General features: G+C 70.5%; 104 protein-coding genes, 4 tRNA genes and 1 pseudogene (2 of these 109 only partly in view). 56 read left to right on the top strand and 53 right to left on the bottom strand.

The genetic code is table 11. The features are described from left to right. Positions 1 to 476 carry the 5' portion of a helix-turn-helix domain-containing protein gene (locus ACWCXB_RS07690; RefSeq protein WP_450720052.1) on the bottom strand. It extends 370 nt beyond the left edge of the window, so only the first 476 of its 846 coding nucleotides appear in the window; it begins with the start codon at positions 474 to 476; its stop codon lies off the left edge, out of view. 204 nt (positions 477 to 680) lie between these two features. On the opposite strand from ACWCXB_RS07690, the gene ACWCXB_RS07685 reads away from it, so the two are divergent. Next, a complete protein-coding gene (locus ACWCXB_RS07685) occupies positions 681 to 1,364 on the top strand; it encodes an ATP-binding protein (RefSeq protein ID WP_450720050.1) in 684 nt (227 codons plus the stop codon). A 78-nt stretch (positions 1,365 to 1,442) separates the two neighbouring features. Here ACWCXB_RS07685 and ACWCXB_RS07680 read toward each other — a convergent pair whose 3' ends face one another. The 3 genes from ACWCXB_RS07680 to ACWCXB_RS07670 form a co-directional block, all read right to left on the bottom strand. Beyond that, positions 1,443 to 4,406, bottom strand: coding sequence for a DUF3427 domain-containing protein (locus tag ACWCXB_RS07680; RefSeq protein ID WP_450720115.1), 2,964 nt, complete (start codon positions 4,404 to 4,406; stop codon positions 1,443 to 1,445). A gap of 252 nt (positions 4,407 to 4,658) precedes the next feature. After that, positions 4,659 to 5,096: a very short patch repair endonuclease gene (locus tag ACWCXB_RS07675; protein WP_450720048.1), complete on the bottom strand. Its 438-nt coding sequence runs from the start codon at positions 5,094 to 5,096 to the stop codon at positions 4,659 to 4,661. 56 nt (positions 5,097 to 5,152) lie between these two features. Then, positions 5,153 to 6,157, bottom strand: a complete 1,005-nt coding sequence (locus ACWCXB_RS07670) for an SEC-C metal-binding domain-containing protein (protein ID WP_450720046.1) — start codon at positions 6,155 to 6,157, stop codon at positions 5,153 to 5,155. 87 nt (positions 6,158 to 6,244) lie between these two features. Here ACWCXB_RS07670 and ACWCXB_RS07665 point away from each other — a divergent pair, with 87 nt between their 5' ends. Both ACWCXB_RS07665 and ACWCXB_RS07660 read left to right on the top strand, forming a co-directional pair. Then, positions 6,245 to 7,036 carry a class E sortase gene (locus ACWCXB_RS07665; RefSeq protein WP_450720113.1) on the top strand — a complete coding sequence of 264 codons (792 nt, stop codon included), beginning with the start codon at positions 6,245 to 6,247 and terminating at the stop codon, positions 7,034 to 7,036. A gap of 125 nt (positions 7,037 to 7,161) precedes the next feature. Next, positions 7,162 to 7,716, top strand: coding sequence for a hypothetical protein (locus tag ACWCXB_RS07660; protein ID WP_450720044.1), 555 nt, complete (start codon positions 7,162 to 7,164; stop codon positions 7,714 to 7,716). On the opposite strand, the gene ACWCXB_RS07655 is transcribed toward ACWCXB_RS07660, so the two are convergent. Further along, entirely contained in the window at positions 7,713 to 9,194 is a 1,482-nt protein-coding gene (locus tag ACWCXB_RS07655) for an MFS transporter (RefSeq protein WP_450720042.1), read from the bottom strand. The genes ACWCXB_RS07660 and ACWCXB_RS07655 overlap by 4 nt on opposite strands. 93 nt (positions 9,195 to 9,287) lie before the next feature. Between ACWCXB_RS07655 and ACWCXB_RS07650 the strand changes: the two genes are divergently transcribed. The 4 genes from ACWCXB_RS07650 to ACWCXB_RS07635 all read left to right on the top strand — a co-directional run bounded on the left by ACWCXB_RS07650 (position 9,288) and on the right by ACWCXB_RS07635 (position 12,132). Then, positions 9,288 to 9,815 (top strand): winged helix-turn-helix transcriptional regulator, encoded by a 528-nt coding sequence (locus tag ACWCXB_RS07650; RefSeq protein WP_450720040.1) that lies wholly within the window; start codon positions 9,288 to 9,290, stop codon positions 9,813 to 9,815. A 125-nt stretch (positions 9,816 to 9,940) separates the two neighbouring features. Beyond that, positions 9,941 to 10,252, top strand: coding sequence for a DUF6412 domain-containing protein (locus ACWCXB_RS07645; protein WP_450720038.1), 312 nt, complete (start codon positions 9,941 to 9,943; stop codon positions 10,250 to 10,252). A gap of 189 nt (positions 10,253 to 10,441) precedes the next feature. After that, entirely contained in the window at positions 10,442 to 11,146 is a 705-nt protein-coding gene (locus ACWCXB_RS07640) for a YidC/Oxa1 family membrane protein insertase (protein ID WP_450720111.1), read from the top strand. Between the two features lie 125 nt (positions 11,147 to 11,271). Next, complete coding sequence (locus tag ACWCXB_RS07635) at positions 11,272 to 12,132, top strand: fumarylacetoacetate hydrolase family protein (protein ID WP_450720036.1); 861 nt, start codon at positions 11,272 to 11,274, stop codon at positions 12,130 to 12,132. 100 nt (positions 12,133 to 12,232) lie between these two features. Here ACWCXB_RS07635 and ACWCXB_RS07630 read toward each other — a convergent pair whose 3' ends face one another. From ACWCXB_RS07630 to ACWCXB_RS07615, 4 genes are all read right to left on the bottom strand, one after another. Further along, on the bottom strand, positions 12,233 to 12,742 hold the full coding sequence (locus tag ACWCXB_RS07630) for a carboxypeptidase-like regulatory domain-containing protein (RefSeq protein ID WP_450720034.1): 510 nt from the start codon (positions 12,740 to 12,742) through the stop codon (positions 12,233 to 12,235). Between the two features lie 68 nt (positions 12,743 to 12,810). Next, on the bottom strand, positions 12,811 to 14,412 hold the full coding sequence (locus ACWCXB_RS07625; protein WP_450720032.1) for a hypothetical protein: 1,602 nt from the start codon (positions 14,410 to 14,412) through the stop codon (positions 12,811 to 12,813). A 317-nt stretch (positions 14,413 to 14,729) separates the two neighbouring features. Then, positions 14,730 to 15,215 (bottom strand): heme-degrading domain-containing protein, encoded by a 486-nt coding sequence (locus tag ACWCXB_RS07620; protein ID WP_450720030.1) that lies wholly within the window; start codon positions 15,213 to 15,215, stop codon positions 14,730 to 14,732. Next, the gene (locus ACWCXB_RS07615) at positions 15,212 to 16,321 is read right to left on the bottom strand and encodes a Gfo/Idh/MocA family oxidoreductase (protein ID WP_450720028.1); all 1,110 of its coding nucleotides are present in this window, start codon (positions 16,319 to 16,321) and stop codon (positions 15,212 to 15,214) included. The genes ACWCXB_RS07620 and ACWCXB_RS07615 overlap by 4 nt, the downstream gene beginning before the upstream one ends. Positions 16,322 to 16,369: 48 nt before the next feature. Between ACWCXB_RS07615 and ACWCXB_RS07610 the strand changes: the two genes are divergently transcribed. The 13 genes and pseudogenes from ACWCXB_RS07610 (at position 16,370) to ACWCXB_RS07550 (ending at position 29,209) form a co-directional block, all read left to right on the top strand. Next, positions 16,370 to 17,698: an ROK family transcriptional regulator gene (locus ACWCXB_RS07610; protein ID WP_450720026.1), complete on the top strand. Its 1,329-nt coding sequence runs from the start codon at positions 16,370 to 16,372 to the stop codon at positions 17,696 to 17,698. Positions 17,699 to 18,017: 319 nt separating this feature from the next. Next, entirely contained in the window at positions 18,018 to 18,779 is a 762-nt protein-coding gene (locus ACWCXB_RS07605) for a hypothetical protein (protein ID WP_450720024.1), read from the top strand. Between the two features lie 35 nt (positions 18,780 to 18,814). Then, entirely contained in the window at positions 18,815 to 19,588 is a 774-nt protein-coding gene (locus tag ACWCXB_RS07600) for a GntR family transcriptional regulator (protein WP_450720022.1), read from the top strand. A gap of 138 nt (positions 19,589 to 19,726) precedes the next feature. Beyond that, the gene (locus ACWCXB_RS07595; protein ID WP_450720020.1) at positions 19,727 to 20,863 is read left to right on the top strand and encodes a TIGR03364 family FAD-dependent oxidoreductase; all 1,137 of its coding nucleotides are present in this window, start codon (positions 19,727 to 19,729) and stop codon (positions 20,861 to 20,863) included. 8 nt (positions 20,864 to 20,871) lie between these two features. Further along, positions 20,872 to 21,615, top strand: coding sequence for a phosphonatase-like hydrolase (locus ACWCXB_RS07590; protein ID WP_450720018.1), 744 nt, complete (start codon positions 20,872 to 20,874; stop codon positions 21,613 to 21,615). Then, on the top strand, positions 21,612 to 22,664 hold the full coding sequence (locus tag ACWCXB_RS07585) for an ABC transporter ATP-binding protein (protein ID WP_450720016.1): 1,053 nt from the start codon (positions 21,612 to 21,614) through the stop codon (positions 22,662 to 22,664). The genes ACWCXB_RS07590 and ACWCXB_RS07585 overlap by 4 nt, the downstream gene beginning before the upstream one ends. A gap of 73 nt (positions 22,665 to 22,737) precedes the next feature. Then, positions 22,738 to 23,532: a 2-aminoethylphosphonate ABC transporter permease subunit gene (locus ACWCXB_RS07580; RefSeq protein ID WP_450720014.1), complete on the top strand. Its 795-nt coding sequence runs from the start codon at positions 22,738 to 22,740 to the stop codon at positions 23,530 to 23,532. Continuing rightward, complete coding sequence (locus ACWCXB_RS07575; protein WP_450720012.1) at positions 23,519 to 24,316, top strand: ABC transporter permease; 798 nt, start codon at positions 23,519 to 23,521, stop codon at positions 24,314 to 24,316. Before ACWCXB_RS07580 ends, ACWCXB_RS07575 begins: the two co-directional genes overlap by 14 nt. Positions 24,317 to 24,399: 83 nt before the next feature. Further along, positions 24,400 to 25,461: a 2-aminoethylphosphonate ABC transporter substrate-binding protein gene (locus ACWCXB_RS07570; protein ID WP_450720010.1), complete on the top strand. Its 1,062-nt coding sequence runs from the start codon at positions 24,400 to 24,402 to the stop codon at positions 25,459 to 25,461. A gap of 111 nt (positions 25,462 to 25,572) precedes the next feature. Further along, entirely contained in the window at positions 25,573 to 26,352 is a 780-nt protein-coding gene (locus ACWCXB_RS07565; protein ID WP_450720008.1) for an HAD-IIA family hydrolase, read from the top strand. A gap of 866 nt (positions 26,353 to 27,218) precedes the next feature. Continuing rightward, positions 27,219 to 27,413, top strand: a pseudogene (locus ACWCXB_RS07560) (hypothetical protein); the annotation flags it as partial. A gap of 5 nt (positions 27,414 to 27,418) precedes the next feature. Then, positions 27,419 to 28,102 carry a class F sortase gene (locus tag ACWCXB_RS07555; RefSeq protein ID WP_450720006.1) on the top strand — a complete coding sequence of 228 codons (684 nt, stop codon included), beginning with the start codon at positions 27,419 to 27,421 and terminating at the stop codon, positions 28,100 to 28,102. An 87-nt stretch (positions 28,103 to 28,189) separates the two neighbouring features. Next, positions 28,190 to 29,209, top strand: coding sequence for a glycoside hydrolase family 6 protein (locus tag ACWCXB_RS07550; protein WP_450720109.1), 1,020 nt, complete (start codon positions 28,190 to 28,192; stop codon positions 29,207 to 29,209). 54 nt (positions 29,210 to 29,263) lie between these two features. On the opposite strand, the gene ACWCXB_RS07545 is transcribed toward ACWCXB_RS07550, so the two are convergent. Both ACWCXB_RS07545 and ACWCXB_RS07540 read right to left on the bottom strand, forming a co-directional pair. After that, positions 29,264 to 31,216 carry a galactose oxidase-like domain-containing protein gene (locus ACWCXB_RS07545; RefSeq protein ID WP_450720005.1) on the bottom strand — a complete coding sequence of 651 codons (1,953 nt, stop codon included), beginning with the start codon at positions 31,214 to 31,216 and terminating at the stop codon, positions 29,264 to 29,266. Continuing rightward, on the bottom strand, positions 31,213 to 33,162 hold the full coding sequence (locus ACWCXB_RS07540; RefSeq protein WP_450720003.1) for a glycosyltransferase family 2 protein: 1,950 nt from the start codon (positions 33,160 to 33,162) through the stop codon (positions 31,213 to 31,215). Before ACWCXB_RS07540 ends, ACWCXB_RS07545 begins: the two co-directional genes overlap by 4 nt. 518 nt (positions 33,163 to 33,680) lie before the next feature. Between ACWCXB_RS07540 and ACWCXB_RS07535 the strand changes: the two genes are divergently transcribed. Together ACWCXB_RS07535 and ACWCXB_RS07530 are read left to right on the top strand one after the other, a co-directional pair. Further along, positions 33,681 to 34,091, top strand: coding sequence for a helix-turn-helix domain-containing protein (locus tag ACWCXB_RS07535; RefSeq protein ID WP_450720001.1), 411 nt, complete (start codon positions 33,681 to 33,683; stop codon positions 34,089 to 34,091). A gap of 244 nt (positions 34,092 to 34,335) precedes the next feature. Further along, on the top strand, positions 34,336 to 34,596 hold the full coding sequence (locus ACWCXB_RS07530; RefSeq protein WP_450719997.1) for a hypothetical protein: 261 nt from the start codon (positions 34,336 to 34,338) through the stop codon (positions 34,594 to 34,596). Between the two features lie 98 nt (positions 34,597 to 34,694). On the opposite strand, the gene ACWCXB_RS07525 is transcribed toward ACWCXB_RS07530, so the two are convergent. Both ACWCXB_RS07525 and ACWCXB_RS07520 read right to left on the bottom strand, forming a co-directional pair. Then, entirely contained in the window at positions 34,695 to 35,024 is a 330-nt protein-coding gene (locus ACWCXB_RS07525) for a hypothetical protein (protein WP_450719999.1), read from the bottom strand. A 392-nt stretch (positions 35,025 to 35,416) separates the two neighbouring features. Beyond that, the gene (locus tag ACWCXB_RS07520) at positions 35,417 to 35,677 is read right to left on the bottom strand and encodes a hypothetical protein (protein ID WP_450719997.1); all 261 of its coding nucleotides are present in this window, start codon (positions 35,675 to 35,677) and stop codon (positions 35,417 to 35,419) included. Positions 35,678 to 36,020: 343 nt separating this feature from the next. On the opposite strand from ACWCXB_RS07520, the gene ACWCXB_RS07515 reads away from it, so the two are divergent. The 7 genes from ACWCXB_RS07515 (at position 36,021) to ACWCXB_RS07485 (ending at position 40,126) form a co-directional block, all read left to right on the top strand. Continuing rightward, on the top strand, positions 36,021 to 36,236 hold the full coding sequence (locus tag ACWCXB_RS07515; RefSeq protein WP_450719995.1) for a hypothetical protein: 216 nt from the start codon (positions 36,021 to 36,023) through the stop codon (positions 36,234 to 36,236). 30 nt (positions 36,237 to 36,266) lie between these two features. Next, positions 36,267 to 36,482: a hypothetical protein gene (locus ACWCXB_RS07510; RefSeq protein ID WP_450719993.1), complete on the top strand. Its 216-nt coding sequence runs from the start codon at positions 36,267 to 36,269 to the stop codon at positions 36,480 to 36,482. A gap of 265 nt (positions 36,483 to 36,747) precedes the next feature. Further along, positions 36,748 to 38,394 (top strand): hypothetical protein, encoded by a 1,647-nt coding sequence (locus ACWCXB_RS07505; RefSeq protein ID WP_450719991.1) that lies wholly within the window; start codon positions 36,748 to 36,750, stop codon positions 38,392 to 38,394. Between the two features lie 58 nt (positions 38,395 to 38,452). Then, positions 38,453 to 39,139, top strand: a complete 687-nt coding sequence (locus tag ACWCXB_RS07500) for a hypothetical protein (RefSeq protein WP_450719989.1) — start codon at positions 38,453 to 38,455, stop codon at positions 39,137 to 39,139. Between the two features lie 133 nt (positions 39,140 to 39,272). After that, complete coding sequence (locus tag ACWCXB_RS07495) at positions 39,273 to 39,566, top strand: transposase (RefSeq protein WP_450719987.1); 294 nt, start codon at positions 39,273 to 39,275, stop codon at positions 39,564 to 39,566. After that, positions 39,566 to 39,862 carry an IS3 family transposase gene (locus ACWCXB_RS07490; RefSeq protein ID WP_450719985.1) on the top strand — a complete coding sequence of 99 codons (297 nt, stop codon included), beginning with the start codon at positions 39,566 to 39,568 and terminating at the stop codon, positions 39,860 to 39,862. The genes ACWCXB_RS07495 and ACWCXB_RS07490 overlap by 1 nt, the downstream gene beginning before the upstream one ends. A gap of 15 nt (positions 39,863 to 39,877) precedes the next feature. After that, positions 39,878 to 40,126: a hypothetical protein gene (locus tag ACWCXB_RS07485; RefSeq protein WP_450719983.1), complete on the top strand. Its 249-nt coding sequence runs from the start codon at positions 39,878 to 39,880 to the stop codon at positions 40,124 to 40,126. A 17-nt stretch (positions 40,127 to 40,143) separates the two neighbouring features. Here ACWCXB_RS07485 and ACWCXB_RS07480 read toward each other — a convergent pair whose 3' ends face one another. Both ACWCXB_RS07480 and ACWCXB_RS07475 read right to left on the bottom strand, forming a co-directional pair. Next, positions 40,144 to 40,575: a helix-turn-helix domain-containing protein gene (locus ACWCXB_RS07480; RefSeq protein ID WP_450719981.1), complete on the bottom strand. Its 432-nt coding sequence runs from the start codon at positions 40,573 to 40,575 to the stop codon at positions 40,144 to 40,146. Between the two features lie 123 nt (positions 40,576 to 40,698). Continuing rightward, positions 40,699 to 40,772: transfer RNA gene (locus tag ACWCXB_RS07475), tRNA-Lys, on the bottom strand. A 148-nt stretch (positions 40,773 to 40,920) separates the two neighbouring features. Here ACWCXB_RS07475 and ACWCXB_RS07470 point away from each other — a divergent pair. The 6 genes from ACWCXB_RS07470 to ACWCXB_RS07445 all read left to right on the top strand — a co-directional run bounded on the left by ACWCXB_RS07470 (position 40,921) and on the right by ACWCXB_RS07445 (position 48,785). After that, complete coding sequence (locus tag ACWCXB_RS07470) at positions 40,921 to 42,321, top strand: peptidoglycan-binding protein (RefSeq protein WP_450719979.1); 1,401 nt, start codon at positions 40,921 to 40,923, stop codon at positions 42,319 to 42,321. Positions 42,322 to 42,367: 46 nt separating this feature from the next. After that, the gene (locus ACWCXB_RS07465; RefSeq protein ID WP_450719977.1) at positions 42,368 to 44,239 is read left to right on the top strand and encodes an SPFH domain-containing protein; all 1,872 of its coding nucleotides are present in this window, start codon (positions 42,368 to 42,370) and stop codon (positions 44,237 to 44,239) included. Between the two features lie 158 nt (positions 44,240 to 44,397). Then, complete coding sequence (locus ACWCXB_RS07460) at positions 44,398 to 44,985, top strand: lytic polysaccharide monooxygenase auxiliary activity family 9 protein (protein ID WP_450719975.1); 588 nt, start codon at positions 44,398 to 44,400, stop codon at positions 44,983 to 44,985. Positions 44,986 to 45,020: 35 nt separating this feature from the next. Next, positions 45,021 to 46,694 carry an AMP-binding protein gene (locus ACWCXB_RS07455; protein ID WP_450720108.1) on the top strand — a complete coding sequence of 558 codons (1,674 nt, stop codon included), beginning with the start codon at positions 45,021 to 45,023 and terminating at the stop codon, positions 46,692 to 46,694. A 193-nt stretch (positions 46,695 to 46,887) separates the two neighbouring features. Then, positions 46,888 to 48,153, top strand: a complete 1,266-nt coding sequence (locus ACWCXB_RS07450; protein WP_450719973.1) for a sensor histidine kinase — start codon at positions 46,888 to 46,890, stop codon at positions 48,151 to 48,153. After that, complete coding sequence (locus ACWCXB_RS07445; protein WP_450719971.1) at positions 48,123 to 48,785, top strand: response regulator; 663 nt, start codon at positions 48,123 to 48,125, stop codon at positions 48,783 to 48,785. The genes ACWCXB_RS07450 and ACWCXB_RS07445 overlap by 31 nt, the downstream gene beginning before the upstream one ends. Positions 48,786 to 49,135: 350 nt before the next feature. Here the strand turns inward: ACWCXB_RS07445 and ACWCXB_RS07440 are convergent. The 6 genes from ACWCXB_RS07440 to ehuB all read right to left on the bottom strand — a co-directional run bounded on the left by ACWCXB_RS07440 (position 49,136) and on the right by ehuB (position 53,185). Continuing rightward, positions 49,136 to 49,209, bottom strand: a tRNA-Lys gene (locus tag ACWCXB_RS07440). A gap of 102 nt (positions 49,210 to 49,311) precedes the next feature. Then, positions 49,312 to 50,070: an IclR family transcriptional regulator gene (locus ACWCXB_RS07435; protein WP_450719969.1), complete on the bottom strand. Its 759-nt coding sequence runs from the start codon at positions 50,068 to 50,070 to the stop codon at positions 49,312 to 49,314. Between the two features lie 167 nt (positions 50,071 to 50,237). Beyond that, a complete protein-coding gene (gene ehuA, locus ACWCXB_RS07430) occupies positions 50,238 to 51,017 on the bottom strand; it encodes an ectoine/hydroxyectoine ABC transporter ATP-binding protein EhuA (protein ID WP_450719967.1) in 780 nt (259 codons plus the stop codon). Beyond that, on the bottom strand, positions 51,007 to 51,657 hold the full coding sequence (gene ehuD / locus ACWCXB_RS07425; protein ID WP_450719965.1) for an ectoine/hydroxyectoine ABC transporter permease subunit EhuD: 651 nt from the start codon (positions 51,655 to 51,657) through the stop codon (positions 51,007 to 51,009). The genes ehuA and ehuD overlap by 11 nt, the downstream gene beginning before the upstream one ends. Beyond that, complete coding sequence (gene ehuC / locus ACWCXB_RS07420) at positions 51,654 to 52,313, bottom strand: ectoine/hydroxyectoine ABC transporter permease subunit EhuC (RefSeq protein ID WP_450719963.1); 660 nt, start codon at positions 52,311 to 52,313, stop codon at positions 51,654 to 51,656. Before ehuC ends, ehuD begins: the two co-directional genes overlap by 4 nt. Beyond that, a complete protein-coding gene (ehuB, locus tag ACWCXB_RS07415) occupies positions 52,310 to 53,185 on the bottom strand; it encodes an ectoine/hydroxyectoine ABC transporter substrate-binding protein EhuB (protein WP_450719961.1) in 876 nt (291 codons plus the stop codon). Before ehuB ends, ehuC begins: the two co-directional genes overlap by 4 nt. Positions 53,186 to 53,227: 42 nt before the next feature. Here ehuB and ACWCXB_RS07410 point away from each other — a divergent pair, with 42 nt between their 5' ends. Beyond that, positions 53,228 to 53,719 (top strand): DUF3830 family protein, encoded by a 492-nt coding sequence (locus tag ACWCXB_RS07410; RefSeq protein ID WP_385414241.1) that lies wholly within the window; start codon positions 53,228 to 53,230, stop codon positions 53,717 to 53,719. 526 nt (positions 53,720 to 54,245) lie between these two features. Here ACWCXB_RS07410 and ACWCXB_RS07405 read toward each other — a convergent pair. Together ACWCXB_RS07405 and ACWCXB_RS07400 are read right to left on the bottom strand one after the other, a co-directional pair. Beyond that, a complete protein-coding gene (locus ACWCXB_RS07405; protein WP_450719959.1) occupies positions 54,246 to 55,688 on the bottom strand; it encodes an amidase in 1,443 nt (480 codons plus the stop codon). Next, positions 55,678 to 56,631, bottom strand: a complete 954-nt coding sequence (locus tag ACWCXB_RS07400; protein WP_450719957.1) for a D-2-hydroxyacid dehydrogenase — start codon at positions 56,629 to 56,631, stop codon at positions 55,678 to 55,680. Before ACWCXB_RS07400 ends, ACWCXB_RS07405 begins: the two co-directional genes overlap by 11 nt. A 100-nt stretch (positions 56,632 to 56,731) precedes the next feature. Between ACWCXB_RS07400 and ACWCXB_RS07395 the strand changes: the two genes are divergently transcribed. The 4 genes from ACWCXB_RS07395 to ACWCXB_RS07380 all read left to right on the top strand — a co-directional run bounded on the left by ACWCXB_RS07395 (position 56,732) and on the right by ACWCXB_RS07380 (position 61,595). Continuing rightward, positions 56,732 to 57,592: a maleate cis-trans isomerase family protein gene (locus tag ACWCXB_RS07395; RefSeq protein WP_450720106.1), complete on the top strand. Its 861-nt coding sequence runs from the start codon at positions 56,732 to 56,734 to the stop codon at positions 57,590 to 57,592. After that, positions 57,589 to 58,341 (top strand): maleate cis-trans isomerase family protein, encoded by a 753-nt coding sequence (locus ACWCXB_RS07390; RefSeq protein WP_450719955.1) that lies wholly within the window; start codon positions 57,589 to 57,591, stop codon positions 58,339 to 58,341. Before ACWCXB_RS07395 ends, ACWCXB_RS07390 begins: the two co-directional genes overlap by 4 nt. Positions 58,342 to 58,491: 150 nt before the next feature. Further along, complete coding sequence (locus ACWCXB_RS07385) at positions 58,492 to 59,610, top strand: LLM class flavin-dependent oxidoreductase (RefSeq protein ID WP_450720104.1); 1,119 nt, start codon at positions 58,492 to 58,494, stop codon at positions 59,608 to 59,610. Positions 59,611 to 59,858: 248 nt separating this feature from the next. Beyond that, positions 59,859 to 61,595 carry a glycosyl hydrolase family 18 protein gene (locus ACWCXB_RS07380; RefSeq protein ID WP_450719953.1) on the top strand — a complete coding sequence of 579 codons (1,737 nt, stop codon included), beginning with the start codon at positions 59,859 to 59,861 and terminating at the stop codon, positions 61,593 to 61,595. A 202-nt stretch (positions 61,596 to 61,797) separates the two neighbouring features. Here the strand turns inward: ACWCXB_RS07380 and ACWCXB_RS07375 are convergent, their stop codons facing one another. After that, positions 61,798 to 63,474, bottom strand: coding sequence for a putative bifunctional diguanylate cyclase/phosphodiesterase (locus tag ACWCXB_RS07375; RefSeq protein WP_450720102.1), 1,677 nt, complete (start codon positions 63,472 to 63,474; stop codon positions 61,798 to 61,800). 770 nt (positions 63,475 to 64,244) lie between these two features. Between ACWCXB_RS07375 and ACWCXB_RS07370 the strand changes: the two genes are divergently transcribed. Further along, complete coding sequence (locus tag ACWCXB_RS07370) at positions 64,245 to 65,444, top strand: M6 family metalloprotease domain-containing protein (RefSeq protein ID WP_450719951.1); 1,200 nt, start codon at positions 64,245 to 64,247, stop codon at positions 65,442 to 65,444. Between the two features lie 85 nt (positions 65,445 to 65,529). Here ACWCXB_RS07370 and ACWCXB_RS07365 read toward each other — a convergent pair. The 7 genes from ACWCXB_RS07365 to ACWCXB_RS07335 form a co-directional block, all read right to left on the bottom strand. Then, a tRNA-Lys gene (locus ACWCXB_RS07365) sits at positions 65,530 to 65,603 on the bottom strand. Continuing rightward, the gene (locus tag ACWCXB_RS07360; RefSeq protein WP_450719949.1) at positions 65,594 to 66,271 is read right to left on the bottom strand and encodes a bifunctional DNA primase/polymerase; all 678 of its coding nucleotides are present in this window, start codon (positions 66,269 to 66,271) and stop codon (positions 65,594 to 65,596) included. Before ACWCXB_RS07360 ends, ACWCXB_RS07365 begins: the two co-directional genes overlap by 10 nt. A 192-nt stretch (positions 66,272 to 66,463) precedes the next feature. Next, on the bottom strand, positions 66,464 to 66,814 hold the full coding sequence (locus ACWCXB_RS07355) for a hypothetical protein (protein ID WP_450719947.1): 351 nt from the start codon (positions 66,812 to 66,814) through the stop codon (positions 66,464 to 66,466). 229 nt (positions 66,815 to 67,043) lie between these two features. Continuing rightward, positions 67,044 to 68,378, bottom strand: a complete 1,335-nt coding sequence (locus tag ACWCXB_RS07350) for an AAA domain-containing protein (RefSeq protein ID WP_450719945.1) — start codon at positions 68,376 to 68,378, stop codon at positions 67,044 to 67,046. Continuing rightward, entirely contained in the window at positions 68,375 to 69,973 is a 1,599-nt protein-coding gene (locus ACWCXB_RS07345; RefSeq protein ID WP_450719943.1) for a hypothetical protein, read from the bottom strand. Before ACWCXB_RS07345 ends, ACWCXB_RS07350 begins: the two co-directional genes overlap by 4 nt. Positions 69,974 to 70,310: 337 nt before the next feature. Next, positions 70,311 to 71,447: a hypothetical protein gene (locus ACWCXB_RS07340; RefSeq protein ID WP_450719941.1), complete on the bottom strand. Its 1,137-nt coding sequence runs from the start codon at positions 71,445 to 71,447 to the stop codon at positions 70,311 to 70,313. Next, complete coding sequence (locus tag ACWCXB_RS07335; protein WP_450719939.1) at positions 71,377 to 72,360, bottom strand: phosphatase PAP2 family protein; 984 nt, start codon at positions 72,358 to 72,360, stop codon at positions 71,377 to 71,379. The genes ACWCXB_RS07340 and ACWCXB_RS07335 overlap by 71 nt, the downstream gene beginning before the upstream one ends. A gap of 131 nt (positions 72,361 to 72,491) precedes the next feature. Here ACWCXB_RS07335 and ACWCXB_RS07330 point away from each other — a divergent pair, with 131 nt between their 5' ends. Beyond that, on the top strand, positions 72,492 to 73,088 hold the full coding sequence (locus ACWCXB_RS07330; protein ID WP_450719937.1) for a histidine phosphatase family protein: 597 nt from the start codon (positions 72,492 to 72,494) through the stop codon (positions 73,086 to 73,088). Between the two features lie 103 nt (positions 73,089 to 73,191). Here ACWCXB_RS07330 and ACWCXB_RS07325 read toward each other — a convergent pair whose 3' ends face one another. Continuing rightward, positions 73,192 to 74,652 (bottom strand): tetratricopeptide repeat protein, encoded by a 1,461-nt coding sequence (locus tag ACWCXB_RS07325; RefSeq protein WP_450719935.1) that lies wholly within the window; start codon positions 74,650 to 74,652, stop codon positions 73,192 to 73,194. Positions 74,653 to 74,917: 265 nt separating this feature from the next. Between ACWCXB_RS07325 and ACWCXB_RS07320 the strand changes: the two genes are divergently transcribed. Both ACWCXB_RS07320 and ACWCXB_RS07315 read left to right on the top strand, forming a co-directional pair. Beyond that, a complete protein-coding gene (locus ACWCXB_RS07320; RefSeq protein WP_450719933.1) occupies positions 74,918 to 75,379 on the top strand; it encodes a hypothetical protein in 462 nt (153 codons plus the stop codon). Positions 75,380 to 75,446: 67 nt separating this feature from the next. Next, the gene (locus ACWCXB_RS07315; RefSeq protein ID WP_450719931.1) at positions 75,447 to 76,331 is read left to right on the top strand and encodes a spermidine synthase; all 885 of its coding nucleotides are present in this window, start codon (positions 75,447 to 75,449) and stop codon (positions 76,329 to 76,331) included. A gap of 35 nt (positions 76,332 to 76,366) precedes the next feature. On the opposite strand, the gene ACWCXB_RS07310 is transcribed toward ACWCXB_RS07315, so the two are convergent. Continuing rightward, positions 76,367 to 76,918, bottom strand: a complete 552-nt coding sequence (locus ACWCXB_RS07310; RefSeq protein WP_450719929.1) for a hypothetical protein — start codon at positions 76,916 to 76,918, stop codon at positions 76,367 to 76,369. Positions 76,919 to 76,987: 69 nt separating this feature from the next. On the opposite strand from ACWCXB_RS07310, the gene ACWCXB_RS07305 reads away from it, so the two are divergent. The 3 genes from ACWCXB_RS07305 (at position 76,988) to ACWCXB_RS07295 (ending at position 80,688) form a co-directional block, all read left to right on the top strand. Continuing rightward, entirely contained in the window at positions 76,988 to 77,677 is a 690-nt protein-coding gene (locus ACWCXB_RS07305) for a response regulator transcription factor (protein ID WP_450719927.1), read from the top strand. Beyond that, entirely contained in the window at positions 77,674 to 79,068 is a 1,395-nt protein-coding gene (locus ACWCXB_RS07300; protein WP_450719925.1) for a sensor histidine kinase, read from the top strand. Before ACWCXB_RS07305 ends, ACWCXB_RS07300 begins: the two co-directional genes overlap by 4 nt. 129 nt (positions 79,069 to 79,197) lie before the next feature. Further along, entirely contained in the window at positions 79,198 to 80,688 is a 1,491-nt protein-coding gene (locus ACWCXB_RS07295) for a glycoside hydrolase family 18 protein (protein ID WP_450719923.1), read from the top strand. A 63-nt stretch (positions 80,689 to 80,751) separates the two neighbouring features. Here ACWCXB_RS07295 and ACWCXB_RS07290 read toward each other — a convergent pair whose 3' ends face one another. The 4 genes from ACWCXB_RS07290 to ACWCXB_RS07275 are packed head-to-tail and all read right to left on the bottom strand — an operon-like array spanning position 80,752 to position 85,493. Further along, positions 80,752 to 82,167 carry a GH1 family beta-glucosidase gene (locus ACWCXB_RS07290; protein WP_450719921.1) on the bottom strand — a complete coding sequence of 472 codons (1,416 nt, stop codon included), beginning with the start codon at positions 82,165 to 82,167 and terminating at the stop codon, positions 80,752 to 80,754. 54 nt (positions 82,168 to 82,221) lie between these two features. After that, entirely contained in the window at positions 82,222 to 83,112 is an 891-nt protein-coding gene (locus ACWCXB_RS07285; protein WP_450720100.1) for a carbohydrate ABC transporter permease, read from the bottom strand. Between the two features lie 33 nt (positions 83,113 to 83,145). Next, on the bottom strand, positions 83,146 to 84,156 hold the full coding sequence (locus tag ACWCXB_RS07280) for a carbohydrate ABC transporter permease (RefSeq protein ID WP_450719919.1): 1,011 nt from the start codon (positions 84,154 to 84,156) through the stop codon (positions 83,146 to 83,148). Between the two features lie 23 nt (positions 84,157 to 84,179). Next, positions 84,180 to 85,493 carry an ABC transporter substrate-binding protein gene (locus ACWCXB_RS07275; RefSeq protein WP_450719917.1) on the bottom strand — a complete coding sequence of 438 codons (1,314 nt, stop codon included), beginning with the start codon at positions 85,491 to 85,493 and terminating at the stop codon, positions 84,180 to 84,182. A 224-nt stretch (positions 85,494 to 85,717) separates the two neighbouring features. On the opposite strand from ACWCXB_RS07275, the gene ACWCXB_RS07270 reads away from it, so the two are divergent. Next, positions 85,718 to 86,794, top strand: a complete 1,077-nt coding sequence (locus ACWCXB_RS07270) for a LacI family DNA-binding transcriptional regulator (protein ID WP_450719915.1) — start codon at positions 85,718 to 85,720, stop codon at positions 86,792 to 86,794. A gap of 134 nt (positions 86,795 to 86,928) precedes the next feature. Here ACWCXB_RS07270 and ACWCXB_RS07265 read toward each other — a convergent pair. From ACWCXB_RS07265 to ACWCXB_RS07250, 4 genes are all read right to left on the bottom strand, one after another. Then, a tRNA-His gene (locus ACWCXB_RS07265) sits at positions 86,929 to 87,001 on the bottom strand. A gap of 113 nt (positions 87,002 to 87,114) precedes the next feature. Next, positions 87,115 to 87,717 (bottom strand): oligoribonuclease, encoded by a 603-nt coding sequence (gene orn / locus ACWCXB_RS07260; protein ID WP_450719913.1) that lies wholly within the window; start codon positions 87,715 to 87,717, stop codon positions 87,115 to 87,117. A gap of 115 nt (positions 87,718 to 87,832) precedes the next feature. After that, entirely contained in the window at positions 87,833 to 89,035 is a 1,203-nt protein-coding gene (locus tag ACWCXB_RS07255; protein WP_450719911.1) for a GlxA family transcriptional regulator, read from the bottom strand. A gap of 386 nt (positions 89,036 to 89,421) precedes the next feature. Beyond that, positions 89,422 to 89,823: a hypothetical protein gene (locus ACWCXB_RS07250; RefSeq protein ID WP_450719909.1), complete on the bottom strand. Its 402-nt coding sequence runs from the start codon at positions 89,821 to 89,823 to the stop codon at positions 89,422 to 89,424. 319 nt (positions 89,824 to 90,142) lie between these two features. Between ACWCXB_RS07250 and ACWCXB_RS07245 the strand changes: the two genes are divergently transcribed. Beyond that, complete coding sequence (locus ACWCXB_RS07245) at positions 90,143 to 90,664, top strand: universal stress protein (RefSeq protein WP_450719907.1); 522 nt, start codon at positions 90,143 to 90,145, stop codon at positions 90,662 to 90,664. A 169-nt stretch (positions 90,665 to 90,833) separates the two neighbouring features. Further along, positions 90,834 to 91,403 carry a GPR1/FUN34/YaaH family transporter gene (locus ACWCXB_RS07240; protein ID WP_450719905.1) on the top strand — a complete coding sequence of 190 codons (570 nt, stop codon included), beginning with the start codon at positions 90,834 to 90,836 and terminating at the stop codon, positions 91,401 to 91,403. Between the two features lie 177 nt (positions 91,404 to 91,580). Here the strand turns inward: ACWCXB_RS07240 and glmS are convergent, their stop codons facing one another. Together glmS and ACWCXB_RS07230 are read right to left on the bottom strand one after the other, a co-directional pair. Beyond that, positions 91,581 to 93,398, bottom strand: coding sequence for a glutamine--fructose-6-phosphate transaminase (isomerizing) (gene glmS / locus ACWCXB_RS07235; protein WP_450719903.1), 1,818 nt, complete (start codon positions 93,396 to 93,398; stop codon positions 91,581 to 91,583). A gap of 36 nt (positions 93,399 to 93,434) precedes the next feature. Beyond that, complete coding sequence (locus ACWCXB_RS07230) at positions 93,435 to 93,713, bottom strand: hypothetical protein (RefSeq protein ID WP_450719901.1); 279 nt, start codon at positions 93,711 to 93,713, stop codon at positions 93,435 to 93,437. A gap of 260 nt (positions 93,714 to 93,973) precedes the next feature. On the opposite strand from ACWCXB_RS07230, the gene ACWCXB_RS07225 reads away from it, so the two are divergent. Next, complete coding sequence (locus tag ACWCXB_RS07225; RefSeq protein ID WP_450719899.1) at positions 93,974 to 95,581, top strand: beta-N-acetylhexosaminidase; 1,608 nt, start codon at positions 93,974 to 93,976, stop codon at positions 95,579 to 95,581. 76 nt (positions 95,582 to 95,657) lie between these two features. Here the strand turns inward: ACWCXB_RS07225 and ACWCXB_RS07220 are convergent, their stop codons facing one another. The 6 genes from ACWCXB_RS07220 to ACWCXB_RS07195 all read right to left on the bottom strand — a co-directional run bounded on the left by ACWCXB_RS07220 (position 95,658) and on the right by ACWCXB_RS07195 (position 102,750). Next, the gene (locus ACWCXB_RS07220) at positions 95,658 to 97,466 is read right to left on the bottom strand and encodes an IucA/IucC family protein (RefSeq protein ID WP_450719897.1); all 1,809 of its coding nucleotides are present in this window, start codon (positions 97,464 to 97,466) and stop codon (positions 95,658 to 95,660) included. Then, on the bottom strand, positions 97,463 to 98,017 hold the full coding sequence (locus ACWCXB_RS07215) for a GNAT family N-acetyltransferase (protein ID WP_450719896.1): 555 nt from the start codon (positions 98,015 to 98,017) through the stop codon (positions 97,463 to 97,465). The genes ACWCXB_RS07220 and ACWCXB_RS07215 overlap by 4 nt, the downstream gene beginning before the upstream one ends. Further along, positions 98,014 to 99,282 (bottom strand): lysine N(6)-hydroxylase/L-ornithine N(5)-oxygenase family protein, encoded by a 1,269-nt coding sequence (locus ACWCXB_RS07210; RefSeq protein WP_450719894.1) that lies wholly within the window; start codon positions 99,280 to 99,282, stop codon positions 98,014 to 98,016. The genes ACWCXB_RS07215 and ACWCXB_RS07210 overlap by 4 nt, the downstream gene beginning before the upstream one ends. Further along, positions 99,266 to 100,708 (bottom strand): pyridoxal phosphate-dependent decarboxylase family protein, encoded by a 1,443-nt coding sequence (locus ACWCXB_RS07205; protein WP_450719892.1) that lies wholly within the window; start codon positions 100,706 to 100,708, stop codon positions 99,266 to 99,268. The genes ACWCXB_RS07210 and ACWCXB_RS07205 overlap by 17 nt, the downstream gene beginning before the upstream one ends. A 165-nt stretch (positions 100,709 to 100,873) precedes the next feature. After that, entirely contained in the window at positions 100,874 to 101,713 is an 840-nt protein-coding gene (locus tag ACWCXB_RS07200; protein WP_450719890.1) for a siderophore-interacting protein, read from the bottom strand. Between the two features lie 2 nt (positions 101,714 to 101,715). Beyond that, positions 101,716 to 102,750: an ABC transporter substrate-binding protein gene (locus tag ACWCXB_RS07195; RefSeq protein WP_450719888.1), complete on the bottom strand. Its 1,035-nt coding sequence runs from the start codon at positions 102,748 to 102,750 to the stop codon at positions 101,716 to 101,718. Between the two features lie 118 nt (positions 102,751 to 102,868). Here ACWCXB_RS07195 and ACWCXB_RS07190 point away from each other — a divergent pair, with 118 nt between their 5' ends. After that, complete coding sequence (locus ACWCXB_RS07190; RefSeq protein ID WP_450719886.1) at positions 102,869 to 103,951, top strand: helix-turn-helix domain-containing protein; 1,083 nt, start codon at positions 102,869 to 102,871, stop codon at positions 103,949 to 103,951. 69 nt (positions 103,952 to 104,020) lie between these two features. Further along, the gene (locus ACWCXB_RS07185; RefSeq protein ID WP_450719884.1) at positions 104,021 to 104,569 is read left to right on the top strand and encodes a peptidase inhibitor family I36 protein; all 549 of its coding nucleotides are present in this window, start codon (positions 104,021 to 104,023) and stop codon (positions 104,567 to 104,569) included. A gap of 144 nt (positions 104,570 to 104,713) precedes the next feature. On the opposite strand, the gene ACWCXB_RS07180 is transcribed toward ACWCXB_RS07185, so the two are convergent. From ACWCXB_RS07180 to ACWCXB_RS07165, 4 genes are read right to left on the bottom strand one after another with little or no spacing between them, the layout of a single operon-like run. Next, positions 104,714 to 105,880 carry an acyl-CoA dehydrogenase family protein gene (locus tag ACWCXB_RS07180; RefSeq protein WP_450719882.1) on the bottom strand — a complete coding sequence of 389 codons (1,167 nt, stop codon included), beginning with the start codon at positions 105,878 to 105,880 and terminating at the stop codon, positions 104,714 to 104,716. Between the two features lie 2 nt (positions 105,881 to 105,882). Further along, positions 105,883 to 106,836, bottom strand: coding sequence for a hydroxymethylglutaryl-CoA lyase (locus ACWCXB_RS07175; protein WP_450719880.1), 954 nt, complete (start codon positions 106,834 to 106,836; stop codon positions 105,883 to 105,885). Then, positions 106,833 to 108,791, bottom strand: coding sequence for an acetyl-CoA carboxylase biotin carboxylase subunit (locus tag ACWCXB_RS07170; RefSeq protein WP_450719878.1), 1,959 nt, complete (start codon positions 108,789 to 108,791; stop codon positions 106,833 to 106,835). The genes ACWCXB_RS07175 and ACWCXB_RS07170 overlap by 4 nt, the downstream gene beginning before the upstream one ends. A gap of 8 nt (positions 108,792 to 108,799) precedes the next feature. After that, on the bottom strand, positions 108,800 to 110,416 hold the full coding sequence (locus ACWCXB_RS07165) for a carboxyl transferase domain-containing protein (protein ID WP_450719876.1): 1,617 nt from the start codon (positions 110,414 to 110,416) through the stop codon (positions 108,800 to 108,802). A gap of 86 nt (positions 110,417 to 110,502) precedes the next feature. Here ACWCXB_RS07165 and ACWCXB_RS07160 point away from each other — a divergent pair, with 86 nt between their 5' ends. From ACWCXB_RS07160 to ACWCXB_RS07150, 3 genes are all read left to right on the top strand, one after another. Then, complete coding sequence (locus ACWCXB_RS07160; protein ID WP_450719874.1) at positions 110,503 to 111,102, top strand: SACE_7040 family transcriptional regulator; 600 nt, start codon at positions 110,503 to 110,505, stop codon at positions 111,100 to 111,102. Between the two features lie 189 nt (positions 111,103 to 111,291). Beyond that, positions 111,292 to 112,080 (top strand): phosphatase, encoded by a 789-nt coding sequence (locus ACWCXB_RS07155; protein ID WP_450719872.1) that lies wholly within the window; start codon positions 111,292 to 111,294, stop codon positions 112,078 to 112,080. A 450-nt stretch (positions 112,081 to 112,530) separates the two neighbouring features. After that, positions 112,531 to 112,762, top strand: the beginning of a protein-coding gene (locus ACWCXB_RS07150) for a response regulator (protein ID WP_450719870.1). The gene runs 422 nt beyond the window's last position; the window shows 232 of its 654 coding nt (coding positions 1-232); its start codon is at positions 112,531 to 112,533; its stop codon lies off the right edge, out of view.

The following is a 112,762-nucleotide window of genomic DNA, read 5'->3' as shown; positions in this document are numbered from 1 at the left end:
GTCAGAAGTTCCTGTCGCTTCATGCGGATGTCGACCATGTGCGCGATCTCTTGCTCACTGCACCGCATCTCAGAAGCGCGATGGACTGCCTCGGCGTAAGCGCGGGTCTGGAGCAGCCCCGGGACGTACATGCAGGCGTAGTGATCCTCCCGTACGACCTCGTCTTCCAGCGTGAGCATGAGGTTCATCGACTCGGGGATCGGGTCGGCGAGGGATCGCCACCAGCCCTGAATCTTGGCGCCTTTGGCCAGCTCAACGAGAGTCTGTCGCTCCTGGTCCGTGGCTTCGTACTCGCGGCAAAGTGCATCGATAGCAGGCCACTTAACGGTTCCCTCCTTCTTCTCGTACCGACTCAGGGTCGCCTTTGAGATCCCGACGAGTGCACCTGCCTCTTCAAGCGTGAGGCCTTTGCGCTCTCGTAGACGACGCAGATCTGCACCCAGCTGGCGCCTGCGGGTGGTCGGTCCAACTGTCATGGTCAAGGCCCTCCGTGTCGATCTCCCTGAGCGTGCATGCCTCAGTGCTGCCCAGACAAGTCGGCGTACGCCAGGGGCGCACTGCCCTCCCCGTGCTACCTCAGGGCCCCTTTGAGAGTTCCATTTTGGAAGTTTCAGTGTCACGCTGAAGAAGCAAGAGGCTACACAACGCAACGCTCGAGGTTCCCCGGAGGATTGACAGAAATGAGCGAGTGTCGCTGTGAGGTACCGCGCAAGGCTTGGGAGCTCCCCTTCCTGGCTGAGGCTCGGGAGGTCGCCGGGCTGCGGCGCATCATGCGCTTGCATCTTGGCGCGTGGGGACTGCACGAGTTGGTGGAAGCAGCCCAACTCTGCGTCAGCGAGCTGGTGTCAAACGTCATCACTCACGTTGGCTCGGGCACACCGACGACACTCGCCGTCGCGATGCGCGGCACACGGCTGCGCATCGAGGTTCACGATCCGGACACTCGCACCTTGCCGACTCTCCTCGCTCCAGAACGGGATGCGGAGAAGGGACGAGGTATCGCCTTGGTGGATGGCATTGCTGACACATGGGGCGTCATTCTGCGAATGGACACCAAAGTCACCTGGTGCGAGCTGGCGACAGGTCTTACGTCACCCGAGGGTCACGTAGGTGGCCCTCGCGTCTCAAGGGCGGAGGCTGTGCTTGGTCTCTATGGCCTAGCCGAGTTGCAGAAGTCCGAAGGGCGGAGCCGGCTGAGCCTCGCCAGTGCGGAAGAGGCGGCGATCGATGTGATGGCCGACCTCCTCCACTGGCTTCGGGCGCACGGCTGCAATCCGGACGAAGCCGTGGACCGGGCTCAGATGCACTTCGAGGCGGAGATTGAGGAAACAACTAGTGCTACCCGAGGCGGGGTTGTTTGGTAAAAGACTTGGCAGCTCAGGCATATGAGGGTCGGATGACTTTGCCTCGCAACGGCGACTCTTCAGGGCTTGTGCGTCCGTCTAACTCGCGGCGATTGCTGAGTAGGTCCACACATCCGCCGGGATCTCGCGCTGAAGCTTCCACGTGATCCCCATCGGCTTGCTGGCCTTGTGCTCGACGTAGTCTGCCGGGCCCAACAGCATCCAGGGCTGAGGCCCGCCGATGTCCGTCTTCTTGTACCGACGGACGAAGAGGAGGACGTGGGTGCCCTGTTCCTTGTGGGTCTGGTAGCGGACACCCGTTGGGGATGTGTCTGACGTCTGGTTCTGCGACTCCCAGTGGAACAGAGAGTCGCTCATGGCGTAGTCCCGGTAGCGCGTCTGAGGGGAGAAGTCCTTCTCGTCCTTCTCCAAGGTGATCAGGAGCGCATCGGTCTGGATGTTCTCGCACCACTTCACGCCCTCGCGGAAGTGGCCGGGCATGAAGCCGCCGATGAAGGACTGGCCCAGGGCGGGGAGGATCTCCTCGCGGCTGTACGAGGCGTGGACCGTGAGGGGAAGGCCGGCAAGGTCGCCGAGGAGGGGGACCGGGACGTGGTCGGCACGGTCGAGGACGTGGGCCAGGACCTGGCGGAGTTCGCTGCGGAAGGCGTGGTGCGGGCGGAGTGAGTCCAGCGCCTCCTGGTACGTAGCGAAGCCGCCAAGAGGCCAGAGCGAGAAGTAGAGCATGCGCGCGTACGCCTGCTCGCGCTCGCTGAGGTCGTCGTACGCTGGGGCGGCGTCCTCGAGGAGCTTCGTGTACGCAGCGACGCGCTGTGGGTCGTCGACATGTAGGAACGCGGAGACGCGCTTGAGAAGTGCCTCTTCGCCTTCCGGGGCCGGAGAGGGCAGGAGCTTGGCGCGGCGCAGGAGACCCGTCCAGGAGTTGCCGTTGCCTCGGTAGATCTCCTTGAGTTCGCGGCCGCTCTCCTTCAGGTACTCCGAGAGCCGAGGCTCACCGTACTGGCTGACCTCTCGGGCAAGCTGCGTCACGTTGACGCTGATCTGGCTGCGGATGTTGTCGATGATCAGTTCCTTGGCCTTGGACTCAAGGACGATCTGACAGCCGGAGGGAAGCTGGGGGAAGTCGTGCTCGATGTTGGCCAGCAGTCGGTTGCGCGTCAGATTGGTCAGGGCTCGGAACTGCTCCTCGAAGCGGAACTCCTTACGGTGCTGGCCGATGAAGTCCAGGACGGTGAGCACTGGCTTGCCCTCGGTGCGTCGGAGCCCGCGTCCCAGCTGCTGAAGGAAGACAGTGGCGCTTGACGTCGGGCGCAGCAGGAGGAGGGTGTCGACGTCCGGGATGTCCAGACCCTCGTTGAAGAGGTCGACCGAGAAGATGACCTGCAGCTCACCTGACCTCAGGGCGTCGAGTGCTGCCTTGCGTTCATCACGAGGTGTATCGCCGGACAGTGCGATGGCGTTCAGGCCGGCACGACGGAAGAAGTCCGCCATGAATTGGGCATGTCGGACGGACACGCAGAAGCCGAGGGCCCGCATGGAACCAGGGTCAGTGACCTTGTCCATGACGGCCTGAACGACGAGGCGGGCGCGGGCGTCGTTGCCAGTGAAGAGGTTGCTGAGCGCCGAGGCATCGTACGAGCCCCGCTTCCAGGTGATGGCGCTCATATCGGTGTTGTCGGTCACACCGAAGTAGTGGAAGGGGCTCAACAGGTCGTTCTCAAGGGCCTCCCAGAGCCTCATCTCCGCCGCGATGCGGCCGTCGAAGAACTCGTCTTGGACGTTGCGGCCATCCATCCGTTCCGGCGTGGCCGTCAAGCCGAGCAGCTCGTGGGGTGTGAAGTGATCGATGATTCTTCGATAGGTGGGTGACACCCCATGGTGGAACTCATCGATGACGACGACATCGAAGTGGTCAGGCGCAAAGCGCTCCAGAGAGCGGGCATTGAGGGACTGGACGCTGGCGAAGACGTGCTTCCAATCCTCGGGAACGATGCTGCTGTGCAGCTCCTCACCGAAGTTGGCGTCGACCAGCACGTCTTGGTACGTGCGCAGCGACTGCCGGAGGATCTCCTGACGGTGGGCGAGGAACAGCAGGCGCAGATCCCGGCCGTACTTCTGCCTCAGGTGCTTGTAGTCAAGAGCGGCCATAACTGTCTTGCCAGTGCCTGTCGCGGCGACCAGCAGGTTTCGGTGACGGTCGTGGACTCCGCGCTCCACCTCAAGCCGTTCCAGCATGTCGCGCTGGTGGGGGTACGGGCGTACCTCCAGCCCGGAAAGGGTGATGTGACGACCGTCGGTGCTGCTGGTTCCCCGGCCTGCCTGCTGCAGCGCTTCATCGAGGCGTGTGGCGTCACGTTGGGGGTCGTACAGCTCGAAGGCCGACTCGCTCCAGTACGAGTCGAAGGTCGCTTCAAACTTGCGCAGCACATCGGGAGTGGCGATGGACGAGAGGCGGACGTTCCACTCAAGGCCGTCGAGAAGCGCAGCTTTCGACAGGTTGGAGCTGCCCACGTACGCCGTGTCGTACCCGCTGTTACGACGGAAGAGCCAGGCCTTGGCGTGGAGGCGAGTGGACCGCAGCTCGTAGTTGACCTTCACCTCGGCGTTGAACTTCTGGACCAGCCTGTCCAGGGCTCGTCGCTCTGTGGCGCCGATGTAGGTGGTGGTGATGACGCGAATCGGTACGCCGCGAGCGTGAGCGGCTTCAAGGGATTGCTCAATGACCCGAAGGCCGTGCCACTTCACGAAGGCGCAGAGCAAGTCCACGCGGTCAGCGGTCGCAAGCTCTGCACGCAGTTCAAAGCCGAGGCTTGGGTCCTCTGGGGAGTTCGTGATGAGCGCAGTCTCGGACAGGGGTGTTGCGGGACGGATCGCGTACACGCCCTTGGCTTCTTGCTCGGCGATGGCGAGCAATTGCCGGGGGCCGTCAGCGACCAGGTCCACCCACTCGCGAGCGCCTTCGATGGTGTTCATCGACTCGAGAATGTGATTGGCCGCGTGAACGCGCTCCGCTGCTGGCAGCCTCTCTAGTACGCGCCTCATCGTTTCGGCAACGTGCCGCGCGATGACGTGGGGTGCTGACTCGGGTCCCACGGCGTCGTCGATGGCGTGCCAACCCTCAGCGTCGAGGGACCTCAGCTGGTTTTCGAGGCGTAGAGTGATCAGTTGCTCGTATAGCCCGGCAACAGGCTGATTGCCATCGATGAAGCCCTTCACTGCTTCCCTCCCCATTCAGATCCGCCTAGTGATATCAGGCGTCACTGACAGTCCGATCGCGATCTTCCCCACCGGCGCTTACAGGCTCTCCGGTGCCTTGAGTCTCATGGCAACCTGCGACGCCACCCGCTTGGCGATCGCCGTCGGTTCCTCGTGCTCCCAGAAACGCAGAACCGTCCAACCGGCGGCGATGAGATGCTCGGTTGTCTCCGCATCTCGCGCCACGTTGCGGTCGAGCTTGGTTCGCCACCACTCGGCGTTCGCCTTGGGCTGCGTGGCGTGCTGCGGGCAGCCGTGCCAGAAGCAACCGTCCAGGAATACCGCGACCTTGGCGCGCGTGAAGGCGATATCGATCGTCCGGCGGGGCATGCCGGGCACTCGGACATGCAGCCGATATCGATGGCCAGATGCGTGCAGCAACCTCCGTACGGCCACTTCTGCGGTCGTGTCACGGCTGGCCTGGCGACTCATGCGCTGGGAGACGCCGGGAGAGGAAGGTCGTGCTGCACTGCTCATTGTTCGTTGGCGGCCTGTCGATAGGGGCGAGTGATGATCGGCGTTCTGGGAATGGGTCAGCCCCGCCCCACCCCATGACACTCCCGGTAGGGCTGCCCCGACCCGCACCAGCACCCCGCCCCCCTCGCCGGAGGCCACGGCACCGCCCGCCCCCTCGCCGCCAGGGTCGTCGCGTACTGCGGCAGCAGGTTCGGGTCGGCCGGGGAGGCGGCCTCGGAGGCGGCGAAGGCCTCGTAGGACGGGACCGTGCCGGTGACGATGCCGAGGTTGCCCGTGCCCGTGGCGGAGAGGTCGCGGAGGGCGGACTCGATCGACGTGAGGTGGGCGTCGTGGGTCGGGTACTCCGCCGCCAGGGAGGGGTACGCGGCGAGGAGTTCGGCGAGCTCGGGGGTCGGCCAGTGGAGGATCGCGACCGGGAAGGGGCGGGAGAGGGCCGCGCGGTAGGTGCCCAGCTCGGAGCGGAGACGGTCGATTTCGGCGCGGAGTTCGATGGGGTCCGATGAGCCGAGGGACCAGAGGCGCTTGGGGTCGTGTAGCTCGTCCAGGGGCACGGCCGCGTTGTGGAGGCGGTCCGCCAGGACGTCCCAGTCGTCGTGGGGGAGGGCCAGAAGGCGGCGGACGCGGTGGCGGCCGGTGAGGAGGGACTGCGAGGGGTACGGGATCTCGTCTTCCGGGTCGACGAGGCGGGTGACGGCCGTCGTGAAGGCGTCGTGGGCCGCGTCGAGCTCGTCATGGGCCTCGAGGGTCTCGGCGACGATCTCCCACGGGGCCGCTTCGTCCGGGGCGGCCGCGCGGATGCCGTCGATGATCGCGCGGGCCTCGGCCTCGTGGCCGTACTCCCACAGGTTCGCCGCCTGCAACGCCTTGATCAGCTGGGGATTCTCCGGGCCGGCGGCGAGGAGGCGGTCGTAAAGGCCGGTCGCGCGGGCACGGTCGCCCGACAGCTCCAGATGGGCCGCGGCCTGGAGCAGCAGCGGTTCACGGTCCTCCGGGTACTGCTCCGCGGTGCGCAGCAGGCGCTCGGCTTCGGTGGTGTGGTCAGCAGGCGTGTCGGGGCGCATGCAGCACACCGTACTGCTGTACGGGGCCGCGCAGGGGCCTGGTTAGTTGGAGGGGCTGCCCTTATCGTGCGGGCCGTGCGGGAGCTGATGCCGGAGCGGATACCTGTGGTCGTTCAGCGGGGGCGGACCCGGGGATGGGTGGCGCTCGCCCGCGGGCTGTGGGCCGCCGCCGAGATCGCCGTGACCTTCGGCGTAGTCGTACTGCTCCTCGTCGTACACCAGCTGTGGTGGACCAACCGGCAGGCCAGGGAAGGCGCCGAACGCCAGGTCCAGGTCCTGGAGCGGGAATGGGAGGGGGAGCAGGCCGCTCCCGGGGCCTCCGACGCTCCCGACGCCTCCGAGGGTGGGGCGGAGGCCGACGAGCAGGGAGGGGACGGAGGAGGGACGGGGCGCCAGGCCCCGGGCGCCCGGCGGTCCGCACCACGCTGGGACCAGGCGTACGCCGTCCTCCGCATCCCGCGGCTCGGGGTCGTCGCGCCCGTCGCGCAGGGGATCGGGAAACGGGGCGTACTGGACAAGGGGTACGTCGGGCACTATCCGCGGACCGCCCAGCCCGGGCAGGCCGGCAACTTCGCGGTCGCCGGGCATCGCAATACGCACGGCGAGCCGTTCCGGTACATCAACCGGCTGCGGAGCGGGGACAAGGTCGAGATCGAGACGCGGGGCGCCGTTTTCACTTATCTGGTGGACAAGAGGCTGCCGCAGACGTCCGCGCGTGACGGCGGGGTGATCGCGGCCGTGCCGAGGAGTGTGGTGAAGCCGGGGTACGGGTACAGCGAGCCCGGCTATTTCATGACCCTGACGACCTGCACGCCCGAGTACACGTCCAAGTACCGGCTCGTGGTGTGGGGGAAGCTCGCCTCGATGCGGCCCCGTTAGGCGGTCAGTCGTGGATCGTCCGGTCGTCGGACCGGCGTGCCGGACCGCACATCTCAGCCCATGCCGGTGATTCGTCACGCGCTTCGCGCCTACCCCCAGGGGCGGGTTGTTGTCATGATCCGTGCATGAGTGACAGCAAGGCGCCCGTCTACGAGGCGCGGTACGGGTTCGACCGTCGGACCGTCGCGGTCCTTGCCGTTTCCGCCCTGTTCTGTGCGGCGGCGCTGATACCGGGGGCCGACTTCTCCTGGAGGTTGCAGATCGCGACCCTGGTCCTGTTCGGCGGCGGGGGTTTGCTCATGACCGCCGGGGCGCTGACCCGGAAAGTGGCGTTCCGCGTCGACGAGTCGGGCGTGCTACTCGGCGGAAGCCCCCTCCGCTACCGGGCCACCACCGTCCATGTGCCCTGGGAGGACATCACGGCCGTGGTCCTCTGGCAGCAGCGCGTGCCCCATGCGACCATCCCGTGGATCGGCGTGGCTCGCCCCGAGGGCGCGCCGCCGCTGCCGGGGCCCGGGCAGGGGCGGTTCGCTCGCGCCGTGGGCGGGGCGCTCGCGCCCGTACCGGTCGATCTGCTCATGGCGTCCAGGGCCGTGAACGGCTGGCGGCTCGACAAGGGGAGGCTCGCCGCCGCCGTCGCGCACTTCGCGCCGGGCACGGCGATCGTCGACCGCCACTAGCGGGGGGCACGTGGAACGGCGCGTCCCGGTCGGAACGCCAGTACCGCCACCGCGCCCAGCAGTGACAGTCCCGCCGAGACGGTCAGCGCCGCGTTCGTGCCCGCCGACGCCACCGCGATCGTGAGGGCCACGCCCGCGGAGGAACCGATGTAGCGGGCCGTGTTGTTGGCGCCCGAGCCCATCGCCGCGCGCTCCGGCGGTACGGACTCGACGGAGAGGCGGGGCAGGGCGGCGTTCAGCAGTCCGCTGCCGACGCCCGCGACGGCGAGGCCCGGCAGCAGACGTCCCCAGCCACCCGCTGGGGACACCGCGCCGAGCATCGCGAGCACGCCTGCCGCCGACAGGACGAAGCCCAGGGCCAGTTGGTGGCGGGCGGTGACCCGGCCCGGCAGCCGCTTCGCCTGCAGGGCGACCAGGAACGCCGTACCCGACCAGAGCAGGAACAACCACGCGGCGCCGAGCGGAGAGATCCTCGTCGCCTGCTGCAGCATCGTGGGCAGATAGCTGAACAGGCCGATCACGGCAAGGCCCGTGAACAGCGCGCCCGACGAGGCGGAGAGGAAGAGCGGCCGGCGGAACAGCCCCAGGTCGATCATGGGGTCCGTACTCCGGCGCTCGACCAGCACGAACACCGCCAGCAGGACCACGGAAGCGGCCGCCAGCAGGCCGACGGGCGCGCGCAGCCAGCCGTCGCGGCCCAGGGTGAGGGCCGTGAGCAGCGCGGTCAGCGCCAGTCCGAGGGTCAGCGCGCCCGGCAGATCGGGCCGTCCGGCGTGCGGGGCGCGGGACTCGGCGAGAGTACGGAAGGCGAGCGCGCCGGTCGCGAGGGCGGCGAGCGCGAGTACGCCGTACACGAGCCGCCAGTCGACCGTGCCGAGCGCGCCCGCGAGCAGCGGGCCGGCGGCGATCCCGGCACTGACGAACGCGCCCCACACGCCGGTCGCCCTGATCCGTGCGGTTCCCGCGGGGAAGACGTGGACGAGGAGGCCGAGGCTGCTCGCGAGGATCGCCGCGCTCGCCGCGCCCTGGGCGATACGGGCGACGGTGAAGGTCAGGGTCGAGTCGGCGAACGCGCCGATGCCGGTCGTGACGGCGAGCGCGAGCGTGCCCGCGAGGAACACGCGGCGTCGGCCGTAGTCGTCGGCGAGGGCGCCCGCGACGAGGAGGAGGGCGGCGAGGCCGAGCGGGGTGCCGTTGAGCAGCCAGGCCTGGGCGGAGGGCGGGGTTCCGAACGCGGCCGCCATGTCGGGGAGCGTCAGCATCGGCGCGGTGTAGTTCATCAGCGCGACGGCGGTCGCGGCGCTGGTGACGGCGAGGGTCGCGCCGGGGGCGGTGCCGGTGCCGGGGGCGGATCTGGTGCTGGTGCCGGGGGCGGATCCGGTGCCGGTGCCGGTGCCGGTGCCGGTGCTGGAGGCCGTGTCGGGGTGGGTGTCCTGGGCCTGTGCCATGGGGTTCCCAAAGTCGATTCGGATCGTCACGGAAAGCAAGGTTCGGTGAATGAACCCTCTTCCTCTTCGTGACCCTAGCACAGTGGGTTCGGTCATTGAACTGCCGGCGAGTACGCTGGTGCCATGGCTCTGGGTAAGGACTACGCGGCACAGCAGTGCTCCATCGCCCGCGCGCTGGAGGTCATCGGTGAACGGTGGACGCTGCTCATCGTGCGCGACGCTTTCTACGGCGTGCGCCGATACAACGACTTCCTGGTGCACCTCGGCGCCCCGCGCGCCGTGCTGGCCGGGCGGCTGGTGGCGCTCACCCGTGCGGGGGTGCTGGAGAAGCGCCGGTACCAGGAGTCCCCGCCGCGCGACGAGTACGTACTCACCGAGCGCGGCCTGGAGCTCTGGCCCGTCCTGCGCTCGCTCGGTCGGTGGGGGCGCGACCTCCCCGGCGGCCGACGGGTGCGTCTCTTCCGGCATGCCGCGTGCGGTACGGAGCTGGGCGCGTACGGCGAGTGCCCGGCCTGCGGCGTCGGCGTGCCGCCCGCGGACGTCGAGATGCACCCGGGGCCGGCCCTGGACCCGGACCCCGCGGATCCGGTCAGCCGCGCGCTGCTGCGGCCGCGGCGGTTGCTGGAACCCCTCGAAACGGAACGTGTATGAGAGTCCGGTGCGGGGTTCGATGAGGGTTGTCCACAGGGAACCCGGGGGCGATGTCGCTCGTGTATAACGATGAAGGAGCGAATGAAAGTTCGCATCGCCCGACGGGGAGAGCGAAGGGGGCACGCATGAACGGGAGTTCGTGGCGGATGCTGCGGCCGCTCGCGGTGCTGCTCTTCATCCTCGTCGAGGTGTTCCTTGCCGAAGGGATCGGCTTCTCCACCGCCGTTGCCCTCGCCGCCACCGCCGCGGTCGGTGCGGCGCTCGTCGCCTGCGCGCTGGTCCTCTCGCGGTCGGTGCCGCGAGTGCAGCCCACGCGAATACGGACCGCGATACGCGACCGTGAGCAGCGCACGGCTTTCCTGCCGCAGCGTGACCCCGACGCCTCGGGCCGCATCAGGCCCCGAGCTCCCGGCTGCCCCTCCACGACGGCCGCGTAGGGGCACACCCGAGTCCACCCGCACGCACCCGAGACCACCTGCACCCGAGCACCCACACTCGAGGTCATTTGTTCACGGGCGCACCCGCTCACCCCTTCGCGATGCCGTCATGCCGACATGTCTGTTTGTTTCCGGCACGACGAGCCCCGGAGGGCCTCCATGTCCGCGTCCACGTCCGCGTCCGCATCCATCACATCCATCACGTCCTTCTTCGCTGCTCTGGTCGACCAGCTCGCCGACCTTGTGCAGCCGGTGTTCCACGGCTCCGCGACGGCCGTGGCGGTCGTCCTGTTCACCGTCCTGGTGCGGGCCACCATTCATCCGCTCTCGCGGGCGGCCGCGCGCGGGCAGAGGGCACGGGCGCGACTCGCGCCGCAGATCGGCGAGTTGCGCAAGAAGCACGGCAAGAACCCGGAGCGGCTGCAGAAGGCGGTCCTGGAGTTGCACGCGAGGGAGAACGTGTCGCCGCTGTCCGGGCTTCTGCCCGGCCTGATGCAGGCGCCGGCGTTCTTCCTGCTGTACCACCTGTTCGCGGGCGGCAGCGTCAGCGGTGATCTCTTCGCCGCGCCGCTCGGGGGCCGGTGGGCGGATGCGCTCGCGGACGGCGGGGTGTTCGGGGCGGCAGGGCTCGTGTACGTGTCGCTGTTCGCGATCGTCGGTGCGGTGGCCACGTTCACGTATGTGCGGACGAGGCGGCAGCTCGCGGTCATGGGCCGGCAGGACCAGCCGCAGTTGCCGGGCGCGGGGGTGATGACGAAGGTGCTGCCGCTGCTCTCCTTCGGCACGCTCGTCACCGTGGCAGTCATGCCGTTGGCGGTGGCGCTGTACGTGGTCACCAGCACTACCTGGGGCGCGGTGGAGAGGGTGTTCCTGTACCCGGCTACCGCCGGGTAACGGTCCAGTGTGTGAACGGGGTCTTGCGGGGTGGTCGGATGTCTTGGAGGATCGACCAACCCTCTGCATTCTCCGATGGCCGCACCCCATCGGCCGGGGCCACCTCGACCACAGGGAGAAAGACCATGAAGCTGCTGCGTGTCGGTACGGCGGGCTCGGAACGTCCGGCGCTGCTCGACCAGGACGGGACCACCCTCCGCGACCTGTCCGGGCTGGTGGCGGACGTCGATGGGGCCCTGCTCGCCGACGATGCCGCACTGGACCGGATCCGGGCGGCCGCCGAGGCCGGCGAGCTGCCCGTGCTCGACGCGGCTGGGCTGCGCATAGGCCCGCCGCTCGCGCGCATCGGCAAGGTCGTGTGCATCGGGCTGAACTACCACGACCATGCGGCGGAGACCGGTGCCGCGACCCCGGCCGAGCCGGTCGTCTTCTTCAAGGCCGCCGACACGGTCGTCGGCCCGAACGACACCGTGCTCGTACCGCGCAACAGCGTGAAGACGGACTGGGAGGTCGAGCTCGCGGTGGTCATCGGACGTACCGCGCGCTACCTGGAGTCGGCGCAGGAGGCGCTCGCGCATGTCGCGGGCTACGCGGTGGCGCATGACGTGTCGGAGCGCGAGTTCCAGATAGAGCGCGGCGGTACGTGGGACAAGGGCAAGAACTGCGAGACGTTCAACCCGCTGGGCCCCTGGCTGGTGACGCGGGACGAGGTGCCCGACCCGCAGGCGCTGTCGCTGAAGCTCTGGGTCAACGGCGAGCTGAAGCAGAACGGGTCCACCGCCGACCAGATCTTCCCGGTGGCCGAAGTGGTGCGGTACGTCAGCCAGTTCATGACCCTGTACCCGGGGGACGTCATCAACACCGGTACTCCTGCGGGCGTGGCGCTGGGGCAGCCGGAGCCCAAGCCGTTCCTGCGGGCCGGGGACGTCGTCGAGCTGGAGGTCGAGGGGCTCGGGCGGCAGCGGCAGGAGCTGAAGGACGCGTAAGGCCTTCCGGCGGGGGCGGCGGCCAGGCAGCTGCTGTCCCCGGCTCCAGCCCCGGCCCCGTGCGGCGCGGGCCGCCGGTGAGTGCGCGCACTCTGCGGACTCAGCGGATGCCTGTGTCGCAGTGGACTGTCACGTTCGCGTACGTGCCGGGCGTGACGGTCACGCCGATCGGGTGACAGCCGGTGCTCCCGGGGGCCGTGGCCTCCAGCACGTACTCGCCGGGCCGGAGCGAGGCCCGGAACCTGCCGTCGTGCCCGCTGCGCGTGGTCGCCACGAGGGCGTCCGAGGCGTCGCGCACCCGTACGGTCGCCTCGGTGGGTACCGCCCGGCAGGGGTCCTCACTGCCCTCTGCCGGGACGCTCTCGACCGGGCAGACCGGGTACAGGACCACCACACCCACCACCCCCGACGTCGGAGGCGTCGGCAGTGCCGGCGGCGTCGGGGAACTGCTGGACTTCACGTCGGGTGAGCTCCTGCATCCGGTGGTGAGCGCCACCAGCACGACCAGCCCGGCCAGCACGACCAGCGGTGTCGCGGTGAACAGGCGGCATCGCCGTACGGACCTTCCGCACGCGGTGGGACGGTGAAGCCGGCCGGGACGCTCCGACATGGCGCTCACTCCTTCGGAGCGGTGGCGGGGTGGGGTCGTTCCGGACCACCCCGCCACCGCGTACCCGGTCAGCAGAAGCCGAACCCGCCGATTCGCGAGCCCCATTGGGTCGTGTTGACGTGCCGCTCGTTGACGATCCAGGCACGCTGGCCGGCAGCGCACGTGCCGGACGCCACGGGGTCGATCGACACCGCGGAGTAGTCGCCCCATCGCTCGACGGTGCTGGTCGAGGGGTTGTACGCAGTCGTCGCCGTGGTGAGGGTCGCGCCCCCGGTGATGTTGACGGGGTCGGTGGCCAGGCGCCCGCTCCCCTTCACACCGGCGTGGTGCTGGCCCGCGCCGACCGCATCGGTCGAGGACCAGGTGAAGAACATCCGGCCGATGGGGTTCAGGGCGGTGCCGCCGACGGCCGAACCGGCGACCGCGGGGTTGAAGTCGTCCGAATCGACGCCTTCGCGGAGGACGCCCATCTCCGTGGGTGCCACCGTGTTGGTGCTGGTGTTGATCTGGTACCACCGCGGTGTCGGGAAGTTGCCCACGTTGATGGTGTGGACGTTCAGGAGCCGGTTGCCGATCTGCGTACTGGCGTTCTGGAAACGGGCGTCGAGGGTGTCGAGCCGGTCGGCGACTCCGGGCTGACGGGCGGTCGGCGGCAACGAGAACGCGGGCACCGGCACATTGACCGGGGCGGTGATACTCGCGTTGCTCCGGCCGAGGCCACTCGCGCGGAACAGTTTCAGTACGGTGGGCGAGCTTACGTCGGCCACCACGAGAAACGCGTTCGCGTTGTTGTCCTCCACGATCGGAGGCGCCAAGGAGCCCACCGCGCCGAGGCTGAGGTAGAGCATGGAGAAGGCGCGTCCGTTGTAGATGTCCGACTTGGCGAAGCCCATCACCCGCGAACGGGCGTAGGTGTTCCCGGTGAAGATGTTGGCCGTCACGATCACGGCGTCCTGGTCCATGCCGAGCTGAGGGAAGTCGAAGAAGTCTCCTGACGGCTCCGGCACGTCGAACTTGTAGAAGTAGAAGGAGCCCGTGGGGTCGGAGGTCGTGGACACCGCGAGGAAAACGTTCTGGATCGTGGCACTCTCCTGGAACGCCGTGGCGACGACGACCCATCGGTTCCACTTCTTGTCGTAGACGACCCGCGGGTCGAAGATCGTCTGCGCCGTGTAGCCGAAGAAACTGGCGAACGTCACGCTCTTCACGAGCGCGCCGTTCGACTTCTGGAACATGCCGAGCCCACGGCCGTTCGTGACTTCCACGAAGTGGTTGAGCCCAACGGCGCCGTGCGTGTCCGGCGGGCGCTGGCCGGACGGACTCTGGCCGAGCCCCTCGAAGTTGCTCTGGAGTGCGGGTGGCGCGAGGGCACCGGACCGCCGAACGGGAACCGCCGGGCGCTCGGGCGGCTTCATCGCCCGGGACGCGGCGAGCTGCCGGGCGGTCGCCGTGAGCCGCGGCGCCGGTACCGGGGTCTGCTTCACGGGCTGGGCGTGACCCCTTGGGGTGGCGACCCTCGCCGCGGATACCCGGATCTCGTCCGTCGCCACCACGGCGGACGGTTCGCCGTTCGCCGTGGTCCCGGCCGCCGTCCGTGGCAGGCCCAAGCTCAGCGCGAGCGTCACCAGCAGGAGCGGCAGAACTCGCCGGGCTCTCGTTCTGGACGTCAAGGCAGGTCCTCATCTCGAGTTCTCGCGGTCGCGAGGCAACCACGCATCGGGATTCCTGCGCTCATCGTGTGAGGGGAAACGGCGAATGACCGGGAGCTGGAGGGAGGTGGCCAGGGAAACCACCTGAATGCTGATATCTCCGGTCAGCAGATGGCTCCTCCAGAGAACTGCAGTTCACGCCCCGTGAGACGCCGACAGCCCAAGCCGCTACAGAGGTGACGGCGCGGAGAAGGGGCCGTGGAGAAGGGGCCGCGGAGAAGGGGCCCGCGGAGTAGGGGCCGCGGAGGGGGTGCGGGGGATTCACCCCCTCCGCGGGCTCAGGTGGACATGAGGCGCGTCAGCGCCTCGACCACCATCGCGTGGTCCTCGGCCTGGGGAAGGCCGGAGACCGTGACCGTGCCGATGACGCCGGCGCCCTTGACGCGGATCGGGAACGATCCGCCGTGCGCCGCGTACCGGTCGGGATCGAGACGGGACGACTCCTCGAACGTCGTCCCCTTGGCGCGGAACCGGCTGCCGACGAGGAGCGAGCTCTCGCCGTAGCGTTCGACGACGCGGCGCTTGCGGTCGATCCAGGCGTCGTTGTCGGCCGACGAGCCCGGCAGCGCGCTGTGGAAGAGCTGCTGGCCGCCGCGGCGGATGTCGATCGCGACCGGCGCGCGGCGCTCGCGCGCCAGCTCGACGAGCATCGAGCCGAGCGTCCAGGCGTCGCTGTACGTGAACTGGCGCAGCGTCAGCTGCCGTTCCTGGGTCTCGAGCGCCTCGATGCCGGGGGCGCCGGAGGGGCCGGGGGCGGCGCTCATGCGCCGAGCTCCGGCTCCAGCTCCAGCTCCACGGTGATGCCCTCGCGGGCGGAGCGGCGGGCCGCCTCCAGGACGTCGAGGGCGGCGGCCGCCTCGTGGGCCGTGACCGGAGGCGGGGTGCCGTCGCGGAGGGCGGCGGCGATCGCCGCGTAGTACGCCGGGTAGTCGCCCGGCAGAGTCTGGACCGGTCGCCCGCCGCCCGTGAGCGGTGACTCACCCGAGCCGATCCGGCCCCACAGGGACTCCGGCTCCACGCCCCAGCCGGCGTCGTCGTCCGGGGACGGGCGCTTGCCGTCGCGCAGGGCGGCCTCCTGAGGATCGAGGCCGTACTTGACGTAGCCGGCGGCCGAGCCGAGGACCCGGAAGCGGGGGCCGAGCTGGGCCGTGGTCGCGCTCATGTACAGGTGCGAGCGGACGCCGTTCGCATGGGTGAGGGCGATGAACGTGTCGTCGTCGGTCTCGGCGCCAGGACGGCGTACGTCGGACTCCGCGTACACCCGCACCGCCGGGCCGAAGAGGACCAGGGCCTGGTCGACGACGTGGCTGCCCAGGTCGTAGAGCAGACCGCCGATCTCCTCAGGGGCGCCGGACTCGCGCCAGCCGCCCTTGAGCTGGGGGCGCCAGCGCTCGAAGCGGGACTCGAAACGCTGGACCTCGCCGAGCTCGCCGTCCGCGAGGAGCGCCCGGAGGGTGAGGAAGTCGTTGTCCCAGCGGCGGTTCTGGAAGACCGAGAGGAGCAGGCCGCGCTCCTCGGCGAGGGCCGCGAGGGAGCGTGCCTCGGCGGCCGTGCCCGCGATCGGCTTGTCCACGACCACCGGGAGACCGGCCTGCAGGGCAGCGGTCGCGACCGGGACATGCGTCTTGTTCGGGGACGCGATCACGATCAGGTCGAGCTCCTCCGCGCGCGACCACAGCTCGTCGGACGTGGCGGCGAAACGGACGTCGGGGAACTCGGCGCGGGCCTGCTTCTGGCGCTCCTCGTTCGACGTCACGACCGTGTCGAGGACGAGACCCTCGGTCGCGGCGATCAGCGGAGCGTGGAAGACGGAGCCCGCGAGGCCGTAGCCCACGAGTCCGACGCGCAGAGGGGAGGCGGTACCAGTCACGCCTCCTACTTAAGCAACGCTGTTGCCAAAGGGCAAGCGGGGAGCACAATGGGAAGCGTGAGGGTGAACAGGGCCAGGGCGATAGGAGCACCCGGAGAGGACGCGGGTGCGGGCGCGTCCGCGGGCGGGTCTGCCGGAGGGGCCGCGGCGGGCGGAGGACCCGGCGTCAATCTGCCGTTGCTGCGCACTCACAACTCGGCCCTGGTGCTCGATCTGCTGCGCGCCGCGGGAGAGAACGGCATAAGCCGGCTCGAGCTCGCCGACAGCACCGGCCTCACCCCGCAGGCCGTCAGCAAGATCACGGCGCGGCTCCGGGACGAGGGGCTGGTCGCCGAGGCCGGAACCCGCGCCTCGACCGGGGGCAAGCCGCGCACGGTGCTGTGCCTGGTGCGGTCGGCGGCGTACGCGGTGGGGGTGCAGCTTGACCGCGACGAGATGACGGCGGTGCTGCTGGACCTGGCCGGTACGCGGGTCGCCACACGGGTCGTTCCCCTGGACTTCGGCGCCGGCCCGGATGTCGTGACCGGGCAGGCGACGAAGCAGGTGCAGACCTTGCTGGCCGACTCCCTGGCCTCCTCATCGGCCCAGGAGGAGGCCGGGAAGACGGCCGGGAAGACGGCCGGGAATATGGCCGAGAGGACGGCCGAGGAGGCGGCGGACGGCCGCATTCCGCGAAAGGGAGAGCACGCGCTGGTGCTCGGCGTCGGGGTGGCCATGCCCGGGCCGCTCGACCACCTCGCCGGGGTGCCCCACCGGGTCACCGGGTACCCGGAGTGGGACGGGTACCGGCTGCGCGACGAGTTGGCCGCCCGGCTCGGGCTCCCGGTCGTGCTCGACAAGGACACCAATGCCGCCGCCCTCGGGCTCGTCCTGCGCGGGACGGGTGGTTCCTTCGCGTATCTGCACCTCGGAACCGGGATCGGCGCGGGACTTGTACTCGACGGGGAGCTGTACCGGGGAGTGCGGACGGGGGCCGGGGAGTTCGGTCACCAGATCGTCCAGCTCGACGGACCCCCGTGCGGATGCGGCAAGCGCGGGTGCATCGAGGCGCTGTGTCTCGCCGCCGTCGCCCGGGGTGACGTCGCGGAAGCCGCGAGGGTGCTCGGGGTCGGTGTCGCGAACCTGGTCGAGCTGCTCGACATCGACCAGGTGCTGCTCGGCGGCCGGGTCGTCGCCGCGGCCGAGGCGGAGTTCATACGCGGGGTGCGGGCCACGCTCGTCTCTCGCACCCGGGCGCAGGTAGGGCCCGCGGGCGGCGGTGCCTACCGGGTCGCCGAGGGCGCGGCCCAGCTGGTGCTCGCGCCGGTGTTCGGGCGGGCGGAGGCGGCGTATGCGTCCCCGCCACCGCTGAGGGCCGAGCCGCGCAGTGCCCCATGACCGCTGTGCCTCATGACCGCCGTGCCTCATGACTGCTGTGCCCCATGACCGCCGTGCCTCATGACCGCCGTGCCTCATGACCGCAGCACCTCATGACCGCAGCACCTCATGACCGCAGCACCTCATGACCGCAGCACCTCATGACGTTCGCACCCAACCGCCGCCGGGTGAAAAGCGCCGATAGGAAGGACGTATTGCGGCTGTTCGGCCCTACGCGATCGTGTGGCTGCGCTCGGGCGGTTTTGATGGGGGCAGGGTGGTCCCCGGCCAAGGCCAGGTGATCCCCACGGCGGTCCGCGAGCAGCAAAGGCCTCTACATATGCGCAACGCCCTCGCCCTCTCGCTCGCCGCGGTCGTGATCGTCCCCGTCGTCCTCGTCGGCCAGGCCGTCGCGGCCGCCCAGGCCTACAGCGCGGAACCGCCGATGCAGCCCGTCTGCGGTGACGTACGCGCCACGGCCTTCCCCGTCGTCGCCGGGATCCAGGGCGGCCCGGCCGCGTACCGGGCCGGTTCCGGTGCCGGGGAGTTCTCCGTCGAGCTGGTCAACACCACCGCCGAGCCCTGCCGGAACATCCACCCGGTCGTCGTGCTCCTGGGCCGGGACCATGTGCTCACCCCCGCCAGGATCCGGATGGAGTTCTACGACCAGGGGCGAGGGATCTGGCGGCCGGTGACGTTCGAGCAGACCGACCAGGGGGAGGCGGTCGGCGCGTTCGGTGGGGGTAATACGCGCGAAAGTGAATTCGGCGGCTTCACCCTCCCCGGCCGCGCCACCCTCACCATCCCCGTCCGCCTCGCGTTCCCCGCCGCCGACACGCTCGCCGACTCCGTCGTCGCCAACGCGGCCGTCGTCCAGCGCCGCGGCGCCGACGGCGACTGGGTGGGGCAGTCCGGCGACTACACCTTCAGCCTGCTCGCCTCCGAGCAGCAGCTGTACGAGGAGGCCCTGCCCGACCCCGACGAGCTCGCCCCGACCGGCACGCAGTACGACATCGGCCTCGCCGCCGCCGTCAGCGCACTCGTCGCCGCCGGGCTCCTGCTCCTCGTGGGTGCCCGCAGGCTGCGTTCCGGGCGCCGCTGACCTGGCCGTTCACCCGCGTCTGCGAACATCCCCCGGTGGACCACCCGAACTACCCGAGCGACCAGGCGCCCGGCGCGCCCGTCCGCTCCGGCATCCCCGAGCACGGCCGTATCCCGAAGTACTACGCGGTCAAGGCCCAAGTGGCCGCCCTGATAGACGAGCTGGGCGAAGGCGGACTGCTGCCCACCGAACGCGACCTCGCCGTACGGTTCGAGGTCTCGCGCGAGACCGTTCGCCAGGCGCTGCGCGAGCTCCTCCTCGAAGGCCGGCTCCGCCGCCAGGGCAGGGGCACCGTCGTCGCGGGCCCCAAGCTGGAGCAGCCGCTGTCGCTCGCGAGCTACACCGAGGGTGTGCGACGTCAGGGCCGTACGCCTGGCCGTAACCTCATCTCCCTCGATCGTTTCCCGTGCACGCCGCGGCTCGCCGAGGAGACCGGTCTTGAGCGGGGCGAACCCGTCTGGCACATGGAGCGTGTGCTGCTCGCGGACGAGGAGCGGGTCGGGCTGGAGAGCACGTACGTCTCGGTCGCGCGCGTGCCGCGGCTCGACAGCGACTTCGACCCGGACTCGTCCTTCTACGCGTACCTCCGCGACCGGCTCGGGATCGAGTTCGGCGACGCGGACGAGCGCATCGAGACGGTACTGGCGACACCGCGGGAGGCGCTGCTCATCGGGACACCGCCCGCGCTGCCCATGCTGCTGATCCACCGGGTCTCGCGGGACACGGCGAAGCGGCCGCTGGAGCGGGTGCGGACCTTGTACCGGGGGGACCGCTTCAGCTTCTCCGCGCATCTGGTGGGCGGGTCGTAGCGCCTGCGGCGGCCTTGCTGCGCCACCCCGTAATAGTCACGAAAGGATAATGGGTCTAGGCCAAGCTTGATGGCCCGTTCACCGTCCCGTTGCCGACCGGCCCCCATCGGGCCACCGGCCGCGAGGAGCGTTGCGGCCATGCGAGTCATCGTCGTAGGAGCCGGCGTGGTGGGAACCATGCACGCCTGGCAAGCAGTGGAGCGCGGCCACGAGGTCGTACAGATCGAGCGGGAGGCCGAAGCGCGCGGGGCCAGCCTGCGCAACTTCGGGCAGATATGGGTGAGCGGCCGCGCCGGCGGCGAGGAGCTGGAGACCGCGCTGCGGGCGCGGGAGCTGTGGGAGGGCATCGGCGCCCGGGTCCCCGAGCTCGGGTTCCGGGCCATCGGTTCGCTGACGCCCGTACGCAATGATCCGGAGCTCGCCGTCGCCGAGGCGGCCGTCGCCCGGGCCGACGCCGCCGCCCGCGGCTACAAGCTGGTCACCGCGGACGAGGCGCGTGTCATCAACCCGGCCCTGCGCGGTGAGTTCGTATCGGCCCTGTACTGCGAGCGGGACGCGGCCGTGGAGCCACGTACCGCACAACTCGCGCTGCGCAAGGCCCTGCTGGCGTCCGGCCGCTACACCTTCCTGCCCGGACGCGAGGTCCGCGAGGTCATCGAGCCCGGGAAGAACGGACGCAGCGCCGTGCGCGACGACTACGGTGACGTGCACAGCGGCGACGCCGTCGTCCTGTGCACCGGCGCCTGGCTCGGCGGACTCGTCCGCGAGCTCGCCCCCGACCTCCCCGTGCGCCGCGTGCGGCTCCAGATGGCGCAGACCGACCCGCTCGGCGAGCCGCTCACCACGTCCGTCGCCGACGCCGACTCCTTCCGCTACTACCCGGCGTACGCCTCCGACGCGCTCGACGCCCTCAACGCCGGGCAGGCGCAGCAGCCCACGGCCGCCGCGCACAAGATGCAGCTGCTGATGGTCCAGCGCCGGGACGGCGGGCTGACCATCGGCGACACGCACGAGTACGAGCACCCCTTCGCCTTCGACACCCTCGAGGACCCCTACGAGCACCTCACGCAGGTCATCGAGGGTTTCCTGGGCCGTCCACTGCCGAAGATCCGCCGCCGCTGGGCCGGCGTGTACGCGCAGTGCACCGACACCTCCCGCGTCGTCCACCGCCGGCAGGTGCGCGACGGCGTGTGGCTGGTGACCGGACCCGGCGGGCGCGGCATGACCTGCTCGCCCGCCATCGCCGAGACGACCGCCGACGAACTGGGCTGGTGAACCACCACATGACCGACACGACCGCGACCACGACCCCGACCCCGCCCACGCCCACGACCGCTCCGCAGAAGCTGAACCTCGTCGTCCTCGACATGGCCGGCACCACCGTCGCCGACGGCGGCCTCGTCGAGCAGGCATTCACCACAGCGGCCGAACGCATCGGCGCCGCGCCGGAGTCGATGCCCGGCATGCTCGATTACGTCCGCGCCACCATGGGCGAGTCCAAGATCTCCGTCTTCCGTCACCTCTTCGGCGACGAGACCAGGGCCCAGGCGGCCAACAAGGCCTTCGAGGAGGCGTACGGCGAGCTCGTCGACGGCGGCCGCATCGCCGAGATCCCCGGCGCCCGCGCCGCCATCGAGCAACTCCGGGAGCAGGGCAGGACCGTCGTCCTCACCACCGGGTTCGCCCGGGTCACCCAGGACGCGATCCTCGACGCGCTCGGCTGGCAGGGCCTGGCGGACCTCACCCTCTGCCCGGCCGACGCGGGCGGGCGCGGTCGCCCGTACCCGGACATGGTGCTCGCCGCGTTCCTGCGCACGGGCGCGGTGGTCGGCGTGCGGCAGATCGTGGTCGCCGGCGACACCTCGTACGACATGCTCAGCGGCGTACGCGCCGGTGCGGGTGTCGTGGCGGGTGTGCGGACCGGCGCCCACGACGAGGCGCTGCTGACGGGGAACGGCGCCACGCACGTCCTCGGTTCCGTCGCCGAACTGCCCGCGCTGCTGGCGCAGGTGGAGGACGACGCATGACCAGCGGCATCCGCTTCGACCGCGTCTGTGTCGCGTACGGCGGTACCACCGTCCTCGACAGCCTCGACCTGACCGTCGAGCCCGGCGAGGTCATGGCCCTCCTCGGCCCCTCCGGCTCCGGCAAGACCACCGCCCTGCGCGCGGTCGCCGGATTCGTACGGCCCGTCTCCGGGCGGGTGTTCATCGGCGACCGGGACGTCACCGGCCTGCCGCCGCACCGGCGCGGCATCGGCATGGTCGTCCAGCAGTACGCCCTCTTCCCGCACCTGCGCGTCGAGGCCAATGTGGCCTTCGGACTCAAGGCGCAGAAGGCGCCGAAGGACGGGATACCCGGGCGCGTCGCCGAGGCGCTGGAGATGACCGGCATGGCCGCGTACGCCAAGCGGTACCCCCGCGAGCTCTCGGGCGGGCAGCAGCAGCGCGTCGCGATCGCCCGCGCGCTCGCGATCCGGCCGAACGTGCTGCTCCTCGACGAGCCGCTGTCCGCGCTGGACGCGCAGCTGCGGTCGGGGATGCTGGCCGAGCTGGCGCGGCTGCACCGCGAACTGCCCGACGTGTCGATCCTCTACGTCACCCATGACCAGGTCGAGGCGCTGACCCTGGTCGACCGGATCGCGGTCATGGACAAGGCCCGGCTCCAGGACTGCGGAACGCCGCAGGACCTGTACCGGCGGCCGCGGACGGAGTTCACGGCGTCGTTCGTCGGCAACGCGAATCTGCTGCCGGTGACGGTCGGCTCGGACGTGGTGACCTTCGCCGGTGAGGAACTGAAGGTCCCCACCGCCGGTGTCGCGCCGGGCGCCCACGCCACCCTGTGCGTACGGCCGCACCTCGTGGGGCTGGGGGAGGGGCCGAACGCGCTGCGGGGGCGGATCGCCGAGGTGCAGTGGCGCGGGGCAACGCACCGGGTGTACGTGGACGTCGACGGGCACCAGGTCAAGGCGGACCTGCGCGAACTCCGCGAGACCCCCGCGCTCGGGGACGAGGTCACGGTGCACTTCGCGCCCGAGGACGCGGTGCTGCTGGCCGCAGGGGTGAGCGATGCGTAGTCCGAGCGGACGCCTCACGGAACAGCAGCCGGTACCGGGGGTTGTGCCCACCCGTTCCGCCCTCGCGGAACGAATGCCCACAACGCTGTGGGTTCTCCCCCCTGTCGCTGTGCTCGGGGTGGTGTTCCTCTACCCTCTCGCCCTCGTCGTCCAGGAGTCCCTCGCCCCCGGTGCCTACGCCGGCGTCTTCGCCTCGCAGGCCTTCCGTGAGGCGCTCACCACCACCGTGTGGCTGGCCGTCGGGGCGACCGCCGGATGTCTCGTGCTCGGGTTCACGCTGGCGCTGATCATCGCGTTCGTGCCGTTCCCCGGCGGCAGGGCGGTCGCGAAGTTCATCGACGTGTTCCTGTCCTTCCCGTCGTTCCTGATCACGCTCGCGCTGCTGTTCATCTACGGCACCGTCGGCATGGCCAACGGCCTGTGGACGGACGTCACGGGGGCGCCGAGCGGTCCGTTCCACTTCCTGACGACACCCTGGGGCGTGCTCCTCGCGGAGATCACGTACTTCACGCCCTTCGTGATGCGCCCGCTCCTCGCCGCGTTCTCGCAGCTCGACACCGCACAGCTGGAGGTCGCCTCCTCGCTGGGCGCGCGGCCGGCCCGGATCATCCGGCAGGTGATCCTGCCCGAGGCCCTCCCGGCGCTCGCCGCCGGAGGCAGCCTCGTCCTCGTCATGTGCCTCAACGAGTTCGGCATCGTGCTGTTCACCGGAGCCAAGGGCGTCACGACGCTCCCGATGCTCGTCTACAGCAAGGCGATCCTCGAATCCGACTACGCGGCCGCCTGCGTGGTCGCCGTCGTCAACATCGCGATTTCCGTGGGGCTTTACGGGATCTACCGGGTGGTGAGCCGCCGTGCTGGTGCATAGCCGTACGGGCAAGTGGGCCACCTGGGCCCTGTTCCTCGCCCTCTTCCTGCCGCTCTTCGCGCTGCCGCTCCTCGTCATCGTCGCGGCGTCGCTCTCGACCAACTGGTCAGGGGCGTTCCCCTCAGGACCGACAGCCGAGCACTACACGGCGGCCGTCCGCGGCGAGTCGCTCCAGGCCCTGACCACCAGCCTGATCACGGCGGTGACGGCTAGCGCGCTCGCGCTCGCCGTCGGCACGTGGGCCGCTCTCGCCGCCGCCTCGCTCAACAGGCGTGGGCGCCGCGTCCTCGATGCGCTGTTCATGCTGCCGGTCGCCGTACCGTCCGTGGTCGTCGGCCTCGCCGTACTGGTCGCCTTCTCGCAGCCGCCGATGCTCCTCAACGGCACGCGCTGGATCGTGATCCTCGCGCACACCGTTCTTGTCACGGCGTTCGCCTACCAGTCGGTTTCGGCGGCCATCCTGCGTCTCGACCCGATGTACGAACAGGCGGCGGCCAGCCTCGGCGCGCGCCCCTCGTACGTCCTGTGGCGAGTGAAGCTCCCGCTGCTGCTGCCGTCGCTGAACGCGGCCGCAGGGCTCTGCTTCGCCCTGTCCATGGGCGAGTTGAGCGCGACGATGATGCTCTACCCGCCGGACTGGATGCCACTTCCGGTGCTGATCTTCACCGCCACCGACCGTGGCTCCCTCTTCACCGGCTCAGCCGTCGCCGTGGTCCTCATGGCCACGACGCTGCTCGTCCTGCTCGCCGTCTCCCGTATCCGCACCAAAGCCTCTTACCGCTGATCCGGTGGATCCGCCCATTCCGCTGATTCCCCTCTAGCCCCGTTCCCCTCGTTCCCCTCATTCGCAAGGAGTTGTACATCGTCATGCGTCGCAACCTCACCACGGTCACCGCCGCCGTCACCGGCAGCCTCGCCCTCGCCGCCGGCCTCACCGCCTGCGGAGGCAACTCCGCCGCCTCCGACGAGAAGGTCGTCACCGTCTACAGCGCCGACGGCCTCAAGGGCGAGAACGGCGACGGCTGGTACGACCAGGTCTTCAAGGACTTCGAGAAGGAGACCGGCATCAAGGTCAAGTACGTCGAGGGCGGCTCCGGCGAGATGGTGCAGCGCGCCGCCCGCGAGAAGAGCAACACGCAGGCCGACGTGCTCGTCACCCTCCCGCCGTTCATCCAGCAGGCCGACTCCAAGGGGCTGCTCCAGGCGTACGAGCCGGCCGGCTCCGACAAGGTCAACGGCGCCGACAAGTCCGGCGACGGCAAGTGGACCTCGGTCGTCAACAACTACTTCGGCTTCGTCTTCAACAAGAAGGAGCTGGCCCAGGCGCCGAAGACCTGGGAAGAGCTCCTGGACGCGAAGTACAAGGACAAGCTCCAGTACTCCACCCCGGGTGTCGCGGGCGACGGAACCGCCGTCGTCATCAAGGCGATGCACGACTTCGGCGGCGAAGAGCCGGCGATGGATTACCTGAAGAAGCTCCAGGCCAACAACGTCGGCCCGTCCTCCTCCACCTCCAAGCTCGCCCCCAAGGTCGACAAGGGCGAGATCCTCGTCGCCAACGGTGATGTCCAGATGAACTTCGCCCAGTCCAGGTCCATGCCGAATCTCGGCATCTGGTTCCCGGCGAAGCAGGGCGGCCGGCCCACCACGTTCGCCCTCCCGTACGCCGCGGGCCTCGTCGACGACGCCCCGCACACCGAGAACGGCAAGAAGCTCCTCGACTACCTGCTGAGCGAGAAGGCCCAGAAGCAGGTCAGTGAGATCGGCGGCGGCTTCTCCGCGCGCAGCGACGTCAAGGCGACCGACGCCAACGCGATCGAGCTGGCGAAGATCCTGGAGGGCGTCCAGGTCTTCGAGCCGGACTGGAAGGACATCGACAAGAACCTCCAGAAGTACGTCGACTCGTGGAAGACCGCGACCGGCAGCTGAAGGTGGACCGACCGGGGTCAAGGTCACGTCTTCCTGATTAGGCTGGGGGGCGCCGGTACATCGTTGTGGCGGCGCCCCATCAGCACCTCCGCACCCAGCAGGAGTACGCCCATGGCAGAGCGCAAGCCGATCGAATCCTGGCTCACCGACATGGACGGTGTTCTCATCCATGAAGGCGTTCCGATCCCGGGCGCCGACTCCTTCATCAAGAAGCTCCGCGAGACCGGGAAGCCCTTCCTGGTCCTCACGAACAACTCCATCTACACCCCCCGTGACCTGCACGCCCGGCTCGCCCGCATGGGCCTGGACGTGCCCGTGGACAACATCTGGACGTCCGCGCTGGCCACCGCCCGGTTCCTGGACGACCAACGTCCCGGCGGCACGGCGTACGTCATCGGCGAGGCGGGGCTGACCACGGCGCTGCACGACATCGGTTACGTCCTCACGGATCACGAGCCGGACTACGTCGTCCTCGGCGAGACCCGTACGTACAGCTTCGAGGCCCTCACCAAGGCCATCCGGCTGATCAACGCGGGATCGCGTTTCATCGGCACCAACCCGGACGAGACCGGTCCGAGCCCGGAGGGCCCGCTGCCCGCAACCGGCTCGGTCGCCGCGCTGATCACCAAGGCCACCGGCAAGGCCCCGTACTTCGCGGGCAAGCCGAACCCGCTGATGATGCGCACGGGCCTGAACGCGATCGGGGCGCACTCGGAGACCAGCGCGATGATCGGGGACCGGATGGACACCGACGTCCTGGCGGGGCTGGAGGCGGGCATGGAGACCTTCCTCGTGCTCACGGGCCTGACGGCACCGGAGGACATCGACCGGTACCCGTTCCGCCCGTCGAACGTGGTCGACTCGATCGCCGATCTGGTCGACCGCATCTGACCTGCTGGGGGCTCCCGGCGTCTCCCGGCGATGACCCATCCGGGTCTCCTGGAGATGCGGAAACGGGCAAACCGCGTGAATCTGCTGATACCAGGAGGTTCACAATGCGTTCTGTTCCGATTGCTCTCCGTGTGGTGGGGGCGGCCACCGGTGTTCTGATGCTGGCACCCGCCGCAGGGCTCGCGTACGCCGAGGAAGGCGGGCAGACCAAGGCAAGGGTCAGCCCCACCTCCGCCAGACCCGGGGGTGAGGTGGAGCTGCATGTCACCGGTTGCCCGGGCGCGACGGGCACCGCCAGGTCCCGGGCCTTCGTCGCCGACGCCGAGCTGTCCGGCAGCGTGGGGCCGCAGAGCTCCCTCTTCGGGGAGACGACGATCGGATCCGGCGTCGGCGCCGGTACGTACGACATCAGCGTCACGTGCGACGGCAACCACCTCACCCGAGTGGGCACGCTCACCGTCGCCCAGCAGGGCGCCGAGAACCGGGCGGAGACCACGCAGCGCGACGACGAGGGCGAGAAGCGCGACGAGGGCGGCAAGGACGACGGGGACAAGCGCGACAAGGACAAGGGCAGCAAGGACGAGGGCGACAAGCGCGACGAGGGCCGCAAGGACGACGGCGGCAAGGGCGACAAGGACAAGGACAAGGACAAGGACAAGGAAAAAGACAAGGACAAGGGCGGCAAGGGCGACAAGGACGAGGGCGGCAAGCGCGACGACGGCCGCAAGGACGACAGCCGCAAGTCGGATCAGAACCACGACCAGGGCAAGAAGCACGACGAGGGCCAGAGCGACGAGGACGACGACGAGGACGAGGACGAGGGCCAGGACCACGACCAGACCCTGGTTCCCGATCCTGACGACACCCCCTACGCCCCGGTACGGGCCGGCGGCGGCGGTACCGCCACGTCCCTCGCCTCCGAGGAGGCCGAGCGGGCCGACCAGCAGGGTCCCGGCACTCCCCACACCGTGATCGGACTGGTCCTCGCGGGCGTGGCCGCGGTGGCCGTGGCGTTCCGCAGCACACGGCGTCGGCGCGTGGGCCCGGCGGACACGGACTGACCGCCATGGAACCCGGTGACGGTGGTTCCGGCGGCCGTACGTCGGGCACCGGCAGGCTGCTCACGGGTGTGGCCTGGGCCGTGCTGCTGCTGGCCTTGTGGCTGTGGGGGCGCGAGGCGACCGAAGGCCCCGGCAGCACCTCGGCCCCCACGACCGGCGATGTGGCCGCAGTCGGCCGGCCCCCCGGCGTACCGCTGCCGCCCGCCCGCGACCCGCTGAAGCCCTCCCAGCCGAGCAAGGTGGAGATCCCCTCGATAGGGATCACAGCCCCGGTCGTGGCCCGCGGCCTGGACGCGACGGGAGCGGTCGATCCGCCGCCGTACGCCATGCCGCAGACCGTCGGCTGGTTCGGCACCGGCACCCTGCCCGGGACCGAGGGCGCGGCGCTCTTCGTCGGCCATGTCGACACCAAGACCAAGCCGGCCGTGTTCTACGGGCTCAGTGCGGCCCGTCCCGGCCAGAAGGTCCGGGTGACCCGGACCGACGGCTCGGTCGCCGAGTTCACGATCGACGATGTGCAGGTCTTCCGCCGGGACCGGTTCGACGCGCAGAAGGTGTACGGGGCCCGGCAGCCGGGCAGGGCGGAACTGAGGCTGATCACCTGCGGTGGAACCTACGACCGCATGTCGGGGTCATACACGGCGAACGTGGTGGTGTCGGCGTATCTGACGGACGCCCGCGGGATCTGACAGGATGGATTCGCCCGGTCTTGTCCGGGAGCGGGGCGCCTGGGGGGTGGCCTCGACATCGTGCGACAGTGCACCAAGGGGGAGTGGATGTACGGCAGTTACGTCGGGCGTGCCCGCTGGGGAGCGGCCGCCGCGGGCGCCGCGCTGCTGCTGGCGGGGTGTTCGTCCGCCGACGGTGACGGTGACGGCGGCGGTGACAATCGGGCGTCGATCGCCCAGCAGCCGAAGGGGACCGACCCGTTCTGGGTCAATCCCGACGGGAAGGCCGCCAGGCAGGTCGCCTCGTATCTCGACGGAGGCGACGACAAGAACGCCGAGCTGATCAGGAAGATCGCGGAGCAGCCGGTCGGCGAATGGATCGGCCCGGACAATCCGGAGGCCGAGGCGAAGGGATTCACGGAGGCTGCCGAGAAGGCCGACCGGGACGCCCTGCTGGTGCTCTACAACATCCCGCACCGCGACTGCGGACAGTTCTCCAAGGGCGGCGCCGCCGACGGGAACGCGTACCGGGAGTGGGTCGACAAGGTCGCCAAGGGCATCGGCGACCGGCGCGCCACGGTCGTCCTCGAGCCGGACGCCGTCCTGCACCTCGTGGACGGCTGCACGCCGGACGAGTTCCACGAGGAGCGTTACGATCTGCTGAAGGGCGCCATCGAGCGGCTCAAGCAGCAGCCCGCCACCAAGGTCTACCTGGATGCGGGCAACGCGGGCTGGTCCCAGCCCGACTCCCTCTTCGAGCCGCTCCAGTGGGCGGGTATCGCCAAGGCCGACGGCTTCGCGGTCAATGTCTCCAACTTCCAGACCATCGAGGCCAGCAAGGACTTCGGCAGGAAGCTCTCCGCGAAGGTGGGGAACAAGCACTTCGTGGTCGACACCAGCCGCAACGGCAACGGGCCGTACACGCAGGGCGATCCGAAGGAGAACTGGTGCAACCCGCCGGGGCGTGCGCTCGGTGAGCCGCCCACGACGAAGACGGGCGATCCGCTCGTCGACGCGTATCTGTGGGTCAAGCGGCCGGGGGAGTCGGACGGGGACTGCAAGGGCGGGCCGAAGGCGGGGGACTGGTATCCGGAGTACGCGCTGGAGCTGGCGCGCAACACGAAGTAGGCGCCCCGGCCCCGTGCAGGCTCCCGAGGAGTCCGTACGGGGCCGGGCAGGGGCCTACGGCACCTCCACCCACACGCCTTCGGACGGGGTGCCCTTGTCGTCCGTGACGAAGAGCATGTACCACCCCGACGGCACCAGGGACCGGTTCTTCGGCACGGTGACCTCGAAACCGTCCGCCGTCTTCGTCATCTCCAGCGCGATCGAGCGCTGGTCGACATCCGTCACATGCGTCACCGCGCTCGGCCGCATCAGCTTCGCCGTCTTCAGCTTCGCCGCCTGCGGGCTCTTGAACGTGCCCGACTTGCCGCGCTTGATGCTCTTCGGCCCGCCGCTGATCTCCGGCCGTCCGTCCCGGTAGAGATACGGCGGCGTGTAGATCTCGATCCGCTGCTCGAAGACGCCCGGCTTGGTGTTGGCGTCGTCGGCGAAGAGCGAGTCGGAGCCGAAGATCATCAGTCGACCGTCGGGCAGCAGCACCGACCCCGAGTGGTAGTTGCGCCCCACCCGCGGGTCGGCCACACGCGTGTACGTGCCCTTCTTCGGGTCGTACGTCCGCGCCTCCAGGACGTTGGAGCCGCCGCGTCCGCGGTAGTCCTCGGAGCCGCCGGTGACCAGCACGCTGTCGTCCGGGAGGAGCGAGGCGCTCGGATAGCGGGTGCCCTTGTCGAGTGAAGCGCCGTCCTTGAAGCGGGGGTTCGAGTCCTTGAGATCGACCAGCCGGGACTTCTTGCTGGACTTCTCGGACTCGCCGACGCCGCCGCCGCCGATGACCATGAACTTCTGGTCCTGGGCGGGCGGCAGCATGACCGTCGCCGAGGTCTCCATCTTGTCCGGGTCGCTCAGCCCCGGGATCTTCTCGAAGTCGTTCGTCTCCAGATCCCAGATGCCGGGGTCACGGCCGATGTCGGCCGGACCGTACCCGGCGTTCGAACCGGAGTAGAAGAGCTTCCCGTTGGACATCAGGAAGATCGCCGGGTAGGTCGGGAAGCGCCGCTCGATGCCCGTGTACTCCCAGGTCTTCGTCTCCGGGTCGTAGATCTCGTCCTTGCCGGGCACGATCTGCCCGATCTCGTCGAGACCGGAGAGGGAGAGGACCTTTCCGTCCTTGAGCGTGGTCAGGGTCGGGTACCACCGGGCCTCGTTCATCGGGTCGACCTTGATGTACTTCTCGGCGACCGGATCGAACTCGTAGGCCTCCTTGATGCCCTGGAAGTCCTTCTTGTCGAGGGCGAGCTTCTGCGCGATGCCGTAGACGTTGCGGGTGTCGGAGCCCTTGAGGCCGTGCACGCGGTAGTTGTCCTCGGTGCCCGTCTCGTGCGTCTTCCCGGACTCCTCGGCCTCGACGTAGATCCGGCCGAGGCCCGCCTCGGTGCGCAGGAACCTGCCGGTCGCCGGGTCGAAGACCTTCTTCGCCCGCTTGACCAGCACCGGGTCCTTGGAGACGAACGTCTTGCCGTTCTTCTTGCCGGTGAACTTCGTGCCGGCGGGCAGCGTGATCGGCTTGTCCGGGTCCTCGTTGTGGACGATCATCAGGCCGCCGGCCTTGGAGACATCGCCCTTCAGTTTCTCGTACCGCTTGGTGCCGCCCGCGACCAGCAGCTTGCCGTCGGGCAGCTGCGTGTGCCCGGAGCAGAACATGTCCTTGGGCGTCGGTATCAGCTTGAAGTCGTTCGTCTTCGGGTCCCACAGCACCGACTCGAACTTCTTCGCGTCGAAGTTCTTCTGGTTGTTGCCCGAGCCGGCGATCAGCAGGACCTTGCCGGTGTGCAGCAGGGCGGCGTGGATCGAGTTGATCCGGTACTCGGACGGGACGTCGAGGAAGTCCCAGTGGCCGTTCGCCGCCTTGTACTCAGGGCGGTTGATCTTGTACTCGTGGTACTCCGCCGAGCCGTAGCGGTAGAGGGCGGGGCCGTTGAAGCCGGCCACCACTGCCACCACGGCCACGCCGATCAGGATCCGTCGGGCCCGGTTCTTGCGGTAGTTCGGCCGGACGGGAAGTGCGCTCATTTCTTACGTCCCCCAAGGGCGATCTGCATGGTCTGGTCCGCCGGGGCCCAATGCGGCTGCTGCTGGGGCTCATGCGCGCCGGGGGGCGGCTGCGGGCCCTGCGGACCGTGCGTGCCGTCTCCGGCGGGCGGCTGCGCGTTGCGCTTCTTCTTCTCCGCGCGGACGGTGTACCGCCAGGCGAAGATGGGCGCCGCTGTGATCAGCAGGGCGAGGGACGCCCACGTGATCATCGCCGGGTGGTCGTGCCCGTTGAAGAACGAGGCCGCGAGCGAGCCGCCGAAGACCAGGATGAAGAAGAGGTGGATCCGGAACGTGCCGAAGAGGGTGTCCGGGCTGGACGAGTCGCCCTTGGGGGTCACGACGAACTTGCTCTTGCGGCGCAGTACGGCGTCCATCAGGGAGCGTGCGTAGATCGGCGCGGAGAGCGCGGACATCACCATGCCGGCGAGGCCGCCGGAGCCCTCCGGCTCGTGCGGCGAGACGTTGTGGCGGCGGTTCCAGATGTAGAGGCCGATCTGGAGCGCCGACGCGTTGCCGTACAGCATCATCCAGATCGCCGGGTCGATCTGCACACCCGAGGCGCCCATGCCGAGGAACAGGGCGCAGCTCAGCGCCGCCAGGATCCAGTTGAGGGCGGACATCGGATAGAAGATGATCATCATCGTGTAGTTGAAGAGCTTCCCGGCCGGCAGCGTCCCGAAGCCCCTCCAGTACTGCTTGAGGATCGTCTCGTACGTGCCCCGCGACCAGCGCAGCTGCTGGGTGAAGAAGTCGGTCCAGGCGCTCGGGCCCTCGCCGACGGCGAGCACGTCCGGGGTGTAGACCGAGCGCCACTTGTTGCCGCTCTCGGGGTTGCGGGCCCGGTGCATCTCGAAGCCCGTCGCCATGTCCTCGGTGATCGAGTCGTACAGACCGCCGATCTGCTTGATCGCCTTGATCCGGACGGCGTTGGAGGTGCCGACGAACATGGGGGCGCCGTAGCGGTTGCCCGCGCGCTGGATCAGTGCGTGGAAGAGGAACTGCTGGGACTCGGCGGCCTTGGTGACGAAGGTGTCGTAGTTTCCGTAGACCTGCGGGCCGATGACGAAGCCGACGTCCGGGTCGCGGAAGTAGCCGAGCATCCGCTCCAGGTAGTTCGGCAGCGGCACGTGGTCGGTGTCGACGGACGCGAAGAAGTCGTAGTCCCCGCCGTGAGCCTCAAGCCAGGCGTTGTAGTTGCCGTGCTTGGTCTTGGCCCGGTGGGCGCCCTTCGCCTGGTTCCACTTGGCTATGCCCTTGCGGGAGAAGTGGTGCACCCCGAGGCGCGCGCAGACCTCCTTGACGGCCGGGTCGTCGCCCTCGTCGAGCAGCCAGACGTGCATCAACCCGCGGTGGCGGATCTTCACCGCCGCCTCGAGGGTCTTCGTCACCATCTCCAGGGGCTCCTTGCCCGGGACGAAGGAGGTGAGGAAGGCGACCCGGGTGCCGTGCTCCGGCACGACGGGGACGGGGTCACGGGCGACGAGGGTCGCGTGCGCGTTGGACAGCACGTTCATCGTCCGGAAGAGCTCGATCAGGCCGATCGAGACGAGCATGACGATGTCGAGCCACAGGAGCAGGTCGTTCTTGAGGTTCGGGTCGCGCTCGGTCCAGTGCTGAGGCTGCATCAGCCAGGCGAACAGGCCCAGTGAGACCAGCGGTGCGGCGCCCAGGAGCAGCGCGGCCCGGACGCGGTGCGGCTCCTGCGAGAGCAGCGAGCGGTACTGCACCGTGTACGGCTTCGACGGGTCGGGCTGGGTGAGGGGGCCGGCGAGCCGGCTGTAGTGCTCGTAGTCGTACCGCGGAAGCGCCGTCTTCTTCGGGCGCAACCGGGACCCGGCTGCTCGGAGCTGCGGGGGAACCCGAAGCTGAGTGGTCCGGGATGGGTCGTTGTCCTGCTGCCGGGCGCCGGTCGGCGTCGACGTCATGAGTCATCCCCCCGCATGCCTGCTGGCTGCGTGATCGTACGGTCTCTGCGCCCGGACCCCCGGTCCCCCTCGACCAGCCGTCCCGGACGCGTCAATGGCAGGCCCCCGTCCCCATAGACATGAGATGGCGGCCTTCCGGTTGCATGATGCCCGGCCCGGACATCTGTTCGCGAACAGGGCCCCCACCCTGCGGTCGGTGCAACCGGAGAATCCCCCTCGAACCGCCCCAAGTGGTAACTGTTCGAGTCCGCTGCCTCCCCATGGGCGGCGGCGGACTCCAGGACAGGTTCTCGGAGAGAGGTCGTGATCGCAAGGGCGCCCGGCGCCGGGCCGTGACCCACCTGGGCGCGAAGCGTTGAACCTATGAGCTGTGTCGCAGCGGCGGCTGTGGAACATAGCGTCCAACGCTCTCGGACGGATCGTCCGGACTTATTGGACGCTAGCCTGTCCGGCGCCTCGCTGCAAGTCAGTTACGAGAGTTTTGGCCAACCGACGTGTCAGAAGGAAGAATCCCTCGCGTGGCCAATGCACTGCAGGAATTGGTGAAGAGCCGGCTGGAGCAGCAGGGCTGGTCCTACGGCGACGTGGCCCGGCGCGGCGGCATCCCGCGTTCCACCGTGCATCATCTGGCCACTGTCGAGCGGGTGACCCGCATGCCGCAACAGACCACCCTCGAGGGCCTTGCCAGGGGGCTGGAGCTGCCCCTGGACTCCGTGCGCAGGGCGGCCGCCGAGGCCTGCGGGATCCACCTCTACTTCGAGGAGCCGGCCGACACCACGGCCGACCCCGAGGTCGCCACCCTCATCGCCAGCGTCCAGCGGCTGTCCGTGACCGACCGCCGACACGTCACCGCCCTCATCGAATCCCTCCTGCGCAACGCCTCCGACCCCGACACCGGCGCCGACACCCGTTCCCGCGAGCGCTCTTGACCGGTGATGGCCGTCGTCGGCGGTCGGTGTCACCTGATGTGCCGCCCAACCTCCAGGTCTCTGGCTGTGCGTCATATGTCCATGAAGATCGCAGACTTCAGGTCGGCGGGGCCCATGACATATCCAGTGATGCATATGTCCCGGCGAAACAGTAGATCAGGCAAGAAATAGGCCTGATTGGGGCTATCCTCTCCCCCGCGGGTGGGATGAACCGCCCGAGGCCTCCGTGAGAGGGGGGTACTACGTGCTTGTCGTTCCAGGAGCGTTCGCGACCGCCGTCGTCCGCGACAGGACGGGAGAGCCGGTGGTGCTGCTCTCCGGTGAACTCCCCTCGGCCCTCACCCCGTCCGGCGTCAACGAGCTGCTGAATCTGGCCGCCGCCGTGCTCAACGCGGAGGAGCTGGCGCTGTTCCGCAGTTGCCTCGCGGCGCTGCGCTGCGGCGAAAAGCTCGAGGAAAGGCGTATCGAGGTGAGCGGGGCCGTGCTGACCATCTACCGCAGCTGACCACGGAACAGCCGAGGGCTCCCGGGAGTTCTCCCGGGAGCCCAAGCTCGGTTCCGGCCGGAGCAAGACCGGATCAAGCAAGACCGAATCAAGCCGGATCAGAAGCGGCGATAGCAATCCCTCTCGTAGTCCCACCCGTACCAGTCGTGGTTGCCGTACCTCCCGTAGGTGTGCCAGGACGTCCTGTGCGCGCTGCGGCGGTCCCAGCGGTGGCGGCAGTCATCGCCCCACCGGTTCCAGCGGCGTTCCCAGGTGCTGTGCCTGTGGTGCCATTGACCGAAGTTGCTGCACCGGTCGTCGAAGTCGCGGACGCTGTGCGCGGTCACTGATGAATGGGCGGGGGCGGCCATGGCCGTGCCCGTCAGGGGAATGACGACCGCTGTCACGGCCAAGGCCGCCGTCGCAGCGGCGCGCGCAAATGTTTTCACCACGTTTCTCCTTGTTTCGATGGATTTCTGGTGGCCCTCCGGACATTACTCGGAACCCGTACTCGGTTCATTGGTGCGATCGGGTCGTGAGGGCTTGTCGGCGCATGACCGATTTCTGACCCAGGTACACCGAAAACCCGCCCTGAGCTTTGCTTCGTGAGGATTCAAGGACGTGCGGAGACGGTGCCGGGAAACACTCGCCAGGGTGACTCAACTGCGGTGTGTTGTGGGCGGGTTGCGGCTTGTGGTGAATGTGCGAAAAAGGCTTCGGCGGTGCACCGCGTTATGCGCTGAAGAATTCACCTTCTTTGTCATTCGCGTGGGACTGGACCGCTGGAAGTCCCGGTGTCGAACGATATTCCGCCCCGTGTTTTGCATAGCCGGTTCCGTGGTCAGCTGCGGTAGATGGTCAGCACGGCCCCGCTCACCTCGATACGCCTTTCCTCGAGCTTTTCGCCGCAGCGCAGCGCCGCGAGGCAACTGCGGAACAGCGCCAGCTCCTCCGCGTTGAGCACGGCGGCGGCCAGATTCAGCAGCTCGTTGACGCCGGACGGGGTGAGGGCCGAGGGGAGTTCACCGGAGAGCAGCACCACCGGCTCTCCCGTCCTGTCGCGGACGACGGCGGTCGCGAACGCTCCTGGGACGACAAGCACGTGCACCCCTCTCGCGGAGGATTTCGGGCGGTCCACCCGCCTCGAGCCACGAGACAATAGCCATCGGGGGCCCTGGCGTTGCCTGTTGGAATGCGCCGGATTGGGCCGATCGGGTGAGGCTGCGCGCGCGTCGACGTCTGATGCGACCTCGCCCGCCACCTCTCCCACCTGCTGTTTCCGTGGATGTGCGACGTATCCGGCGGCGAGCGGGATGTGCGAGTCGCTTGTCCGGAGTGGTCCGGCGCCCTACTGTCCAATCTCGTCAGACAGATCGTCCGGCATGGATGGACGCGTTCGGGATCGGATGCCGTCCGTCCATGCCCTTCGTGCAAAGGACCCCACCATGCTTGGCATTCGAGAGCTGGACGCCGAGGCCGCGGAGCTGCTGCCCGGTCGCGAGGCCCTGGGCCGGCTCCGGTTCAACTTCACCAGGACCACGAGCGTGAGCGAGCGCATCGCCTACGTGAACGCCCACAACGAGTCGCTCGCGGCCAACGTCTGCTCCCCGGACGCCATCGCGTCATCCGGGGCCACCCAGTCCATCAGCGTCAGCCAGTAGCGGGCGCTTCATTCCAAGAAGGGTTTCACCATGAACAACGAACAGCTCAATGCCGAGGCCGCCGCGGAGCTGCTGCCCGGTCGCGAGGCCCTGGGCCGGCTCCGGTTCAACTTCACCAGGACCACGAACGTGACGGAGCGCATCGCCTACGTCAACGCCCACAACGAGTCGCTCGCGGCCAACTTCGACTCCCCGGACGCCATCGCGGCGTCCGAGGCCACCCAGTCCATCAGCATCAGCCAGTAACAACGCCCGGAAGTGTGCGGGCCGCGTTCTTGGGGGCGCGGTCCGCACCGGGAGGAAGAGCAGGGCGGTGACCGAAAGCCAAAGGGTTCACCCCGGTCCCGTGGGGGCGGCGGCCTGCGACCCGGACGAAACGTTTCCCTCGTATGAATACACGGAGATACTGTTTCCCGTTCCGCGACTCGGTGCGGGACTTCAACTCCTCGGCGAATACCAGGGATCCGGTTCCACGGAACGCAAGTATCTCGTCCGTCGCGGAGACGGGCAGGTGGTACAGCTGTCCCGGTTGCTCTACCTGGTGACCGAAGCCGTCGACGGCGTACGGGACACCGAGGCCATCTCGCACCGGGTCAGTGGCCGCTTCGGGCGTGAAGTCAGTGCGGACAACATCGAGTACCTCATTGAGCAGAAGCTCGAACCGCTCGGTGTCACCGTCCCCTTCGGCCAGGAGAGCGACCAGGTCGCCGGCCCCACCACCGATCTCCTCCTGGTCCTCAAGGGCCATCGGGTGATCTTCCACGAGCAGCAGGTCGCCCGGATCGCGAAGGCGCTCGCATGGCTGCACCGGCCACCGGTGGTGGTTCTGGTGCTGCTGGCAGCCCTCTGCATGGACTTCTGGCTCTTCGCCGTTCACGGAGCCATGCAACCGGTGCTGCAGGTGCTCGAGCAGCCGGTGCTGATGCTTGCCGTCTTCGTGCTGATCGTGGCCTCGCTGGTCTTCCACGAATTCGGCCACGCCTCGGCGTGCAGATACGGGGGCGCGAGACCGGGAAGCATCGGGTGCGGTCTCTTCCTGATCTGGCCGTCGATGTACACCGAAGTCACCGATGTCTACCGCATCGGGCGGGCCGGCCGGATCCGGACCGACCTGGGTGGGATCTACTTCAACATCGTCTTCGTGCTGGGGCTCGCCTGCGCGTACTTCCTCACGGGTCAGCCGTTCTTTCTCGCCGCGATCTACCTGGTGCACTTCGAGATCATCGAGCAGCTGCTGCCGGTGGTCCGGCTGGACGGCTACTACATCCTCGGAGACCTCGCCGGAATTCCCGACCTCTTCGGCAAGATCAAGCCCATCCTGCGGAGCATGCGGCCGGGCCGTCCGGTGCCTCCGGAGGTGGCCGCGCTCAAGCGCCCCGCGAGGATCACCGTCACGATCTGGGTGCTGACCATGGTGCCGCTGATCGCCGCCGAGCTCGGTTATGTCCTGTGGAACCTCCCGCGTCTGCTCGTGACCAGCCTGCGCTCCCTGGCGGAGCAGCTGGGCGGGACCTGGTTCGCCTTCCTCGACGGTCAGATCGCCGCGGGACTCGTCGGCGTCGTCGGAAGTTTCATGCTCATCTGTCCGCTGGCCGGCGCGGCGTATCTCACCGTACGCCTGGTGGGGCGACTCGTGAGGGCCACCCTCCGCGCCACGGAGGGCAACACCCGGCTGCGCCTGGCCATCTGCGGCGGCGTGGTGGCGGGGGCCGGCGCACTCTGCGCGGCGTGGCTGGGCGGTATGACCCCCGAGGTGCTGCCGCGGCAGCCGCCCATCACCCCCATCCTCCAGCCCGGCGTCCCCGTGATCCGTCCGACGGCACCGGCTCCCGCCGCAGAGCGGCCGAGCCTTGACCCGCCGGAGTCGTCCGTTCTCACCAGCTCGCCTCCCGCGGAGACTCCGCCCGCGCCCACCTCCGACGTCAGCGCATCCGGCGAGACCCCCACTGCGAGCGGCTCCCCGTCCGCGAGCCTCCTGCAGACCGGTCCGAAGCCCACGCAGACGAGCCCGACGCCGAGCAACAGCCGTACCTCGGCGTCACCGTCGCCGTCGGCCGACGTCAGCTCCTCGCCCGGGACGCCGAGCGCCACGACGTCCGGATCCCCTTCGTCCTCGGTGACCCCCTCGGAGTCATCGAGCACCCCGGTGGGCCGATAGCCCCACCTCCCCATCGAGAACCCTCGACCCTCCCCGTACGTCCGCAAAGGAGCACCCAGTGACGCACCGAAAGCCACGCACCAGCCAAGCCGGCCGCAAAGTCGCGCGGTTCGGCATGCTGGCCGCCGCCTGCATGGCCGGCTTCGCCACCGCGAGCCCGGCCGGAGCGACATCGTCCGCATCGAAGGTCACCCGCCATGTCGGCATCGCAGTGGACGAAGCGCGCGCGAAGGCCACCCCAAGGCATCGCGTCGACTACGACGACGAGTTCGCGATCCATGAGCTCGGAGCGCGCGTCGGCGTCGGTGCGCGCAACAGGGCGGAAGCCCGCTCCGTGGGCTGCTCGCTCGACGACCCGTGCCGATCGATCGCCCTGTCCTTCCAGGTCGTCACCACGACCGGTACCGTCACGCACCTCAACGCCACGAACACCAGCCGTGCGGTCAACGACCACTGCGAGGGCTGCCAGACGTTCGCCGGCGCCTATCAGTTCATCGTCTCCACCCCGTACTCGTTCACCCTGAGCCGCGCGGCGCGGAACGAACTCGCCCTGCTCGAAGAGCGGCTGGGCGAACTGGAGCGGAGCCGCGAGGCGATCCACGTCGTCAAGGCACGCGCCGATTCCCTTGCCGCCGAAGTCGTGACCCTTCTCAGGGAGGCGGTGGCCGCCGCGCCGCGCGGCGCGGACGTGAACCCGCTGAGCAGCTTCCGGCCGACCGTCACCATGCGGCGTCACATCGACTAGGTCCTGTCCGTCCGATCGGTCCGGACGGGCGCCGCCACCTCCGTACCGAACCTCGGCATCTCCCGGCTCGGGGATCTGTTCCCCGAGCCGGGAGATGGACCTCGTCTCCCGTCTTCCGGAGGGATGACCATCCATGAGCTACCCACCCGAGCTGCGTCGCAGGGCCCTCGACCTGCTCGCCGTAGGCGAGCCCGTCAAGAAGGTCGCCGTCGATCTCGGCCTCAAGGAGCGGACGATCTACCAGTGGCGGCGCAGGTACCTGCCGCACCTCAGGAGCGGGCGGTCCGTCCCGCACGCCGGGGCCGAACTCAAGGCCGCACACAAGCGCATCACCGAGCTGGAGAGCGAGCTCGCCGTCCTTCGGCGCGCGACCGAGCTGCTGTGTGACGCGACGTCCCCAAAAGGCGATTCGGGGCGGTACACGTGATGGCCTGCGAGGGCCTGTCCGTGCGGATCGCCACCAGCGTCCTGGGAGTGACCGAGTCCGGGTACTTCACCTGGCGCTCCCGCCCTCCCTCCGCACGGTCCGTCCGCCACTCCTGGCTCACCGAAGTCATCACCGCGATCCACGCCGCTTCGCACGGGACCTATGGATACCGGCGCATTCACGAAGAACTGACCCTCGGACACGGCATCGCGGTCAGCCACGGAACGGTGCAGCTCCTGATGCGCCGGGCCGGCATCCAGGGTGCCGGCGGGCCTTCGAGGCTTCGTGGTGAATGAGCGAGCAATCGGAGCATGATCATGGAATATCCGACATTCCCGACGCAACCGCTGCCCATCTCCGCATTCCTGCGCCCCTACCTGCGCGTGGGGGAGGACCTGCCGGCAACGCAGGCGCACCAGGTGATGCTGCACTGTGCGCTGGATGCGGCATGCCTCCCCGTACGGTTGACCGACGCCCAAGCCGTCGCCCGAATCGCCGAGCTCGACTACCAGACAGTGAACGCCGTGATCAGCTGGCTGCGGGCCCTGAGTGAGCGGTGAACGTCCGAAAGTTCTGCTCAGCCGGAGCCGGAGCCGGAGCCGGAGCCGGAGTCGGCCTCGGAACCGGAATCGGTGTCGGGGTCGGAGGCGTTGCGCAGGAGGGATTCGATGAGGGCGGTGACGTGTCGGCGGTCGGTCACGGACAGCCGCTGGACGCTGGCGATGAGGGTGGCGACCTCGGGGTCGGCCGTGGTGTCGGCCGGCTCCTCGAAGTAGAGGTGGATCCCGCAGGCCTCGGCCGCGGCCCTGCGTACGGAGTCAAGGGGCAGCTCCAGCCCCCTGGCAAGGCCCTCGAGGGTGGTCTGTTGCGGCATGCGGGTCACCCGCTCGACAGTGGCCAGGTGATGCACGGTGGAACGCGGGATGCCGCCGCGCCGGGCCACGTCGCCGTAGGACCAGCCCTGCTGCTCCAGCCGGCTCTTCACCAATTCCTGCAGTGCGTTGGCCACGGGAGGGTTCTCTCCTGCTAGCGACGGGTTGACGCGTACGGGCGGGGTCGAGTCTATCCCGGACAAACGCGAAAGGGCGTCCTCGGATACCGAGAACGCCCAGGTCAGCGACCTAATCGCTCGTGCGCCGCCAGGGACTCGAACCCCGGACCCGCTGATTAAGAGTCAGCTGCTCTAACCAACTGAGCTAGCGGCGCCTGCTGACCTGGAGAACTCTACCCGACGTCCTGGGGTGCTCCTGACCATTTCCTTTCCTGTTCCGGCCTGTCGGATGGTCGTTTTTTCGCTTTGATCAGTCAAAATGCGATTTGTCAGGACACTTAGGACAGGTGGAAGGGCCGCCGTATGACCGTTCCGGCTTTCGAGGAGTACGAGCCGCCGATCGACTGCCCCTGTGCCGGATGCGCCCAGGAGCGGCGCGCGCGAGCCCGCGCGTACGCCCTGTCGGTACGCGCAGGGGTGCACCCCTTCGTGCACGGAGCCAGGCGCGCGCTGGTCCTGGCCACCGCCGCGGGCGTGGTGCTGGGCGGTGGCGGCACGGTGGCCGGGGCTGAGGTGTCCCCGCCCGGCGGACCGGCGCCCGACAGCCCGGTCACGGCCCGGGATCCCGAGCCCGAGCTGGACACCCCGCAGGGTGGGCAGGGCCCGCTGCACGGCTTCCCGGACCCCGGTCCCACGACCGGCCCGGACCCCGGTCCCACGACCGGCCCGGACCCCGATTCCACGACCGGCCCGGACCCCGGTCCCACGACCGGCCCGGCCGGGGCGCCGGCGCCCGAGCTCCGCAGGACGACCCGCGCGGACATCATCAACCGGGCCAGGCGCTGGGTGGACGCCAAGGTGCCGTACTCCATGAACGCGTACTGGTCGGACGGCTACCGGCAGGACTGTTCGGGCTATGTCTCGATGGCGTGGAACCTGGCGAACAACGAATGGACCGGAAGCCTGGCGCAGTACGGGGTCCGGGTGGACCGCAAGGATCTGCAGCCCGGCGACATCCTGCTGTTCCACAATCCCGCCGATCCGGGCAAGGGCTCGCACGTCACGATCTTCGGCGGCTGGACCGACTACACGCACACGTACTACATCGCCTACGAACAGGCGAAGCCGCACGCCCGTAGGCAGGCCACGCCGATGGCGTACTGGAACAACTCTGACCTATATGTGGCATACCGCTACAAAGGTGTCATCGGCGCGACCGCGACGGCCGACGGGTCGAGTGCTGCGGCCACGGCCTTCCCCGGCGCCGACTACTGGGGGCAGGGCACGAACAACAAGCACGTCACCCAGCTCGGGAGGTTGCTCGTGGAGTGGGGCGCGAAGAGCTACTACACCAGGGGCCCGGGCCCGCGCTGGAGCGAGGCGGACCGGCGGGCGACCCAGGCGTTCCAGCGTGCGCAGGGCTGGAAGGGCAAGGAGGCGGACGGTATGCCCGGCCCGCAGACCTGGCGCCTACTGGCCAACGTCACGGGCAAGGACATCCCCCGCGCCAACGCGTCTGCGCGGGTGCCGGGCTACCCCGGCCGCGCCTACTTCCGCCCCGGCCAGTCGAACGCACATGTGGAGGAGCTCGGCCGCCAGTTGGCGGAGCGGGGCTTCGGCAAGCACTACACCAAGGAGCCCGACCGGCGGTGGACCGAGGAGGACCGCCGCAACGTCGAGGCGTTCCAGCGCGCCCAGGGCTGGCGCGGCGGCGCGGCCGACGGCTACCCCGGCCCCGAGACCTGGCGACGGCTCTTCTCATGATCCGCCGCCACCCAGACCACGCCACAACCCCGAGGAGGCGTCCCCGGTGACCCCCACGACCCCCAACTCCCAGGACACTGCGGCCCCGCTGCCGCCCGGCCTTCCTCGTCCGCAGGAGCCTTCGCTCCCGGCCCTCGACCCGGGCGCGACCAGTACGGAAACGTCGGCGCCCGCCCCCACCCCCGCCCCTGCCCCCGCGTGCGCGACCGCGTCCGCGACCGGCGGCCCCAGGCTCGCCGAACCACCCGACCCAGGGGCGGCGCCGGATTACACCGGCAGCGGCCCTGGTCCCATGTGGACCTGGGAGCCGGTGGGGGGTCTGGCTGCGGGGCGGCCCGACTGCGACTGCGACGGCGGCGAGCGTGCCGCTCCTGGTGACGGTGTCGGCGCCGGTCTCGGTGACGATGTGCCGGCGCCAGGTGGTACGCGGGTTGACGCCTGCGGCGTACGGGAAGGAGCGGGCGCTGCCCTCCGGCGCGACGACGCGCCGGTCGACCCGGTGGGCGCGGTGGGCAAGGTGGGCGCGATGGGCTCGGACGGCGGGGGAGCCTGCGCCGGGCCGGAGACTGACGATGCGTCGGACGGATGCGGAGACCCTGGAGTGAAGATGCTGGATGTGCCGTGGGAGCCGTCAGGGCGGGAGGCCGTGGACGAAACCGCCGGCACATCGGCGGTGCCCGCGCCCGCGACGGCGGGGCGTCGCACGGTCGTGATCGGGGCCGAGGCGACCGGGGCGATTCCCCTGCACCTGTTGTTCCGGGACGTCCCCGGAGACGTTGCGGGTGCGGGGGACGCCGTCGCGCACGTCGCAAGGAAGGACGGTGCCAGGACGGACGGTGCCGGGAAAGACGGTGCCGGCAAGGACGGCGTCGTCAACGGCTTCGGCGGGAAGGACGACGACGGGGGACCCGACACCGTCGCCATGGCGCCCATCGTTCCCTCCGGCCGCCGGTCCGCGCCCGCGCCCCGGCTGCTCGTCGTCGCGCCGAGCCGGCGGCCCGCGCCGCCCGCGGACCCGAAGCTGCGCGAGCGGCCGGGACCCGTGCTGCGCGGGTGGACCGCCCTGCTCGTCGGGGTCGTCGCGCTCGCCGGGTGCGCGGCCGTGCTGCACTGGGCCGGGGCCTTCCCGGCGAGGTTGACCGAGCTGTTCGGGCTGAGCCCGCGCCGGTACCACGGCATCGGCACCGGCCAGTGGGTACTGCTCGCCGTTTCCGTGTTCTTCGCGCTGTTCTCCCTCGGCGGCCTCGGCCGCGGCCAGGCCGGCCACGCCTGGGTCCTGACACTGTTCGGCGAGTACCGCGGGAGCGTGCGCCGCAGCGGTCTCATGTGGGTAAGCCCGCTCCTCCTCCGCCGAAGCGTCGACGTACGCCTCCGTCACTGGCGCAGCGAGCCCATGCCGGCCGTCGACGCGAACGGCACCGCGCTGCAGGCCGTCGTGCTCGTCGTATGGCGGATCCAGGACACCGCGCGCGCCGTGCTGTCCGTCGCGGACCACGAGGCGTATCTGCGGGAACAGGTGGAGGCGGCGATGGCGCGGGTGCTCTCCCAGCTCCCCACGGACGCGTTCCACGAGGACGCGCCCACCCTCCGCAACGCCGAAGCCGTGGGCGACGCGCTGACGAAGACCCTGTCGGCGGAGTGCGTCCCGGTCGGCATCGACATCTTCTCCGCTCAGCCGACGCGTATCGAGTACGCCCCCGAGGTCGCGGCCGCGATGCGCCGGCGCCGTATCGCAGCCATCGAGGCCGAGCACCGGGACACCGTGCTGACGTCGGTGGTGGACGCGGTCGACGACACGGTGCAACGGCTCACCATGCGCGGTCTCGTGGAGCTCGACGACTACGAGCGCAAGGCCCTCGTCCGGGACCTGACCGTGGCCTTCTGCACGGCACGCGCGGGCAGTACGGAAGGCCCTTGATTGGTCTGGACATGTTCAACGTTCGCCAATAATCTGAGACTTGGTCTAGACCGGAATGTGCACGACCGCACAAGCACCCGCACCACCGCATCACCGCACCACACCGCAACGCACAGCACGGCTCGTAGAACTCCCCCACGTTCTCCAGGAGCGACAGCATGCGAAAGCGAATAGGCGCGGCCATGGTCGGCCTCGCCGTGGCGGGCACCTCCTTCCTCGCCACCGGCAGCGCCAGCAGCCACGGCTACACCGACTCCCCGATCAGCCGTCAGAAACTCTGTGCCAACGGCACGGTGACCAACTGCGGTGAGATCCAGTGGGAACCCCAGAGCGTCGAGGGCCCCAAGGGCTTCCCGGCGGCGGGCCCGGCCGACGGAACGATCTGCGCCGGCGGCAACAGCCGCTTCGCGCAGCTCGACGACCCGCGCGGCGGCGCCTGGCCCACGACCAAGGTCTCGTCGGGGCAGAACTACACCTTCCGGTGGCAGTTCACGGCCAACCACAGGACCACCGACTTCAAGTACTTCATCACCAGGAACGGGTGGAACCCGAGCCAGCCGCTCACCCGTGCGGCCCTCGACCCCCAGCCGTTCCTGACCATCCCCTACAACGGCCAGCAGCCGCCGATGACACTCACCCACTCCGGCACGCTCCCGGCGAAGTCCGGCCGCCATCTGATCCTCGCGGTGTGGACCATCCATGACACCGCGAACGCCTTCTACGCCTGCTCGGATGTTCAGTTCTGACGAGCAGTCAGCTACCGTTCGGCGCCATGGGCGGGATGACCGGTGCCACGACCGTCGCGGAGCTCGTGCAGCGCCAGTGGGGCGACCACAGGACCGGGCTGAGACACGAGGATCTCGTCCTCAGCCACCACCAGGTCGCCTCCGGCGCCGCCGCGCGGGCCGCGCTGCTCGCGGAACTGCTGCCCCGGGGCGCTGAGCCGCACCTCGGGATCCTGCTCGACAACACCCCCGAGTTCCCGCTCTGGATCAGCGCGGCGGCCCTCGCCGGGGCCGCCGTCGCGGGCATCAACCCGACCCGCAGGGGCGCCGAACTCGCCCGCGACATCCTGCACACCGACTGCCGTGTGCTGGTCACCGAGCGCGCGCACCTTCCCCTGCTCGACGGTCTCGAACTGCCGGGCGTGCGGGTGCTGGTGACCGACGCCGACGCCTACGCCGACCTCCTCGCGTCGTACGAGGGCGCGAAGCCCGGCGAGGCCGTCGCCCTGTCGGGCCGCCCGGTGCGGCCCGACAGCCGGCTGCTGCTCTACTTCACCTCAGGCTCGACCGGTGCGCCCAAGGCCGCGATCTGCAGCCAGGGGCGGCTGGCGGCGGCGGGGGCGTCGCTCGTCGCGCACTTCGGCGTGCGGCAGGACGACGTCCATTACCTCTGCATGCCGATGTTCCACGGGAACGCCGTGATCGCGGACTGGGCGCCCGCGCTGGTGGCGGGCGCGTCGGTCGCGCTGCGGCGGCGCTTCTCCGTGTCGGGCTTCCTCCCCGACGTACGTGCCTACGGCGCCACGTACTTCACGTACGTCGGGCGGACGGTCCAGTACCTGCTGGCCACGCCGCGGCGGGACGACGACCGCTCGCATTCCCTGCGGCTCGGCTTCGGCACGGAGGCGGGGGCGGTGGATGCGGCCCGCTTCGAGGAGCGCTTCGGGGTGCGGCTCGTCGAGGGCTACGGATCGTCGGAGGGCGGCGCGGCCGTCCAGCGCACGCCCGGCACACCGCGCGGTGCGGTCGGACGGGCGGCGCCCGGGGACGACCTCGCGGTGGTGGACCCGTCGACGGGCGAGGAGTGCGAGGCGGCGCGCTTCTCGGGAGAGGGCCGCCTGCTCAACGGCGACCGGGCGATAGGCGAACTGGTCAACCGCGGCCGCAACCCCTTCGAGGGCTACTGGCGCAACCCCGAGGCGGACGCGGCGCGCGTGCGGGGAGGCTGGTACTGGACCGGTGACCTATTCTTCCGCGACGCGGACGGCTTCCTGTACTTCGCGGGCCGCACGGACGACCGCCTCCGCGTCGACAGCGAGAACCTCGCGGCGGCCGTGATCGAGAACATCCTCGCCCGCTGGGACCGGGCCGCGGGCGCCGCGGTCTACGCCGTCCCCGACCCGGTCTCCGGCGACCAGGTCATGGCCGCCCTCGCTGTGCGCGACGACATCGACTTCGACGCGGCCGCCTTCGGGGCCTTCCTCGCCGCCCAGTCCGACCTGGGCACCAAGATGGCACCCCGCTTCGTGCGCATCGTGCGCCGCCTCCCGGTCACCGCCACGAACAAGATCCACCGTGCCGCCCTGCGCCGCGAGTCCTTCCGCTGCTCCGACCCGATCTGGTGGCGCCCGGCGGGTGAGGCGCACTACCGCGTCCTGACGGTCGAGGATGTGGCGGCGCTGCTGCGTGAGTACGAACGGCACGCGAGGCTGGAGCTGCTGGGGCGGTGAAGGTCCTGGACGTCGAACAGGACTGGCACCTCCCGACCGCACCTGCCTGTCCCAGGGGCCGTCCGGCTCCACCATGTAGGCGGTGAGCGCGACAGACCATGAGGCAGGCCCCCCGGGGTAGGGCCGGCCATACCCCGGGGACGCCCCCAGGGGCCATGGTCCGGGCCGCAGGGCGGGCCATAGCGTAAGCCGCATGACAGCACGCACCCTCTGGCAGGCGCTCACAAGGCGTGACTATCTGCGGGGCGACTGGCCCTGGCGGGGCGTCGGGTACCTCCTCAGCAGCACGCTCACCGGAGTGCCGGCGCTCGTCGGACTGGTGGTGCTCGGCGCGTTCTCGGCCCTGGCCGTGGGCCTGCCCCTGCTGGTGTTCAGCGGAGTGGCGCTCGCCGTCGTCGAGCGCCGCCGCCTGCGGATCGCGGACCTGGAGCCCACCCACAGCCCCCACCGCACACCCCCGGAGCCGGGTATAGCCGCCTGGGCCCGGACCCGGTTCACCGAGCAGGCCACCTGGCGCGAGCTGGCGTACGCGGTGCTGCATGCCACCGTGCTGTGGCCGCTCGACCTGCTGGCCGTCGCCTGTGCCGTGGGCGTGCCCCTCGCCATGACGGCGGCGCCGGTCCAGCTCGCCGTCGACGGGCACGAGGCCCGCGTGGCCAAGCTGTGGCTCGTCACCGACTATCCCGCGGCGTTCGCCACGGCCGCCGCCGGCCTCGTACTCCTCGCCGCGCTGCTCTATCCGCTCGGCGCGCTCGCCGGCGCCCGCGCCGCCCTCACCCGTGCGCTCCTCGCCCCCCGCGAGGCCGAACTCCGTACCAGGATCAGTGAGGTGACCCGCTCCCGCGCCCGCCTCGTCGACGCCTTCGAGGCCGAGCGCCGCCGCATCGAGCGCGATCTGCACGACGGCGCGCAGCAGCGGCTCGTCGCGCTGACCATGACGCTGGGCCTGGCCAGGCTCGACGCCCCGCCGGGCGGCCCCCTCGCCGAGCGGCTCGCCACCGCCCACGAGCAGGCGGGCCGCGTGCTGACGGAGCTGCGCGAGCTCATCCACGGCATCCACCCGCAGGTCCTGGAGGACTACGGCCTCGGCGCGGCCCTCGCCGACGCCGCCGACCGCGCCTCCGTGCCCGTGGATGCGGACGTCGAACTGCCCCGCCTGGACCGCTCCGTGGAGACCGCCGCGTACTTCGCGGTCTGCGAGGCCCTCACCAATGTGGACAAGCACAGCGGCGCCGGGCGGGCGACCCTGACCGCCCGCCACACCGGGGACCGCCTGACCGTCGAGGTCCAGGACGACGGCACGGGCGGCGCGTCCCCGGACCAGGGCACCGGACTCACCGGACTCGCCGACCGGCTGGCCGTCCTGGATGGCACACTGTCGATCACCAGCCCGCCGGGCGGGCCCACCGTCCTGCGACTGGAGATACCGTGCCGGACCGACGCGAACCGCTCCGTGTAGTTCTCGCCGAGGACAGCGTGCTGCTTCGCGAGGGTCTCACCGGAATCGTCGAGCGCTTCGGCCACCACGTCGTCGCCGCCGTCGGCGACGCGGACGGCCTCCGCGCGGCCGTTCCCGCCCACGAGCCGGACATCGTCGTCACCGACGTACGCATGCCGCCCGGTCTCAAGGACGAGGGGCTGCGGGCCGCGGTCGCCCTGCGCGCCGAGCGTCCGCGGCTGCCCGTCCTCGTCCTCAGCCAGTACGTCCAGCGAAGCTACGCCACCGAGCTGCTCGACTCCGGCGACGGCATGGGCGTGGGCTATCTCCTCAAGGACCGGGTCGGCCAGGTCGAGGAGTTCATGGACGCGCTGGTCCGCGTCGCGGAGGGCGCCACGGTCGTCGACCCCGAGGTCGTACGGCAGCTGCTGCGCCGTCGCCGCGACCCGCTGGAGCAGCTCACCCCGCGCGAGCGGGAGGTCCTCGGCCTGGTCGCCGAGGGAAGGTCTAATGCCGCGATCGCCCGCGAACTGGTCGTCACCGAGGCAGCCGTGGGCAAGCACATCGGGAACATCCTGGCCAAGCTCGACCTGCCCCCGGCCGAGGAGACCCACCGCCGGGTCCTGGCCGTCCTCGCCTATTTGCGCTCCTGACGGCCACGGCCGAGGCCACGGCGAACCCGGCACGGTTTTCGGCACCGACCGGGACGTGGGTACGGCCGAGCCGGGCAAGCCCGCGGACCTGCCGATCGTCGCCGCGACCCGCACACACCATCGATGATCTGGCAAAAAGTGACGCAGGTCACGGTCGGTGGCCGGATTCACGACCGTAAGGAGCCGGAGAGGCCGCACGCGAACCGCGCAGCGGTCCGCGCAGACGCTGCCTCTGCGGCCGGCCTCCACTCGCGGGCGGTCGCGGAGCAGGTGCGCCGCGACGGCTGCTGCGGCTGAGGGACGGAAAACACTGAAGCCCCTCGCAACTGCGAGGGGCCTCAGTGAGGTTGTGCGCCGCCAGGGACTCGAACCCCGGACCCGCTGATTAAGAGTCAGCTGCTCTAACCAACTGAGCTAGCGGCGCGGGCTGCCGTTCTCGCCGCTCTCGCGGCTGACGACAGAAGTAATACTACCTGGTCCGGAGGCGTGCTCCTGACCACCCGCGCCCGCGGGCCGTCCCCAGGGGCTACAGCGCCAGCGACAGCACGACCGGTGCCGCCCTCCGGTTCAGCGTGTCCGCCGCCGCGCGGAGCCGGTGCGCATGCTCGATCGGGAGCGAGAGCGCCAGGCAGCCCACCGCGGATCCGGCCGTCAGCGGCACCGCCGCGCAGACCGTGCCCACCGCGTACTCCTGGAGATCCAGCACCGGGACCGTGGGCGGCTGGGCGTCCAGCTTCGAGAAGAGGATCCGCTCGTTGGTGATCGTCCGCGAGGTCAGCCGGGCGATCTTGTGGCGTGAGAGATGATCCCGCCGGCCGTTCTGGTCGAGCTGCGTGAGCAGGCACTTGCCGACCGCGCTCGCGTGCGCCGCCGAGCGGAAGTCGACCCACTCGTTGACCTTCGGGGTGCGCGGGCCGTCGGCGAACTGGGTGATCTTCACCTCGCCGTCGATGTACCGGCTGATGTAGACCGCGGCACCGACGGAGTCGCGCAGCTCGGTGAGGGTGTCCTGCAGCTTGCGCTCCAGGGCCTCCCGCCGCGTGGTGCCGGAGCCCAGCAGGACGAGGGAGTCACCGATCACATACGCGCCGTCCCCGACCTGCTCCACATAGCCTTCGCGCCGCAGCATCAGCAGCAAAGAGGCCAGATGCCCGGTGGGCAGGCCGGTCTCGCGCGCGATCTGGACGTCGGTGACTCCGCCGCCGTGCCTGGAGATCGTCTCCAGAACGCGCAGGGCGTATTGCACCGAGTGGAACGGCGCGGTCGGCTCCGGCTTCAGCGCCACGGTTTCCCCCTACCAGGTTGTGACCGCAAGCTTCCGTACCACGATAGCCGCCAAGGGCCGTTCTCGGGGCGGCTGTTGGCGAGAATTGTGCCGCGCCCCAGCGCCATATGCTGGGGCGCGCGACAATGGCATATGCCAGCGTCAAAGTAGGTCGGAGGAATGAAAGGTCAGAGCACCGCGCCGAGAAACTCACGGGTACGTTCATGCTCCGGCCGGGAGAAGATTTTCTCCGGCGAGCCGGACTCGATGACCCTTCCCGAGTCGAACATCAGCACCTCATCCGAGATGTCCCGGGCGAAGTTCATCTCGTGGGTCACACAGAGCATCGTGATGTCGGTGGTGCGGGCGATGTCCCTGAGCAGATCCAGCACCCCGGCCACCAGCTCCGGGTCGAGCGCCGACGTCACCTCGTCCAACAGCAGCACCTGGGGTCGCATCGCCAGCGCCCGCGCGATCGCCACCCGCTGCTGCTGACCGCCGGACAGCTGGGCCGGCCGGGCGTCGCAGCGGTCGGCGAGCCCGACGAGGTCCAGCAGCCCGCGGGCGCGCTCCTCGGCCTCGTCCTTGGACAGGCCGAGCACCCGTACCGGCGCCTCGGTGATGTTCCTCAGCACGCTCATGTTGGGGAAGAGGTTGAACTGCTGGAAGACCATGCCGATCTTCTTGCGCACCTCGCGCCGGTGCTTCTCGTCGGCGGGGTACAGCCGGCCGCCGTTGACGTCGATCGTGCCCTCGTCGGGGCGCTCCAGTGTCATCAGCAGCCGCAGGATCGTCGTCTTGCCGGAGCCGGAGGGCCCGATCAGCGTGACGTGCCTGCCCGGGCGCACCGAGAAGCACAAATTGTCCAGGACGGTGTTCTCCCCGAAGCGCTTGGTGACGTTCGTGAAGCGGATGAGCTCTTCGTTCTTCGTGTCGTTCTTCGCATCGGTGTGCGTGTCAGCGGGCAAGGCGGCGCTCCAGGGTTCGTACGAGCAGAGAAGCCGGGTAGGCGATGAGGATGAAGGCGATGCCGACGACCGTCAGCGGCTCCGTGTACTGGAAGGTCGCCGCGCTCTCCAGCCGCGACTGCTGGAGCATCTCCAGCACGCCGATCCCGGCGAGCAACGGGGTGTCCTTGAGCATCGCGACGACGTAGTTGCCCAGCGCGGGCGCGATCCGGCGGACCGCCTGCGGAAGGATCACCGCGAACCAGGTCCGGTGGGCCGGCAGGCTCAGCGCCGTCGCGGCCTCCCACTGCCCGGCCGGTACGGCGTCGATGCCGGCCCGGTAGACCTGCGCGGTGTACGTCGAGTAGTGCAGCCCGATCGCGAGCGTGCCGGTGGTGAGCGCGGAGAACTGCACACCCCACTCCGGCAGCACGAAGAACAGGAAGAACAGCTGCACCAGCAGCGGGGTGTTCCGGATGAATTCGGTGACGAGCCCGACCGGCCAGCGCACGAAGCGCGGACCGGTGCGCAGCCCGAACGCCCAGACCAGGCCGAGCGTGAAGGACAGCAGCGAGCCCAGCACCAGGATCTGCAGCGTGACCAGCACGCCTTCCCAGAAGCGCGGCATGAAGTCCGCGACGGCGGACCAGTCCCAGGTCACTTGACCACCACCCCCAGATTCGCCTTGGTCGTCCGTTCCAGGGCCTTCATGGAGCGGGTGATCAGGAACGCGAGCACGAAGTAGATCACCAGCGTGATCGTGTAGATCTGCGCGCTCTCCTGGGTCGCCAGCCGCACCAGATACGCCGCGAACGACACATCGCCGACGCCGAGCAGCGACACCAGCGCGGTGCCCTTCAGCAGCTCGACGAGCAGATTGCAGAAGGACGGGATCATCTCGGGCACGGCCTGGGGCAGCAGGATCAGCCGCATCCGCTGCCAGGGCGTGAAGCTGAGCGCGACACCTGCCTCGCGCTGCGCCGGCGCCACCGCGTTCAGCGCGCCGCGCACGATCTCGGCGCCGTACGCCCCGTACGAGAGCCCGAGCGCGAGCACCGCCGCCCATATCGGCACCAGTTGCCAGCCCAGAAGCAGCGGCAACACGAAGAACAGCCAGAACATCAGGATCAGCGCCGACGTTCCGCGGAACACCTCGGTGTAGAAGCCCGCCAGGAAGCGGACGAAGCGCGAGCGATGAATTCTGGCCATGCCCACACCGAACGCGACGACCGCGGCCAGCGCCGCGCTGCAGAGCGTGAGCTGGATCGTGATCCAGATCCCCGGGAGCACCCAGTTCTGCCACAGTCCGGCGGTCATCGGCACAGCTCCTTCGCCGTGAGCTCCGTCATCTCGCTCTCGGTGAAGCCGAACCGGCGCAGGATGCGGAAGAGTTCACCGCTCTTCTTCATCCGGTGGATCTCGGCGTTGAAGGCGTCCCGCAGCTCGGTGTCGGTCGGGCGGAAGGCGAAGCCGCCACCGTCGATCTTCCTCTTGCCGTCGACGACCGCGGCGAACGGCTCGGTCGCCTCCGCCTTGCTGCTCTTGCGCACCACCTCGCGGGTCGTGAGGGCGGTGCCCGCGAAGACGTCGACGCGGCCGGACTCGACGGCGTTCAGCCCGGCCACCTGGTCCTGCAGGATGACGATGTCCTTCTCCGGATAGCCGGCCGCGACCGCGTACCCGATTTCCGCGTAGCCGGTACCGGTCGCGAATTTCGCCCCGCTCCGCACCACGTCCTCGTAACTGCGCAGATTCTTCGGATTGCCTTTGCGCACGATGAAGGAGTCCAACATCTGGTATTCCGGGTCCGAGAAAATGACCTGCGCGCAGCGTTCCTTGTTGATGTACATCCCGGCGGAAACGACGTCGAACTGCTGCGAATTGAGGCCCGGTATGAGGGACGCGAAGTCCGTGGCGACGGGCTGGACGTCGGTGACGCCGAGCCGCCTGAAGACCGTCCTGGCCAGCTCGGGGGCCTCGCCCGTGAACGCGCCCTGGTCGTCGATGTAGCCGTACGGCACCTCGCCCGCGATCCCGAGACGCACCGTGCCCTGCGATCTCAGCCGGGCGAGCGAGTCCCCGGAGGGCACCCGGGCGCAGCCCGCGGCGGCGAGGGCGCCTCCCGTGCCGAGCAGCAGCGTGCGCCGCCGTATCGCATGTCTGGTGTGTTCAGCCGTGTGTGGAGCCATGGGCGCGCGGCTACCCGGCCCGAGGCGGGGTATGCGTAGTCAATGGCCGATCGCTTCATCGACGTTTCGCTCGCAAAGCGCGGTGTGCACTGCACCGCGCGCCTCCTCGACGACCGGGCGCCCGTGACCTGCCGGACGGTGTGGGACGCGCTGCCGCTGGGCGGTGACGTGTACCACGCGAAGTACGCGCGCAACGAGATCTACGCCTTGTTCGCCGCCTTCGCCGACCGGGAGCCGCCGCTGGAGAACCCGACGGTGACTCCGATTCCGGGCGACCTCTGCTACTTCACCTTCAGCGGGACTGAGCTGGGGACGGCGGCGTACGGCTACGACCGCGACGTCGCACGCCCGGTCACCGTCGACCTCGCGCTCTTCTACGAGCGCAACAACCTCCTGCTGAACGGTGATACGGGATGGGTGCCCGGGATCGTGTGGGGCCAGGTCGTCGACGGCCTGGACCGCATGGCGGACGCCTGCCAGGACTTGTGGCGGGCCGGGGCGCTGGGGGAGACGCTCACGTTCCGCCGGGCATGACGGGCCGCTGCGCGGAGCCCCTCCCCACCCCGCCCCTTCCCGAACCGGTGGCTTCGCCCCCAGCCCCCGTCGGGGCTGCGCCACGGGCCTCATCGGAGGCTTCGCCCCGACGCCGTTTGCGGGGGGCTCCGTGCCCGAAGCCCTGTTGGGGCTGCGCCTGGGGCCTTGCTGGGGGCTGTGGCCCAGGCCCTGTTGGGGCTGCGCCTCGGGCCTCGTCGGAGGCTTCGCCCCGACCTCGTTTGCGGGGGCTTCGTCCCCGAATCCCTGTCGGGGCTGCGCCTCGGGCTTCGTCGGAGGCTTCGCCCCGACGCCGTTTGTGGGGGGCTCTGTGCCCGAATCCCTGTTGGGGCTCTGCCCGGGGCCTTGCTGGGGGCTGTGGCCCAGGCCCCGTCGGGGCCGCCCCGGGCGCTCCCCTACGTGGGGACCTCCGGCGGTACCGGCTCACATTGAGCCCGTCCGGCGTTTGAGGACGGACACGGGGGCCCGCCCGGCGGTGCCGGGCACGTCCGCCCCCGCCGGGCGCGGCCTACACGACCCGCGGCGCCGGGATCGTCGTCGCGCCCGACTCGTACAGGGCGTGCGCCGCACGCAGGACCAGCGCGTCCGCGTGGCGTGCCGCGATCAGCTGGACGCCGACCGGGAGGCCGTCCCCGTCGACCCCGCACGGCACCGTCGCCGCCGGCTGCTGCGTGAGGTTGAAGGGGTACGTGAACGGGGTCCACCCCGTCCATCGCCGGTGCCCCGAGCCGTGCGGGACCTCGGCGCCCGCCTCGAAGGCCGTGATCGGCAGCGTCGGAGTGACGAGCAGGTCGTACGAGGTGTGGAAGCGCCCCATCCGCCGCCCCAGTTCCATCCGTACGTCCACGGCCGCGAGATAGTCCAGCGCGGACGCCCGCGCCCCCGCCGCGCAGATCTCCCGCAGCCCCGGGTCGAGCAACTCCCGCTGCTCCTTGCCGAGGTGCTGCACCAGCCGCGCCGCCCCGCTGAACCACAGCGTGTGGAAGGCCTCCACCGGGTCCGTGATGTCAGGGTCCGTCTCCTCGACGTACGCGCCCAGTTCGGCGAGCCGCCCCACGGCCCCGCGGACGGCCGCGGCGACGGCGGGCCGCACCGCGACCTGCCCGCCGAAGGACGGCGAGTACGCGATCCGCAGCCCCTTCACCCCTTCGGTGCCCTCGGTGAGCCCGGGACCCGTGGCAGCCGCGGGCGGCAGCTGCGACCAGTCGCGCCAGTCGGGCCGCCCGCTGAGCACATCGAGCAGCAGCGCCGCGTCGGCCGCGTCCCGGGCCATCGGCCCGGCGTGGGACAGCGTGCCGAAAGGGCTCGCCGGATAGAGCGGGATCCGGCCGTACGTCGGCTTCAGCCCGAAGATTCCGCAGAAGGACGCCGGGATGCGGACCGAGCCGCCGCCGTCCGTCCCGATGGACAGCGGGGCCGCACCGACCGCGACCGCCACGGCACTGCCGCCGCTGGACCCGCCCGACGTCCGCGTCACGTCGTACGGGTTGCGGGTGATCCCCGTGAGCGGGGAGTCCGTGACGCCCTTCCAGCCGAACTCCGGCGTCGTGGTCTTGCCGACGAGCACCGCTCCCTGCTCCCGCAGCCGGGCCACGGCCGGGGCGTCCTCGTCCCGGACGGCCGTGGCGGGACGCACGGTCCGCGATCCGCGCAGAGTCGGGGCGCCCGCCTGCAGCAGAAGGTCCTTGACCGTCACGGGTACGCCGTCGAGCGGGCCGAGCGGCTCCGCGCGGCGGCGGCGCTCGGTGGCGGCCCCGGCCTGGGCCAGGGCCTGCTCGGCATCGACCCGGACGAACGCGTTCACCGCGGGCTCCACCGCCTCGATCCGCTCCAGGACGGCGCGGGTCGCGTCCACGGGGGAGAAGTCGCCCCGCTCGTAGCCGGCGATGAGTTGACGTGCGGTCAGGGCGGTCAGGTCGCCCGTGCTCGTGTCGATCGGCTCAGGAGTCATGGGTGGGGACGTACCCACGTTTCTTGTCGACCACGTTCGGGAGCGGCTTTCCGGCCGCCCACAGGGCGAACAGCTCGACGAACTGCGCGCCGAGCCGGTCCCGCCAGCCGACCGTGTCGCCGCTCATGTGCGGCGAGACGATCAGGCCCGGAACGTCCCAGAGCCGGCTGTCGGGACCCAGCGGCTCGTGCTCGAACACATCGAGGGCCGCGCCCGCGATGCGCCGCCCGGTCAGCGCCGCGACCAGCTCGTCCTCCACCACCAGCGCGCCCCGCCCCACATTGATGAACCGGGCCGACGGCTGCATGAGCGCGAAGCGCCGTGCGTCGAACATGCCGCGCGTCGCACCGGTCAGCGGCGCCGCGCAGACGACCCAGTCGGCGCGGGCCAGCAGCCGGTCGAGGTTCTCGGCCCCGTGCACACCGGGCCGGGCCGTGCGCCCGGTGACGGCGACGGTCACCCCGAGCGCGCGCAGGGTGCGTGCGACGGCCAGGCCGATGGGGCCCGCGCCGACGACGACCGCCCGACTCCCCGCGACCGGCAGGCCCTCGCGGTGCCGCCAGCGCCGCTGCCGCTGAAGCTCCAGCGTGCCGGGGATGTCCTTCGCCATGGCGAGCACCAGACCGGCCACGTACTCGGCGATGGGCTCCTCGAAGATCCCGCGGGCATTGGTCAGCACGGTGTCCGACGCGGCGAACTCGGGGCAGAGCAGCCGGTCGACGCCCGCGCTGGGGGTGTGCACCCAGCGGGGCCGCGGGCCCGGGCCCGGCCACGCCCGGCGTACCGCGTCCGAGGTGAAGTCCCACACCAGCAGCGCGTCGGCGTGCGGCAGCTCTGCGGCGAGGCGGCGGTCGTCGGCGTACCGGACCTCGGCCCGGCCGGCGAGCGCTCCGAGGTGCGGCGGAGGGTCCGCCTCCAGTACGAGAAGAATCGGGACCGACATCGCGGAGAAACCGTTTCTGAACGTCTGACATGTACGGATTGACCACGCTCGCACCCGAACCTACCGTCGTCAACAAGACGTAAGGGGGCCTGTGGTGAATGTGTCCCTCGATGTTTCCTGGCTGGGCGGACCCGCGCCGCAGCGGGGGATCGGCGTGGTCGCCCCCTTCGACTTCGCGCTCGACCGTGAGCTGTGGCGCTGGGTGCCCGACGACGTCTCGCTGCGGCTGACGCGTACCCCGTACGTGCCCGTCGAGGTCTCCCTCGATCTGGCCCGGCTGGTCAGCGAGCACGAGACGCTCGGTGAGGCGGTACGCGCCCTGTCCGCGTCCGAGCCGGAGGTCGTGGCGTACGCCTGCACCAGCGGCAGCTTCGTCGGCGGACTGGCCGGCGAGCGCGCCATGTGCGAGGCGATGACCCAGGCGGGGGAGGTCGCCTCGCTCACCACGTCCGGCGCCCTGCTCGAAGCCCTCGACGAGCTGGGCGCCTGCCGTATCGCCCTGGTCACCCCCTACACGGAGTCGGTGACCCGGGCGCTGGAGGAGTACCTGGGCGAAGCTGGGGTAGCGGTCACGGGGCGCGCCTTCCTGGGGCTCACGCGGCACATCTGGAAGGTGCCCTACCGGTCCCTGGTGGACATGGCGCGCCAGGCCGTGGTGGGCGCGGCGGACGCGCTCTTCATCAGCTGCACCAATCTGCCGACGTACGACGCGATACCCCAGCTGGAGGCGGAGCTGCGCATGCCGGTGATCTCCGCGAACCAGGTCACGATGTGGGCCGCGCTGCGCCGGATCGGGGTGTACGCGGTCGGCCCGTACCAGGCACTGCTGATGGACGCGGCGGGGCAGTCGCCCGGCGGGAGCGACCGGCCCCAGGGGCTGCCCCAGCCACAGGGGCTGCCCGAGCCACAGGGCCTGTCCGAGCCCCAGGGACTGTCCGAGGAACAGGAAGGATGGACATGACGACCGTCGGACTCCTCTACCCGGGGCACTCCGCCGAGGACGACTACCCCCGCATCGCGGTGCTCCTCGACAGCGACATCCGGCTGCCGCTCTTCCACACCGACATCGGCGAGGACGCGCACCGGGCGGACGCGCTGCTCGAGATGGGAGCGCCGGAGCGGCTGGCGGCCGGGGTCGAGGAGCTGCGGCTCGCCGGGGCGGAGGCGCTGGTGTGGGCCTGCACGAGCGGCAGTTTCATCCGCGGGTGGGCGGGGGCCCAGAAGCAGATCCGGGAGCTGGCCCAGACGGCAGGGCTGCCGGCGTCGAGCACGTCGTTCGCCTTCGTCCACGCGGCGCGGGCGCTGCGCGCCAGACGGGTCGCGGTCGCGGCGACGTACCCGGAGGACGTCACCGCCTCCTTCGAGGAGTTCCTCCGGGCGGCCGGGCTGGAGGTGACAGCGGCGCGGGCGAGCGGAGTCGTGACCGCGGCCGAGGTCGGCACGTGGGGGCGCGAGCAGGTCCTGGGGCTGGCCCGCGCAGGGAACGACCCGCGGGCGGAGGCGGTGCTCATGCCGGACACCGCCCTGCACACCGTGGCGTATCTGGAGGAGCTGGAGGCGGAGCTGGGCAAGCCGGTGCTCACGGCGAACCAGGTGACGGTGTGGGAGGGACTGCGGCTGGCCGACCGCAGGGCGTGGGCGGACGAGCTGGGCGCGCTGTTCGCGCGCCCCGACTGGGACCGGTCCGAGTGGAAACCCGACGCGGAGTGATGACGTGGAGCCGTCACGGGCGGCCGTGACGGGCGGCCGGGCCGGGAGTCGGGCCGGGAATCGGGCCGGGGCGGGAATAAAGCGGAGAGGGCCTCCTGTTAGCGCTGTGCTGACGCACGACGACGCAGGAGGGCCCCACCAGTGGACGCAGTGGACGCAGGCGACGACATCCGAGGCACGGCGACCGGAACCGCCCCCGTACCCCTGTCGGTACTGGACCTGGTCACGGTCGGCAGCGGCCGCACCGCCACCCAGGCCCTGCGCACCAGCGCGGACATCGCCCGGCTCGCCGAGCGCCGCGGCTACCACCGCCACTGGGTCGCCGAGCACCACTCGATGCCCGGTGTCGCCTCGTCGTCCCCCGCCGTGATCCTGGCCCATCTGGCCGCCCACACCGAGCGCATCCGGCTCGGCTCCGGCGGAGTGATGCTGCCCAACCACGCCCCCCTGGTGATCGCCGAGCAGTTCGGCACCCTGGAGGCCCTCGCCCCGGGCCGTATCGACCTGGGCCTCGGCCGCGCGCCCGGCACGGACGGCGCCACCGCGGCCGCGCTGCGCCGCACCGACCGGCTGAACGACGGTGCCGATGATTTCCCGCAGCAGCTCGCCGAGCTGACCCGCTTCCTGGACGACGACTTCCCGGACGGCCACCCGTACGCCCGTATCCACGCAGTTCCCGGCCCGGTGCAGGCCACGGCGCCCGGCGGGGTCCAGTCCGCCGCCCGGCCCCCGATCTGGCTCCTCGGCTCCTCCGGCTTCAGCGCCCGCCTCGCCGGCATGCTCGGTCTGCCCTTCGCCTTCGCCCACCACTTCTCGGCGCAGAACACGGTCCCGGCGCTCGACCTCTACCGCGAAACCTTCCGCCCGTCCGAGGTCCTGGACGCCCCGTACGCCCTGATCGGCGTCTCCGCCCTCGCCGCCGACGACCCCCGCGAGGCCCGCCGTCAGGTGCTGACCGGCGCCCTCTCCATGGTCCGGCTGCGCACCGGCCGGCCGGGTCTGATCCCGACGCCCGAGGAGGCCGAGGCGTACGCATTCAGTCCCATGGAACGGGAGTTCGTGGACAGCTGGCTCGGGAACGTCGTCCACGGCACGCCGGACGAGGTCCGCACGGGCCTCGACGACCTCCAGAAGCGCACGGGCGCCGACGAGCTGATGCTCACGGCCAACGCGCACGGCAGCGAGGCGCGTCTGCGGTCGTACGAGCTGATCGCGGACGCGTACGGACTGCCGGACCGGGCGGAGCGGGAGCCGGAGCGGGCCGGGTAAATCCTGGGTTTCGTGGGCGGAGTGGTTCACCCGTGAAACACCCTCCGGTAGTTCCCTGAAGGCAGCCTTAAGCCGCTCGTCACCGATGGTGGCGAGCGGCTCGGCGTATGCGCGGAACAGCTCCGACGAGGGCTTTTTCCTTCAAATTGGTCTAGTCCTCAATCTGGTTCAGACCATTGACGCGGTGTTCATGCGGCGGCTATCACTTCTCCAACTCCCGTACCACGTACCCCCTCCGGAGGCCGCACGTGCACCCCCGCAGACCCTTGATCGCCGCGCTGACCGCCGCGGCACTCGCCGTCGGCGCGCTGTCCGCCTCCGTCGGCCTCGGCTCCGCCCAGGCGGCCGACGCCGCGGAGCCGTCGACCGGCGGCGTGAAGATCGCGTACTACGACCAGTGGAGCGTGTACGGCAACGCCTTCTACCCGAAGCACCTGGACACCCGGGGCATCGCGGGCAAGCTGGACATCATCAACTACTCGTTCGGCAACATCCACCCCACCGACCTGACCTGCTTCGAGGCGAACAAGGCGGCGGGCGACGACAGCAACCCCGCCGCGGGTGACGGCGCGGGCGATTCGTACGCCGACTACCAGCGGTCCTTCGCCGCGGCGGACAGCGTGGACGGGGTCGGGGACACCTGGAACCAGCCGATCGTGGGCGTCTTCAACCAGTTCAAGGAGCTGAAGGCGAAGTACCCCAAGCTGAAGATCAATATCTCGATCGGTGGCTGGACGTACTCCAAGTACTTCCACGACGCGGCGAAGACGGACGCGAGCCGCAAGAAGCTCGTGGCGTCGTGCATCAAGCAGTACATCGCCGGTGACCTGCCGGTCGAGGGCGGATACGGCGGCCCGGGCACCGCGGCCGGGATCTTCGACGGCATCGACATCGACTGGGAGTACCCGGGCTCGCCCGACGGTCACCTCGGCAACCACTACGGCCCCGAGGACAAGGCCAACTTCACCCTTCTGCTGGCCGAGTTCCGCAAGCAGCTCGACGAGTACGGGGCGGCACACGGCGGAAAGAAGTACCTGCTGACCGCGGCGCTCCCGGCCGGCCAGGACAAGATCAAGAACATCGAGACGGACAAGATCGGCGCGTATCTCGACTACGCGAACATCATGACGTACGACATGCACGGCGCCTGGGACGGCGACGGGCCGACGTACCACCAGTCGCCGCTGTACTCGGGCGCGGGCGACCCGACCGACCCGATCGCGCCGGGCACGGAGAAGTACTCGATCGACAACGCGATCGACGCGTGGCTCGACGGCAAGCCGGCTTACGGGATCGCGGGCGGCTTCCCCGCGGGCAAGCTGACGCTCGGATACGAGTTCTACTACCGTGGCTGGAAGGGCGTACCGGCAGGCACGAAGAACGGCCTCGCCCAGACGGCGACCGGCGCGTCCACGGCCCGTCCGGTCAGCCAGCAGGCGGGCATCGCCCACTACAAGGAGCTCGGCGGCATCGTCGACAACGCGGCGACTACCTTCTGGGACGACGAGGCGAAGGCGGCGTACTTCTACAAGGACGGCGAGTTCTTCACCGGCCTCGACAAGCGCGCGATCCAGGCCCGTGCCGACTACGCGCACAGCCGGGGCCTGGCGGGCGCGATGATGTACTCGCTGCTCGGCCTGGACGCCAACACGACCCTGCTCAACGAGATCGTCACGGCGGTCGGCGCCTCCCCGGTGGACCCGACGCCGACCCCGACGCCCACTCCGACCCCGACCCCGACGCCCACTCCGACCCCGACTCCGACGCCCACTCCGACCCCGACCCCGACCCCGACCCCGACTCCGACTCCGACGAACCCGCCGTCGGGTTGCTCCGTCGCGGCGTGGGACCGGGCGGCCGTCTACACGGCCGACAACCAGGTCTCCCACAACGGCCACAAGTGGAAGGCCAAGTGGTGGACGCAGGGCGAGGAGCCCGGCACGACGGGCGAATGGGGTGTCTGGCAGGACCTCGGCGTCTGCTGACCGGCTGCCCACCCCTCCCCATGAGCACTGCCCCCGCCCGGGACGTCACGTCCCGGCCGGGGGCAGTTCCATGCCTGGCCTGCTTGGCTGCCGCTGCGCGGGGCCTTTCCCCACCCCACCCCACCCCGCCCCTTCCCGGCTGTGGCGCTGTGCGGCTCCGCCGCGTGAGGGGCAAGCCCCCAGCCGGAGCCCCCGGTTCACGTCACACCGTCAGCGGGCTGATTCCGCCGATCATCCCGTCGATACGTTCCGGCGCCACCGCCCGTGAGTACAGCCAGCCCTGGCCCGTGTCGCAGCCGATGCGTCTCAGCCGCTCCGCCTGGCCAGCCGTCTCGACGCATTCCGCGGTGACCGTGAGACCCAGGCGGTGGGCCAGCTGGACCATCGCCTCGACGATCGTCTCGTCGGCCGGATTCGGGTGGGCGCCGTCGTCGTAGCGGAAGCCGCGAACAAACGATCCGTCGAGTTTCAGTACGGATACCGGAAGGCGGCTGAGATACGCCAAGTTGGAGTAACCCGTACCGAAGTCGTCGATCGCGATGCGCACGCCCATGTCGCTGAGCGCCTGGAGCGCCTGGAGCGGGCGGCCCGCCGAGCCCATCACCGCCGATTCGGTGAGCTCCAACTGGAGGAGATGGGGGGCGAGGCCCGTCTCGGCGAGGATGCCCGCGACGTCCGCGACGAGGTCGGAGTCCCAGACCTGGCGTACGGCGACGTTGACGCTGACGAAGATCGGTGCCGCCCCGGGGTGGTCCGTCTGCCACTGGCGGGCCTGGCGGCAGGCCGTCCGCAGCACCCAGCGGCCGAGCTGGACGATCGAGCCGTCTTCTTCAGCAATTCCGATGAACCGATTCGGCGCCAGTGTGCCGAACTGCGGGTGGTTCCACCGCACGAGCGCCTCGACCCCCCGCACCGCCCCGTCCGCCATGCCCACCAGAGGCTGGTACTCGAGCGCGAACTCCCCCCGCTCGACTGCCGGCCGGAGCGTCGACGACAGGGCCTGACGGGTCATCCGGTGGGCGTTGCGCTCGGGGTCGAAGAGGGTCCAGCGGGCCTTGCCGTCCGCCTTCGCCCAGTACAGCGTCGTGTCGGCGTCCTGCATCAGACCGGTCGCCGTCGTTCCGTTCGCCCTCCGCTCCACGACCCCGATCGACGCCGAGACCGACAGCCGCTGCCCGGCCAGGTCGAACGGCTGCTGGAGTGCCACGAGCACGGACCGTGCCAGATCGGCGAGTTGTTCCGTGCCCGTGGAGTCCTCGACCAGGATCGCGAACTCGTCGCCTCCGAGCCGCGCCACCAGATGTCCGCCGCTGCGCGTGTAACCGTCGCTGTCCGCGCACTCGGTGAGCCGGCCCGCCACGGCCGTCAGGAGCCGGTCGCCGACGCGGTGGCCGAGGGTGTCGTTGACGGCCTTGAAGCCGTCGAGGTCGAGGTAGCACAGCCCGATCCGGCCGGTGCCGCCGTGCTCGTACGACGACGCCTCCAGGGCGGCGCTGAGCCGTTCGAAGAACAGGGTGCGGTTGGGCAGCCGGGTCACCGGGTCGTGCATCTGGAGGTGGCGCAGCCGCGCCTGCAGCTCGCGCCGGTCGCTGATGTCGGCGATGGAGAGGAGGACGCGGCGGCTGTCCGGCACGGGCGCGACGGTGACCTCCGCCCAGAGGGCGCGCCCGTCCGGGTGTTTGAGCCGGCGCGTACAGCGGAAGCGGGAGCGGCGGCCGCGCAGCACCTCGCGGTACGCGTGCCAGGTGCGGCCGTCGGACGCCAGGTCGACGAGGTCTGCGGCGGACTGCTCGTACAGCGCGGCGGGTTCGGTGCCGAGGAGCGTCGCGAGTGCGTCGTTCACGGTGACGACGAGGCCGTCGTGGTCGACGACGGCCATGGCGAGCTGGGCGGTGTTGAAGGCGGCGCGGTAGTCGCTGAGCTCCGCGGTGGTCGGCAGCACGGGGCGGGAAGAGGGACCGGGCGCAGGACCGGATGCGGGACCGGATGCGACGGGCGGGTCGAGAGCGGGCGCGACGGGCGGCGGCGCGAGGCTCGGCGCGTCGGGCGGCGGGGTGGGCGCGGCGGAGGTGGCCGAGGTGGCTGAGCTCGTGGGCGCCGGCGCGGCGGGGGCGGCCGAGGTGGCCGGCGGGGCGGTGACCGGCGCCGTGGCCGTCGAGTGGCCCGCGGTGCGCATGTCACCTGCGGTCTCATGACGCTCCGTAACCGGCGGTAGGGCGCTCCCGGGCGCCGCGACCGCCGCGGGACTCGGTCCTTCGGTGTTTCCGCTCACCGCTCGCTCCCGCTGTGCGTCGTGTCGTTCAGGTCCGGTCGAGGCCGGAAAGCCGGGAAAGTGTGCCGATCATAGAGGCTGGCCGGGTGGCCGTTCCAGCTTCTCCGTCGTGATCAAGCGCACTCGAAGGTCCAGACCGATCGTTTCTGCACGGGTCTGGCCTCGGTCGACGCCGTCGTGATCGGTTGTGACTTTCCGTGAGGCATCGGGGTGTCGGCCTCACCTCACCCAACCAGGTCAGCGGAAAGGTGCGAATCACAGAAAATCATCACAAGGTGGGTGAGGCGTCCCGTATTCCGCAGCCGGAGGTCCACGTGGAGGGTCAGCAGACGAGCGACGGAGCACCCGGGGGGGTGGAACGGCTCAACCTGCGTGCCATGGCTGCCGCTCTCACCTCCCTCGCGGCTCTCGCCGCCACCTCGCTCGTGGCGGGACCCGCCGTGGCCGACACCTCCGCGGGACCCTGCGCCCTCCGCCGTACCCCCGCCCATCACTCGCTCGGACTGGACAGTTGGAACGGGGCGTTCCCGCGCCCCGAACGCACCCTCGACGCGGCCATGGTCTTCCTGTCCTTCCCGGATGCCGTCCCGCTGACCCGCCCGGACGAACTGGCCGCCGACCACTTCCCGGCGACCAGCGACTTCTTCCGGCGGGCGTCGTACGGGAAGTTCAACCTCCGCGCGCACCCGCTGCCGCAGTGGATCCAGATGCCGCAGGCCTCGACGGCGTACCGCATGAAGCGGGACTGGGACGCCGGGCGGCGCGCCGCCTATCTGCGGGACGCGATCACCGTCGCCGACCCGGTGGTCGACTTCTCGCGCTACGACATCGTCTATCTCGTCGCCGACCCGGACGCGCCGGGCGTCGACTCCGACGCGACGAAGGTCGTCAACTTCGACCAGCCGCTGTCCGCCGACGGTACGGACATCCGACGCGTCGTCACGGTCTTCGAACGACATCCGCCCGACCGCAATGTGCTCGCGCACGAGACCGGACACGTGTTCGACCTGCCCGACCTCTATCACCGGCCGACGGACGGCAAGGGTGACTGGGACACGCACGTCGGGGACTGGGACGTGATGGGCAGCCAGTTCGGGCTCGCGCCCGAGCTCTTCGGCTGGCACAAGTGGAAGCTGGGCTGGCTCGACGAGCGGCAGGTCCGGTGCGTCACCGGCGGAAGGTCGTCGGACCGGATGCTCGCCCTGGAACCGCTCGGTGCGGAGCCGGCCCGCGGCGCGTCCGTCGGTACGCGGCTCGCGGTCGTACGGACGGGTGAGAACACGGCGCTCGCCATCGAGGCGCGCGGCGCGGCCGGCAACGACCGGGACACCTGCACCGAGGGCGTGCTGATCTACCGCGTACGGAACGAGGCCGAGTCCGGCGGCGGACCGGTCGAGGTGATCGACACGCATCCCGACACGGAGGCCTGCTGGGACCAGTCGGTGTACCCGCCGCTGGCGGACGCACCGCTGACGGTGGGGGAGACGTTCACGGTCCCGGGGGAGCGGGTGCGGGTGGAGGTCGTGGACCGGACGCGCACGGGAACGTGGACGGTCAAGATCGCGCTGGTGACGTGAGCGCGACAGCCCCGCCCGGTGCCGGGAACGCCGAAGGGCGCCCTCGGATACCGAGAACGCCCAGGTCAGCGATCGAAATCGCAAGTGCGCCGCCAGGGACTCGAACCCCGGACCCGCTGATTAAGAGTCAGCTGCTCTAACCAACTGAGCTAGCGGCGCCTGCTGACGTCGTAGACCTTAGCACCCTGATCGGCGGGAGGAAAAATCGATATACGGACCGTCGCGGCGGAGGTCGCACGGGCGGCCCGTACGCATGCCCAGAGCAGCACCTCGGGCCCCGGGAGCCACGGGTTCCGGGTGTCGGGGGCCACGACCCAGCGCGGGCCAGGGGAGGGGGAGCACGTGCCGGAGGAGCCGGGGCGGGGGGTGAGCGGCGGGACGGTGACGGCGTCGCCGGTGCCGTGACTGAGCAGCGGCGGCACGGACGCGCCCCACTCCTCCCAGTCCAGCAGGGAAGGTAGCCGCTGGGCCGTGCCCGGGGCGGCGAACAGCAGCATCCGGCCGCGGTGCAACGCCACGGGCCCGGAGCCGGGCCCCTCCGACCACAGCTGCTCGAGCATCCGGCGCCCGAAGATCCCGGGCACATTGACGACGTCGAACACTGTCCCGCACGGCACCACCGCGGGCGCGGTCGGCTCGGCCTCCCACAGTGCCAGTGTCGACCGCGGGAAAGCGCTGGCCGACGCGAGCCACGCCGCTCCGGACGCGGTCACGTGCGCGGTCCGATGCCGCCCTTCGTCCCGCAGCGACGCGAAGATGTCACGCCGCCGCTCGTCGTGGTCACCACCAGGGCTCAGGGGTGTCTCGTCGCGCAGCCAAGTACTCATGGCATTTACATGTACGGGGAGTCAACGTCCCGTTTCCGTGGGTTGCGGAAAACCGGGACAGGGCGGGGCGTGAAGGGGTATCTTGCCCCGCGGCATATGCCATGCGAGATCTTGCCTGTCGCGTGCGAGCGCGCGTGCGAGCGCGGGCCCGGGCCCGGGCCCACGGGTGTGGGCCGCGGCGCCCGTATCTGCCTACTGGTCGTCGGGTTCCGATGCGCGCAGAAGGTCGCGGCCGAATTCGACCATCTTCTTCGCGTAGTCCTCGCTCCACTCGGCCCGCTGCGCGATGTCCGCCGCGGTCAGCCGGTCGAAGCGGCGCGGGTCGGCGAGCTGTGCCGCGGCGACCGCCTGGTACTCCAGGGCACGGTCCGCCGCGGCCTGGAACGCCATCGTCAGCTCCGTCGCACGCGACAGCAGCTCCCGGGGGTCCTCGATCGACTCGAGGTCGAAGAAGTGCTCCGGGTCGGAGGCGGCCTCCGAGGGCTCGAAGATCAGCGGCGCAGGCCGCATCCGCCGCTCGCTCCGCTCCGACGACTCCGCCATGCGTGTCTCCTCCTCGCACATCCCCGACCACCCACCATTGTCCCGCGCCGCACAAGAGGCCCTACGTGCACCTATGCGGGACGCGCTGCGCGGCACACCAGAACCTAAGCCGTCCACGCCACGCGATGTTCCGCGAGGTGGGACAGGACCGCGTGATTCGCCTCCCACCCGTCCGGGCTGTTTCTTTCGGCCGCCCTCGCACTGCTTCGCAGGCTTCGAGCGGCGTGTCTCACGGCGTCCACGCCACTCGGTGCTCCGCGAGGTGGGACAGGACCGCGTGGTTCGCCTCCCACCCGTCAGGGAACTTCACCGTCACGCCGAGCTGCACAGGCTCCGTGGAGGGGTGCTCGTCCAGGAGGTCCGCCACGCCCGCGCGGCACACCACGATGCAGGCGTGCCGGTGCCGGGAGGCGAGGACGCACAGGCGGCCCGTCTCCAGGTGGAACGCCGTCGCGTCCGGGCGGCCCGACAGGGGGTGGAGGACGACCGTGACGTCGAACTCGCGGCCCTGCAGCCGGTTCGCCGTGTCCACGGCCACCCCGCTCACCCCGAGCTCCGTCAGCGCCGCCCGCACCGCCGCGGCCTGGTCGCGGTGGGCCGTGCCGACGGCGATACGGTCCGGGGTGAGCGGCACCGGATGCTCCGACCGCTCCGACACCGACGCCCCGCCGCGGTCCAGGAGCCGTCGTACCACCAGCGCCACCGCCCGCACCGCCTCCGGGTCGGTCCGGGGAGTGTGCCGGGCCGGCAGCTCCAGCAGGCCCCAGCCCGACTCCGCCGCCTCGTCGAGCACCCGGTCGGGGCCGGAACCGTCCGACGGGACACTGAAGGCGAGGCGTCGGTCGCCCGCCCCCGTACCGCTGCGGAACGGCGTGTACGGATAGAACGCGCCCGACACCAGCGGCGCCGCCGACGCCGGCAGCCGCCACGACACGGGCAGCCGGTGCTGCGGCAGCTCCGGATTGTGCGCCAGCAGTGTCGAGACCGCGCTCGCCGACGGGTCGTAGGACAGCCCGGCCCACTGCTCGGCCCCGACCACCGAGAACGGGTCCAGCTGCCCGGGATCCCCGACGAACAGCGCCCGCTCGAACAGCCCGGCCACCGCGAGCAGCGCGTCCGAGCGCATCTGGTACGCCTCGTCCACGATCGCGTGCCGCCACGGCTCGACGCCCTTCACATGCGCCCATTTCGCGGCCGTCGAGATGACGACGTCAAGCCCGGCGAGGTCACCCGCCTTCGCCGACTTGCGTACGTTCCCCAGCTCGTCGAGCGCCTTGTCGTACGGATCCGGGTCGTTGCTGTGCAGGCGGCCGACCGGCAGCTCCGGCTCCTTCTCGGCCAGCCGCAGCACCAGATCGTCCACCTGTGCGTTCGTCTGCGCGACGACCATCAAGGGCCGCCCTGCCGCGGCCAGTTCCAGTGCGGCCCGTACGACGAGCGTCGACTTTCCGGCGCCGGGCGGCGAGTCGACGACGACGCCACGGGCATCCCCGCGGAGGGTGTCGTCGAGGATGCCGGCGGTGGCGCGCGCGGCCTCGGCGCCCGGGTCGAAACCGGTCGTCACAGCAGGTCCTCCGGGGTCACGGTGTCAGGGCTCTCGGCGGCATCGGTGCGGGGCGGACCGCCGTGCGTCCACGGCGTCTCCTCGGGGTCCGGGAGCTTCGGCCCGCCGCGCTGGTCGTGCTCGAACAGCGTCCAGGCGATCCGCTCGCCCTTCTCCGGGACCGAGCCCTCGGCGGGGTCCTTGGACCGTCCCATCCGGTCCAGCAGCCGCAGCACCGCCGAGCCGTCCTCCGCGGACCGTACAAACTCGACAAACTCGGCGGACTGAGGCCTGCCGTCCAGCGAGCGGTACACCTTCACGCCCGGGCCAAGACGCGGCCGGTCGTCCGTGCGCACGGTCAGCAGTGGGCGCGGGGACGGCCGCTTCGACTCCGACCAGGCCATCGTCACCTCGGTCACCTCCGCCACGAACGCCTCGCCGGACAGCCTGCGCCCCGCCAGCACCAGCGGATCGTCGAGCGCCTCCTGCGCCTCCAGCTGGGCCTGCGCCGTCTCGCGGGCTGCGAGCTTCTGCGCCGCGGTCACCGCGTCGTCGCGGCGCGGCTGCGGCGGCTCGCCCGCGCGCACCCGGTCGCGGTGGCCGGTGAACGACCAGCGGTCACGGGTCCACCGGTCGGCGACCCGCGCCCCCACCGGCAGCTCCCGCAGCAGGTCCAGGCCCTGCCACACGGCGTCCCAGGTGGGCCGCATGACCCCCTCCAGCAGCCCGCCGATCTCCCGCTCGGCGGCCGTCAGCCGGCCCAACTGCTCGTCCGCCGCGCCGCCGTCCTCGGCGGCGAAAAGCGCCTGGCGCGCCCGGTCGTACCGCTCCATCGCGGGCGCCAGCAGCCTGTTGTCGAACGCCGGGTCCGTGGCGGGACCGGCAGGCGGGCACAGCAGCTGCCCGCTCGCGTCCCGCGCCAGCTCGGCGCGCAGGGCCGCCTCCGCGCCCGACTCGCCCTCGGGAGGAGCCGTCCAGGCGAGCAGCGCGCCCAGATGCTGGTCCTCGAGACGGGACTGCCCGGTCGCCCAGTGCCGCCCCAGCAGATCCGTCATGGCCAGCAGCAGTGACGAGCCGGGTACGCGGGCGCGCTCCCCGTAGTGCGTCAGCCAGCGCCCGAGCAGCGGCACGCGCGGCGGCGCGGGATAGGGGGTGTCCGGGTCTTGCTCCGCCGTCCGCCGGAACCGCATCGACCGCCCGAGCAGCCGCACGAACTCGACACCGGCCCGGCTCGGCACGATCAACTGCGGGGCGTCCGCGCACAGTTCGACCTCGACCTTGACCTTCTTGCCGGTCTCGGGATCAGTCTCGTTCCGCTCGGCGGCCTCGACGTCGTCCGCGTACGCGTCGAGATACGGCAGCACCGCACCGGCCAGCTCCGCGAGGAACGCGAACCGCAGATCCCGGTCCCGCGGCTGCGCGACGGTCAGCAGCCGCGGGGCGTCCCGGTCCGTGCCGACGAGCGCACCGAGCGGCGCGCCCGCCTCGCCGGCGGTCGTGAGCGGCACGAAGACGAGTGGCCGCTCGGACACATGCCGGTGCCGCACGGTGGCGATCGGCTGCGCCCGTCCCGTCTCGACGGCCTCGAGCCGGGCGAGGGTACTGATCAGCGACACGCGTGCCTCCTTGCCGGAGCGGGCATACGGGGCGCTGAAGGCTCGCCCCCGCGCACCGGCTGGTCGGCACCCGGGCACCGACGGCGGCTGCGGGCCGGTGGGTGGTTTGCGCCCACCCTCCCCCATAGCGCTTCGGGCATGGGGGTGCCCCCATTCGCTCGGCTCACCCCTGCGGAACGACTGCCTGTACCGGATGACGCCGTACCCACCGATTTCGAGGAGGCGAGCCCGGAGGGCCCCCGCCCCCTCACCCACCGGCGCACCCCTAGCCCGTCCGGCGATTGAGGACGGCCACACCGGCCCACCGAACGGCACCGGCACACACCGCACCCGGCATTCACGCCGCCCCCTGACCCGCGCGGGAGTCGCTGAGCGCCTCCGCCCGGAGGCCGGCGGCGCGGCGCAGGGCCTCGACGGCCGGGTCCGAAGGGTCGCCGGAGTCGCCGCGGGCTGCCGCGAGGACCTCGCCGACCGCCGTCAGGCCGCCCAGCTCACCGCGCACCGCACGCCCCAGCGACTCCACCGCGCCCGCCGTGCGCGCCCGCTCCCGGCAGTGGAAGGCCAGCTCGCAGGCGGCCAGGCACTCGGGGGCGTAGGCGGAGGGGACCGCTTCGACGGAGGCCGTCAGCTCGTCCGCCGAGCAGGTCTCCACGTCGAAGCTCACCCCGCCCGGCAGGGCGGCGGCGATGTCCTCGACGCGGGTCAGACGAGTGAGCTGGCGACGGGTCACCGAGAGTTGCTTGCGTACGTCGACCACGGACGCCGCCGGCAGGTTCGAGAAGTCCTTCGGGCAGACCAGGAGCACCGAGTGCCCGACCTCCGCGCCCTCGGTCAGGGCCGCGACGCGCTCCAGGGCCAGCACGTACACCGCGGCCTGGCGCGCCGCGGCGCCCACCTTCGCCGCGTCCGCCGAACCGTCGATCATCGGGAAGGACTTGATCTCGACGACCGTCCACCGGCCGTCGGGATGCACCACCACCGCGTCCGGCTCCAGATACGCCGGCGACCCCGCCACCTCCAGCGCCAGCATCGGGTGGTCGAGCAGCGTCCACACCCCCGCCCCCGTCGCCTCCCGCAGGGCCAGTGCCGTACGTGCCGCGCGCCCCTCGGGCCCGGCCGCCGCGAGGTCGGGGACCCGTGCCTCCTGAGGGTCGGCGACGCCGAGCAGCCTCAGCAGCTCCACACCGCCGTCGGCCTTGACGCGGGCCTCGAAGGCGTTGCCCCGCATGAACGCGAACTGGGACTGGCCGAACGCCGCGGGCGAACCCAGCGCCCGCGCGAGCGCCGCCTTGTCCACCCCGGCCCCGTCCAGCAGCGCACGTCGCTTGCACCCGGGATTCGCGGCGAGGGCCGCCAGCGCCCGGGCGTCGAGCGGATGCGGCGCGGCCGACGGGCCGCGCAGCTCAGCGAGTCGCTGCCGGAGTGCTGTCACCGGCGCCTGCGGAGGAGGTCCGCTGTCCAGGGATGTGCTCACCCGCGGAAGTCTCGCATCCGCCACTGACAATCGTGGTGGTGTTGGCGCCGGACCCCCGTCCGAACCGGGCCCTCACCCGGTCCGCGAGCCGCATCGCCGGCCCCGTGAGCAGCAACCCGGCACCCATCACCGCGACGCCCCCGACCGCGTCGAGGAAGTAGTGGTTCGCCGTGCCCATGACCACCAGCGCCGTCACCGTCGGATACGCGACTGCCAGGACCTTCGTGAGCGCGCCCCGGCCGTGCAGCCACAGCATCACCCCGCACCACAGCGCCCAGCCGACGTGCAGGCTCGGCATCGCCGCGTACTGGTTGGTCATCCCCCCGAGACCACGCGGCGCGCTCGCCTCCCCGCCCCACCATCCGTACGAGCTGAACTGCGCCATCGTGTCGGTGAACCCGTACCCCGCGTCCAGCAGCCGTGGCGGGCACGTCGGTACGAGGGTGAACCCGATGAGCCCGAGCAGGGTGGAGGCCATCAGCCACGTCCGCGCCGCCCGGTAGCCGGCGGGGCGCCGGCGGAACAGCCAGACCAGGATCGCCGGGGTGACCAGGTAATGGAGTGCGGCGTAGGCGAAGTCGGCGGGTATGCCGAGTCCCGGGGTGCCGCTGAGGAGCCGGTTGAGCGGATGCTCGAAGTCGATGCGGAAATGTTCCTCCAGGCGCAGGATCCCCACGCCGTGGCCGACCGCGTCCGCCTTGTCCCCCCGCGCGAGCAGCCTGCCGGCCGAGTACGCGGCGTACACCACGACGACCAGCGGCAGTTCGGTCCACCAGCGGAGCGGCCGGCCGACCTGCCCGCGGACCGGCTGTGGGCCCCGCTCCAGGCCGCTCGGTCGTCCGGCGGACCGCCGGTCCTGTCCGCGGTCCGACTCCCTGCGCGGGCGGCGACTCCTGTGCGCGGTCTGCGGCATCCGGACGCGTCTCCATCGTGTCATTGGTGCGGCCAGGGGCCGGCGATCGACCGTACGGTGTACAGGACGCGACGGGCGGGGCGGGGGTTGCCCGGACTTCACCGCGAGTTCAGTTGGGCGATGATGGGGGTATGGCACCGCGCATATTTCTCGCCCGGCACGGGCAGACGGAATGGTCCTCGCTCGGCAAGCACACGGGGCGGACGGACATCCCCCTCCTGGACGAGGGGCGACGCGGCGCCAAGCTGCTGGGGGAGCGGTTGCAGAAGGCCCCCTGGTCGGGGCTCCCGGACGCCGAGATCCGCACCAGCCCGCTCGTACGCGCCTCCGAGACCTGCGAACTCGCCGGATTCGCGGACCGCGCGCAGCCCTGGGACGCCCTGATGGAGTGGGACTACGGGGCGTACGAGGGCATGACGCAGGCCGAGATCCACGCGATCGACCCCGACTGGCTGATCTGGCGCGACGGTGTCCCCCAGGGCGAGACCATGGCGCAGCTCTCCGCCCGCGCCGACGGGATCATCGAATGGGCGCGCTCGGCCGACCGGGACGCCCTGCTCTTTGCGCACGGGCACATCCTGCGCGTGCTGGGCGCGCGCTGGATCGGCGAGGACGTGTCCTTCGCCGCGCGCATCAAGCTGGATCCGACGAGCTTGTCGGCCCTCGGGTGGGCGTACGGGGCTCCGGCCATCGAGCGCTGGAACGACACGGGACACCTGGGTACGTGACCCACCCGGTTTGTGATCCACCCGGGTGCGTGAGCCACCCGGGTACGTGACCCGGGTGTGTGTCGTCCTTGAGTGAGCCGGTGGGTGGAACAGGCGGGCCTGCCTACCGGGCGAGCGTCGTCCTCGCCCTGGCCGTCTGCGCGTAACGGTCCAGGAAGTCGGACACGCCCGCCGCCCGGCGCCGCGGGGTCAGCACGCGGGCCGTCTCCGCGAGCATCGCGCGGATGCGGGAGGACTGGACGTCGTCGAGCAGGTCCAGGACCTGGCCGGCTGCCGCCGCGGCTTCCGCGGGCGCACCCGCGCGGGCGAGGTCGGCGGCGAGCTGGGCGCGGTAGAGGGCGAGGTTGCGGGCGAAATGCGGGTTCTGGAGGGCCGCCGCGCGATGGGCGTGGCGGGCCGCGCGGGCCCACTCGCCCAGCGTCGACCAGCACTGGGCCTCGAGCGCATGGAGCTCGGGCTCGCCGAAGAAGGACATCCACTCGGGGTCCGCGTCCGAGGGCCCCCGGTCGAAGAGCGTATGGGCCCGGGAGAGCGCCTGCTCGCACCCGGCCCGGTCGCCGAGCCCCGCCCAGGCACCCGCCTCCCGCAGGTTCAGCAACGCCAGCAGCCGCGCCGACGTCAACTGTCCGGCCGCGCGCTGCCCGGCCTGCGCGGCCCGTACCGCCTCCCGGTACCGGCCGGCGTCCCTGGCCAGGAAGGACGTGTTGCAGAAGGCGTGCGCCTCCAGGGCCGCGTCACCGGCGACCCGGGCGGTCGCCAGGGCCTCCGCGTAGTGCGAGCGGGCCTCCTCCTTGCGGCCCGAGTCGTGGGCCAGCCAGCCGACCGAGATGGCGAGCTCGCCCGCGCCCGCGGCCAGCCGGTCGGCGGTCGAGCCACGCGTGGTCGCGCCTGCGTCGAGCAGCGCGTACGCGGTACGCAGGGGCTGGGCGGCGCGCTGGTAGAGCCCTTCCGCGCCGTGGCGGTCGTCGAGCAGCCGGATCTGGCGTACCGCCTCCTCGACGGCCCTGACCTCGGACTCGCCGATCCGCGGGCGGGGCACGTCGGCGCGGAGCCCGTCGGCGCGGAGCCCTTCGGTTCCCGGCAGGGAGCCGAGGCCCAGGGATGCGGCCGCCACGGTGACGGTGCCGCTGGTCATGAATGCGCGACGTAGCACGTCGCTCTCCTCGTTGCTGTAGGTGCTGTTGCTGCTGTCGGAGCCGATGGGGTCGGTCGTGTCGTGGGAGTCGTGGGAGTCGTGGGATCCGTGGGGGCCGAGCCCGCCGATGGTGCTCGCGCGGCCGGCGTCCGTGGTCCGCGCACCCCGGCCCCGTACCGTCTCCCGGGCCGAGAACCCCAGATCCGCAAGGGTCGAGCCCGGGAACATGTGCAGAAAGACCCGCTCGTAGGCGTAGTTGGGGCACCGGATCTCGCCGGCCTCCACGCGCCCGATGTAGCGGGCGTCGCAGGCGACCTGCTCACCGATCTCCCGGGCGGCCCTGCGTACGAGAGCCGCGAACTCCCCCGGCGAGCGCTGTCCGCGCAGCCGCCGGAACGCGAGGTTGGGAACTGCCCGTGACGACGCCATGGCCGAGCCCTCTCCTGTACTGCCGGCGCCTTCTCCGGTACCGAGATTTTCCTTGCTCCGGCGGGGCAAGAACGTACCTGCTGTCACGAGCCGGGTACGCAGGGTTTAGCTACAAACCGGATATCTCACCCACGATCCGCCATGAACTGCCATCCTTTGCGGCGGCGTGCCGCCGTAGCCCTTGACGCGGGCGGGCGTTGAACCATGCGGGGACACGGAACGTGTTCCCACTCGGCGAGGAGGCGTTCCCTTGTTGGAGGTCGGCATGGAGACCAGCAGTGGCTCGCGGACGAGTGCGACGAGTGCTCAGCACCTGCCCACCGACGAGTACAGCGCGGCACCCGGCCCGGCACGCCCGGGCACCGAGGAGGCCGGTGAGCACCCCGTGCCCTGCGACCTGGTGACCGTTCCGGCCCGCCAGGGGCTGGAGGCGGTCGACATCCTGCGCCGCGGCGGTTCCCCGGCGGTCGGCCCCGTCCTCCACGACGGCAGCTGCGACACCCTCGGCTTCCTGGTGCCGCCCGGCACCGCGGCCGGCTGGGACATGCCGGGCAGCGCCTGTACGCAGACGTCGGGCCGTGGGCTGCGCATCCCCGCGGAGCCTCCTGTCTCCGGCAGCGGCTGGCTGCTGCCTCCCGGCGACACCGGTCCCGTCACCGATCCGGTCGTGCTCCGGGAGGCCCTCGGCGAGGCCGCCCGCATGATCGAGGCCGCCGACAGCATCTAGGCCGGGGGACGTCTCACCGTCCGCAGCGCGGACGGGGCCCCGGGCCGGGGCCACCGATAATGAGCAGGTGGCAAGGAAGAAGCAGCGCGGTCGCACGGCGGCCCCGGAGACCGTCGCCGAGACCGTGGACGGCGGGCTCGCCGAACTCATACCCGACCGTGAGCGCCCGCGCGGCTGGACGCTGGTCATCGACGGTGCACCCCAGTCCCATGTCGACCTCGACGACCCCGCCCTGCTCACCTTCGAGTACCAGCGTCGCCTGGGGCATGTGATCGACCTTGCCGCGCCCGCCGGGCGGCCCGTGAACGCCGTCCACCTCGGCGGCGGCGCTTTCACCCTCGCGCGGTACATCGCCGCCACCCGTCCGCGCTCGACGCAGCAGATCATCGAGGTCGACGGACCCCTCGTCCAGTTCGTCCGGGCCCGCCTCCCGCTCGACCCGAACGCCCGGATCCGGGTCAGGTCGGCCGACGCCCGCGCGGGGCTCGGCAAGCTCCCCGACGGCTGGGCGGACCTCGTCATCGCGGACGTCTTCAGCGGCGCGCGCACGCCCGCCCACCTCACCAGTACGGAGTTCCTCGCCGAGGTGCGCCGGGTGCTGAAGCCCGGCGGGCACTACGCCGCGAACCTCGCCGACGGGCCGCCGCTCGCCCATCTGCGCGGCCAGATCGCGACCGCGGCCACCGTGTTCCCCGAGCTTGCGCTGGCCGCCGACCCGACCGTGCTGCGCGGCCGCCGCTTCGGCAACGCCGTCCTGCTCGCCTCCGACCTGCCGCTGCCCGTCGCCGAGCTCACCCGCCGGGTCGCGGGCGACCCGCACGCGGGCCGGGTCGAACACGGAAAGGCGCTGGCCGACTTCACCGGTGGCGCGGCCGTGGTGACCGACGCGAGCGCCAAGCCCTCGCCCGTACCGCCGCCGTCGGTGTTCCGCGACGCACCCCCTGGGGCCTGAGCCGCAAGACGGGCCCCGGCCCTCACCGTTGGGCGTCAGCGCTCCTCGATCTCGACACGTGGAGCGGTGTCGTGCCAGGTGCAGAACACGTCGATCTCCCGGCCACCCTGCGAGAACGTCACGCGGATGTACGTGGGCTGCTTCCAGACCTGCATCGTCCAGCCGGAGGCCGGGGTCGCCGAGACCAGCTCCGCCGAAGCGGGCCCGATGTCGTAGGCGACGCGGCCGCCCTCGACCGTGTAGCTCTTCACGTTTCCCGAAGGCGGCGGCGATGACGGCGGCTTGGTCGTGGCCGGCTTGTCGTCCGGCTTGTCGGCCGGTGAGGAGGCCGAAGGTTCAGGGGTGTTGCCCGGCTCCGGGCCGGAGGACGCCGAGGACGACGGCGACTCGGAGCTCCGCGTCGACGGCGACTGGGGGAGGGCAGCCTGCGTGGTGCGGTCGGCGGTCGTGATCGGCAACGCGCGGGGCCGGTCGTACGCCGTCCCCGCCATCACCGTGTGCACGCCCCACCACGAGAGCGTGACCGCCGCGCCCGTGGCGAGCGACCACGCGATCGCGTGTACGAGTCCTCTCCGCATCCCGGCCATACTGCACCACACCCGCCACCCCTGTCCCAGGGGGGACCGCGTTACTTCGTATGGCGTACGGTGCCGCCCATGGCAAGTGTGCTCGTGGTCGAGGACGACCAGTTCGTGCGATCCGCCCTCATCAGGCACTTGACCGAGGCCTCCCACACCGTACGGAGCGTCGGGACGGCCCTGGAGGCGCTGCGCGAGGTGGCTCATTTCCGGTTCGACGTGGTGATTCTGGACCTCGGACTGCCCGATCTGGACGGGGCCGAGGCGCTGAAGATGCTGCGCGGCATCACGGACGTCCCCGTGATCATCGCGACGGCGCGCGACGACGAGACGGAGATCGTACGGCTGCTCAACGACGGCGCCGACGACTACCTCACCAAGCCGTTCTCGGTGGAGCATCTGTCGGCGCGGATGGCGGCCGTGCTGCGGCGCTCGCGGGCTGCCGCGGGGGAGGCACCGCCGAGCAGGGTGATCCAGGTCGGCGGGCTGTCGATCGACCCGCTGCGCAGGCAGGCCGAACTCGACGGGGACCGGCTCGATCTGACCCGCCGGGAGTTCGACCTGCTCGCCTTCCTGGCCGGAAGGCCGGGGGTTGTCGTACCGCGCAAGGAACTGCTCGCCGAGGTGTGGCAGCAGTCGTACGGTGACGACCAGACCATAGATGTGCATCTGTCCTGGTTGAGAAGGAAATTGGGGGAGACGGCCGCTCGCCCCCGTTATCTGCACACCCTCCGGGGTGTCGGGGTGAAGCTGGAGCCGCCGCAGTGAGATGGGCGCTGGTCAAAGTGTCCCTGGCGGTCACGGCCATGGTCGTGATCGCCTTCGCGATACCGCTCGGACTCGTCATCCAGGAGATGGCCAGGGACCGGGCCTTCTCCAACGCCGAGCGGCAGGCCGCCACCATCGGCCCCACGCTGTCCATCACCACCGACCGCGACCAGCTGGAGCGGGCCGTCGCCTCGACCCAGGCGGGCGCGGCGGGACGGATGGCGCTCCACATACCCGCGTCGGACGAGACCGGCGGCCAGGAGCTGGCGATCGGCACCCGGCGGGCGGCCGTACGGGATCTCGCCACCACCGAGCAGATGGGCCGCGCCTCCATCACCGAGGTCACCGGCGGTTCGGCGCTGCTCCAGCCGACCGCGCTCAGCTCCGGGAAGATCGCGGTCGTCGAGGTGTTCGTACCGGAGGACGAGGTCAGCAATGGCGTGACCACCGCCTGGCTGGTCCTCGGAATGGTCGGCGTGGCGCTGATCGTCGGCTCGGTGGCGGTCGCCGACCGGCTCGGCATACGGATGGTGCAGCCGGCCCAGCGGCTTGCGGGCGCCGCACACGACCTGGGCGAGGGCAAGCTCGGGGCGCGCGTCCCCGAGGAGGGGCCCACCGAACTGCGGTCCGCCGCGATCGCGTTCAACGCGATGGCCGACCAGGTGGTGCAGCTGCTCGCCAACGAGCGGGAGCTCGCCGCCGACCTGTCGCACCGGCTGCGCACACCGCTGACGGTGCTCCGGCTGAACGCCGCCTCGCTGGGTACGGGCCCCGCGGCCGAGCAGACCAGAGCCGCCGTCGAGCAGCTGGAGCGGGAGGTCGACACGATCATCCGTACGGCGCGGGAGGCCAAGCCGCAGACGCAGGCCACGGGTCCCGGCGCGGGCTGCGACGTCTCCGAAGTCGTCCGTGAGCGCATGGAGTTCTGGTCGGCGCTCGCCGAGGACGAGGGGCGCAAGGTGCGGCTCGCGGGCGTGGACCGTCCCGTACGCATCCCCGTCGCCCGGCCCGAACTGGCCGCCGCGCTGGATGGGTTGCTGGGCAACGTCTTCCGCCACACCCCGGAGGGAACGGCCTTCTCGGTGGACGTGCACAACGGGGACGACGCCGTGATCGTGCTCGTGTCGGACGCGGGGCCCGGTATCGCGGACCCGGAGGCGGCGCTCGCGCGGGGCAACAGCGGGGGCAGGGACGGCTCGACGGGACTCGGCCTCGACATCGTGCGGAGGGTCGCGGAGTCGACCGGCGGCGACGTGCGCATCGGGCACTCGGTGCTCGGCGGCACGGAGGTCCGGATCTGGATCGGTCTCGGCGGCGCGACGCGCGGCCCGGCGCAGCGGCGGCTGGGCAGCAGGACGGGGCGGCGCAGGCGCAGAGGTCTCAACCATTAATCGCCACCGATGCGGTCCTTAAGAGCACCCTAAGAACCTCAACCACTGTCCGGCTCGGGGGAATTGTCCGTTCCGCTGCCGCTAGCGTGCTGCCGCACCCCACCCCCGTTACACAGAGGCAGGCACGCGATGGGCAGCAGCAGCACGCACCGGCGTACGGCGAGCGGCAGAGCGAAGGCGATCGGCGCGGTCGTGGCCGCGGCGATCACCGGCGGCGCGGCCTTCGCGCTCACCGGCACGGCGCAGGCGGCCGCGGTCGGCGCCGCGTACACCAGGACCAGCTCCTGGGACAGCGGCTACACCGGCCAGTACGTCATCACGAACGACACCGGCGCGGCACAGTCGGGCTGGACCCTCGAGTTCGACCTGCCCGCCGGCACGAAGATCGGCTCCCTCTGGAACGGTGACCACACCGTCCAGGGGCAGCACGTCACCGTGAAGCCCGCGAGCTGGAACAAGGATCTGGCGCCCGGCGCGTCCGTCACCGTCGGATTCGTGACCTCGGCGAGCGGTCAGGCGGGCGACCCGTCCGGCTGTCGCATCAACGACATCGCGTGCTCGGTCGACGAGGGTGCGACGCCGCAGCCCAGCGGCCGCCCCACCGAACAGCCCACGCCCGCCCCGACCGCGACCGCCCCGACGACGCCACCCAGCCCGACCGGTACACCGACGCAGACGGTGACGCCGACCCCGGTGCCGACCGCGACCGCCACCACTCCGGCGGGCGGCGGTGCGAAGTTCGCGCCGTACATCGACACCTCCCTCTACCCGGCGTACGACATGCTCGACGCCTCCGCCAGGACCGGGGTGAAGGACTTCACCCTCGCCTTCATCACCTCCGGCGGCAGCTGCGCCCCGCTCTGGGGCGGTGTCACGGGCCTCGCCGACGACAAGGTCGCGGCGCAGATATCCGCCCTGCGTGCCAAGGGCGGGGACGTGCGGGTCTCCTTCGGCGGCGCCGCCGGCCACGAGCTGGCGCTCAACTGTTCGTCGGCGGGCGAGCTGGCGAAGGCGTACGGCAAGGTCATCGACCAGTACAAGCTCACGAAGGTCGACTTCGACATCGAGGGCGCGGCCCTTCCCGACACCGCCGCCAACACCCGCCGCTCGCAGGCCATCGCGCAGCTCCAGAAGGAGCACCCCGGGCTCGACGTCTCCTTCACGCTGCCGGTGATGCCGGAGGGCCTCACACAGCCCGGCGTCGATCTGCTCGCGGACGCGAAGAAGAACGGCGTCAGGACCGACGCCGTCAACATCATGGCGATGGACTACGGGCCGGCGTACAGCGGCGACATGGGTACGTACGCGATCCAGGCCGCCACCGCGACGCAGGCGCAGATCAAGGGCGTGCTCGGGCTCTCCGACGCGGCCGCATGGAAGGCCGTTGCCGTCACCCCGATGATCGGCGTCAACGACGTCACGAGCGAGATCTTCAAGGTCGACGACGCGACCCAGCTGGTCGACTTCGCCAGGTCGAAGGGGATCGGCTGGCTGGCCATGTGGTCCTCGACCCGTGACAAGCAGTGCGCGGCGGGTGCCGTGAACCACGCCGACGCGACCTGCAGCTCGATCCTCCAGGAGCCGCTGGCCTTCACGAAGGCGTTCGCCGCCTACAAGTAGCCACTCCCCGCCCCCACACAGCGTGCCCCGGCCGGATCGCCCCCCACCCGGCCGGGGCATGCGTCACGCATCGGGCAGCACCCCTGTCCTGGCCAGCTGCCCGTACCAGCGGGCGCTGGACTTCGGGGTGCGGGCCTGGGTCTCGTAGTCGACGTACACGGCGCCGAAGCGCTTGCCGTAGCCGTACGCCCATTCGAAGTTGTCCATCAAGGACCAGAGGAAGTAGCCGCGGACGTCGGCCCCGTCGGCGATCGCCTGGTGGACGGCGGAGAGGTGGCCGTGCAGATAGCGGATCCGCTCGGGGTCGTGGACGCTGCCGTCCGCCGCCGGCTTGTCGGGGTAGGCCGCGCCGTTCTCGGTGATCATCAGCGGCAGTCCCGGCGCTTCGCGCGTGTAGCGCAGCAGCAGGTCGTACAGCCCGGTCGGGTCGACGGACCAGCCCATATCCGTGACATCACCGGGCGGTTGGTGGAACGCGACGGAGTCGGCGCCGGGCCAGGGGGAGTGCTCGCTCGCGCCGTGGCCGTCGCTCCGCTCCGGCGCCTGGCCGTCACTGTCGGTGGCGGTTGATACAACAGCGGGTGAGTAGTAATTGATCCCGAGCGAGTCCAGGGGGTGCCGGATGAGGGCCAGATCGTCGCCGTGGACGAACGACCAGTCGGTGAGGTGCGCGGTGTCGTCGAGGAGATCCTCGGGGTACGAGCCGTGGAGCATCGGATCGCTGAAGATCCTGTTGGCCAGCGCGTCGATCCTGCGCCGGGCGTCCAGGTCCGCGGCCGACCGGGTGCGGGCCCTGACCGCGCTGGGGTTGAGGCTCACGGACAGCTGGGCCCGGGCGGGCAGCGCGGTGCGCAGGGCCTGGGCGGCAAGACCGTGGCCCAGGTTGAGGTGGTGGGCCGCGCGCAGTGAGGCGACCGGCTCGGTGCGACCGGGGGCGTGCACGCCGGAGCCGTATCCGAGGAAGGCGCTGCACCAGGGCTCGTTGAGGGTCGTCCACCGCTCGACCCGGTCGCCCAGCGCCTCGGCGACGATACGGGCGTAGTCGGCGAAGCGGCTCGCGGTGTCCCGCTCCGGCCAGCCGCCCGCGGTCTCCAGCTCCTGCGGCAGATCCCAGTGGTAGAGGGTGAGCACAGGCGTGATGCCGTGCTCCAGCAGGTCGTCGACGAGGGCCCGGTAGAAGTCGAGGCCGCGCTGGACGGCGGGGCCTCGGCCGGTGGGCTGGACGCGCGACCAGGAGACCGAGAAGCGGTACGCGCTGACGCCGAGGTCCGCCATGAGCCGGACGTCCTCGGCGCGGCGGTGGAAGTGGTCTACGGCGACATCGCCCGTGTCCCCGTTCTCCACCTTGCCGGGGGTGTGGCTGAAGGTGTCCCAGATCGACGGCGTACGGCCGCCCTCCCGTACGGCGCCCTCGATCTGGTACGCGGCGGTCGCGGCGCCCCACAGGAAGCCTGGCGGAAAGCTGACGGACTCGGACATGGAGGAGCTCCCAACGTGTGCGTAGGAACAGAAAGGGTGAGGAGGCGTCAGTCGTCAGCCCTTGACCGCGCCCTGCATGATCCCGCCGACGATCTGCTTGCCGAAGATCACGAAGGCGATCAGCAGCGGCAGCGTGCCCAGGAGCGCACCGGCCATGATCACCGACTGGTCGGGGATGTAGCCGCGGCCGAGTCCGGTCAGCGCCACCTGCACGGTGGGGCTGCCGTTCTGGGTCAGCGCGATGATCGGCCAGAAGAAGTCGTTCCAGGCCATTACGAAGGTCAGCATGCCGAGGACGGCCATCGCGGGCCGCGCGGCCGGGAAGACCACGTGCCACACGACGCGCCAGCTGTTCGCGCCGTCCACGCGGGCCGCCTCGATCAGTTCGGTCGGCAGCGCCTCGATCAGGTACTGCCGCATGAAGAACACACCGAAAGCACCGACGAGCGTGGGGAGGATGACGGACTGCAGTTGGTCGGTCCAGGACAGCTCGGCGATCAGCATGTACAGCGGTACGACGCTGAGCTGCGGCGGCACCATCATCGTGCCGATCACCAGCAGCAGAAGAAGGTTCTTGAAGCGGAAGCGGAGTTTGGCGAAGGCGAATCCGGCGAGCGTGGAGAAGAGCACCGTGCCCGCCGCGACCGTGCCCGCGACAACGGTGGTGTTGAGCAGCGCCGTGCCCATGTTGGCGTCGGTCCAGGCGATCTCCAGGTTCTTGAGGAGATTGCCGCCGAACCAGAAGGGCGGGGGAGTCTGCGCGAGCCGGGTGTTGTTGCGGGACGCCGCGATCGCCGTCCACACCAGGGGGAACAGCGAGCCCACGGTGAAGACGATCAGTACGGCGTAGGTGATCCGCCCACCGTGCAGCTGCCGTCCGGCCCCGCGTCGCGGCCGTTTCGCCGCCGTCGGCTGCTTCGCCACCGGCTGTTCCGTCGCCGGCACGGCCGGCTGTTTCGTCGTCAGCACATCAGCCCCCTACACGCTCTTGCGGAGCCGGCGCCCCAGCAGCCAGTTCACCGCGCCGATCACCAGCAGGATCAGGAACATCGTCCAGGCGATCGCCGAGGCCCGGCCGAGATGGAGATTCACCCAGCCCTGCTCGTACAGATAGAGCCCGAGCGTCTGGAACTGGTGGTCCGCGCCGCCCGTCGCGCCCGCGCTCCCGTTGAAGAGCAGGGGCTCGCCGAAGAGCTGGGTCGCGCCGATCGTCGACACGACACAGGTGAAGAGGATGGTCGGCCGCAGCGAGGGGACGGTGACGTGGAGGAACTGCTGCCAGCGGGAGGCCCCGTCCAGTGCGGCGGACTCGTACAGGTCGTTCGGGATGGCCTGCATCGCCGCGAGATAGATCAGCGCGTTGTAGCCGGTCCAGCGCCAGATGACGATCGTCGAGACCGCGATCTGCGAGGTCCACTCGCCGTTCTGCCAGTCGACCGGGTCGATCCCCACCGCCCCCAGCGCCCAGTTGATCATTCCGTAGTCGCGCCCGAAGAGCAGCACGAAGACGAGCGTCGCCGCGGCCACCGACGTGGCGTACGGGGTGAGGGCGGCCACCCGGAAGAACATGGAGGCGCGCAGCCGGTAGTTCAGCAGATGCGCGATACCGAGCGCCATGAGCAGCTGCGGGACGGTGGATATCAGCCCGATGGTGACCGTGTTCTGGAGCGCGTTCCAGAAGAACTCGTCCTCCAGCAGGCGGGAGAAGTTGCGCAGCCCCACCCACTCCATGTCGTTCGGCGCCGTGAGCTCCACCCGGTGCAGCGAGGCCCAGCCGGTGTAGAGCAGTGGGAAGAGCCCGAAGGCCGCGAAGAACACGAAGAACGGTGCGACGAAGGCGTACGGGCTCCACCGCATGTCCCGCCGGTACCAGCGGCTGCGCCGCGCCCGGCGCCGTTCCGCCGCGGCGGTGTCGTCTTTCGGGGGTCGCGCCGGGGCCGCGCCCTCCTCCCCCTGGGAGGGCGCGGCGGCTGTGGCGTCACTTGCCATTCCGGTCAAGGGTCCGGTCCCTGTCACTGGTCCAGAGCGTTGTCGATGGCCTTCACGGCGGCGTCCCAGCCCTCCTTCGGGGACTTGCCCTTCTGGTCGACCTGGAGCATGCCGATGTCTCCCAGGTTCTGGGCGATGACCAGGTCCTTCGGGCCGACAGGGGCCACGGGGATGCCCTGGGCGGCCTGCGAGAAGATCTGACCGATCGGGGCGTTGGCGAAGTACGTGTGCTTGGCGCCGGAGACGGACGCCATCGAGTAGGCGGCGGACGCGCTCGGGAAGCTGCCGCGCTTCTCGAAGAGCTTCGCCTGCTGCTCCGGGGCGGTCAGCCAGGCCGCGAGCTTCGCCGCCGCGGTCTTGTTCTTGCCCGCCTCGGGGACGATCAGGAACGAGCCGCCCCAGTTGCTGGGCTTCGGGGCCTGGGCGATGTCCCACTTGTCCTTGCCGGCATCGCCGGCCTTGTCCTGGATGTAGCCGAGCATCCAGGCGGGGCAGGAGACCGTGGCGAAGGCGCCGTTGGCGAAGCCCTGGTCCCAGGCGGGGGTGAACTGCTGGAGCTTGCCCGACAGTCCCTCCGTCGCGAAGGCCGCGGCGGTGTCGAAGGCCTCCTTCACGGACGGGTTCGTCTTGTAGACGATCTGGCCGCTCTCGTCGTAGAACCGCTTGGCGCTGCTGCCGTTCATCGCGTTCATCACGCCGGACGCGGAGTCGACGAAGGAGGCGCCCTTCGGCGCCTTCGACTTGAACGCCTTTCCTGTCTCCAGGTACTTGTTCCAGTCGCCCGCCCAGAGCTTGCCGACGGCCTCGCGGTCGGTGGGCAGCCCCGCCTTGGCGAACAGGTCCTTGCGGTAGCAGATGCCCTGCGGGCCGATGTCGGTGCCGAGGCCGACCGTCTTGCCGTCCTTGTTGGTGGCCTGCGCCCACTTCCAGGGCAGGAAGCTGTCCTTGGCGACCCCCTCCGCCTTGCCCAGGTCGACGAGCTTGTCGGCCTGCGTCGCGGTGATCTCGGCGATGTTGTTGACCTCGACGGCCTGGATGTCGGCGAGCCCGCTGCCGCTGCCCAGGTGGGTCAGCAGCTGCGGGTAGTAGTTCTCGTTGCGCTCGATCGAGGTCTGCTCGATGACGATGTCCTTGTGGAGCTTCATGTACTCGTCGTAGAGCCCGGCCTCCTTGAGCCCGAAGGCTCCGAAGACTCCCACCGTGATCGTGGTCTTGCCCTTGCCGTCGCCCCCGGCCTTCGAGCTGCCGCCGGCGGGTTCGTCGCTGTCCTCGGCACAGCCGGCCAGCAGCCCGGCGCCGAGCGCCGCGACGACCGCGAGGATTACGGTCCTGCGCATTGCGTCCTCCTTGTGCCCTGACGTGCCGACCCCCCGGCCAACTGACGTGCTGCGCCCGTTCGTTGGAGCATGCGGCTCGGGCGGGGAACGTGCGGGTTCTGTATGAGTGAGGTACGGTGGGAGCGCTCCCATACGTGATGTGTTGAAGGGTCGCGGCTCCCCGGAGGGGTGTCAAGGCACCCGACACGTTATGTTCTCGGCCAGGGGACCTCGGGGAGGCGGACATGGTGGATCGCCGGAAGACCGGTGTCCGGGCGGGCGTCACGGGCGCCAGGTCCGGAGGCAGGAGCGGGCGCAGGCCGACCCTCGAAGAGGTCGCCGCACACGCCGGGGTCGGCCGCGGCACGGTCTCCCGGGTGATCAACGGCTCGCCCCGGGTGAGCGACGCGACCCGGGCCGCCGTCGAGGCGGCGGTCGCCGAGCTCGGTTACGTACCCAACCGCGCGGCCCGCGCCCTCGCGGCCAACCGCACCGACGCCATCGCCCTCGTCGTGCCGGAGCCCGAGGCGCGTTTCTTCGCCGAGCCGTACTTCTCCGACATCGTCCGGGGCGTCGGAGCGGCCCTCGCCGACACCGACCTGCAGCTGCTGCTGACCTTCGCCGGCTCGGACCGGGGCCGCCGCAGGCTCGCCCAGTACCTGGCCGCGGACCGCGTGGACGGTGTCCTGCTGGTGTCCGTGCACGCCGACGACCCGCTGCCCGACCTGCTGGAACAGCTCACGATCCCGGCCGTCATCAGCGGCCGCCGCTCCGCGGACGAACCGCTCGCCGCCGTCGACTCCGACAACACCGAGGGCGCTCGTGCGGCCGTCGCCCATCTGCTGTCCCGCGGCCGCCGCACCATCGCGACGATCACCGGCCGCCTCGATGTGTACGGCGCCCAGTGCCGCCTCGACGGCTACCAGGAGGCACTCGCCGCGGCGGGCCTTCCCTCCGACGAGCGATTGATCGCGCCCGCCGACTTCACCGAGGAGGGCGGCCGCTGCGCCATGCGGGCCCTCCTGGAGCGCCGCCCGGATCTGGACGCGGTCTTCGCCGCCTCCGACGTCATGGCCGCCGGAGCCCGCCAGGTCCTGCGCGAGGCGGGCCGCCGCATCCCGGACGACGTGGCCCTGGTCGGCTTCGACGACTCGGCGGTGGCCCGCCACATGGACCCGGCCCTCACCAGCGTGCGCCAGCCGATCGAGGAGATGGGCCGCACGATGGCCGGCCTGCTGATCCAGCAGATCGCCGACCGTGGCACCCGGGACCGCCCGCAGATGGTGCTCCCCACGGAATTGGTGGTCCGCGACTCGTCATGAACGCGCCGCGCGCTGCCTGCAGCGTTCGGCGCGCTGCGTTCGACGTCCGCTGGCGCGTGCTGCGTGCTGCGTGCGCGTCGCGCACAACGTTGAAGGGCCGACCCGCTTCCGCGGACCGGCCCTTCAACGATCAGGGTGAGTGACGGGACTCGAACCCGCGGCATCCTGGACCACAACCAGGTGCTCTACCAGCTGAGCTACACCCACCACGACCGGTCTTTTTCCCGACCGGCCGAGAAAAAGTGTACAGGGTCCGAGGGGGTGCTCGCGCCCGCGTTTACGGCCCCCTGTCGCGGGACCTGCGAACGAGCGGTTTGCGGCTACTCCGCAGGGAGTACGTGACGCGCCGCGATCTTCTTCGCGGTGTCCGAGTCGGGGCCGGGCTGCGGGACGAAGATCGCCTCGCGGTAGTAGCGCAGCTCGGCGATGGATTCACGGATGTCGGCGAGGGCCCGGTGGTTGCCGTTCTTCTCCGGACTGTTGAAGTACGCCCTCGGGTACCAGCGGCGCGCCAGTTCCTTGACCGAGGAGACATCGACGATCCGGTAGTGGAGGTACTCCTCCACCTTCGGCATGTCGCGCAGCAGGAAGCCGCGGTCGGTGCCGACCGAGTTCCCGCACAGCGGCGCCTTGCCCGGCTCCTTGACGTGTTCGCGTACGTACGCCAGGACCAGCTCCTCGGCGTCGGCCAGGGTCGTGCCGGCCGCGAGCTCGTCGAGGAGGCCCGAGGTGGTGTGCATCTGCCGCACCACCTCGGGCATGGTCTCGAGCGCCGCGTCGGGTGGGCGGATCACGATGTCCACCCCTTCACCGAGCACGTTCAGTTCCGAGTCGGTGACCAGTGCGGCCACCTCGATGAGTGCGTCGTCGGTCAGCGAGAGCCCGGTCATCTCGCAGTCGATCCACACCATGCGATCGTTCATGCGTCCTACCTTAGGCCGACCGGCGTTCGACGGGTGGCGTCGCGCACCCCCGATCGCCGGCCGGTCCTGGCCCGGACCCAGGGCCAGGACTCGGACCTGTCCTCCGAATCGATCCCTAGGGCGCACTCCGCTGGCCCGGGAGCGCCGGCCGGCCGGGGGCGTACGCGTCGGAGTTCGGCTTGCCCGGTTCCGGCAGGCCGCCCGGCCCGGTCGCCGTGGCCGCCGCCGGGCGCCTCGCCTGCGGACCCGGGGCCTGCGCCGGAACCATGGCCTCCACCGCCTGGGCGGACGGTCCCGGCTCGCCCTGCGGGCGCCTGGCCCGGTAGGCGGCCCGGTACGCGGCCGGGGACGAGCCGAGCTGGCGCCGGAAGTGGCCGCGCAGCGCCACCGGCGAGCGGAAGCCGCAGCGGCCCGCGACCTCGTCCACCGAGTAGTCGGACGTCTCGAGCAGCCGCTGCGCCTGCAGCACCCGCTGGGTGATCAGCCACTGCAGGGGGGCGCTGCCGGTGAGCGAGCGGAACCTGCGGTCGAAGGTCCGCCTGCTCATGTACGCGCGCGCGGCCAGCGTCTCCACGTCGAACTGCTCGTGGAGATGCTCCAGGGCCCAGGCCACGACCTCGGCGAGCGGGTCGGAGCCGATCTCCTCCGGTAAAGACCTGTCGAGGTAGCGCTCCTGCCCGCCACTGCGCCGCGGCGGTACGACCAGCCGGCGGGCCAGCGCCCCGGCGGCCTCCGCGCCGTGGTCCGTCCGCACGATGTGCAGACAGAGATCGATTCCGGCCGCGGTACCGGCCGACGTGAGGACGTCGCCGTCGTCGACGAAGAGCTCGCGCGGATCGACGTGCACCGACGGGTAGCGCTTGGCCAGCGTCGGCGCGTACATCCAGTGCGTGGTCGCCGGACGGCCGTCCAGCAGTCCCGCGGCGGCCAGGACGAACGCCCCGGTGCACAGTCCCACGATCCGGGCGCCCTCCTCGTGGGCGCGGCGCAGCGCTTCGAGCGCCTCCGGCGGCGGTGGTGATGTGATGGACCGCCAGGCAGGCACGACGACGGTGCCGGCCCTGCCGATCGCCTCCAGCCCGTACGGCGCGGTGAGTTCGAGTCCCCCTGTGGTCCGCAGGGGTCCTTCCTCACCGGCGCACACGAGCAGCCGGTAGCGGGGAACTCCGGCGTCCTGGCGGTCGATTCCGAACACCGAGAGCGGGATGGAACTCTCGAAGATGGGGCCGCCGCTGAACAGCAGCACCGCGACGACCTCACGGCGGCGGCGCCCGGAAAGTTTCCGCGCGACCTCCGGTGCGGCGGAGTCCTGACTCATGACGCTAAGCCCCCCTCGGTGTTCGCGTCTCCCCGTTCGTTTCGGGCCTCTCGCTCCTGCACGTTTCCCCTCGGTTTTGCACGAGTCCCCAGCCTTCGATACTCATGATCGAATCTACTGCGTCCCGTGGTGCCGGCGTGACAAGTTCGGAAACCGGCACATTGTCGACAAGGCAACTTGGCGCGAAGCATTCGATCACGAAGCGTTCCACTCACGGGCCCCGCAGGGAAGTGCGTCTCGCGTGCATGGCCCGTCCCCGTAGGGTGCGAGCGACCGTGTCGGTCCTTTCTTGCCTGGTGACAAGGGGGTTGGCGGGCCGTTCGGGCAAGGGACGGTCCCTGACGGGAAGTTGGCTGAAAATATACGGGTGCGCGTGTACGAGACGGTCAGGCTACCGGCGTATTCCGCCCTCGCCGACCTCCGCCCCTGTGCGCCCCCGCACGAACGGGCAGTGCTGCGGCCCGTTCCGAGCGGCGCAGCAGTACCCGGCAGACGGCGGTCACGGCCGCGAGTCCGAGGGCCACTGCCGCGGCCCCGCCCACGGATGTGCCGTACGCCACGAGCACGACGGGGACCAGGAGGCAGCTGAAGGCCCCCCAGCGGACCACATCGCCCGCGGAGTCGGCGCGGGCGGCCGCCCCCGAACCCGGGACGCGCTCCGCGGGCATGTGCGGCACGCGCGGTTCCGGGTGCCGTTCCCGTTGCTGCTCCGGGCGCGGCACCGCGCGACCGCCCGCCACCTGCGTCGGTGTCGGGACGGAGCCGCGGGCAGCCGGTGATGCGGGCACGGAGGGCTCCTGGGCAGTGGTGGGGTGACCGGGTACCAACGAGGATCGGAGCGCTCGGTCACTGCGCCGCGACGCGTGCCGGGCAGGCCGCACGGCCCACGGCGCCGGCCGCCGCCGAAGCCTGTATGGGACAGGCGCCATTGCCATACGGAGCGTGCTCGTGCATGCTCCCTGGAACGCCGTGAGTAGGGCTGCTGCCTCTGGGCAGAGGAGGAGTGTCGCCGTACCCTTGGGGGTATGGGGTTGGGAAGATGATTCCCGGACACAGCTCCGCCGCCCACCGTCGCCCTCCCTTGAGGATCTGAACGCCGAGACACCGATGGCCGGTCACGAATTCCCCGAACCCGCGGACCGCAAGCAGGTCGCCGACTCCATGCCGGATCTGCGAGCGGCGGAAGAGTCACGCCATTCCTGCGATCCCGCCTTCCGGCACGGAGTTGTCGTCGGCTTCGACGGATCGACCTCCAGTGAGCGCGCCCTGGCGTACGCCATCGGCATGGCCAGGCGCTCCGGCTCCGGCCTGATCATCGTGCACGTCGCCAACCGCCTTCCCACCACGGTGTGGGCGGGGTGCGAGCCGCCGGTCTTCGTCGACGTACCGGACCACCGCACCGAGGTGCTCGGGCTCGAGCTCGCCTGCGCCGACTACCTCTCCGAGGTGCCGTGGATCCTCGTGGAGCGCGGCGGCGACATCTGTCATGAGCTCGAGGAAGTCGGCCGGGAGTATTCGGCGGACGCGATCGTGGTCGGCTCCACTCACGGCATCGTGGGGCGCATTTTCGGCTCCGTCGCCGGCCGGCTCGCGCGGCGCGCGCAGCGGCCCGTCGTCGTCATCCCCTGACCGCCGCCGGGCCTGTCGGCCACCCTTCGTCCGCCCAGGTCGGGCAGCGTTCATAACTTTTTGACGACCGTCAAATCTACTCGCCCGTACAGGGTGGATTGTGCGCTTGTGAAGGGTACATAACGGTGGCTGGGAAGCAGCACCTACGCGCGCATGAAGGGAGCCCGCCGTGGACAACGAAGTCTCCGCGGGAAGCGCAACGTCATCGACTCTCGGCCACCTCGCACTGGGACTGACCCTGCTGGCCTTCGGTATCGGCCACACCGGTGTGATCGACAATGTCGCGGCATCCGACGCCGCATCACTCGCGACCTGGGTAGGGGGAGTCGCACTGTTCATCGTCGGGTTGCTCGAGTTCCGTGCGGGCAACGGCGGTACGGGTACGGCCTTCGCGGGCCTCGGCGCCTTCTGGTTCACCTGGGGCACCGGCGCCGGCACGGAGGTCTCGGCGGAGGCCGCAGGACTCTTCCTGCTGCTGTTCGCGCTTCTTGCACTGACGCTCACCGCCGCCTCCGCGGGCAGCGGACTCTTCGGACAGGGCGTCTACGGGCTGCTGTTCATCTCGATGCTGCTGCTCGCCATCGCGTCGTTCGCCGGGAACGACGGCCTCGCGAAGGCCGGCGGCTGGGCCGGCGCGGTCGCGGGCCTCGCGGCCTGGTACGGAGCCACGGCGGCGCTCGCCCACTGGCCCACCTTCACCGGGCGCGCTGCCGGCCGGGGGGTGACGGCCACCGGCTGAGCGGCCACGGGCCGGCGTGAGGGCAACGCCGGCGACCAAAGGGCGACCCCCTGCGCACAAGGTGGCGTGCGCAGGGGGTCGCCGGCCTTTGCGGCTGAACCGCCGCCGCTCTCGCGGAGGTGGTAACTCGCCGTCGTGGTTGCTCAATTGTCGCTGCCGACGTCCTGAGGCGGAGGACTACTCCACCGTCACGGACTTGGCGAGGTTGCGCGGCTTGTCGATGTCCCGGCCCAGGGCCAGGGCCGTGTGGTACGCGAGGAGCTGGAGCGGGATGCCCATGAGGATCGGGTCGAGCTCGTCCTCGTTCTTCGGGACGAGGATCGTGTGGTCGGCCTTCTCCTGCTCCTGGTGCGCGACCGCGAGGATCTTGCCGCTGCGGGCCTTGATCTCCTCCAGCGCGGCGCGGTTCTTCTCCAGCAGGTCGTCGTCGGGGACGATCGCGACCGTCGGCAGCGCGGGCTCGATGAGCGCCAGCGGGCCGTGCTTCAGCTCGGAGGCCGGGTAGGCCTCGGCGTGGATGTACGAGATCTCCTTGAGCTTCAGGGAGGCCTCGAGCGCCACCGGGTAGCCGCGGACGCGGCCGATGAACATCATCGACTTGGCGCCGGCGTACTCGTCCGCGAGCTTCTTGATCTCGTCCTCGGTCTTGAGGATCTCCTCGATCTGCGCGGGCAGCTTGCGCAGACCCTCGATGATCCGCTTGCCGTCGGCCACCGACAGGTCGCGGATGCGGCCCAGGTGCAGCGCGAGCAGTGCGAAGGCGACGACCGTGTTGGTGAAGCACTTGGTCGACACGACGCAGACCTCGGGCCCGGCGTGCACGTACACGCCGCCGTCCGTCTCACGGGCGATCGCGGAGCCGACCACGTTGACCACGCCGAGGACGCGCGCGCCCTTGCGCTTGAGCTCCTGGACGGCCGCGAGCACGTCGTACGTCTCACCGGACTGCGAGACCGCGATGTAGAGGGTGTCGGGGTCCACGACCGGGTTGCGGTAGCGGAACTCGGAGGCCGGCTCGGAGTCCGCCGGGATACGGGCCAGGGACTCGATGAGCCCGGCGCCGATCAGGCCCGCGTGGTACGAGGTGCCGCAGCCGAGGATCTTGACGCGGCGGATGCCGCGGGCCTCGCGGGCGTCCAGGTTCAGGCCGCCCAGGTGCACGGTGGAGAACCGGTCGTCGATGCGGCCGCGCAGCACACGGTCCACGGCGTCGGCCTGCTCGGAGATCTCCTTGTGCATGTACGTGTCGTGGCCGCCCATGTCGTACGACGCGGCCTCCCACTCGACGGTCTCGGGGGTGGCGGTGGTGCGCGAACCCTCGGTCGTGTACGTACGGAAGTCGTCGGCCTTCAGGGTGGCCATCTCGCCGTCGTTCAGGGTGACGACCTGGCGGGTGTGGGCGACCAGCGCGGCGACGTCGGAGGCGACGAACATCTCCTTCTCGCCGATGCCGAGGACGACCGGGGAGCCGTTGCGGGCCACGACGATGCGGTCGTTGAAGTCGGCGTGCATGACGGCGATGCCGTACGTGCCCTCGACGTGGCGGAGCGCCTCGCGGACCTTCTCCTCCAGGGTCTCGGCCTGGGAGCGGGCGATCAGGTGGGTGAGCACCTCGGTGTCGGTCTCGGACGCGAAGACGACGCCGTCGGCCTCCAGTTTGGCGCGCAGCTCGGACGCGTTGTCGACGATGCCGTTGTGGACGACGGCGACGTTGTTCTCGGGGTCCATGTGCGGGTGCGCGTTGTGGTCGCTCGGGGCGCCGTGGGTGGCCCAGCGGGTGTGGGCGATGCCGGTGGTGCCGGCGAAGCGCTTGGGGACCCGGGCCTCCAGGTCACGGACGCGGCCCTTGGCCTTGACCATCTTCAGCCCGGTGGACTTGGGGCTGGTGATCACCATGCCCGCGGAGTCGTAACCCCGGTACTCCAGCCGCGCCAGGCCTTCCAGCAGCAGCGGCGCGACGTCCCGCTTCCCGATGTAACCGACGATTCCGCACATAGAGCTATGCCCCTCCGATGACGTTCAGGTGTGTGCTCAGCCGTAGACGATGCGACGCAGCTGCCGGAGCGAGAGCTCAGGCGGCGCGACGGCGCGGTACGGCAGCTCGGCCGCGATCCGCTCGAAGATCTCCGTGTTCACTGCTCCGCCGGCCTGTAGCTCGCGGTGGCGGCGGCGGACGAACTCCTCGGTCGTCTCGTCGAAGAACGCCAGCACATCGAGCACCACCCGGGCCGCCTCACCGCGCTGGAGCGCGGTGCTGCGCACCAGGTGGTCGATGAGGTCGTCATGCGACGGCGGGCGGCGTTCCAGCACCCGTAGATACTGAGGGCTGACAGGGCCCGCACGCAAGAATCCTGCCCGATTTCGGGCAGAAACCTGCGTGATCATGGTTACAGCGGGGATTTACGTCCGCTTTAATCCGTTTTGCCGGTGCTTCAGTAGTCGGCCAATACACCGAGCGCTACGGGCGAAGGTGGTCTACACCTTGACCGCTCGTGGGGTGCACGGTACGCATGGTGACCGTTCGGTTGCTCGGCACCACAGTCGTGACCCCCTCGGAAGGGACCCAGCCTGTGAGACAGCGCAGAACGTTCCCCCGGCTCCTCGGTTCACTGTTGCTCGTCGTCGCCGCCGGTGCCGCCTGCGTCGGGGCGGCGGCGCCGGCCCCCGCGCAGACCGCCGTCAGACCGCTCGGCGAGGTCGTCCCCGCGCCCGCGTCCGTGAAGCCCTCCGGCACGCCGTACGCCCTCACGCCCGCGACCCGCATCAGGGTCGACGACGACTCGCGCGAGGCGCAGCGCATCGGCGCGTATCTGGCGGCCGTGCTGCGGCCCTCCACCGGGTACGCGCTGCCCGTCACCGACGACGACCAGGGGCGCGGCGGTATCCGGCTCGCGCTCGGGTCGCGCGACAGGAGCCTCGGCGACGAGGGCTATCGGCTGGAGTCGGGCGCCGGCGGGGTCACCATCACCGCCCGCAAGCCCGCAGGGCTCTTCCACGGCGTCCAGACGCTCCGTCAGCTGCTGCCCGCCGCCGTGGAGAGGGACACCCGGCAGACCGGGCCCTGGCAGGTCCCCGGCGGCACCATCACGGACTCCCCGCGCTTCGGCCACCGCGGCGCGATGCTCGACGTCTCCCGGCACTTCTTCACCGTCGACCAGGTCAAGCTCTACATCGACCAGCTCGCCCTCTACAAGATCAACAAGCTGCATCTGCATCTCTCCGACGACCAGGGCTGGCGCATCGCCGTCGACTCCTGGCCGCGCCTGGCCACCTACGGCGGTTCCACCCAGGTCGGCGGCGGCCCCGGTGGCTATTACACCAAGGCCCAGTACCAGGAGATCCTCGCCTACGCCGCATCCCGCTATCTCGAGGTGATCCCGGAGATCGACATGCCGGGCCACACCAACGCCGCCCTCGCCTCCTACGCCGAGCTGAACTGCGACGGGGTCGCCCCGCCGCTCTACACCGGCACCGGGGTCGGCTTCAGCTCGCTCTGCGTGCCGAAGGCCGTCACGTACGACTTCGTCGACGACGTCGTACGCGAGCTGGCCGCGCTCACCCCCGGCAAGTACCTCCACATCGGCGGTGACGAGGCCCACTCGACCAGCCACGCCGACTACGTGGCGTTCATGGACAAGGCGCAGGCCGCCGTCGCCGAGTACGGCAAGACGGTGGTCGGCTGGCACCAGCTGACCGGGGCGACACCGGCCAAGGGCGCCGTCGCCCAGTACTGGGGCCTGGACGGCACCGGCGCGGCGGAGAAGGAACAGGTCGCCGCCGCCGCGCGCAACGGCACCAAGCTGATCCTGTCGCCCGCCGACCGGATCTATCTCGACATGAAGTACACCAAGGACACCCCGCTGGGCCTGGCCTGGGCCGGCTACGTCGAGGTGCAGCGCTCGTACGACTGGGACCCGGGGGCCTATCTGCCCGGCGCGCCCGCCTCGGCGATCGCCGGGGTCGAGGCGCCGCTCTGGTCGGAGACCATCTCGACCAGCGACCACATCGAGTTCATGGCCTTCCCGCGGCTCCCCGGGGTCGCGGAGCTCGGCTGGTCCCCGGCGTCGACGCACGACTGGGCCGCGTACAAGGTGCGGCTCGCGGCGCAGGGGCCGCGGATGTCGGCGCTCGGGATCGACTACTACCGCTCGCCGCAGGTGCCCTGGCCCGCCGAGTAGCCGCGCGCGGACAAGGAAGCGGGCGCCCTCCGAGGACCGTACCCGGAGGGCGCCCGCCGGTCTGTGGCCCGAGGGACTACCTGAACCGCGCGATCGGGTTCTTCAGGTTGCCCACCAGCTGGAGCGCGCCCGACGGGTCGGCCAGGTCCACCATCTGCTTGTTGTTGCGCAGCTGCAGCCGGTTGAGGCAGGACAGCGCGAACTCGTCCGCGAACATGTCGTACTGGGCGAACCTGTCCGCCAGATGCGGCGCCGAATTCTGGTACGCCGTGACGCACTCGGCGACCGTCCGCCAGAACGTCTCCTCGTCGACGACGCCCTCCGTCGCCAGCGTGGCGCCGAGGAAGCGGAAGAAGCAGTCGAAGACATCCGTGAAGATCGACAGCAGCTTCATGTCCTCGGGGACATCGGCGCGGATCCGCTCCACCGACGGCGGAAGGACCGCGTCCGGGTCCATCACGCAGATCTCCTCGGCGATGTCCTTGAAGATCGCCCGCCGCACCGCCCCGTCCTCGCCGATGACGAGGATCACGTTCTCGCCGTGCGGCATGTAGACGAGGTCGTACGCGTAGAAGGAGTGCAGCACCGGCAGCAGATACGCGTCGAGGTAGCGCCGCAGCCACACCTCGGGAGCCAGCCCCGACTCCGCGATCAGCGCGCCCGCGAACGACTTCCCCGCACGGTCCACATGGAGCAGCGAGGCCATCGTCGCGAGCCGCTCGCCGGCCTCCAGCGTGGGCACCGGGCTCTCGCGCCAGAGCGCGGCGAGCATCTTGCGGTACGGCGAGAAGCGGTCCGTGGCGGCCTCGTACTCGAGGTGCCGGTAGCCGACCGCCGCGCGCTCGCGGATGATCGAGAAGCGGGCCGCCCTCAGCACGTCGTCGCTCGCGATGAGCGCGGCCAGCCAGTCGTTGATGGCGGGCGTGGCCTCCATGTACGCGGCGGACAGGCCCCGCATGAAGCCCATGTTGATGACGGACATCGCCGTCTTGACGTAGTGCTTGGCCGGGTCGCTGGTGTTGAAGAAGGTGCGGATCGACTGCTGGGCCAGGTATTCGTCGTCGCCCTCGCCGAGCGGCACCAGACGGTGCTGGGCGATCTCGGCGGCGAAGGTGACGGAGAGCTTGTTCCACCACTGCCAGGGGTGGACCGGCATCAGCAGATACGCGTCCGGGTCCAGACCGAGCCCGCGCAGCCGGGCGTCGAAGCGCTCGAGCGTCTCCTGGCCCAGCTCGGCCCGCAGCAGGTTCTCGTAGCCGAGGTCCGCGCAGGAGGTGAAGCTCGCGCGGGAGCGGTGCGCGGCGACCCACAGCAGCCGGACCGGGGCCGCGGCCTCGGGGGCGTACCGGTGGTACTCGTGCCCACCGAAGCCCAGCCGTCCGTTGTTGGCGACGAAGCAGGGGTGACCCTCGGTCATCCCGGTCTCGATCGCCTGGAAGGAGGCGCGGGCCAGATCGGCGGCGGACACCTCCGGCTTGGTGAGCTTGTAGGCCGTACCGGACAGGGTGGAGGAGATCTCCTCCAGATAGACCGGCAGGATCTCGTCGGACAGCCCCAGCGCGCCGCGCAGCTCGGTGAAGAACTCAAGGGCGTCCAGCGGGAGCTCGCTGCCGTCCCGGTGGCGGGTGAGGGATTCGGCGAAGACCTGCCAGTGGTCCAGGGCGAGCCGGCCGGCCGTGAACCGGTACTCGGTCCTGCCGTCGTCGCTCAGGACGGCGTAGCGGTCTCCCCCAGAGCCTTCGGCCTGGGAGGTGCCCCCACCGAGTGCCTGCGGGGTGATCAGCCGCTCGTGGGAGAACTCGGCGAGTCCCTTGCGGATCAGCTGCCGGTTCGCCTCGGCCCACAGCTCGGGGGTGAGGTGGGCGACACTGTCGATCGCGTTCATCGGGCCGCTCCGACCGCTGCCTCGAACCGCTCCCGGGTGCAGAAGCTCAGCAGCGCCTTCTTCTCGGGCTTCTGTATCTCCCGCTCGGGTATGAAGCCGACCGCCTCGTTGAGCGCGTGGACGGCCGTGTTCGCGAGGTCCGGCTCGACGACGACCCGCCGGGTCGCCGGATCCGCGAACAGCTCCCGCATCACCGCAGTGATCACGGCGCGGGTGAAGCCGTGCACCGGGGTGTCGGTCGGGGCGACCAGGAAGTGCATGCCGACATCGCCCTGCTGGGGCTCGTAGAGACCGACCAGCTCGACCTTCGACGGGTCGTACCGCTCCATCAGGAAGGCGGGCTCCCCGTCGTGCAGTCCGAGGAAGGCGTCGTGGTGCTCGGCGGCCGCGATCGCCATGTACTCGCGCTCCACGTCCTGGAGCCTGGCCTCCTGCATCATCCAGAAGGCGGCCTTGGGGTGGGTGACCCAGCTGTGCAGCAGTTCGGCGTCCGCGAGCGGATCGAGGAGGCGGAAGGTGAACGTCCCCAGGCCGGGGGCGGTGGTGCTCATGCGGAGAACTCCTGGAACGCGATGGTCTTCTCTACGGGGTAGTACTCGCTGCCGAGCAGCTCACCGATGATGTACGCGTTGCGGTACGCGCCCATGCCCAGGTCGGGCGAGGTGATGGAGTGCGTGTGCACGCCCGCGTTCTGCAGGAAGATGCCGCGCCCGGTGGTGTCGATGGAGTAGTTGCGGGCGACGTCGAAGCGGCCCTGGCCGTCCCAGCGGATACGGTCGCGGACGGGCTCCAGGAACTCGGGGGTCGCGTACTTGTAGCCGGTGGCCAGGATCAGGCCCTCGGTGCGGATCTCGAAGTCCTTCTCCTGCTCCTCCTGGCGCAGGCCCAGCGTGTACGTTCCGGTCCCGGACTCGTACGAGGCGGTGTGCAGGGCCGAGTTGGTGAGCAGCCGGGTGGGGACCGGGCCCTTGAGGTTCTTCTGGTAGAGCAGATCGAAGATCTCGTTGATCAGATCCCCGTCGATGCCCTTGAACAGGCCCTTCTGCTGCGACTCGAGCCGGTAGCGGGTGGCCTCCGGCAGCGCGTGGAAGTAGTCGACGTACTCGGGGGACGTCATCTCCAGCGTCAGCTTCGTGTACTCGAGCGGGAAGAACCGCGGGGAGCGGGTGACCCAGTTGAGCCGGTAGCCGTGGACGTCGATCTCGGCGAGCAGGTCGTAGTAGATCTCCGCGGCGCTCTGGCCGCTGCCGATCAGGGTGATGGACTCCTTCTTCTGCAGCTCCTCCTTGCCCTGGAGGTAGCGCGAGTTGTGGAGGAAGTCGCCGCCGAGGCCCCGGCAGGCGTCCGGAACGTGCGGCGGGGTGCCGGTGCCCAGGACGAGCCGGCGGGCGCGGAACGTTTCGCCGTCGGCGGTGTGGACGACGTACAGGTCGCTCCCGGTCTCGTACGCGACCTTCGTCACCGTCGTGCTGAAGCGGATGCTGCTCAGTTTGGCGGCGGCCCAGCGGCAGTAGTCGTTGTACTCGGTCCGCAGCGGATAGAAGTTCTCGCGGATGTAGAACGAGTAGAGCCGACCCTTCTCCTTCAGATAGTTGAGGAAGGAGTAAGGGGACGTCGGGTCGGCGAGCGTGACCAGGTCCGACATGAACGGCGTCTGGAGGTGGGCGCCTTCGAGGAACATTCCCGAGTGCCATTCGAAGTCCGGCTTGGACTCCAGGAAGACGCCGTTCAGCTCGTCGATCGGCTCGGTCAGGCAGGCGAGGCCCAGGTTGAACGGACCGAGACCGATCCCGATGAAGTCAAGAGGCGTGGACAAGGGTCTCTCCCAGGTACTGCTCGGCGTGGCCGGCTATCAGATCGAGGACGGCGGCGATGTCGTGCACGGTCGTCTCGGGGTTCAGCAGGGTGAATTTCAGGTACTGGCGGCCGTCGACCTTGGTTCCGGCGACGACGGCCTCGCCGGAGGCGAACAGGGCCTTGCGGGCGTAGAGGTTGGCGCGGTCGATCTCGGCCGGGGCGGTGACACGCGCCGGGATGTAGCGGAAGACGAGCGTGGACAGCCGGGGCTCGACGACGACGTCGTAGCGCGGGTCGCCGGCGAGCAGCTGCCAGCCGTCGGCGGCCAGGTCGCAGACCTCGTCGAAGAGCCGGCCGACACCGTCGGCGCCCATGACGCGCAGCGTCATCCACAGCTTGAGGGCGTCGAAGCGGCGGGTGGTCTGGAGGGACTTGTCGACCTGGTTGGGAATCCTCTCCTCCACCGTGCGGCGGGGGTTGAGGTAGTCCGCGTGGTACGTGGCGTGCCGCAGCGTCGCCCCGTCCCGTACCAGCACCGCGGAGGAACTCACCGGCTGGAAGAAGGACTTGTGGTAGTCGACGGTGACGGAGTCGGCGCGTTCGATGCCGTCCAGGAGGGGGCGGCGGGTGGGGGAGACGAGCAGTCCGCAGCCGTAGGCGGCGTCGACGTGCATCCAGGCGCCGTACAGCGTGCACAGGTCGGCGATCTCGGGGAGCGGGTCGATGGAGCCGAAGTCGGTGGTGCCCGCGGTGGCGACGACCGCCATCGGGACGAGGCCGTCCCGCCTGCACTTCTCCAGTTCGGCGGCGAGTGCCGCGGTCCGGAGGCGCTTGTCCCGGTCGACCGGGACGGAGACGACGGCGTCGCGGCCGAGGCCGAGCAGGGTCGCGGACTTCTGGACGCTGAAGTGGCTGCACTCGGAGGAGAAGATGCGGAGCTTCGACAGGTCGTCCGTCTTGGCCTCTTCGCGGGCCAGCAGCATCGCCTGGAGGTTGGACTGCGTGCCGCCGCTGGTGAACACGCCGTCGGCGGCGGGGCCGAGACCGATGCGGTCTGCGGTCCAGTCGATGAGGCGGCGCTCGATCAGGGTGCCGCCGGCGCTCTGGTCCCAGGTGTCGAGGGAGGAGTTGACAGCGGAGAGGACCGCCTCGCCGAGGACGGCGGGGATGACGACCGGGCAGTTGAGGTGGCCGAGGTAGCGGGGGTGGTGGAAGTAGACCGCGTCGCGCAGATAGACCTGCTCCAGCTCGTCGAGAGCGGCGGTGGTGTCGCCGAGCGGCTGGTCCAGGTCGACGGCGGCGATCGCCGGGGCGAGCTCGTCGGGGGTGACTCCGGTGAACGGCCGTCGGGTCGCGGCGAGTTTGTTCGCCACCCGCTCGACTCCTTCGGTCACGGAGCGCCGGTAACGCTCCGCCGTTGTGTCGTTGAGCAGGTGCGAGCGCATGGAGGGTCCTCCCGGATGCGGGGACTTCGTCGCCCCTCCGGACAGGAGAGAGGGGGGCGAGGGGACGACGTCAAAGTAAGGTTAGCCTAACCTAAGTTCAACGCGCAACGACCCCTCGCCCCCCTCGGGGCGCAGCAGTTGAGCAATAATTTCGCCGTTTGTCGCTTATGCCTCGTCGTCCGGGGTCTCGCGCAGCGCGTCCTCACTGAGGCCCTTGCGCCAGTAGCCGACGAACGTGACGCGGCGGCGGTCGAGTTGGCGCTCGTTCACCAGATGACGGCGCAGCGCCTTCACGGAGCCCGACTCGCCCGCGATCCACACGTACGGGGCGGAGTCGGCGAACTCGGCGGCGCGCACGGCCTCGACGGCGGACGGGGCCCCTTCCTCCCCCACCAGCCAGGTGATGGTGGCGTCGGCGGCGGTCGTGAGCTCCAACCGGTCGTCGGCGTACGGGACTTCGAGCCAGACCCGGGCGCGGATTCCGGCGGGCAGCCACTCGAGGATCGCCGAAGCGGCGGGCAGCGCCGTCTCGTCCGCCCAGATCAGCACCGAGTCGGCGTCGTCGGGCAACTGGAAGCGTACGGCGGTGTTGTCGGCGACCGCTGGGCCGAGGACCGTCACACGGTCACCGGCGGAAGCCTTCTGCGCCCAGCGGCAGGCGGGTCCGCCGTCCGCGTGGACGGCGAAGTCGATGTCGACCTCATCGGGGTCATGCCGCTGTTCCCGCACCGTGTACGAGCGCATCACGGCCCGTACGTCGTCGGGCAGCGCACGCCAGGCGCCGAGCGCGGCGTACATGTCCCCGTCCTCCGGCACCGGCACGACGGGTGCGTCCTGGCCGGGGTGCGGCAGGAAGAGCGAGACCGACTGGTCGCGGCCCCCGGACGCGAAGCCCTCGAGGGCTTCACCGCCGAAGGTGACACGGACCAACGACGGGCCGAGCCGCCGCGTCCGTACGACCTGAAGGGGGAAGAAACGGAACGGGGCGGCTGCGGCTGCCGTCATCGTCAGGCGACCTTCTTCGCGTTCTCGATGGCCTTCGCGAGGTCGTCGAGGATCGGCGTGCACTTCTCGTACGAGTAGATCGGCTCGGTGACGCGCGGGATGACCTGGCCGGCCTTGACTGCGGGCAGCTGGGCCCAAGTCGGCTTGGACTTCAGCGCGTCGGGCTGAATCGCCGAGGCGCGGTTGTCCATCATGATGATGTCGGCCTTGTACTTGTCGACGTTCTCCCAGCTGAGGCCCTCGAACCAGCCGCCGGCGTCGAGCTTGGTGGGCGTCACGAAGTTGACGCCGAGCTCCTTGAAGTAGAGCGTGTCGGTCGGCCGCCCCGGGGCGGACACGTAGAAGAGGTCGGCGCTCGCGGAGCCGATGAGCACCTTGATCTCGGGCTTGGCCTTCGCGGCGGCGCGCAGCCGGGCGGCGGCCTTCTCGAAGGCGGCCTTGGCGTCGGTGACCTTCTTGGTCGTGACGTCCGCGCCCAGCGACTTCGCCAGGTCGACATGGCGCTGGAGCACCTTGGGCATCGAGTAGTCGGAGGCCCACAGGGCGACGGACGGGGCCAGCTTCAGGATCTTGTCCTTGGACTGGTCCGGCACGTACCAGAGGGCGTCCTTCTCCCACATGTCGGTGATGAGGACCTCGGGGTTGAGCGCTGCGTACTGCTCGACGTTGAACTCGCCCCAGACATTGCCGAGGACCTTGACCTTGTTGATGTCGAGGTCGCCCGCCTGGACGTCCGGGGTCTTCGTGCCCTTCGCCTTGTCCTCGACGTACGTCGGGCCGAAGACGCCCTTCACCTCGATGCCGAAGTCGTGCAGGGCGGCGGCGGTGCCGGTGAAGGCAACGATGTTCTTAGGGGTGGACTTCGCCTTGGCCGTCAGGCCGCGGTCGTCCTTGAACTCCCAGGGGCCGGACTTGGCGTCGGCGGCCGAGTCGCTCTTCTCGCCGCCGCAGGCGGTGAGCGCGGCGCCGAGCCCGAGGGCGCCTCCGGCGGCCAGCAGGCCGCGGCGGGTGAGATGGGTGGCTCGGGCGTTGGGCATGGCGAGGTCGCTTTCGTACGTGCCGGGTTTCGGCCACTGGGCAAGTTCGAAGGTAGGTTAGCCTAACCTCACATCTTGTCCAGAGGGGGCCTCCTGGAACCGCCGTCGGATCGTGCGCGTGAGACAGGAGGGGGAACGGGGGACGACGATGGGGCTGCGGATCCACTTCACTTACGAGGACCTGACCCGGGTGGTACTGGCGGACGCGCCGGACCCGCTGTGGGAGGCGCTGCTCAGTCTGCATCTGCTGCAGAACCGCGACGGACCGCTGGTCTTCGGCCGGTGGCGGCGTGCGGCCGCCGTGCGCCCCGCCGAGCCGGCGCTGCTCCGGCTGCGGACGCTGGCCCCGCCGGTGGGCTACTCGGCGGACTTCCTCACGCCCGCCGAGGCATCCCTCGGCCTGGAGGCGGGGATCGACGCCCTGCTTTCCACACCACGGGCCCGGCTCCGCACCGACCTCATGGAACTCGCCCGCGCGCGCCGATTACCCGGCTGGGTGCGGCCGTTGGCGGACGGCGACCCACAGGCACTGCACGGCATGGCCGGGTTGGTCCGGCGGCATCACGAGCTCTTCGTGGCCCCGTACTGGACGCATATCCGGGCGCAGTTCGAGGCGGAGCGGTCCAGCGCCGCGAGAGCCCTGCTGCAGAACGGGTTCGCGGCGATGGTGGAGGGGCTGCACCCCACGATCCGTTGGATGCCACCGGTGCTGGAGGCCGGGGGCCCGCACCTGGACGGAGATCTGCACCTGAACGGGCGGGGCCTGCGGATCATCCCCTCGTTCTTCTGCTGGCCCGGGCCGATCGTGCTCAGGGACGAGAAGCTGCCGCCCGTGCTCGTCCATCCCCTCACCCACGACCCGCGCTGGCTCGCCCCCTCCGCGTACGGAGCCGGCGGCGGCTCGCCTCATCGCGCGCTCGCCGCGCTGCTGGGACGGGCAAGGGCCGCAGTACTGGAGGCCGTTGCGGACGGGCTGACCACGACGGAACTGGCCCGGAGGGCCGGCATCAGTCCCGCCACCGTGAGCCACCACACGGCCGTGCTGCGCGAGGCGGGGCTCATCATCTCTCGCCGGCTCGGGGGCGCCGTCCTGCACACCCTCACCCCCATGGGCGCGGAACTCCTGGGCGGCCCTCCCGCCAGCAGGATTGGAGCACCGTCGAAGTGCGTGGTACACGCAGATGCCGCTGAGCGACGATGAGCCCCGCAGGAGCGGTTGGGCACCGGGACCAGGTGCTCATGACGCTCATGAGACCACAGGGGGACTCCGATGAAACCTGCCAGGACACTGCTCGCGTTGGCGGCAGCGCTGCTCTTCGTTCTCACGGGGACGCTCGCCGCGTCGGCACAGGACCGACCGACCGCGGCGTCGAAGGAATCGGCATGGATGGAAGGCCAGATCGCCGGCCTTCTCCGTCACAACGAGGGTGCGAAGCGGGTCGGCACGGACCGGGTGGAGCTGGAGCCGGGCGTGACGATGACCGTGCTGCCGGCCGGGCCCGCGGCGGCGACGGGAGTCAACGACTGCAGGACCTACTACGCCTGCGTGTGGCAGCACCGCGACGCGGGCGGCTACCGGCTCGACTTCTACTACTGCCGCTTCTACGAGCTCGGCAACTACTCCATGCCCGACGGCACCAACTGGCACGACCAGGTCAGCTCCTACTACAACGCGCAGACCGACGGCGCCTGGGTCGTCGGCTACAACTGGGACCCCGAGTACCGGACCTGGGACTGGATCTGGGGAGGTCCTCCCGGTCGTTACGAGGCTCAGGTCGCGTATGACAACTGGGCGGACGGCGTCAAGCTGGAGTGCTGACGGGTCACCGAGGCCACGGCGCGTGGCGCGTCATTGAGACACCCCTGGTCCCCGGCCCGGTGCGAAGGCCGGGGACTCGGCGCGTCGCCGGAGCCTGCGCCGCAGCCGGAGCCGTGGCAGGGGCCCACGGAGAGCCGGCTGTGGTCAGGCGGACAGCCCCAGCTCCCGGGCGATCAGCATGCGCTGGACCTCGCTCGTGCCCTCACCGATCTCCAGGATCTTGGAGTCCCGCCACATCCGGGCGACCGGGTACTCGTTCATGAAGCCGTAGCCGCCGTGGATCTGGGTGGCCTCGCGCGCGTTGTCGACGGCGACCGTGGAGGAGTAGAGCTTCGCGAGCGCGGCCTCCTTCTTGAACGGCTCGCCGAGGACGAGACGTGACGCCGCGTCACGCCAGCCGATACGGGCCATGTGCGCCCGCATCTCCATGTCCGCGATCTTGAACTGGATGGCCTGGTTGTCGGCGATCGGGCGGCCGAAGGCGTGCCGCTCCTTGGCGTACTTCACGGACTCGTCCACACAGCCCTGGGCGAGGCCCGTCGCGAGCGCCGCGATGGCGATCCGGCCCTCGTCGAGGATGCGCAGGAACTGGGCGTACCCGCGGCCCTCCTCACCCAGCAGATTGGAGAAGGGGACCCTGACGTCGGAGAACGACAGCTCGCGCGTGTCCGACGCGTTCCACCCGACCTTGGAGTACGGGGCGGCGACGGTGAACCCGGGGGTGCCGGACGGAACGATGATCGAGGAGATGAGCGGCTTGCCCTCGGGGGTACGGCCGGTGACGGCGGTGACCGTGACCAGGCCCGTGATGTCCGTGCCGGAGTTGGTGATGAAGCACTTGGAGCCGTTGATCACCCATTCGCCGGTCGCCTCGTCGCGCACGGCGGTCGTCTTCGTGCCGCCCGCGTCCGAACCGGCGTCCGGCTCGGTCAGCCCGAAGGCGCCGAGGATCTCACCGGAGCACATCCGGGGCAGCCACTCGCGCTTCTGCTCCTCGGTGCCGAAGCGGTAGACCGGCATGGCGCCGAGCGAGACGCCGGCCTCCAGCGTGATCGCGACGGACGAGTCGACGCGGGCCAGCTCCTCCAGGGCGATGCCGAGGGCGAGATAGTCGCCGCCCATCCCGCCGTACTCCTCGGGGAAGGGCAGGCCGAACAGGCCCATGCGGCCCATCTCGCGGACGATCTCGTAGGGGAACTCGTGGCGCTCGTAGAAGTCGCCGATCTTCGGGGCGACGACGTCGTGGGCGAACTCCTCGACGGTGCGGCGAAGTTCCTCGTGCTCGGGGGCGAGGCGGTGGTCGAGCGACATGACTAGGACTCCTTGTGGGAGGCCGTGCCCGCGAGGGCACGAACGGTGCGGGACGGGCTGGGACGGCCCAGCCGCTCGGCCATCCACGCGCTGGTGGCGGTGAGCCGGCCGAGGTCGACCCCGGTTTCGATGCCGAGGCCGTTGAGCATCCACACGAGGTCTTCGGTGGCGAGGTTTCCGGTGGCGCTCTTCGCGTACGGGCAGCCGCCGAGGCCGCCCGCGGAGGCGTCCACGGTCGTGACGCCGTGCTCCAGCGCCGCGAAGGTGTTGGCCAGTGCCTGGCCGTACGTGTCGTGGAAGTGCACCCCGATGGCGCTGGTGGGCACGCCCTCCTCGTTCAGCTCGGCGAGCAGGGTGAGGACATGGCCGGGGGTCGCGACGCCGATCGTGTCGCCGAGGCTCAGCTCGTCGCAGCCCAGGTCCATGAGCTGCTTGGCGACGCGGACGACCTGGTGGACGGGCACCTTGCCCTCCCAGGGGTCGCCGAAGCACATGGAGAGATAGCCACGGACATGGATCTTGTCGGCCTTGGCGCGGGCGACGACGGGCTCGAACATGGCGAGCGACTCGTCGATCGTCCGGTTGAGGTTCCGCGCCGCGAAGGTCTCGGTCGCGGACCCGAAGACGGCGATCCGGCGTGCCCCGAGGGTGATGGCGCGGTCGAGCCCGCGTTCGTTCGGCACGAGAACGGGAAAGGTGACGCCCTCGATGTCGGCGAGCCGCGGGAACAGATCCTCGGCGTCGGCCAGTTGGGGCACCCACTTGGGATGGACGAAGCTGGTCGCCTCGATGGTCGTCAGGCCGGCGTCGGCGAGGCGGTGGATGAACTCCGCCTTCACGTCCGTCGGGACGATGCCCTTCTCGTTCTGCAGCCCGTCGCGCGGGCCCACTTCATGGATCCGTACCCGTGGCGGAAGGTCCGTGACGGGTACCTCCATCGGCAGTCCGTCGGTCATTCTTCGCCCTCCTCGCGCGGGGTGACGACAGCGAGCACCTGGTCCATGGCGACCGTGGCCCCCGGCGTGACGTCCAGCTCGGTGACGGTGCCGGCGTGCGGGGCGGAGATGACGTGCTCCATCTTCATCGCCTCGACGACGAGCAGACTCTGTCCCGCCGCGACCTCGTCGCCGACCGCGACCTTCACGACCGTGACGGTGCCGGGCATGGGCGCGGCGAGCGTGTCCGCGCCCTGGTGCGCGGCGCCGCTGAGGCTGGCCGCGACCGGGTCGTGATCCTGGACGTGCCAGGAGTCGCCGTCCCGGCCGAGCCAGGTCCCTCCAGGGGCCGTGGCGTACGTGAAGGCGTGGGTGACGCCGTTCACCTCGACGGCTACCCGGCTGTCCGTCCTCGATCCATGGACGGGCGGGAAGGGAATATGGACCGTCACCGGATCGTGGCCGGACACGCGGAAGTGGTGCACCGTAGGGGTCGGTTCGCCGCCGAGCCGCCAGCCGCTCGGGACCGAGAACGGGTCGACCCAGCCGTCCGGGCCCGCGGACGGGGACGGCCGGCGCAGCAGGGCCGCCGCCTCGTAGACCTCGTCCGGGATCCCGGCCGGGCCGAGCCCGTCCACTTCCCGTTCCACCAGACCGGTGTCCAGGTCGCCGGACACGACCGCCGGGTGGGCCAGCAGGCGGCGCAGGAAGCCCGCGTTCGTCGGGACGCCCAGGGTGACCGTGTCCGCGAGGGCCGCCCGCAGCTTGCGCAGGGCGGTCGCCCGGTCGGGGCCGTACGCGATGACCTTCGACAGCATCGGGTCGTACAGGCTGGAGACCTCCGTGCCTTGGCTGAGGCCCGAGTCGGTGCGGATGCCGTCGCCCTGGGGTTCGTGGAGGGCGAGGACCGTGCCGCCGGAGGGGAGGAAGCCGCGGGAAGGGTCCTCCGCGCAGATACGGGCCTCGACGGCGTGGCCGGTGAGGCTGATGCCGTCCTGCGAGAAGGGGAGCTTCTCGCCCGCCGCGACCCGGAGCTGCCACTCCACCAGGTCGATGCCGGTGATGAGTTCGGTCACCGGGTGCTCGACCTGGAGCCGGGTGTTCATCTCCATGAAGTAGTACGAGGAAGGATCACCGCCCGGGACGATGAACTCCACCGTGCCGGCGCCCCGGTACCCGCACGAACGGGCCGCCTGGACGGCCGCCTCGCCCATCGCCGCCCGGGTCTTCTCGTCCAGCAGGACGGACGGCGCCTCCTCGATGATCTTCTGGTGGCGGCGCTGCAGCGAGCACTCGCGCTCGCCGAGGTGCACCACATTGCCGTGCCCGTCCGCGAGGACCTGGATCTCGATGTGCCGGGGGCGGTCGATCCACCGCTCGACGAGCAGCGTGTCGTCGCCGAACGACGCCCGCGCCTCGCGCCGCGCCGCCGCGATCTCCTCAAGCAGCGCCGACTCGACGCGCGTGAGGCGCATGCCCTTGCCGCCGCCGCCCGCCGAGGGCTTCAGCAGCACCGGCATGCCGATCTCACGGGCCGCATCGGCCAGTTGATCGTCCGTCAGGCCGGAGCCCGAGGAGCCCGGCACGACGGGCACTCCGGCGGCCCGCACGGTCTCCTTGGCGCGGATCTTGTCGCCCATCAGGGAGATCGCCTCGGCGGGCGGCCCGATGAAGACCAGGCCAGCGTCCGCGCAGGCCCGCGCGAACCGTGCGTTCTCCGCGAGGAAGCCGTAGCCCGGGTGGATCGCCTGCGCCCCGCTGCGCCGCGCCGCGTCGAGGAGCCGCTCGACCGAGAGATAGCTCTCCGCCGCCGGCGGCGGGCCCAGGCGCACCGCCGTGTCCGCCTCCCGCACATGCCGGGCGTCGGCGTCCGCGTCGCTGAAGACGGCGACCGAACGGACCCCCAGGGCCCGGAGCGTACGAATGACGCGGACCGCGATCTCGCCACGGTTGGCGACCAGAACAGTGTCGAACATTCCGTCCCTCACATCCGGAAGACGCCGAAGCCGGGCTCACCCAGCGGGGCGTTGGCACACGCGGTCAGGGCCAGACCCAGCACCTGCCGGGTCTCCAGCGGGTCGATGACGCCGTCGTCCCACAGCCGGGCCGTCGCGTAGTACGCGTTCCCCTGCTGCTCGTACTGGGCGCGGATCGGGGCCTTGAAGGCCTCTTCCTCCTCGGTCGGCCACTCCTCGCCCCGGCCCTCGATCTGGTCGCGCTTGACGGTCGCGAGCACCGAGGCGGCCTGCTCGCCGCCCATGACCGAGATCTTGGCGTTGGGCCACATCCACAGGAAGCGGGGGGAGTACGCCCGCCCGCACATCGAGTAGTTCCCCGCGCCGTACGAACCGCCGACGACGACCGTCAGCTTCGGCACGCGTGTGCACGCCACCGCCGTGACCATCTTCGCGCCGTGCTTGGCGATGCCCCCGGCCTCGTAGTCCTTGCCGACCATGAAGCCCGAGATGTTCTGCAGGAACAGGAGCGGGATGCCGCGCTGGTCGCACAGCTCGATGAAGTGCGCGCCCTTCTGGGCGGATTCCGAGAACAGGATGCCGTTGTTGGCGACGATCCCGACCGGGTGGCCGTGGATCCGGGCGAAGCCGGTGACCAGGGTCGTACCGAACTCTGCCTTGAACTCCGCGAAGCGTGAGCCGTCCACGACCCGGGCGATGACCTCCCGCACGTCGTACGGGGTGCGCGAGTCCACCGGCACCGCACCGTACAGCCCGAACGGATCGACCTTCGGCTCCTCGGCCGGCTCGACCGACCAGGGGAGCGGGCCGCGCTCCGGCAGGGTCGCCACGATGTTCCGCACGATCCGCAGCGCGTGGGCGTCGTCCTCGGCCAGATGGTCCGTGACGCCCGAGATCCGGGAGTGGACCTCACCGCCGCCGAGCTCCTCGGCCGTGACCACCTCGCCGGTCGCGGCCTTCACCAGCGGCGGGCCGCCGAGGAAGATCGTCCCCTGGTTCCGCACGATCACGGCCTCGTCGCTCATCGCCGGGACATACGCCCCGCCGGCCGTGCAGGAGCCGAGCACCGCCGCGATCTGCGGGATGCGGGCGCCGGAGAGCCGCGCCTGGTTGTAGAAGATCCGGCCGAAGTGCTCGCGGTCGGGGAAGACCTCGTCCTGCATCGGCAGGAAGGCGCCGCCCGAGTCGACGAGATAGACGCAGGGAAGCCGGTTCTCCAGAGCCACCTCCTGGGCGCGGAGGTGCTTCTTCACCGTCATCGGGTAGTACGTGCCGCCCTTGACCGTGGCGTCATTGGCGACGACGACCACCTCGCGGCCGCTGACCCGGCCGATCCCGGCGATCACGCCGGCCGCCGGTGCCTGCCCCTCGTACATACCCTCGGCCGCGAGCGGCGCCAGCTCCAGGAACGGCGAGCCCGGGTCCAGAAGCGTGTCCACCCGGTCCCGCGGCAGCAGCTTCCCGCGCGCGGTGTGCCGGGCACGGGCCTTCTCGCCGCCGCCCAGCCGGGCCGCGGCCAGCTTCGACCGCAGTGTGTCGGCCAGAGCGCGGTGTGCCGCCTCATTGGCCTGCCAAGCCTCGGACGCGGGGTCTGCCGCGCTCGTCAGCACAGGTGCCTGCTGCATCCGGCAGGGCTCCCTTCGTGTTAATGAGCGTTAACCCATTTCCTTCAGGTTAACGACCGCTAACTGCGTTGTCTAGAATCAATGCCATGAGCACCCGCACCGACGCCCCGACCCGCCGCGAGCAGATCCTGAAGGAGGCCGCCCGCCTCTTCGCCGAACGCGGCTTCCACGGCGTGGGCGTCGACGAGATAGGCGCGGCCGTCGGGATCAGCGGCCCCGGGCTGTACCGCCACTTCGCCGGAAAGGACGCGATGCTCGCCGAGCTGCTGGTCGGCATCTCCGGCCGCCTCCTGGACGGCGGCCGGCGCCGCGTCGCCGAGGCGGACGGCGACGGCGGCCCGGAGGAGCTGCTCGCCTCGCTGATCGACGGACACATCGACTTCGCCCTCGACGACCGCCCGCTGATCACCCTGCACGACCGCGAGCTGGACCGCCTCCGGGACAGCGACCGCAAACTCGTGCGGCAGCTGCAGCGGCAGTACGTCGAGCTGTGGGTGGACGTCGTCCGCAAACTGCACCCGGAGGTCCCCGAGGGTCAGGCCCGGGCGGCCGTCCACGCGGTCTTCGGGCTGCTCAACTCGACCCCCCACCTCGGGTCGTACGGAAACGGGCTGCCGGGCCGCGCCGCGATGGAGGAGCTGCTGCGCAAGCTGGCGCACGGGGCGTTCGCATCGCTGTCCGCGTGACGCGACCGCGTGATGTGCCCGCGTGATGTGTCCGCGTGATGTGACCGCGGCGGACGGTCGGGCACCGGGCACCGGGCACCGGGCACCGGGCATCCGGACCCCGGCATCCGTGCACCGGGTATCCGGGCCCGGGCGTCCGGACACCGGGACGCCAAGCACGCTCCGCACACCTGACGGCACAATGGGCGCATGCCGATACCGAACCGTGCCGCCCTCGTCGACCACCTCGTCCGCACCCGTATCGCCGGAGACGTCGCGACGCCCCGCGACAACAACCTCTCGCACTACCGCAAGCTCGCCAACGGCGACCGCCACTACTGGCTGGGCCTCGAGCTCGGCGACCGCTGGACCGACGAGCAGGACGTGCTGGCCGTGATGGCCGAGCGCTGCGGCGTCAACGACGATCCGCAGTACCGGTTCGGACAGGACACCATCGACCCGGAGCTGACCGTGGACGCCCTGGACCGGATGGCGGCGCGGCTGAAGGAGGCGGCGGCCGCGAGGGAGTCGGTGCTCTTCGCGACCGGTCACCCGGGCGGGCTGCTCGACGTGCACCGGCAGACCGCGGATGCGCTGAGATCCGCGGGCTGCGAGATCGTACGGATCCCGTCCGGGCTCATGGCTGACGAGGGCATGGTCTTCCAGTTCGCGGACGTCGCGGTGCTGGAGCGCGGGGCGACCTTGTGGCACACCCACTCGCCCGAGCCGATGGCCGCGATCCTGGACGGCCTGGAGCGGGAGGGCCGGACGCTGCCGGATCTCGTGGTCGCCGACCACGGCTGGGCGGGCTGCGCGGGCCAGCGCGGCATCGACGCCATCGGCTACGCCGACTGCAACGATCCGGCGCTCTTCATCGGCGAGGCCGAGGGGACCCTCCGGGTGACGGTCCCGCTGGACGACCACGTCACGGACCCGCGCTTCTACGAGCCGATGACGGCGTACTTGCTGGACGCGGCGGGGCTCAGCTCCCCCGAGTGACCCATGGGGGACGTCACTCGGAGGGGCTCAGCCCTGCCGAACAGCCAGGCTCGCTCCTGACGGCGGTCCGCACATCGGTCGGACCGCCCCCGCCCCTCCGCCGGGAACGGCGACGGCAACGCCGCCGGCGAGGGCGACGGTCCTGGTGATCTGCACGGTTCGACCGACGGGCCGCACCGCCCGGGCGCAGGCGACGCCTCGCCCGAGCGGCGGTCCGGGCCGCGTCGCAGGCCGACTCATCGGCATGCGACGGATCCTCCTCGGCCGGTGGCACCGCACACTTCGCGGGCGCGCCCAGCGGCCCGTGCAGCGAGGTCCCGGGATTTGGTCGAGCCCCGGGGATCCCGTTGGGCGCTGTGGCGTCCTAGGATCTGCATCCAGGCTCGCAGCCCCAGGCACCACTTTGCTCACACCACAGGACGACCTTTGCTCTACGACTTGAGGCCGCCGGTGCGTGTGTTCGTCGTCGACGACGAGGAGCTCGTACGCGCCGCACTGCAGCGCATCCTCGACGCCGCCGACGCGATCACCGTCGAAGGGACCTGCGACGGCTCCGAAGCCGTCGACATGGTCCGGCGACACGCACCCGACGTGGTGCTGCTGGACATCGACATGCCGTCCGTCGGCGGCCTGGACGTGCTGCGCCGCCTGCGCGCACTTCCCCGGCCGCCCTTCGTGGCCA

The sequence above is a fragment of the Streptomyces sp. NPDC001514 genome (assembly GCF_053597075.1).
This window is presented reverse-complemented; position numbering and strand designations above follow the sequence as displayed.

Coding starts and splice junctions, on each gene's coding strand:
- ACWCXB_RS07215 (WP_450719896.1), bottom strand. CDS start 98,017: ATGAGCACCACCGCCCCCGGCCTGGGGACGTTCACCTTCCGCCTCCTC.
- ACWCXB_RS07245 (WP_450719907.1), top strand. CDS start 90,143: ATGGCCGGTCACGAATTCCCCGAACCCGCGGACCGCAAGCAGGTCGCC.
- ACWCXB_RS07205 (WP_450719892.1), bottom strand. CDS start 100,708: ATGCGCTCGCACCTGCTCAACGACACAACGGCGGAGCGTTACCGGCGC.
- ACWCXB_RS07685 (WP_450720050.1), top strand. CDS start 681: ATGAGCGAGTGTCGCTGTGAGGTACCGCGCAAGGCTTGGGAGCTCCCC.
- ACWCXB_RS07660 (WP_450720044.1), top strand. CDS start 7,162: ATGAGTGACAGCAAGGCGCCCGTCTACGAGGCGCGGTACGGGTTCGAC.
- ACWCXB_RS07650 (WP_450720040.1), top strand. CDS start 9,288: ATGGCTCTGGGTAAGGACTACGCGGCACAGCAGTGCTCCATCGCCCGC.
- ACWCXB_RS07305 (WP_450719927.1), top strand. CDS start 76,988: ATGGCAAGTGTGCTCGTGGTCGAGGACGACCAGTTCGTGCGATCCGCC.
- ACWCXB_RS07170 (WP_450719878.1), bottom strand. CDS start 108,791: ATGTTCGACACTGTTCTGGTCGCCAACCGTGGCGAGATCGCGGTCCGC.
- ACWCXB_RS07495 (WP_450719987.1), top strand. CDS start 39,273: ATGAGCTACCCACCCGAGCTGCGTCGCAGGGCCCTCGACCTGCTCGCC.
- ACWCXB_RS07185 (WP_450719884.1), top strand. CDS start 104,021: ATGAAACCTGCCAGGACACTGCTCGCGTTGGCGGCAGCGCTGCTCTTC.
- ACWCXB_RS07255 (WP_450719911.1), bottom strand. CDS start 89,035: ATGAGTCAGGACTCCGCCGCACCGGAGGTCGCGCGGAAACTTTCCGGG.
- ACWCXB_RS07375 (WP_450720102.1), bottom strand. CDS start 63,474: ATGGCCGTCGTCGACCACGACGGCCTCGTCGTCACCGTGAACGACGCA.
- ACWCXB_RS07155 (WP_450719872.1), top strand. CDS start 111,292: ATGCCGATACCGAACCGTGCCGCCCTCGTCGACCACCTCGTCCGCACC.
- ACWCXB_RS07555 (WP_450720006.1), top strand. CDS start 27,419: ATGGAACCCGGTGACGGTGGTTCCGGCGGCCGTACGTCGGGCACCGGC.
- ACWCXB_RS07595 (WP_450720020.1), top strand. CDS start 19,727: ATGCGAGTCATCGTCGTAGGAGCCGGCGTGGTGGGAACCATGCACGCC.
- ACWCXB_RS07485 (WP_450719983.1), top strand. CDS start 39,878: ATGATCATGGAATATCCGACATTCCCGACGCAACCGCTGCCCATCTCC.
- ehuC (WP_450719963.1), bottom strand. CDS start 52,313: ATGACCGCCGGACTGTGGCAGAACTGGGTGCTCCCGGGGATCTGGATC.
- ACWCXB_RS07635 (WP_450720036.1), top strand. CDS start 11,272: ATGAAGCTGCTGCGTGTCGGTACGGCGGGCTCGGAACGTCCGGCGCTG.
- ACWCXB_RS07325 (WP_450719935.1), bottom strand. CDS start 74,652: ATGGCGTCGTCACGGGCAGTTCCCAACCTCGCGTTCCGGCGGCTGCGC.
- ACWCXB_RS07670 (WP_450720046.1), bottom strand. CDS start 6,157: ATGCGCCCCGACACGCCTGCTGACCACACCACCGAAGCCGAGCGCCTG.
- ACWCXB_RS07370 (WP_450719951.1), top strand. CDS start 64,245: ATGGCTGCCGCTCTCACCTCCCTCGCGGCTCTCGCCGCCACCTCGCTC.
- ACWCXB_RS07275 (WP_450719917.1), bottom strand. CDS start 85,493: ATGCGCAGGACCGTAATCCTCGCGGTCGTCGCGGCGCTCGGCGCCGGG.
- ACWCXB_RS07570 (WP_450720010.1), top strand. CDS start 24,400: ATGCGTCGCAACCTCACCACGGTCACCGCCGCCGTCACCGGCAGCCTC.
- ACWCXB_RS07460 (WP_450719975.1), top strand. CDS start 44,398: ATGCGAAAGCGAATAGGCGCGGCCATGGTCGGCCTCGCCGTGGCGGGC.
- ACWCXB_RS07545 (WP_450720005.1), bottom strand. CDS start 31,216: ATGAGCGCACTTCCCGTCCGGCCGAACTACCGCAAGAACCGGGCCCGA.
- ACWCXB_RS07580 (WP_450720014.1), top strand. CDS start 22,738: ATGCCCACAACGCTGTGGGTTCTCCCCCCTGTCGCTGTGCTCGGGGTG.
- ACWCXB_RS07550 (WP_450720109.1), top strand. CDS start 28,190: ATGTACGGCAGTTACGTCGGGCGTGCCCGCTGGGGAGCGGCCGCCGCG.
- ACWCXB_RS07630 (WP_450720034.1), bottom strand. CDS start 12,742: ATGTCGGAGCGTCCCGGCCGGCTTCACCGTCCCACCGCGTGCGGAAGG.
- ACWCXB_RS07620 (WP_450720030.1), bottom strand. CDS start 15,215: ATGAGCGCCGCCCCCGGCCCCTCCGGCGCCCCCGGCATCGAGGCGCTC.
- ACWCXB_RS07280 (WP_450719919.1), bottom strand. CDS start 84,156: ATGGCAAGTGACGCCACAGCCGCCGCGCCCTCCCAGGGGGAGGAGGGC.
- ACWCXB_RS07590 (WP_450720018.1), top strand. CDS start 20,872: ATGACCGACACGACCGCGACCACGACCCCGACCCCGCCCACGCCCACG.
- ACWCXB_RS07675 (WP_450720048.1), bottom strand. CDS start 5,096: ATGAGCAGTGCAGCACGACCTTCCTCTCCCGGCGTCTCCCAGCGCATG.
- ACWCXB_RS07200 (WP_450719890.1), bottom strand. CDS start 101,713: ATGACGGCAGCCGCAGCCGCCCCGTTCCGTTTCTTCCCCCTTCAGGTC.
- ACWCXB_RS07320 (WP_450719933.1), top strand. CDS start 74,918: ATGGAGACCAGCAGTGGCTCGCGGACGAGTGCGACGAGTGCTCAGCAC.
- ACWCXB_RS07470 (WP_450719979.1), top strand. CDS start 40,921: ATGACCGTTCCGGCTTTCGAGGAGTACGAGCCGCCGATCGACTGCCCC.
- ACWCXB_RS07410 (WP_385414241.1), top strand. CDS start 53,228: ATGGCCGATCGCTTCATCGACGTTTCGCTCGCAAAGCGCGGTGTGCAC.
- ACWCXB_RS07645 (WP_450720038.1), top strand. CDS start 9,941: ATGAACGGGAGTTCGTGGCGGATGCTGCGGCCGCTCGCGGTGCTGCTC.
- ACWCXB_RS07405 (WP_450719959.1), bottom strand. CDS start 55,688: ATGACTCCTGAGCCGATCGACACGAGCACGGGCGACCTGACCGCCCTG.
- ehuB (WP_450719961.1), bottom strand. CDS start 53,185: ATGGCTCCACACACGGCTGAACACACCAGACATGCGATACGGCGGCGC.
- ACWCXB_RS07175 (WP_450719880.1), bottom strand. CDS start 106,836: ATGACCGACGGACTGCCGATGGAGGTACCCGTCACGGACCTTCCGCCA.
- ACWCXB_RS07605 (WP_450720024.1), top strand. CDS start 18,018: ATGCGCAACGCCCTCGCCCTCTCGCTCGCCGCGGTCGTGATCGTCCCC.
- ACWCXB_RS07450 (WP_450719973.1), top strand. CDS start 46,888: ATGACAGCACGCACCCTCTGGCAGGCGCTCACAAGGCGTGACTATCTG.
- ACWCXB_RS07335 (WP_450719939.1), bottom strand. CDS start 72,360: ATGCCGCAGACCGCGCACAGGAGTCGCCGCCCGCGCAGGGAGTCGGAC.
- ACWCXB_RS07490 (WP_450719985.1), top strand. CDS start 39,566: ATGGCCTGCGAGGGCCTGTCCGTGCGGATCGCCACCAGCGTCCTGGGA.
- ACWCXB_RS07510 (WP_450719993.1), top strand. CDS start 36,267: ATGAACAACGAACAGCTCAATGCCGAGGCCGCCGCGGAGCTGCTGCCC.
- ACWCXB_RS07565 (WP_450720008.1), top strand. CDS start 25,573: ATGGCAGAGCGCAAGCCGATCGAATCCTGGCTCACCGACATGGACGGT.
- ACWCXB_RS07585 (WP_450720016.1), top strand. CDS start 21,612: ATGACCAGCGGCATCCGCTTCGACCGCGTCTGTGTCGCGTACGGCGGT.
- ACWCXB_RS07310 (WP_450719929.1), bottom strand. CDS start 76,918: ATGGCCGGGATGCGGAGAGGACTCGTACACGCGATCGCGTGGTCGCTC.
- ACWCXB_RS07360 (WP_450719949.1), bottom strand. CDS start 66,271: ATGAGTACTTGGCTGCGCGACGAGACACCCCTGAGCCCTGGTGGTGAC.
- ACWCXB_RS07295 (WP_450719923.1), top strand. CDS start 79,198: ATGGGCAGCAGCAGCACGCACCGGCGTACGGCGAGCGGCAGAGCGAAG.
- ACWCXB_RS07680 (WP_450720115.1), bottom strand. CDS start 4,406: ATGAGGCGCGTACTAGAGAGGCTGCCAGCAGCGGAGCGCGTTCACGCG.
- ACWCXB_RS07330 (WP_450719937.1), top strand. CDS start 72,492: ATGGCACCGCGCATATTTCTCGCCCGGCACGGGCAGACGGAATGGTCC.
- ACWCXB_RS07515 (WP_450719995.1), top strand. CDS start 36,021: ATGCTTGGCATTCGAGAGCTGGACGCCGAGGCCGCGGAGCTGCTGCCC.
- ACWCXB_RS07195 (WP_450719888.1), bottom strand. CDS start 102,750: ATGCCCAACGCCCGAGCCACCCATCTCACCCGCCGCGGCCTGCTGGCC.
- ACWCXB_RS07270 (WP_450719915.1), top strand. CDS start 85,718: ATGGTGGATCGCCGGAAGACCGGTGTCCGGGCGGGCGTCACGGGCGCC.
- ACWCXB_RS07290 (WP_450719921.1), bottom strand. CDS start 82,167: ATGTCCGAGTCCGTCAGCTTTCCGCCAGGCTTCCTGTGGGGCGCCGCG.
- ACWCXB_RS07220 (WP_450719897.1), bottom strand. CDS start 97,466: ATGAACGCGATCGACAGTGTCGCCCACCTCACCCCCGAGCTGTGGGCC.
- ACWCXB_RS07390 (WP_450719955.1), top strand. CDS start 57,589: ATGACGACCGTCGGACTCCTCTACCCGGGGCACTCCGCCGAGGACGAC.
- ACWCXB_RS07180 (WP_450719882.1), bottom strand. CDS start 105,880: ATGTCGCTCGACCACCGCCTCGCCCCCGAGCACGAGGAACTTCGCCGC.
- ACWCXB_RS07355 (WP_450719947.1), bottom strand. CDS start 66,814: ATGGCGGAGTCGTCGGAGCGGAGCGAGCGGCGGATGCGGCCTGCGCCG.
- ACWCXB_RS07160 (WP_450719874.1), top strand. CDS start 110,503: ATGAGCACCCGCACCGACGCCCCGACCCGCCGCGAGCAGATCCTGAAG.
- ACWCXB_RS07610 (WP_450720026.1), top strand. CDS start 16,370: ATGGGAAGCGTGAGGGTGAACAGGGCCAGGGCGATAGGAGCACCCGGA.
- glmS (WP_450719903.1), bottom strand. CDS start 93,398: ATGTGCGGAATCGTCGGTTACATCGGGAAGCGGGACGTCGCGCCGCTG.
- ACWCXB_RS07665 (WP_450720113.1), top strand. CDS start 6,245: ATGCCGGAGCGGATACCTGTGGTCGTTCAGCGGGGGCGGACCCGGGGA.
- ACWCXB_RS07455 (WP_450720108.1), top strand. CDS start 45,021: ATGACCGGTGCCACGACCGTCGCGGAGCTCGTGCAGCGCCAGTGGGGC.
- orn (WP_450719913.1), bottom strand. CDS start 87,717: ATGAACGATCGCATGGTGTGGATCGACTGCGAGATGACCGGGCTCTCG.
- ACWCXB_RS07540 (WP_450720003.1), bottom strand. CDS start 33,162: ATGACGTCGACGCCGACCGGCGCCCGGCAGCAGGACAACGACCCATCC.
- ACWCXB_RS07165 (WP_450719876.1), bottom strand. CDS start 110,416: ATGCAGCAGGCACCTGTGCTGACGAGCGCGGCAGACCCCGCGTCCGAG.
- ACWCXB_RS07400 (WP_450719957.1), bottom strand. CDS start 56,631: ATGTCGGTCCCGATTCTTCTCGTACTGGAGGCGGACCCTCCGCCGCAC.